Annotated in this window: 107 protein-coding genes, 1 tRNA gene and 1 pseudogene (1 of these 109 running past the window's edge); 35 read left to right on the forward strand and 74 right to left on the reverse strand. The window is 57.4% G+C overall.

Translation table 11 applies throughout. The features are described from left to right. Nucleotides 1-387: 387 nt before the first annotated feature. The 3 genes from mmsB to chvE all read right to left on the reverse strand — a co-directional run bounded on the left by mmsB (nt 388) and on the right by chvE (nt 4,343). Nucleotides 388-1,587, reverse strand: coding sequence for a multiple monosaccharide ABC transporter permease (mmsB, locus tag ACIQWS_RS18420; protein ID WP_346304881.1), 1,200 nt, complete (start codon nt 1,585-1,587; stop codon nt 388-390). Continuing rightward, nucleotides 1,584-3,113 (reverse strand): multiple monosaccharide ABC transporter ATP-binding protein, encoded by a 1,530-nt coding sequence (gene mmsA, locus ACIQWS_RS18425; protein ID WP_403182651.1) that lies wholly within the window; start codon nt 3,111-3,113, stop codon nt 1,584-1,586. Before mmsA ends, mmsB begins: the two co-directional genes overlap by 4 nt. Nucleotides 3,114-3,287: 174 nt before the next feature. Further along, on the reverse strand, nt 3,288-4,343 hold the full coding sequence (gene chvE, locus ACIQWS_RS18430; RefSeq protein ID WP_288191311.1) for a multiple monosaccharide ABC transporter substrate-binding protein: 1,056 nt from the start codon (nt 4,341-4,343) through the stop codon (nt 3,288-3,290). 329 nt (nt 4,344-4,672) lie between these two features. Between chvE and araD1 the strand changes: the two genes are divergently transcribed. Together araD1 and ACIQWS_RS18440 are read left to right on the forward strand one after the other, a co-directional pair. Beyond that, nucleotides 4,673-5,665 (forward strand): AraD1 family protein, encoded by a 993-nt coding sequence (araD1, locus tag ACIQWS_RS18435; protein WP_403182656.1) that lies wholly within the window; start codon nt 4,673-4,675, stop codon nt 5,663-5,665. Nucleotides 5,666-5,730: 65 nt separating this feature from the next. Then, nucleotides 5,731-6,501: an SDR family NAD(P)-dependent oxidoreductase gene (locus tag ACIQWS_RS18440; protein WP_403182661.1), complete on the forward strand. Its 771-nt coding sequence runs from the start codon at nt 5,731-5,733 to the stop codon at nt 6,499-6,501. Nucleotides 6,502-6,505: 4 nt separating this feature from the next. Here the strand turns inward: ACIQWS_RS18440 and ACIQWS_RS18445 are convergent, their stop codons facing one another. Beyond that, nucleotides 6,506-7,180 carry a FadR/GntR family transcriptional regulator gene (locus tag ACIQWS_RS18445; RefSeq protein ID WP_346304924.1) on the reverse strand — a complete coding sequence of 225 codons (675 nt, stop codon included), beginning with the start codon at nt 7,178-7,180 and terminating at the stop codon, nt 6,506-6,508. Nucleotides 7,181-7,434: 254 nt separating this feature from the next. After that, on the reverse strand, nt 7,435-8,358 hold the full coding sequence (locus ACIQWS_RS18450; RefSeq protein WP_403182665.1) for a helix-turn-helix domain-containing protein: 924 nt from the start codon (nt 8,356-8,358) through the stop codon (nt 7,435-7,437). 86 nt (nt 8,359-8,444) lie between these two features. Between ACIQWS_RS18450 and ACIQWS_RS18455 the strand changes: the two genes are divergently transcribed. The 7 genes from ACIQWS_RS18455 to ACIQWS_RS18485 all read left to right on the forward strand — a co-directional run bounded on the left by ACIQWS_RS18455 (nt 8,445) and on the right by ACIQWS_RS18485 (nt 16,620). Then, entirely contained in the window at nt 8,445-9,725 is a 1,281-nt protein-coding gene (locus ACIQWS_RS18455; RefSeq protein ID WP_403182668.1) for an ABC transporter substrate-binding protein, read from the forward strand. A 79-nt stretch (nt 9,726-9,804) separates the two neighbouring features. Beyond that, nucleotides 9,805-10,665 (forward strand): sugar ABC transporter permease, encoded by an 861-nt coding sequence (locus tag ACIQWS_RS18460; protein ID WP_346304925.1) that lies wholly within the window; start codon nt 9,805-9,807, stop codon nt 10,663-10,665. Beyond that, nucleotides 10,662-11,498 carry a carbohydrate ABC transporter permease gene (locus tag ACIQWS_RS18465; RefSeq protein WP_403182673.1) on the forward strand — a complete coding sequence of 279 codons (837 nt, stop codon included), beginning with the start codon at nt 10,662-10,664 and terminating at the stop codon, nt 11,496-11,498. Before ACIQWS_RS18460 ends, ACIQWS_RS18465 begins: the two co-directional genes overlap by 4 nt. Nucleotides 11,499-11,509: 11 nt before the next feature. Further along, nucleotides 11,510-12,598, forward strand: a complete 1,089-nt coding sequence (locus ACIQWS_RS18470; RefSeq protein WP_403182675.1) for an ABC transporter ATP-binding protein — start codon at nt 11,510-11,512, stop codon at nt 12,596-12,598. 62 nt (nt 12,599-12,660) lie between these two features. Then, nucleotides 12,661-14,667 (forward strand): aldo/keto reductase, encoded by a 2,007-nt coding sequence (locus tag ACIQWS_RS18475; RefSeq protein ID WP_403182678.1) that lies wholly within the window; start codon nt 12,661-12,663, stop codon nt 14,665-14,667. A 46-nt stretch (nt 14,668-14,713) separates the two neighbouring features. Then, a complete protein-coding gene (locus tag ACIQWS_RS18480; protein WP_403182681.1) occupies nt 14,714-15,484 on the forward strand; it encodes a TIM barrel protein in 771 nt (256 codons plus the stop codon). A gap of 137 nt (nt 15,485-15,621) precedes the next feature. Then, nucleotides 15,622-16,620 carry a LacI family DNA-binding transcriptional regulator gene (locus ACIQWS_RS18485; RefSeq protein WP_346304890.1) on the forward strand — a complete coding sequence of 333 codons (999 nt, stop codon included), beginning with the start codon at nt 15,622-15,624 and terminating at the stop codon, nt 16,618-16,620. A gap of 45 nt (nt 16,621-16,665) precedes the next feature. Here the strand turns inward: ACIQWS_RS18485 and ACIQWS_RS18490 are convergent, their stop codons facing one another. The 19 genes from ACIQWS_RS18490 to ACIQWS_RS18580 form a co-directional block, all read right to left on the reverse strand. Continuing rightward, nucleotides 16,666-17,463 (reverse strand): transporter substrate-binding domain-containing protein, encoded by a 798-nt coding sequence (locus ACIQWS_RS18490; protein WP_223614169.1) that lies wholly within the window; start codon nt 17,461-17,463, stop codon nt 16,666-16,668. After that, a complete protein-coding gene (locus ACIQWS_RS18495; RefSeq protein WP_346304891.1) occupies nt 17,460-18,410 on the reverse strand; it encodes an isoaspartyl peptidase/L-asparaginase in 951 nt (316 codons plus the stop codon). Before ACIQWS_RS18495 ends, ACIQWS_RS18490 begins: the two co-directional genes overlap by 4 nt. Before the next feature lie 2 nt (nt 18,411-18,412). Then, on the reverse strand, nt 18,413-19,147 hold the full coding sequence (locus ACIQWS_RS18500; RefSeq protein WP_403182687.1) for an amino acid ABC transporter ATP-binding protein: 735 nt from the start codon (nt 19,145-19,147) through the stop codon (nt 18,413-18,415). A 1-nt stretch (nt 19,148) separates the two neighbouring features. Next, nucleotides 19,149-19,820, reverse strand: coding sequence for an amino acid ABC transporter permease (locus tag ACIQWS_RS18505; RefSeq protein ID WP_346304893.1), 672 nt, complete (start codon nt 19,818-19,820; stop codon nt 19,149-19,151). Beyond that, nucleotides 19,820-20,488 (reverse strand): amino acid ABC transporter permease, encoded by a 669-nt coding sequence (locus ACIQWS_RS18510; RefSeq protein ID WP_403182692.1) that lies wholly within the window; start codon nt 20,486-20,488, stop codon nt 19,820-19,822. The genes ACIQWS_RS18505 and ACIQWS_RS18510 overlap by 1 nt, the downstream gene beginning before the upstream one ends. A gap of 92 nt (nt 20,489-20,580) precedes the next feature. Further along, entirely contained in the window at nt 20,581-20,919 is a 339-nt protein-coding gene (locus ACIQWS_RS18515) for a cupin domain-containing protein (RefSeq protein WP_403182695.1), read from the reverse strand. A gap of 106 nt (nt 20,920-21,025) precedes the next feature. Further along, nucleotides 21,026-21,949: a sugar phosphate isomerase/epimerase gene (locus ACIQWS_RS18520; RefSeq protein ID WP_346304895.1), complete on the reverse strand. Its 924-nt coding sequence runs from the start codon at nt 21,947-21,949 to the stop codon at nt 21,026-21,028. Nucleotides 21,950-21,970: 21 nt separating this feature from the next. Beyond that, nucleotides 21,971-23,092: a sn-glycerol-3-phosphate import ATP-binding protein UgpC gene (locus ACIQWS_RS18525; protein ID WP_403182698.1), complete on the reverse strand. Its 1,122-nt coding sequence runs from the start codon at nt 23,090-23,092 to the stop codon at nt 21,971-21,973. A gap of 11 nt (nt 23,093-23,103) precedes the next feature. Continuing rightward, on the reverse strand, nt 23,104-23,991 hold the full coding sequence (locus ACIQWS_RS18530; RefSeq protein ID WP_346304897.1) for an ABC transporter permease subunit: 888 nt from the start codon (nt 23,989-23,991) through the stop codon (nt 23,104-23,106). Nucleotides 23,992-24,001: 10 nt separating this feature from the next. Next, on the reverse strand, nt 24,002-24,898 hold the full coding sequence (locus tag ACIQWS_RS18535) for a sugar ABC transporter permease (protein WP_346304898.1): 897 nt from the start codon (nt 24,896-24,898) through the stop codon (nt 24,002-24,004). Nucleotides 24,899-24,978: 80 nt separating this feature from the next. Further along, nucleotides 24,979-26,322 (reverse strand): extracellular solute-binding protein, encoded by a 1,344-nt coding sequence (locus ACIQWS_RS18540; protein WP_403182703.1) that lies wholly within the window; start codon nt 26,320-26,322, stop codon nt 24,979-24,981. A 194-nt stretch (nt 26,323-26,516) separates the two neighbouring features. Then, a complete protein-coding gene (locus ACIQWS_RS18545) occupies nt 26,517-27,674 on the reverse strand; it encodes a fumarylacetoacetate hydrolase family protein (protein WP_403182706.1) in 1,158 nt (385 codons plus the stop codon). A 37-nt stretch (nt 27,675-27,711) separates the two neighbouring features. Then, a complete protein-coding gene (locus tag ACIQWS_RS18550) occupies nt 27,712-28,788 on the reverse strand; it encodes an ABC transporter ATP-binding protein (RefSeq protein ID WP_403182709.1) in 1,077 nt (358 codons plus the stop codon). A gap of 29 nt (nt 28,789-28,817) precedes the next feature. Continuing rightward, entirely contained in the window at nt 28,818-29,642 is an 825-nt protein-coding gene (locus ACIQWS_RS18555) for a carbohydrate ABC transporter permease (protein WP_112522346.1), read from the reverse strand. An 11-nt stretch (nt 29,643-29,653) separates the two neighbouring features. Beyond that, the gene (locus tag ACIQWS_RS18560) at nt 29,654-30,580 is read right to left on the reverse strand and encodes a carbohydrate ABC transporter permease (RefSeq protein WP_403182713.1); all 927 of its coding nucleotides are present in this window, start codon (nt 30,578-30,580) and stop codon (nt 29,654-29,656) included. Beyond that, the gene (locus ACIQWS_RS18565) at nt 30,577-31,902 is read right to left on the reverse strand and encodes a sugar ABC transporter substrate-binding protein (protein WP_346304903.1); all 1,326 of its coding nucleotides are present in this window, start codon (nt 31,900-31,902) and stop codon (nt 30,577-30,579) included. Before ACIQWS_RS18565 ends, ACIQWS_RS18560 begins: the two co-directional genes overlap by 4 nt. Before the next feature lie 61 nt (nt 31,903-31,963). Continuing rightward, nucleotides 31,964-32,623, reverse strand: coding sequence for a GntR family transcriptional regulator (locus ACIQWS_RS18570; RefSeq protein WP_288191334.1), 660 nt, complete (start codon nt 32,621-32,623; stop codon nt 31,964-31,966). 36 nt (nt 32,624-32,659) lie between these two features. After that, entirely contained in the window at nt 32,660-33,550 is an 891-nt protein-coding gene (locus ACIQWS_RS18575) for a dihydrodipicolinate synthase family protein (RefSeq protein ID WP_403182719.1), read from the reverse strand. A 99-nt stretch (nt 33,551-33,649) separates the two neighbouring features. Further along, nucleotides 33,650-34,573: a sugar kinase gene (locus tag ACIQWS_RS18580; protein ID WP_403183629.1), complete on the reverse strand. Its 924-nt coding sequence runs from the start codon at nt 34,571-34,573 to the stop codon at nt 33,650-33,652. A 184-nt stretch (nt 34,574-34,757) separates the two neighbouring features. Here ACIQWS_RS18580 and ACIQWS_RS18585 point away from each other — a divergent pair, with 184 nt between their 5' ends. Beyond that, on the forward strand, nt 34,758-37,064 hold the full coding sequence (locus tag ACIQWS_RS18585) for a Tex family protein (protein ID WP_403182722.1): 2,307 nt from the start codon (nt 34,758-34,760) through the stop codon (nt 37,062-37,064). 5 nt (nt 37,065-37,069) lie between these two features. Here the strand turns inward: ACIQWS_RS18585 and ACIQWS_RS18590 are convergent, their stop codons facing one another. Further along, nucleotides 37,070-38,695, reverse strand: coding sequence for an MFS transporter (locus ACIQWS_RS18590; protein WP_403182725.1), 1,626 nt, complete (start codon nt 38,693-38,695; stop codon nt 37,070-37,072). Between the two features lie 278 nt (nt 38,696-38,973). On the opposite strand from ACIQWS_RS18590, the gene ACIQWS_RS18595 reads away from it, so the two are divergent. Both ACIQWS_RS18595 and ACIQWS_RS18600 read left to right on the forward strand, forming a co-directional pair. Continuing rightward, nucleotides 38,974-39,047 (forward strand) — tRNA-Gln (locus ACIQWS_RS18595). Between the two features lie 121 nt (nt 39,048-39,168). Then, entirely contained in the window at nt 39,169-40,593 is a 1,425-nt protein-coding gene (locus tag ACIQWS_RS18600; RefSeq protein ID WP_403182729.1) for a phosphomannomutase, read from the forward strand. A gap of 10 nt (nt 40,594-40,603) precedes the next feature. Here ACIQWS_RS18600 and rfbD read toward each other — a convergent pair whose 3' ends face one another. Genes rfbD through rfbA form a run of 4 tightly spaced genes read right to left on the reverse strand, consistent with a single transcriptional unit; the run spans nt 40,604 to nt 44,018 of the window. Continuing rightward, nucleotides 40,604-41,497: a dTDP-4-dehydrorhamnose reductase gene (rfbD, locus tag ACIQWS_RS18605; protein ID WP_403182732.1), complete on the reverse strand. Its 894-nt coding sequence runs from the start codon at nt 41,495-41,497 to the stop codon at nt 40,604-40,606. Next, nucleotides 41,494-42,570, reverse strand: a complete 1,077-nt coding sequence (gene rfbB, locus ACIQWS_RS18610) for a dTDP-glucose 4,6-dehydratase (protein WP_403182735.1) — start codon at nt 42,568-42,570, stop codon at nt 41,494-41,496. The genes rfbD and rfbB overlap by 4 nt, the downstream gene beginning before the upstream one ends. 15 nt (nt 42,571-42,585) lie before the next feature. After that, a complete protein-coding gene (gene rfbC, locus ACIQWS_RS18615) occupies nt 42,586-43,140 on the reverse strand; it encodes a dTDP-4-dehydrorhamnose 3,5-epimerase (RefSeq protein ID WP_403182738.1) in 555 nt (184 codons plus the stop codon). After that, nucleotides 43,137-44,018 (reverse strand): glucose-1-phosphate thymidylyltransferase RfbA, encoded by an 882-nt coding sequence (gene rfbA, locus ACIQWS_RS18620; protein WP_223614197.1) that lies wholly within the window; start codon nt 44,016-44,018, stop codon nt 43,137-43,139. Before rfbA ends, rfbC begins: the two co-directional genes overlap by 4 nt. A gap of 261 nt (nt 44,019-44,279) precedes the next feature. On the opposite strand from rfbA, the gene ACIQWS_RS18625 reads away from it, so the two are divergent. Continuing rightward, nucleotides 44,280-45,197, forward strand: a complete 918-nt coding sequence (locus ACIQWS_RS18625) for a glycosyltransferase family 2 protein (protein ID WP_403182742.1) — start codon at nt 44,280-44,282, stop codon at nt 45,195-45,197. After that, nucleotides 45,190-46,017: a glycosyltransferase family 2 protein gene (locus ACIQWS_RS18630; protein WP_403182750.1), complete on the forward strand. Its 828-nt coding sequence runs from the start codon at nt 45,190-45,192 to the stop codon at nt 46,015-46,017. Before ACIQWS_RS18625 ends, ACIQWS_RS18630 begins: the two co-directional genes overlap by 8 nt. A gap of 6 nt (nt 46,018-46,023) precedes the next feature. Here the strand turns inward: ACIQWS_RS18630 and ACIQWS_RS18635 are convergent, their stop codons facing one another. Next, entirely contained in the window at nt 46,024-47,349 is a 1,326-nt protein-coding gene (locus ACIQWS_RS18635; RefSeq protein WP_403182753.1) for an MFS transporter, read from the reverse strand. Between the two features lie 188 nt (nt 47,350-47,537). Here ACIQWS_RS18635 and cyoA point away from each other — a divergent pair, with 188 nt between their 5' ends. The 7 genes from cyoA (at nt 47,538) to ACIQWS_RS18670 (ending at nt 54,401) form a co-directional block, all read left to right on the forward strand. Continuing rightward, nucleotides 47,538-48,689, forward strand: coding sequence for a ubiquinol oxidase subunit II (gene cyoA, locus ACIQWS_RS18640; RefSeq protein WP_403182756.1), 1,152 nt, complete (start codon nt 47,538-47,540; stop codon nt 48,687-48,689). Between the two features lie 16 nt (nt 48,690-48,705). Beyond that, nucleotides 48,706-50,712 carry a cytochrome o ubiquinol oxidase subunit I gene (cyoB, locus tag ACIQWS_RS18645; protein WP_346304916.1) on the forward strand — a complete coding sequence of 669 codons (2,007 nt, stop codon included), beginning with the start codon at nt 48,706-48,708 and terminating at the stop codon, nt 50,710-50,712. Then, nucleotides 50,709-51,344, forward strand: coding sequence for a cytochrome o ubiquinol oxidase subunit III (gene cyoC, locus ACIQWS_RS18650; RefSeq protein WP_346304917.1), 636 nt, complete (start codon nt 50,709-50,711; stop codon nt 51,342-51,344). The genes cyoB and cyoC overlap by 4 nt, the downstream gene beginning before the upstream one ends. Next, nucleotides 51,341-51,715: a cytochrome o ubiquinol oxidase subunit IV gene (gene cyoD / locus ACIQWS_RS18655; RefSeq protein WP_403182759.1), complete on the forward strand. Its 375-nt coding sequence runs from the start codon at nt 51,341-51,343 to the stop codon at nt 51,713-51,715. Before cyoC ends, cyoD begins: the two co-directional genes overlap by 4 nt. A gap of 26 nt (nt 51,716-51,741) precedes the next feature. Next, nucleotides 51,742-52,506 carry an SURF1 family protein gene (locus ACIQWS_RS18660; RefSeq protein ID WP_403182762.1) on the forward strand — a complete coding sequence of 255 codons (765 nt, stop codon included), beginning with the start codon at nt 51,742-51,744 and terminating at the stop codon, nt 52,504-52,506. A gap of 64 nt (nt 52,507-52,570) precedes the next feature. Beyond that, a complete protein-coding gene (locus tag ACIQWS_RS18665) occupies nt 52,571-53,878 on the forward strand; it encodes an ATP-binding protein (protein ID WP_403183632.1) in 1,308 nt (435 codons plus the stop codon). Then, nucleotides 53,868-54,401 carry a response regulator transcription factor gene (locus tag ACIQWS_RS18670; RefSeq protein ID WP_403182765.1) on the forward strand — a complete coding sequence of 178 codons (534 nt, stop codon included), beginning with the start codon at nt 53,868-53,870 and terminating at the stop codon, nt 54,399-54,401. Before ACIQWS_RS18665 ends, ACIQWS_RS18670 begins: the two co-directional genes overlap by 11 nt. An 18-nt stretch (nt 54,402-54,419) precedes the next feature. Here ACIQWS_RS18670 and ACIQWS_RS18675 read toward each other — a convergent pair whose 3' ends face one another. The 4 genes from ACIQWS_RS18675 to ACIQWS_RS18690 form a co-directional block, all read right to left on the reverse strand. Further along, nucleotides 54,420-55,265, reverse strand: coding sequence for an aspartyl/asparaginyl beta-hydroxylase domain-containing protein (locus ACIQWS_RS18675; RefSeq protein WP_403182768.1), 846 nt, complete (start codon nt 55,263-55,265; stop codon nt 54,420-54,422). Between the two features lie 238 nt (nt 55,266-55,503). Beyond that, complete coding sequence (locus tag ACIQWS_RS18680; protein ID WP_346304922.1) at nt 55,504-56,067, reverse strand: methylated-DNA--[protein]-cysteine S-methyltransferase; 564 nt, start codon at nt 56,065-56,067, stop codon at nt 55,504-55,506. 104 nt (nt 56,068-56,171) lie between these two features. Further along, entirely contained in the window at nt 56,172-57,749 is a 1,578-nt protein-coding gene (locus tag ACIQWS_RS18685; protein WP_403182771.1) for a DHA2 family efflux MFS transporter permease subunit, read from the reverse strand. 23 nt (nt 57,750-57,772) lie between these two features. Then, entirely contained in the window at nt 57,773-58,966 is a 1,194-nt protein-coding gene (locus ACIQWS_RS18690) for an HlyD family secretion protein (protein ID WP_403182774.1), read from the reverse strand. Nucleotides 58,967-59,132: 166 nt separating this feature from the next. Here ACIQWS_RS18690 and ACIQWS_RS18695 point away from each other — a divergent pair, with 166 nt between their 5' ends. Continuing rightward, a complete protein-coding gene (locus tag ACIQWS_RS18695; protein WP_403182777.1) occupies nt 59,133-59,861 on the forward strand; it encodes a TetR/AcrR family transcriptional regulator in 729 nt (242 codons plus the stop codon). 1 nt (nt 59,862) lies between these two features. Here the strand turns inward: ACIQWS_RS18695 and ACIQWS_RS18700 are convergent, their stop codons facing one another. Both ACIQWS_RS18700 and ACIQWS_RS18705 read right to left on the reverse strand, forming a co-directional pair. Then, nucleotides 59,863-61,014 (reverse strand): NAD(P)-binding domain-containing protein, encoded by a 1,152-nt coding sequence (locus ACIQWS_RS18700; RefSeq protein ID WP_403182780.1) that lies wholly within the window; start codon nt 61,012-61,014, stop codon nt 59,863-59,865. Nucleotides 61,015-61,064: 50 nt separating this feature from the next. After that, nucleotides 61,065-61,997 (reverse strand): LysR family transcriptional regulator, encoded by a 933-nt coding sequence (locus ACIQWS_RS18705; protein ID WP_403182783.1) that lies wholly within the window; start codon nt 61,995-61,997, stop codon nt 61,065-61,067. Between the two features lie 77 nt (nt 61,998-62,074). On the opposite strand from ACIQWS_RS18705, the gene ACIQWS_RS18710 reads away from it, so the two are divergent. Continuing rightward, complete coding sequence (locus ACIQWS_RS18710; protein ID WP_403182786.1) at nt 62,075-62,824, forward strand: sulfite exporter TauE/SafE family protein; 750 nt, start codon at nt 62,075-62,077, stop codon at nt 62,822-62,824. A 166-nt stretch (nt 62,825-62,990) separates the two neighbouring features. Here ACIQWS_RS18710 and ACIQWS_RS18715 read toward each other — a convergent pair whose 3' ends face one another. From ACIQWS_RS18715 to ACIQWS_RS18750, 8 genes are all read right to left on the reverse strand, one after another. Then, nucleotides 62,991-63,710 (reverse strand): Bax inhibitor-1/YccA family protein, encoded by a 720-nt coding sequence (locus ACIQWS_RS18715; RefSeq protein ID WP_403182790.1) that lies wholly within the window; start codon nt 63,708-63,710, stop codon nt 62,991-62,993. A 27-nt stretch (nt 63,711-63,737) separates the two neighbouring features. Next, complete coding sequence (locus ACIQWS_RS18720; RefSeq protein WP_403182795.1) at nt 63,738-64,511, reverse strand: anti-sigma factor family protein; 774 nt, start codon at nt 64,509-64,511, stop codon at nt 63,738-63,740. Further along, nucleotides 64,504-65,040 (reverse strand): sigma-70 family RNA polymerase sigma factor, encoded by a 537-nt coding sequence (locus ACIQWS_RS18725; protein WP_346306790.1) that lies wholly within the window; start codon nt 65,038-65,040, stop codon nt 64,504-64,506. Before ACIQWS_RS18725 ends, ACIQWS_RS18720 begins: the two co-directional genes overlap by 8 nt. Nucleotides 65,041-65,109: 69 nt before the next feature. Next, on the reverse strand, nt 65,110-65,850 hold the full coding sequence (locus tag ACIQWS_RS18730) for an aspartate/glutamate racemase family protein (RefSeq protein WP_403182800.1): 741 nt from the start codon (nt 65,848-65,850) through the stop codon (nt 65,110-65,112). A gap of 7 nt (nt 65,851-65,857) precedes the next feature. Beyond that, nucleotides 65,858-66,679 (reverse strand): ABC transporter permease, encoded by an 822-nt coding sequence (locus ACIQWS_RS18735; protein WP_403182803.1) that lies wholly within the window; start codon nt 66,677-66,679, stop codon nt 65,858-65,860. Nucleotide 66,680: 1 nt separating this feature from the next. Continuing rightward, entirely contained in the window at nt 66,681-67,496 is an 816-nt protein-coding gene (locus tag ACIQWS_RS18740) for an ABC transporter permease (RefSeq protein ID WP_346306799.1), read from the reverse strand. A gap of 176 nt (nt 67,497-67,672) precedes the next feature. Beyond that, on the reverse strand, nt 67,673-68,968 hold the full coding sequence (locus tag ACIQWS_RS18745) for a PotD/PotF family extracellular solute-binding protein (protein ID WP_403182807.1): 1,296 nt from the start codon (nt 68,966-68,968) through the stop codon (nt 67,673-67,675). 30 nt (nt 68,969-68,998) lie between these two features. After that, entirely contained in the window at nt 68,999-70,084 is a 1,086-nt protein-coding gene (locus ACIQWS_RS18750; protein ID WP_403182810.1) for an ABC transporter ATP-binding protein, read from the reverse strand. A 262-nt stretch (nt 70,085-70,346) separates the two neighbouring features. Here ACIQWS_RS18750 and ACIQWS_RS18755 point away from each other — a divergent pair, with 262 nt between their 5' ends. Next, entirely contained in the window at nt 70,347-71,060 is a 714-nt protein-coding gene (locus ACIQWS_RS18755) for a GntR family transcriptional regulator (RefSeq protein ID WP_346306785.1), read from the forward strand. 24 nt (nt 71,061-71,084) lie between these two features. Here the strand turns inward: ACIQWS_RS18755 and ACIQWS_RS18760 are convergent, their stop codons facing one another. The 6 genes from ACIQWS_RS18760 to ACIQWS_RS18785 form a co-directional block, all read right to left on the reverse strand. Continuing rightward, nucleotides 71,085-71,384, reverse strand: coding sequence for a hypothetical protein (locus ACIQWS_RS18760; RefSeq protein ID WP_346306784.1), 300 nt, complete (start codon nt 71,382-71,384; stop codon nt 71,085-71,087). 147 nt (nt 71,385-71,531) lie between these two features. Continuing rightward, on the reverse strand, nt 71,532-72,899 hold the full coding sequence (locus ACIQWS_RS18765) for a HAMP domain-containing sensor histidine kinase (protein WP_346306783.1): 1,368 nt from the start codon (nt 72,897-72,899) through the stop codon (nt 71,532-71,534). Then, a complete protein-coding gene (locus ACIQWS_RS18770; RefSeq protein ID WP_346306782.1) occupies nt 72,896-73,570 on the reverse strand; it encodes a response regulator transcription factor in 675 nt (224 codons plus the stop codon). Before ACIQWS_RS18770 ends, ACIQWS_RS18765 begins: the two co-directional genes overlap by 4 nt. Before the next feature lie 63 nt (nt 73,571-73,633). Further along, entirely contained in the window at nt 73,634-74,224 is a 591-nt protein-coding gene (locus tag ACIQWS_RS18775) for a VTT domain-containing protein (protein ID WP_346306781.1), read from the reverse strand. Continuing rightward, the gene (locus ACIQWS_RS18780; protein ID WP_346306780.1) at nt 74,224-74,817 is read right to left on the reverse strand and encodes an SAM-dependent methyltransferase; all 594 of its coding nucleotides are present in this window, start codon (nt 74,815-74,817) and stop codon (nt 74,224-74,226) included. Before ACIQWS_RS18780 ends, ACIQWS_RS18775 begins: the two co-directional genes overlap by 1 nt. Before the next feature lie 125 nt (nt 74,818-74,942). Continuing rightward, a complete protein-coding gene (locus tag ACIQWS_RS18785; protein WP_346306779.1) occupies nt 74,943-75,278 on the reverse strand; it encodes a GIY-YIG nuclease family protein in 336 nt (111 codons plus the stop codon). Nucleotides 75,279-75,417: 139 nt separating this feature from the next. On the opposite strand from ACIQWS_RS18785, the gene ACIQWS_RS18790 reads away from it, so the two are divergent. Beyond that, nucleotides 75,418-76,050 (forward strand): DUF2239 family protein, encoded by a 633-nt coding sequence (locus tag ACIQWS_RS18790; protein ID WP_346306778.1) that lies wholly within the window; start codon nt 75,418-75,420, stop codon nt 76,048-76,050. A 113-nt stretch (nt 76,051-76,163) separates the two neighbouring features. Further along, nucleotides 76,164-77,534: an MATE family efflux transporter gene (locus ACIQWS_RS18795; protein WP_346306777.1), complete on the forward strand. Its 1,371-nt coding sequence runs from the start codon at nt 76,164-76,166 to the stop codon at nt 77,532-77,534. A gap of 10 nt (nt 77,535-77,544) precedes the next feature. Here the strand turns inward: ACIQWS_RS18795 and pepT are convergent, their stop codons facing one another. Beyond that, complete coding sequence (pepT, locus tag ACIQWS_RS18800) at nt 77,545-78,783, reverse strand: peptidase T (protein WP_403182821.1); 1,239 nt, start codon at nt 78,781-78,783, stop codon at nt 77,545-77,547. 159 nt (nt 78,784-78,942) lie between these two features. Here pepT and ACIQWS_RS18805 point away from each other — a divergent pair, with 159 nt between their 5' ends. Both ACIQWS_RS18805 and ACIQWS_RS18810 read left to right on the forward strand, forming a co-directional pair. Continuing rightward, a complete protein-coding gene (locus ACIQWS_RS18805) occupies nt 78,943-80,541 on the forward strand; it encodes an ABC transporter substrate-binding protein (RefSeq protein WP_346306775.1) in 1,599 nt (532 codons plus the stop codon). Nucleotides 80,542-80,868: 327 nt separating this feature from the next. Next, entirely contained in the window at nt 80,869-82,581 is a 1,713-nt protein-coding gene (locus tag ACIQWS_RS18810) for a sensor histidine kinase (protein ID WP_403182829.1), read from the forward strand. 21 nt (nt 82,582-82,602) lie between these two features. On the opposite strand, the gene ACIQWS_RS18815 is transcribed toward ACIQWS_RS18810, so the two are convergent. Together ACIQWS_RS18815 and ACIQWS_RS18820 are read right to left on the reverse strand one after the other, a co-directional pair. Next, nucleotides 82,603-83,190 carry a response regulator transcription factor gene (locus tag ACIQWS_RS18815; protein ID WP_403182832.1) on the reverse strand — a complete coding sequence of 196 codons (588 nt, stop codon included), beginning with the start codon at nt 83,188-83,190 and terminating at the stop codon, nt 82,603-82,605. 144 nt (nt 83,191-83,334) lie between these two features. Next, the gene (locus ACIQWS_RS18820; RefSeq protein ID WP_346306772.1) at nt 83,335-83,520 is read right to left on the reverse strand and encodes a hypothetical protein; all 186 of its coding nucleotides are present in this window, start codon (nt 83,518-83,520) and stop codon (nt 83,335-83,337) included. 315 nt (nt 83,521-83,835) lie between these two features. Here ACIQWS_RS18820 and dapA point away from each other — a divergent pair, with 315 nt between their 5' ends. After that, nucleotides 83,836-84,903 carry a 4-hydroxy-tetrahydrodipicolinate synthase gene (dapA, locus tag ACIQWS_RS18825; RefSeq protein ID WP_403182835.1) on the forward strand — a complete coding sequence of 356 codons (1,068 nt, stop codon included), beginning with the start codon at nt 83,836-83,838 and terminating at the stop codon, nt 84,901-84,903. A 41-nt stretch (nt 84,904-84,944) separates the two neighbouring features. Continuing rightward, complete coding sequence (locus tag ACIQWS_RS18830) at nt 84,945-85,247, forward strand: hypothetical protein (RefSeq protein ID WP_346306770.1); 303 nt, start codon at nt 84,945-84,947, stop codon at nt 85,245-85,247. 46 nt (nt 85,248-85,293) lie between these two features. Here ACIQWS_RS18830 and ACIQWS_RS18835 read toward each other — a convergent pair whose 3' ends face one another. The 17 genes from ACIQWS_RS18835 to ACIQWS_RS18915 all read right to left on the reverse strand — a co-directional run bounded on the left by ACIQWS_RS18835 (nt 85,294) and on the right by ACIQWS_RS18915 (nt 106,148). Further along, nucleotides 85,294-85,779 carry a PTS sugar transporter subunit IIA gene (locus ACIQWS_RS18835; RefSeq protein ID WP_403182839.1) on the reverse strand — a complete coding sequence of 162 codons (486 nt, stop codon included), beginning with the start codon at nt 85,777-85,779 and terminating at the stop codon, nt 85,294-85,296. Nucleotides 85,780-85,788: 9 nt separating this feature from the next. Further along, complete coding sequence (locus ACIQWS_RS18840) at nt 85,789-86,481, reverse strand: response regulator transcription factor (RefSeq protein WP_403182842.1); 693 nt, start codon at nt 86,479-86,481, stop codon at nt 85,789-85,791. Then, on the reverse strand, nt 86,478-89,183 hold the full coding sequence (locus tag ACIQWS_RS18845; RefSeq protein WP_403182846.1) for a DUF4118 domain-containing protein: 2,706 nt from the start codon (nt 89,181-89,183) through the stop codon (nt 86,478-86,480). The genes ACIQWS_RS18840 and ACIQWS_RS18845 overlap by 4 nt, the downstream gene beginning before the upstream one ends. 68 nt (nt 89,184-89,251) lie before the next feature. After that, the gene (gene kdpC / locus ACIQWS_RS18850; RefSeq protein WP_403182849.1) at nt 89,252-89,815 is read right to left on the reverse strand and encodes a potassium-transporting ATPase subunit KdpC; all 564 of its coding nucleotides are present in this window, start codon (nt 89,813-89,815) and stop codon (nt 89,252-89,254) included. Nucleotides 89,816-89,827: 12 nt separating this feature from the next. Further along, nucleotides 89,828-91,900 carry a potassium-transporting ATPase subunit KdpB gene (gene kdpB / locus ACIQWS_RS18855; protein ID WP_346306765.1) on the reverse strand — a complete coding sequence of 691 codons (2,073 nt, stop codon included), beginning with the start codon at nt 91,898-91,900 and terminating at the stop codon, nt 89,828-89,830. Between the two features lie 43 nt (nt 91,901-91,943). Continuing rightward, nucleotides 91,944-92,111: a hypothetical protein gene (locus tag ACIQWS_RS18860; RefSeq protein ID WP_223614240.1), complete on the reverse strand. Its 168-nt coding sequence runs from the start codon at nt 92,109-92,111 to the stop codon at nt 91,944-91,946. Nucleotides 92,112-92,122: 11 nt separating this feature from the next. After that, complete coding sequence (gene kdpA, locus ACIQWS_RS18865) at nt 92,123-93,826, reverse strand: potassium-transporting ATPase subunit KdpA (protein ID WP_403182853.1); 1,704 nt, start codon at nt 93,824-93,826, stop codon at nt 92,123-92,125. Nucleotides 93,827-93,860: 34 nt separating this feature from the next. After that, entirely contained in the window at nt 93,861-93,950 is a 90-nt protein-coding gene (locus tag ACIQWS_RS18870) for a K(+)-transporting ATPase subunit F (RefSeq protein WP_163593559.1), read from the reverse strand. An 864-nt stretch (nt 93,951-94,814) separates the two neighbouring features. After that, nucleotides 94,815-97,007 (reverse strand): glycosyltransferase, encoded by a 2,193-nt coding sequence (locus ACIQWS_RS18875; protein ID WP_403182858.1) that lies wholly within the window; start codon nt 97,005-97,007, stop codon nt 94,815-94,817. A gap of 85 nt (nt 97,008-97,092) precedes the next feature. Continuing rightward, on the reverse strand, nt 97,093-99,153 hold the full coding sequence (locus tag ACIQWS_RS18880) for a hypothetical protein (protein ID WP_403182861.1): 2,061 nt from the start codon (nt 99,151-99,153) through the stop codon (nt 97,093-97,095). A 105-nt stretch (nt 99,154-99,258) separates the two neighbouring features. Continuing rightward, nucleotides 99,259-99,684 carry a GtrA family protein gene (locus tag ACIQWS_RS18885; protein ID WP_223614249.1) on the reverse strand — a complete coding sequence of 142 codons (426 nt, stop codon included), beginning with the start codon at nt 99,682-99,684 and terminating at the stop codon, nt 99,259-99,261. Then, nucleotides 99,684-100,964 carry an NAD(P)/FAD-dependent oxidoreductase gene (locus ACIQWS_RS18890; protein ID WP_403182867.1) on the reverse strand — a complete coding sequence of 427 codons (1,281 nt, stop codon included), beginning with the start codon at nt 100,962-100,964 and terminating at the stop codon, nt 99,684-99,686. Before ACIQWS_RS18890 ends, ACIQWS_RS18885 begins: the two co-directional genes overlap by 1 nt. A gap of 9 nt (nt 100,965-100,973) precedes the next feature. After that, a complete protein-coding gene (locus tag ACIQWS_RS18895) occupies nt 100,974-101,909 on the reverse strand; it encodes an NAD-dependent epimerase/dehydratase family protein (protein WP_403182871.1) in 936 nt (311 codons plus the stop codon). Beyond that, nucleotides 101,906-102,643: an SDR family NAD(P)-dependent oxidoreductase gene (locus ACIQWS_RS18900; RefSeq protein WP_403182876.1), complete on the reverse strand. Its 738-nt coding sequence runs from the start codon at nt 102,641-102,643 to the stop codon at nt 101,906-101,908. Before ACIQWS_RS18900 ends, ACIQWS_RS18895 begins: the two co-directional genes overlap by 4 nt. Nucleotides 102,644-102,660: 17 nt before the next feature. Continuing rightward, entirely contained in the window at nt 102,661-103,995 is a 1,335-nt protein-coding gene (locus ACIQWS_RS18905; protein ID WP_403182881.1) for an FAD-dependent oxidoreductase, read from the reverse strand. Then, on the reverse strand, nt 103,992-105,470 hold the full coding sequence (locus tag ACIQWS_RS18910) for a UbiA family prenyltransferase (RefSeq protein WP_403182884.1): 1,479 nt from the start codon (nt 105,468-105,470) through the stop codon (nt 103,992-103,994). The genes ACIQWS_RS18905 and ACIQWS_RS18910 overlap by 4 nt, the downstream gene beginning before the upstream one ends. A gap of 225 nt (nt 105,471-105,695) precedes the next feature. Then, nucleotides 105,696-106,148, reverse strand: coding sequence for an Rrf2 family transcriptional regulator (locus tag ACIQWS_RS18915; RefSeq protein ID WP_403183639.1), 453 nt, complete (start codon nt 106,146-106,148; stop codon nt 105,696-105,698). Between the two features lie 167 nt (nt 106,149-106,315). Between ACIQWS_RS18915 and ACIQWS_RS18920 the strand changes: the two are divergent. Both ACIQWS_RS18920 and ACIQWS_RS18925 read left to right on the forward strand, forming a co-directional pair. Beyond that, nucleotides 106,316-107,214: pseudogene (locus ACIQWS_RS18920) on the forward strand (NAD(P)/FAD-dependent oxidoreductase). Between the two features lie 106 nt (nt 107,215-107,320). Beyond that, nucleotides 107,321-107,524 carry a hypothetical protein gene (locus ACIQWS_RS18925; RefSeq protein ID WP_403182888.1) on the forward strand — a complete coding sequence of 68 codons (204 nt, stop codon included), beginning with the start codon at nt 107,321-107,323 and terminating at the stop codon, nt 107,522-107,524. A 44-nt stretch (nt 107,525-107,568) separates the two neighbouring features. Here the strand turns inward: ACIQWS_RS18925 and ACIQWS_RS18930 are convergent, their stop codons facing one another. Beyond that, entirely contained in the window at nt 107,569-108,804 is a 1,236-nt protein-coding gene (locus tag ACIQWS_RS18930) for a cytochrome-c peroxidase (protein ID WP_403182891.1), read from the reverse strand. A gap of 145 nt (nt 108,805-108,949) precedes the next feature. On the opposite strand from ACIQWS_RS18930, the gene ACIQWS_RS18935 reads away from it, so the two are divergent. Next, on the forward strand, nt 108,950-110,506 hold the full coding sequence (locus ACIQWS_RS18935; RefSeq protein ID WP_403182894.1) for an acid phosphatase: 1,557 nt from the start codon (nt 108,950-108,952) through the stop codon (nt 110,504-110,506). A 16-nt stretch (nt 110,507-110,522) separates the two neighbouring features. On the opposite strand, the gene ACIQWS_RS18940 is transcribed toward ACIQWS_RS18935, so the two are convergent. Genes ACIQWS_RS18940 through mtnK form a run of 3 tightly spaced genes read right to left on the reverse strand, consistent with a single transcriptional unit; the run spans nt 110,523 to nt 113,589 of the window. After that, nucleotides 110,523-111,185, reverse strand: a complete 663-nt coding sequence (locus ACIQWS_RS18940) for a class II aldolase/adducin family protein (protein WP_403182897.1) — start codon at nt 111,183-111,185, stop codon at nt 110,523-110,525. 41 nt (nt 111,186-111,226) lie between these two features. Then, on the reverse strand, nt 111,227-112,324 hold the full coding sequence (mtnA, locus tag ACIQWS_RS18945; protein ID WP_403182902.1) for an S-methyl-5-thioribose-1-phosphate isomerase: 1,098 nt from the start codon (nt 112,322-112,324) through the stop codon (nt 111,227-111,229). Next, entirely contained in the window at nt 112,321-113,589 is a 1,269-nt protein-coding gene (mtnK, locus tag ACIQWS_RS18950; protein WP_403183641.1) for an S-methyl-5-thioribose kinase, read from the reverse strand. Before mtnK ends, mtnA begins: the two co-directional genes overlap by 4 nt. 140 nt (nt 113,590-113,729) lie before the next feature. Between mtnK and ACIQWS_RS18955 the strand changes: the two genes are divergently transcribed. Both ACIQWS_RS18955 and ACIQWS_RS18960 read left to right on the forward strand, forming a co-directional pair. Beyond that, nucleotides 113,730-115,238 (forward strand): sugar ABC transporter ATP-binding protein, encoded by a 1,509-nt coding sequence (locus tag ACIQWS_RS18955; RefSeq protein WP_403182905.1) that lies wholly within the window; start codon nt 113,730-113,732, stop codon nt 115,236-115,238. A 69-nt stretch (nt 115,239-115,307) separates the two neighbouring features. After that, nucleotides 115,308-115,343, forward strand: the 5' end (the start) of a protein-coding gene (locus ACIQWS_RS18960) for an ABC transporter permease (protein WP_165401922.1). Its footprint extends 960 nt past the window's final position; 36 of the gene's 996 nt are visible here — the first part of the coding sequence; it begins with the start codon at nt 115,308-115,310; its stop codon lies beyond the right edge, outside the window.

Raw genomic sequence — 115,343 nt, forward strand, 5'->3', positions numbered from 1 at the left:
TTCCTTTAGGGCGCATTCAGCAACCGCCAGCGGCGCCCCGCCCTCGTTGTGTCGGTATATAGACCCCACCAACCAAAACTGTCAACACGCCTTTTCCAAAAAAACGCACAAAACAAAACTTTCTCAAATCAGCCAAGCAACCCCTGGGGATAACTCAACCGACACCACACCAAGAAGCCAGCAAATACGGGAATTCTGCTCCCAGACAGGGGAAATGTGACAGTTATAATCCGTTAACCATAAGCTGTTTTCCGGTTCCCCGGCACGGAAATATCAGTTTTTTCCGCGATGAAGATGAGCGGGCCAGCCACATGAACCGACTCAGGGCGTGAAAACAAACAGCCCGGCTTGAGACCGGGCTGTTGCATTCAGAACAGGGTGGGCGTTTTACCCCTTGTTCTTGTTATAGACGTCAAACACCACGGCCGCGAGCAGGACCAGCCCCTTAATCACCTGCTGCCAGTCGATGTTGACGCCCATGATCGACATGCCATTGTTCATGACGCCCATGATGAAGGCGCCGATGACGGCCCCCATCACCTGCCCGACACCGCCCATCGCCGACGCGCCGCCAATGAAGACGGCGGCGATCACGTCGAGCTCGAAGCCGAGACCGGCCTTCGGCGTTGCCGTGTTGAGGCGAGCCGCAAAGATCAGCCCGGCCAGCGCGGCCAGAACCCCCATATTGACGAAGGTAAGAAAGGTCAGCCGCTCCGTCTTGATGCCGGACAGCTTTGCCGCCTTCTCGTTGCCGCCCATGGCGTAGATACGCCGCCCGACGGTCATGCGTTTCGTCACGAAAACGAACAGGGCGATCAGCAGCGACATGACGATCAGGACATTCGGCAAGCCCTTATAGGAGGACAGCAGATAAGTCAGGAACAGGATGATGCCGGCGATGATCAGGTTCTTGGCGGCAAACAGAGCAAACGGCTCGCCCTGATAGCCATGCTTCTCGCGCTTGGCCCGGCCGCGCAGGCTGAAATAGATCATCGCCGCCACGAGAAGGATGCCGACCAGCATCGAGGTGATGTTGAAACCGGCGCCACCGAAGACGTCGGGAATGAAACCGGAGCTGAGCAACTGGAACTGCGGCGGGAACGGTCCGACGGACTGGCCGCCAAGAAGCCACAGGGCCAGCCCCTTGAAGACGAGCATCCCTGCCAGGGTCACGATGAAGGACGGTATCTTGTGATAGGCGACCCAATAGCCCTGGGCCGCGCCGATGAGGCCGCCCATGATCAGGCACAGGATTGTCGCCGGTATATAATGGATATGCCATTGCACCATCATCACGGCGGCAAGCCCACCGACAAATCCCGAGACCGACCCCACCGACAGATCGATGTGACCGGCGACAATCACCAGCAGCATGCCGAGGGCCATGATGATGATGTAGCTGTTCTGCAGGACGAGGTTGGTCAGGTTGACCGGGCGGAACAGCGTGCCGTTCGTGGTGAACTGGAAGAACAACATGATCAGGATCAGCGCCAGCACCAGCCCGTATTCGCGCAGATTGCCCTTCATGGGCGACCCGTCCGTCTTGGCTTCGGTTTTCGTCGGGGTTGCTGCGGTTTCAACAGTCATGATGTTTTCCCTTCGGCACGGATAATGGCGCGCATGATCTTTTCCTGGCTTGCTTCCTTGGCTGGCATTTCGCCGACGATCCTTCCCTGGTTCATCACATAGATCCGGTCACAGACGCCGAGCAGCTCCGGCATTTCCGACGAGATCATCAGCACGCTTTTGCCCTCGCTCACCAGCTGGTTGATGATGGAATAGATTTCATATTTTGCCCCGACGTCGATCCCGCGGGTCGGCTCGTCCAACATCAGCAGGTCCGGATTGGCAAAAAGCCATTTCGACAGGACAACCTTCTGCTGGTTGCCGCCGGAAAGGTTGCCGGTTTTCTGATAGATGCTGGACGAGCGGATATTGGTTTTGCGGCGGTATTCATTGGCCACTTTCAATTCCGCCATATCGTCCAGCACACCACCATGCGACACAGCGTTGAGGTTGACGATGGTGGTGTTGTGCTTGACGTGGTCGATCAGATTGAGCCCATAGGTCTTGCGATCTTCCGTGACATAGGCGATGCCGTTTTCGACGGCCTTGCCGATGGTCGAGACATCCACCTTCCTGCCCTTGATGAAAACCTCGCCGCTGATCTTGCGGCCATAGGCCTTGCCGAAGACACTCATGGCAAATTCGGTGCGCCCTGCCCCCATCAGCCCGGCGATCCCCACGACCTCGCCTTTGCGAACGTTGAGATTGATGCCGTTGATGACGGTCCGGTCGCTGTGAACGTGATGGTGAACCACCCAGTCCTTCACTTCAAAGACGACGTCGCCAATATCCGGCTCGCGCTGGGGAAAGCGATCCGCCAGCTGGCGCCCGACCATGGAGGTCACGATCCGGTCCTCGGAGATCGCGTCCTTGTCCAGCGTTTCGATCGTCGCCCCGTCGCGCAGCACGGTGATGCGGTCGGCAACCTTGCCGACTTCGTTCAGCTTGTGGGAAATCAGGATCGACGAAATACCCTGCGCCTTGAATTCCAGCAGCAGTTCAAGCAGCGCATCGCTGTCCTTTTCATTCAGACTGGCTGTCGGCTCATCGAGAATGAGCAGTTCGACCTCTTTCGACAGGGCCTTGGCGATTTCCACCAGCTGCTGCTTGCCGACGCCGAGATTGGTGATCAGCGTCTGCGGATCTTCGCGCAGGCCGACCTTCTTGAGCAGCGCACGCGTGCGGGTTTCCGCAGCATGCCAGTCGATAATGCCGAATTTTGCCGGTTCATTGCCCAGGAAGATGTTCTCGGCAATGGACAGAAGCGGCACAAGCGCCAGCTCCTGATGAATGATGATAATGCCTTTCGCTTCACTGTCGCCGATATCGCGAAAGTGCTGTTCCTGCCCGTTATAGTGAATTTCACCCTCATAGCTGCCATGCGGATAGACACCGCTCAACACTTTCATGAGGGTTGATTTTCCCGCACCGTTCTCGCCGACGAGCGCGTGAATCTCGCCCTTGCGGACATTCAGATTGACATTGTTGAGCGCTTTCACCCCGGGAAAGGTTTTGGTGATATTGCGCATTTCGAGGATAGTATCCATGCAGATCCTCATCGACGCCTGCGAGCAGCATTATAGGCTCAGACGGCGTTTCTCTTGGCAAACTTATAGAAACCCAGCGGTCGCACACCAGCGGAATATTCTTGGCAGGTATCACGACCGGCGTAACAACAAACCCTGCGCAATGATGCGCAGGGTTTGCCGGATATCCAAGACTTATTTGATCTGGGCTTCGGTGTAATAACCGCCGCCAATCAGGATTTCCTTCCAGTTGGTCTTGTCCACTTCCACCGGCTTCAGGAGATAGGATGGAACAACCTTGACACCATTGTTGTAGGTTTTGGTGTCGTTGATCTCCGGCTGCTCGCCCTTCAGCACCTTGTCGATGACATTCGACGTTACCTTGGCCAGTTCACGCGTATCCTTGTAGATCGTGGAATACTGTTCGCCGGCGATGATCGACTTCACAGAGGGAACTTCGGCATCCTGCCCGGAAACAAACGGGAACGGCTGGTCCTTGGTGCCGTAGCCGACACCGCGCAGCGACGAGAGGATACCGATCGACAGGCCATCATAAGGCGACAGAACGGCGTTGACCTTCTTGTCCGTGTAATAGGCGGAAAGAAGATTATCCATGCGAGCCTGGGCGACCGCGCCATCCCAGCGCAGCGTACCGACTTTGTCCATACCAGTCTGGCCGGACTGGACGACGAGCTTGCCGCTGTCGATCAGAGGCTGAAGCACGGACATGGCGCCATTGTAGAAGAAGAAGGCGTTGTTATCGTCGGGTGAGCCGCCGAACAGTTCGATGTTGAACGGGCCCTTTGCTTCGGGAAGACCAAGTGCCTTCACGAGCGATCCGGCCTGCAGGACACCAACCTGAAAATTGTCAAACGTCGTGTAGTAGTCGACATTGCCGGAATCGCGGATCAGGCGGTCATAGGAAATGACCTTGATGTTCGCATCATGCGCCTGCTGCAGCACATTGGACAGCGTGGTGCCGTCGATGGCCGCGATGACCAGAACCTTCACGCCCTTGGTGACCATGTTTTCGATCTGGGCAAGCTGGTTTGGAATGTCATCTTCCGCATATTGCAGGTCGGTGGTGTAGCCGCGTTCCTTGAGCGCCTTCACCATATTGTCTCCGTCAGCAATCCAGCGTGCGGAGGATTTCGTCGGCATCGAGATGCCAACGGCGCCCTTGTCCTGAGCAAAACCCTGCGTACCCATCGCAGAAAGCGCGATCAGGCCTGCAGCAACCATCTTAAACATTTTCACTGGTATCCTCCCAATTTCCCTAATGGACGCTATTTTAGTCGAGCATGTTTTCCGGGCGGAATCGTCTTCGTATCAGCCTCCAGCTCCTCCCAGAGCACGATCCTTGCAACACTTATCTCAAAAGTATGACTTTTGGAATAGTCCTTTCGAACCACAGCAAAAAGTCTTTCCCGGCGGGCCACCAGCACAATCAGAAAACCGAGCTCGCAACCGTTTACATCGATATAATACTATTATAGTATTTTTCAAAAATCACTCGCTAAAAGTCAAGAATGAAGTGAAGCGGCGCTTGCTTCACACGACAATTCCCCGGGAGGACAGACGTGAATTTGGTTCAATTGCTCAATGCCAATGGGAAGCGGCAGGTTGCCGCGCGGGTGGATGATACGTTCCGGCACGTGAAGCGGACCCGGTCGATTCTCGAACTCGCGCACGCCGCCATTGAAGCCAAGACCTCCCTCTCCAGGATCGTCGAAGAGCGCGGGCTGGGCAAAGTGCTCGATATTGAGGCCGCCTATGCCGAAGGACGGTTGCTGTCGCCCATCGATACGCATGATCCGGCCCACATCCATCTGACGGGAACGGGCCTGACCCATCTTGGATCCGCAGCGACGCGCGATGCCATGCACCGCAAGATCGATGATGCCAAGGAAGAGACCCTGACCGATTCGATGAAGATGTTCCGCATGGGTCTTGAAGGCGGCAAACCCAGAAAGGGACAGACCGGCGTGCAGCCGGAATGGTTCTACAAGGGCAATGGCACGATGCTCGCCGGGCCGGGGCAGCCGCTTTTGTCTCCAGCCTTTGCCGAAGACGCCGGCGAAGAACCGGAGATTGCCGGTATCTATGTGATCGGTTCCGACGGCACGCCGTTCCGCATCGGCTTTGCACTCGCCAATGAATTCTCCGATCATGTCACCGAGCGCGTCAATTATCTCTTTCTGGCTCACTCCAAACTGCGCCCCTGTTCCCTGGGACCGGAGTTGATCGTCGGTGATCTGCCGGCCGACATTCGCGGCAGTTCGCGTATCCTGCGCAACGGCAAGACGATCTGGGAAAAGCCTTTCCTGTCCGGTGAGGACAACATGTCCCACACGATTGCCAATCTCGAACATCATCATTTCAAGTATCCGGTTTTCCGCCAGCCCGGCGATGTCCATGTCCACATGTTCGGAACCGCAACGCTGTCCTTCGCCGATGGCATCAAGACAGAGAATGGCGACGTCTTTGAAATCGAAGCCCCCGCCTTCGGCCTGCCCTTGCGCAATCCGCTGAAAATACAAAAGCCGGTAAAGGTGAAAGTGGCTACACTTTAAGGTGCAAAACTGCCAGACAGGTCCGCACGCCCTGCCCGCAACAATAATCGGTACAGATGATGACAATGACGCCGTCCGTTTTCGCACGCTATCCCGGCCTGTCCGGCAAGCCAGTTTTCATTTCCGGCGGTGCGACGGGTATCGGCGAGATGATCGTCCGCGCCTTTGCGGCGGAAGGCGCCAGGGTGGGATTTATTGATCTTGCCGAAGCGGAGGGCAGGAAACTTGCTGACGAACTGAATGCCTCAGGCGGCAACGTAACATTTCGTGCCGCCGACGTGACGGATATTGGTGCCTATCAAAGGACAATCCGCGCAATCGAGGACATCCAAGGCGCGACAACGGTTCTCGTGAACAATGCCGCCAACGACACACGCCATGACTGGCGTGAGGTGACACCGGAGTATTTCGATCAGCGCATTGCGGTGAATCTGCGCCATATGTTTTTCGCCATCCAGGCAGTTGCGCCGGCAATGATTGCCGCGGGCGGCGGTTCCATCATCAATTTCGGCTCCGTCGGCTGGATGATGGCGTCGGGAGGATATCCCGGCTACGCCTCTGCCAAGTCGGCCGTCCACGGCCTCACGCGCTCCTTTGCCCGCGATCTTGGCAAACACGCTATCCGCGTCAACACGCTCGTGCCCGGATGGGTGATGACCCAGCGCCAGCTCGATCTGTGGGTCGACGATGCGGCCAATGAATTGATTGACCGCAGCCAATGCCTGGCTGGACGGGTCATGCCGGATGATATCGCCCGCATGGTGCTGTTTCTCGCATCGGATGATTCCAGAATGTGTTCCGCCCAGAACTTCATCGTCGACGGCGGATGGGTCTAAGGCTCTAGTCCGGGCCCGAGGCTGCGAGGACGCGTTCGGCGCCATCCTGAATAACGCCGCGCATGGCTTCCTTGGCCGCCGCCACGTCCCGGTCTCTGATGGCATCGGCGATGGCCCTGTGCCGTGCAACCGAATGCATGTGACGCTCTGTGTTGGGTATGGGCGAGCTGATCGTGAAGGTTGTCACCAGCGCCACCTCGATCAGGGCACTGATCGAGCGCATGAACGGATTGCCTGAGGCTTCCGCAATGGCAATGTGGAACTGCAGGTCGCTATGAACAAAATGGGCTGGCGATTCCCGCGTGCTGCCCATCTGCTCAACCCATTCGTAGAGCTTGGCAAGCTGCGCTTCGGTGCGCCGCAGTGCGGCAAGACCGGCAGCTTCCGGTTCCAGCGCCAGACGCATTTCCACGATGCTCGACAGGAAGGCGGCGCTGGCACCGGCCTCGAAATGCCAGACGAGAATATCCGGATCGAAAAGGTTCCAGTTGGAGCGCTCCAGCACGCGGGTGCCGATCTTGGCCTTGGGCTGGATGAGCCCCTTTGCTGCGAGGGTCTTCAACGCCTCGCGCAGAACGGTGCGCGACACGCCAAAGCGCTCGAGTAGTTCCGCGTCCCCCGGCAGAATGCTGTTCTCGGGATAGGACCCGTTGACGATCCGCAGGCCAAGATCGCGCATGACGTGGCCGTGATGCGTACGCGAATGACCCGCCGTACGAAAATCATAATTGCTGAGTTCGTTTTCGACCAATTGTATCCCTGTGACTGGCGATTTGCTTCTTGACGCTGAAGCAAATATTGATCGGCTCCACGTGCTTCGTGGACGCAGTCTGCTTCGCCAGTTCCTCCCTGACCACTATTTATAATATTATATGATCAATAACAATTCTCAATCTGAACAACACACAAATCCGCTGCCGCTTGCCATAGGCGCTACCCTTGAAATCCAGCCGCCCCGCCGGTCAATTGCCCTCCGCTGCGCAGATCACGCCGGAAGTCCGATGGGGACATGCCGGCAATATTGCGGAACGACTTGTTGAAGGCGCTGAGCGAGCCAAACCCGCTGTCCATCGCGACCTGCAGCACATTCGCCCTGTCCTGCAGCAGCATGGCCTGCGCGTAGGACAGCCTGAGAAGACTCACATAATTGTTCAATGTCATGCCGGTCGATTTCTTGAACACGCTCATCGCATATTTGGGATGAAGCCCCGCCGACGTGGCTATGTCGATCGAGTCAATATCCTGCAGAAAGTTGCCTGCTATAAAATCACACATCCGCGCAACCGCCCTGGACGACTGCTGACTGGATGGCTCACCAGCAGACATATTCGGGCAATCAGGCACCAGGCTATAAGGCTCGAAGCCAATGCGTTCGATCCGCAGAAGCAGTTCATTGACCGCATGTTCCGCCTTCACCGGATCCCCCGACTGGGCATAGCTATACCATCGCGTAAAGTTTTCCCTATCGGCCGCGTCGGTTGCAGCGGTGACAAGGGTTGCACCCTGCATCAACCGACTTGGCACACTCTCCGGCAGACGCATGCGAAAGAAATACACGAGCGGCAGATGCGCGCCCGCGTAAATCGAATCGTCGGAGGATTCGTCCATCCGGTGCGGCTGACCGCCCCAGAACAGGCACATGTCACCCGCATTGAGGCGGATTTTGTGATCCTTCATCCGATAATGCACGGAACCGCGAATGACGTAGTTGACCTCGACCTGTGCGTGCCAATGCGGCATGGCCATGACGAGCGGGTGATTGTGAAACATTTGCAGGGCTGTCGGCAACCCTTCGACACTGCTCGCCCCTGGCTGATAGATCGGCCTTTCTCCCATCTTACTTTCCGCCCAATTCATGTTCCCTTTGTGAGAGACAGGCGCTCCCTTGCCGCTAGTGTAGCCATGTTCGCAAAGATCGGGCAATTGAAAAGGGAGGATTTTCAATGAGCTTCAAATTTCTTGGCGCGACAGCACTTGTCGCAGCATTGGGCATGGGTTCGGCGACCGCTTCGGCCCAGCCAACCGAAATTACCGTCTGGAGCTGGGATATCGCGGCTTCTTCCCTGAAAGCATCGCTGGAAGGCTTCAACAAGCAGTTTCCGGATATAAAGGTGAATGTTCAGGATCTTGGCAACAACCAGGTCTTTGACAAGACACTCGCAGCCTGTGCTGCAGGCGGGGGTGGCCTGCCGGATATCGTCACGATCGAGAATTACAAGGCCGAGATTTTCTGGAACCGCTTTCCCGATTGCTTCACCAATCTGAAGGAACTTGGCTACACCAGCGACATACAAGCCAAATTCCCGGATTTCAAACGGACCGAGCTGGAAGCCGGGGATGTCCCCTATGCCATGCCATGGGACTCCGGTCCCGTCGCCGTTTTTTACCGGCGCGACTATTACGAAAAGGCTGGCGTGGATCCCAAGAGCATAGTGACCTGGGATGATTTCATCGCCGCCGGCAAGAAAATTGCCGCTGCCAACCCCAGTGTTGTCATGGCTCAGGCGGACTTCAACGGCGACAGCGAATGGTTCCGTATGATCTCCAACGAGCAGGGTTGCGGCTTCTTTTCCGCCGATGGCCAGACCATCACGATCAACCAGCCCGCATGCATTGCCACGCTGGAGAAGATCAAGCAGATGAAGGACGCAGGCACGCTCACGGCGGCCAACTGGGACGAAAAGGTTCAGGCCAATACCGCCGGCACCGTCGCAAGCCAGCTCTATGGCGGCTGGTATGAGGGTACCATCCGCACCAACTCTCCCAAACTTGCCGGCAAATGGGGCGTCTACCTCATGCCAAGTCTTACACCCAACGGGGCCCATGCGGCCAATGTCGGCGGTTCGTCATTGGCAATCAGCAGCGGCTCGCCGAACAAGGCAGCGGCCTGGACCTATCTGAATTACGTCCTCGGCACCGATGAGGGACAGATCACCATGCTCAAGAACTTCGGTCTTGTACCCTCGCTGCTCAGCGCCGAGAAGCAGCCCTTCGTGTCCGAAGCACAGCCCTATTGGGGCGGGCAGGCAATCTGGACCGATATTCTTGGCACATTGCCAAAGATTGTGGCCGGTCGCGGCACCGCGTTTCAAGGTGATGCAAACGGCATCTACAAGGCAACCCAAACCAAATATTTTGCAGGAGGATATCCCGACGCAAAGGCTGCGCTGGATGATGCAGCAAACCAGATTGCATCGGCAACAGGACTGCCAATCGCTCAATGAGCTTGGCGCCAGACAGGAGTGGGAGCGCCTGTCCGGCATCCCGTTGGAAGACCTGACTATCCGTCGTGGAGGACAATCGATGCAGCTGCGCAACCGGGCCGCCTATGGGTTCCTTGCCCCCTATCTCATGATTTTTGCGGCCTTCTGGATATGGCCGATCATCAGCTCATTTCTGATGTCGTTTCAGAACACCCGTGTGAACCCCTGGGTTTTCAGTTTTGGCGCCAACTGGGGCCGTCTGTTCAACGATCCCGCCTTCTACAATGCGCTGAAGAACACGATGATCATCCTGACCGTTCAGGTTCCGGTGATGATCACGCTGGCGACCGTCATGGCAGTGCTGCTCAATTCTCCACTCCTCAGAGCACGCGGCCTTTTCCGCTTTGCCTTCTTCGCACCCATCGTGGTCGGTGAAGTCGCCTATGCCGCCGTGTTCCGTCTCATGTTCAATCTTGATTTCGGTGTCATCAACAAGCTGCTGAACAGTGTCGGCATAGCTTCGATTTCATGGTTTGCGGACGCCCCCGCGGCCATGGCGCTTCTTATCATCGCAGTGACATGGCGCTGGGCCGGATACAATGCGATCCTCATTCTGGCCGGGCTTCAGTCCATCCCCGGCGACGTCTACGAAGCCGCAACGCTGGATCGCGTGGGCAAGGCCCGGCAGTTCATCTACATCACACTGCCGCTTCTGAAGCCGATCATCCTTTTCTGTGTCATCCTGTCGATCATCGGCTCCATGCAGCTCTTCACCGAGCCGATGCTGATCACCAACCGTGGCGGACCCGGCGGCGGCACGGAAACCCTTGGGCTATTCCTGTACAGGCAAGGCTTCACCTCGCTCAATTTCGGCTACGCTTCGGCGATCGCCTACACCATGGCGGCGCTGGCGGTGCTGATTTCGCTGCTCAATCTTTGGATCGGGAGGGACGAGAAATGAAGTCTCAGTCACGCTCGACCCTGGTCCGCTCGCTGGCACTGCATGGCGCCCTCATCCCGCTGGCGATCATCTGGCTGTTTCCGCTCTGGATGATGTTCGTGTTCGCGACGATGCCGGACTCCGGCATTTTCAGCGCGCAGATCGAACTTCTCCCATCCACGCATTTTCTGGAGAATTTCAGCAATCTGCAGGCGGATACGGATTTCATCCGCGCCCTGACAATCTCCATCGGCGTCGCGATCATCTACACAATCCTGTCGGTCCTGCTCACCTCCATGGCAGGCTGGGCCCTGGCCCGGTACCAATTCGTCGGCAAGTCGCTGGTCATCGCGATCATTCTCGGCACGATCACCCTGCCCTATTTCGTCGTGGTGATCCCGCAATTCATCATGGTGGCGCGGGAGTTCAAGATGGCGAACACATGGATTGCGCTCATCGTCCCGCCGCTCTTCAATTCGCTGGGCGTGCTGTTCATGCGGCAGGCCTTTTCCATGATGCCGGCTGAACTCTTCGATGCCGCGCGGGTGGAAGGGGTCAAGGAATGGCAGATCTTCCTGCGCATTGCCCTGCCTCTGGCACGGCCTACCATGGCGGCACTCGCGATCATTCTCTTCCTTGCATCCTGGAACAATTACCTCTGGCCGCTGCTGATCAATTCCCGGCCGGGCATGCTGACCGCTCCCGTTGCGCTCGGAACATTGATCGGTCTCACCAAGGTGTCGTGGGGCGGCATCATGGCCGGGGCCGTCATGCTCACGGCCCCGATCCTCGTCATTTTCATTCTTCTGCAGCGCCACTTCATCGCCGGCATCGCCGCCGGCGCCATCAAATAGGGAAACGCCGCATGGCCGAACTTTCACTCAGGAATGTCATCAAACGTTTCGGTTCCTACGAGATCATCCGCAATGCCAGCCTTGATGTGGCCGATGGCGAGTTCGTCGTCTTCGTCGGCCCCTCCGGCTGTGGCAAGTCCACGCTCTTGCGCATGATTGCCGGCCTTGAACACATAACGGACGGCGAAATCCATATCGGTGATACGCTGGTCAATGACGTCGAGCCTGCCGACCGCGGTATCGCCATGGTGTTCCAGTCCTATGCGTTGTACCCGCACATGACGGTCGAGCAGAATCTCGCCTTCGGCCTGCGCATGACCGGCAACCCCAAGGCCGATACGGATCGCCGCGTCCGGAAGGTGGCGGACATTCTTCAGATCAAGGAGCTGATGCAACGCCGCCCGAAGCAGCTGTCAGGCGGACAGCGCCAGCGCGTTGCCATCGGCCGCGCCATCGTCCGCGAACCACGGGTTTTCCTGTTTGATGAACCGCTTTCCAACCTTGATGCGGAGCTGCGGGTGCAGATGCGCGTCGAGATTTCCCGCCTGCACAAGGAACTGGGTACGACCATGATCTACGTGACCCATGACCAGACCGAAGCCATGACGCTGGCAGACAAGATCGTGGTGCTGCGGGGCGGTAACATTGAACAGATCGGCGCACCGCTCGATCTCTACGACAACCCATCCAACCAGTTTGTGGCCGGTTTCGTTGGGTCGCCGAAAATGAACTTCATGAGCGCCGAGGTTGTTGCGGCGAATCCTGACAGCATCACCATCACCCTCGTAAATCAGGGCAAAATCCGTCTCACCCTGCCCATGAACAATCCGCCTCCTGCAATCGGCGATAAGGTAACGCTCGGCGTGCGTCCCGAGCACTTCACCAAGGCGGGTCAGGGGGATGCCGACATGACCGTCACGGTGGATGTTGCCGAACATCTCGGCAACACCAGTTACATCTACGCCAACGTCGCCGGCGGCGAACAATTGATCATCGAGCGTGAGGAATCGCGCAACGAACTCAAGACGGACACGCTGACCATCGCCATCAAATCCAGCCACGCCCTGCTGTTCGACAGTGCAGGAAACAGGCTTCGATAAACCGGACTTCGCTTTTCCGGTCACACTCCCGGTGGCCGCAACTCACCCAAAGAGGATCAAGCATGACTGACACACCAACGATCCGCTGGGGCATTATCGGCCCCGGCACCATAGCGCGCACCTTTGCCAGTGGCGTTGCCCATTCGGCAACGGGAAAGCTCATCGCGATTGCCTCGCGCAATCCGGACAAGCCGGAACTCGCGGCCCATTTCCCCGGCGCCCGCATCGTCAGTGGCTATGAAGCATTGCTGAATGATCCAGAAATCGACGCCGTCTATATCGCGACGCCGCACACCGGCCATGCCAAATGGGCGATCAAAACCATCCGCGCCGGCAAGCATGTGCTCGTTGAAAAGCCCATTGCTCTCAGCGCCTATGACGCCGATGCGATCTTCCATGAAGCCCGCAAGGCAGGTGTGTTTGCTGGTGAAGCCTTCATGTACCGGGTTCACCCGCAAACCGCCAAACTGATCGAACTCGTCAAAAGCGGTATCATCGGCGATATCCGTATCATCCGATCAAGTTTCGGTTTCAACATGGGCAGCGTCAAACCGGAGCACCGGTTGTTCGCCAATGAGACGGCAGGCGGCGGTATCCTCGACGTCGGCTGCTATCCCGTTTCCATGGCACGGCTGATTGCGGGCAGCGTCGAAGGCAAACCATTTCTCGAACCGGAATCTGTTGCAGGCGCCGCTCATCTTGGCCAGACAGGTGTCGACGAATGGGCGTCTGCCCTGCTTAAATTCCCGAACGGTATTGTTGCCGAGGTCTCCTGCTCGATCATGGCGGAGCAGGACAATACACTTCGTATCATCGGCGCACAGGGCCGCATCGAGGTTGGGGATTTCTGGTATGCCTCCGGTCAACAGGGCGGCACGGGCAAGATCGAGATTTTCCGGCCCGGCGGTGTGCATGAGACTATCGAAGTAGTGGAAGACCGCTGGCTTTATGCCTTTGAGGTGGATGCGGCAGGCAGTGCCATCCGCGAGAAACGGCAGGAATTTGCACCACCCGGCATGAGCTGGGCGGACTCGCTCGGCAATCTGCAGGTGCTGGATCAATGGCGTGCTTCTATCGGACTCGAATACAGCATTGAAAAAGCTGCCAAACGAACAACCACAATCTCCGGCAATGTGCCTGTGCAAGGCAAAAGCGTACCCAAGAGGGCAATCCCGGGTCTTGCGAAACCTGCATCATCCGTGGCGCTCGGATTTGAGTTCTTCCCGAATTTTGCCGCCGGTTCCCTGACCCTGGACGCCTATTACGAGGCAGGCGGCAATCTGTTCGATACGGCCTATATCTATGCCGGGGGAAAGACGGAGGAAATCTTCGGCGACTGGCACACCAGCCGCTCCGTTCCACGGGAGGATATTGTCCTCATCGGCAAGGGGGCCCATTCGCCGCTCTGCTATCCCGATGCCATTGGCAAACAGCTCTCCCGGTCGCTTGACCGCCTGAAGACTGATCATGTCGACGTCTATTTCATGCACCGCGACAACCCCGATATTCCCGTCGGCGAATTTGTCGACGCCATGGATGCCGAGGTTCGGGCAGGCCGGATTCGCGGCCCGTTCGGCGGGTCGAACTGGACGCGGGAACGCATGGACGAGGCTATTGCCTATGCGGCGAAGAACGGCAAGACAGCACCCGGTGCCCTGTCGAACAATTTCTCGCTCGCCGAAATGCTGGACCCGATCTGGGCCGGTTGTGTCGCAGCCTCGGATGAGGATTGGAAAAAGTGGCTGAACGCGAAGCAGATGCCGAACTTTGCCTGGTCAAGCCAGGGGCGCGGCTTCTTTACCGACCGCGCAGGCCGTGACAAGCGGGACGATGAGGAGCTGGTTCGCGTCTGGTATTCCGACAAGAACTTTGGCCGGCGTGATCGCGCCATAGAACTGGCAGGTAAACTCGGCCGTAATCCCATCCACGTGGCTCTCGCCTATGTGCTTGCCCAGCCCTTCCCTGTCATTCCGCTTATCGGCCCCCGGACACTTGGCGAGCTTGAAGACAGCCTTTCGGCACTCGACATCAATCTGACCCCGGATCAGGTGAAATGGCTGGAAGGATAGGCGTGGATGTGGCAAGCAGGAGGATAAAATCAGCAAGGGGGAAGCGATGAAGTATTCGGCATGTATCGAGTGGTTGTTCGCTCCCGAGTCGCCTGATTTCGCCAACCGCATCCGCCTGGCAAGGGATGCCGGGCTTGACGCGGTCGAGTTCTGGAAATGGACGGAAAAGGACATACCGGCGGTCGAAAAAGCGCTGGCTGAGACAAAACTTGCGTTGTCCAGTCTCGTCGCGGAGCCAATGATTCCGCTGACCGATCCTGCGTCCCATGATGCCTTTCTGGTTGGTCTGCGGGCCAGCGCCGAAATGGCGAACCGGCTGGGTGCCAAGGTGCTCATCGCGCAGGCCGGGGATGATCTTCCCGGCCGCACCCGCGCCGAACAACATCAGGCCTTGGTCGATTGCCTGACACAGGCGGCCGATGTGCTGGCTGGAACCGGCGTTGTGCTGGGGCTTGAACCACTCAATACCCTCATTGACCACAAGGGCTATTTTCTTCATTCAACGGTTGAAGGCCTTGATATTATCGATGAAGTAAACCGTCCGGAAATCCGGATTGTCTACGATATCTACCATTCTCTCGTCATGGGAGAAGCGACGGCAGAGGTGCTCAAAGACCGGATCGACCACGTTGCCCATGTCCATATTGCTGACCATCCCGGCCGCAATGAGCCCGGCAGCGGCACACTGGAATTGTCAAAATCCCTGCATTGGCTGTTTGACAACGGCTACAATGGATTTGTCGGGCTGGAGTACCGGCCAACCGCCGACACACAATCGAGTCTGGAGATGACGTTCCGCACACTTGGCCCACGTTAGAAGCGTGTTTTGCTATTGAAGTGCTGAGGGGGAAGCGGGTAAGCATGGATCGATCCTTGCTTCCTGCCTGCTGGCCATCAACGCATGGTTTTTGGCAACACCAAAGAGCGGATCAGACATGAAGGATGCCGATATCCATGACCGATCCGCGCAAACGTCACACCCTGCCAACCATTGCGGATGTCGCCGAACTGGCGGGTGTCTCCCGCGCCATCGCGTCCCGGGCGCTGTCAAGTGAACCAAGGCCCGTCTCGGCAGACAAACGGGAGCGGGTATTGGCAGCGGCTGCCAAGCTTGGCTTCAAACCCAACCTCCTGGCGCGGAGCCTGACCACGAAGACCGTCAATCTCGTTGCCGTCATCGTCAACCACATCCATGATCTCTCGGACCTTGACCTGTTCGATCTCCTGATCAGCCAGATCCAGTCCATCGGCAAACAGGTGATCTTTGTCCGCGTCGGCTCGGCCGAACGAATAGACGAGTTCCTGCGCAACGGCATTGCCTATCACGTCGATGCAGCCCTCGTGTTTTCGGATTTCGCCGATGCGGAAACGGTGCGGAAAATGTTCCGCAACGACAGCGTCCTGATGCTTAACGGCATGCGGGATGTGAGCTCTCCCGCCATCATTCCCGATGAGCAGGTGGGGATTGCCGCAGCGGTCACTGATGCGCGAAACAAGGGCGTGCGCAGTGCACTCCTCGTGACTGGCCGGTCCGCCTCGCCGGTCGAACAGACGCGCATCGCCGTCTACAAATCGGAACTGCAGCGCCAGGACATCAGGCTGGTCGCAGAACTGCGTGGTGACTATTCCTACCAGAGCGGCCGCCATGTGGCATCCTCGTCCGATTGGCAAACAGCGGACGCGGTGTTCTGCACATCCGACGCGATGGCCATGGGTGTTCTCGATGTGCACCGGAACGACTTTCCGGACAACCGGCCGCGGACATTCCGTCTCTACGGCTTCGACGACGTGACCCTGGCGGAATATGAGGCCTATCCGATTTCATCCATCGGTTACGACAAGGCCGCCTATATCGATGAAATCCTGAAGTTTCTGCGGGAACCAGCCCTGTTCAACGCGGGCGAGAAACTCATCCAGGTGCCGACCTATTTCGTCGCGCGGTCAAGCTCCTGATCGAGAAGCAAAGGCCGGGAACGATGCCCGGCCTTTGACTCGAAGTTACCAGAGCGGCGTCAGCGCTGGCGGGTTGGATTTTTCGCCCCACCACTTCTTGTAATTCGCATCATAGGCGCCGGACTGGATGTAGTCGGAGACGAACATATCAAGCCAGCGGACGAATTCCGGATCGCCCTTGGCAACGGCAATGCCGATCGGATCGTTGGAATAGAGGCCGGGCAAGGTTACCAGATTGTCGTTCTTGGTGGCGAGATAGTCGAGCAGCGACGAATCTTCGATGGCCGCAGCGACGCGCTTCTGCTGCAGGAGCAGCACGCCATCGGGCGAGAAATTGTCGGTATAGACCAGTTCCGCCGTCGGCACGCTCTTCTTCAGGAAGCTTTCGCCTGTCGTGCCGCGGCCGACAACCACCTTCTTGCCGGCCAGATCTTCCAGCTTGGCGATGCCCGCATCCTTCTGCACGATGACGCGCAGGCCGGCACGGTTGTAGGGAATCGAGAAATTGACGGTCTTGGCGCGTTCTAGCGTCGCGGAGGTATTGGCCACCACGATATCGAGCTGGCCGGAGACCAGCATGGACACGCGGGCATCGCCGGAAACGTCGGTGAACTCGACGGGAACGCCAAGCTTGGCCGCCAGCATGGTTGCCACATCGACATCATAGCCGACCGGATTGTTCTTGTCGTCGCGGAAACCGATGGGCTCACCACCCAGCGACACGCCGATGCGGACCTTTCCCTGCGCGCGAATGTCATCAATCTTCCCGGCATGCGCCACGCCGGTAAAAGCCAGTGCACCGGTCAGCGCGAGTGCTGCCAATTTTCCAATGAACCGTTTCATGAATGTCCCCTTTGTGTTGTTTGTTGCGGATCATATTTTCGGGCAAGCCGGCGTTCGGGTTCCTCCATCCCGGCTTCCCAGAACCAGTATTTGATTTCATCGTCGCAGCGGAAACTTGCCACGTCGTGATTGCCCTTGGCGTCGATGGCATGAATGACGACACCAGCCAAGAACCCCGTGGTCAGCTGTGCGAGGTCTTCCATCGCCATATCGACCGCTGCGCGCAAGGAATGGCCGAAGCGCATGGCGAGCACGATGCTGCGGGCCGTGCCGCAGCGGATGGTCATTTCACCCGTATGGGTGCAGGCCGCGGCACCATAGCGGCTGTCCGCATAGAACCCGGCACCGGCGATGGGCGAATCGCCGAGCCGCCCCGGATATTTCCAGGCCCAGCCCGAGGTGGAGGTGACCGCGTGAATGCCGTTGGCGGAATCCTTCGACAGGAAAACCGTGGTATCGCGGACGCGCTCCGGGTCGGTAATGGTGCGGCTCAAGGGGGCGAGCGGAATATCTGGAAAGGCTGCCAACTCCTCCGGCGTCAATTCCTTCTGCAGCCGCTCCCACCAGACGCGTTTGCTGTCTTCATATAACGTTTCATCGAGGGGAAAGCCGATTTCCGTGGCAAAGCGGCGGGCACCATCGCCGGTCAGCATGACATGCGGTAATCGTTTCATCACCGCATGCGCGAGCGCGGCGACGGGCAGCGTATCGGGAACCGCGCCGACGGCGCCAACATCCCGCGTCGTGCCATCCATCACACCCGCATCGAACTCCATGCGCCCGAGCATGTTGGGCCAACCGCCGAAGCCGACACTGCGGACCTTCACTTCGCGCTCGACTTCGCTGATACCGGCGACCATGGCGTCAAGGCCATGCGCCTCCTGCTTCAGGAGCTCGACGCTCCTGGCAAAACCCGGCCAAGCCTCGTTGTTCGCAATCAGGATCATTGTCAGTCTTTACGCATTTTGGAGAGAAACTGGGCGATGCGTGGCTTGGCCATGCCGCCATCGGCTGCAAAAAATTCAGCTGTCGGCAGGTCGACAACGAGCTGTCCCTTGTCGAGAAAGACGATCCGCGACGAGATCGTCCGGGCAAACTCGATTTCATGCGTGACGAAAACCATCGTCGTTCCGTCGCGGGCGAGCTTGGCGAGAATGGCCAGCACATCCGACGTCATCTCGGGATCAAGCGCACTGGTGATTTCATCGAGCAGGAGATAACGCGGCTTCATGGCCAGCGCCCGGCAGATACCGACACGCTGGCGCTGCCCGCCGGACAGCTGTGCGGGAAAGGCATCGGCACGGGCACTCAGGCCAACGGAGTCCAGAAGCGTACGCGCATCGGCTTCCGCCTGCTTGCGCGGTATTTTCAGCACTTCCACCGGTGCCAGCGCAATGTTCTGCACGGCAGTCATATGCGGGTAGAGATTGAAAAGCTGAAAAACCGTCGCCGACCGTTTGCGGGCTTCCGACAGCTCCTTCGGGCGCGACACGTCGAAATCATCAATGGTGATGCGCCCGCCATCGAGCTTCTCCAGGCCGTTCATGCAGCGGATCAGGGTCGATTTGCCCGAGCCGCTGGAGCCGAGAATGGACACGACTTCACCGCTGTGGACATCAAGGTCTATTCCGTCGAGTACGGTCGCAGAACCAAACGCCTTGCGTACTCCTCTCACGCTGATCATTTCAGAGACCTTTCCATGCAGTGTGTGCCCTCAACCGCTTCTCCAGCTTGGCTCCGCCAAAGGCGACGAGCTTGGCCATGACATAATAAAGCCCGCCCACAACAGCCCAGACGATGAATGGTTTCAGCGTGCGCAGATTGAGAATGTTGCCGATCTTCGTCAGGTCCACCACGCCGATCACCGATATCAGCGATGTCACCTGCAGCTGGTTCACCAGAAGACCGGTCAGCGGACCGATGGCAAACGCCATGGCCTGCGGTGCGATGATGCGACGAAGGATTTGCCAGCGCGACAAACCGAAAACCCGGGCAGCCTCGATCTGGTCGCGGCCGATGGACTCGATCGCCGACACGGCAATGACATAGACAAACGCCGCCGTATTGCCCGACAGCGTAATCACTGCGGCCTCGACCGGCGTTACATTGATCTTGGCAAAAGCAGGCAGGCCGAAGAACACGAGAAACAGCTGGACCAGAACCGGGGAGTTTTTCAGCACTTCCGCGACGACAGCCACAACCTGCGCCAGCACGGGAATGCGATAGAACCGGATGACGGCCCATAGAGAGCCGATGAAAAGGCCGATGATTGTCGTTGCCAGGAAAAGCGCGAGGGAAACACCCAGCCCCTGCGCGAGCAGGACGATGTCATAGGAGGTGAACGCCGTATAACGCATCAGGCGGCCTCGGTCTGATCACGGTTGAGATAGCGATGCAACGCGCCGATGCCGAGCGAGACCAGATAGGTCAGGCAGGCATAGGCGACAAGCAGAACCGCATAGATTTCGAAGGGCCGGAACGTATCCGATGCCACGATCTTGGCCGAACCGGTCAACTCGTTCAGCGTGATCGTCGAGAGGATCGACGATGTCAGGATGAGATTGATGAAAACCGAACCCAGGGGCCGCACCGAGGTCCTCAACGCAATCGGCATGACGATCTTGCGGAAGATCGTCGGCTTGGAAAGTCCGCTGACTTCGGCCGCTTCCAGGATGCCGGGATCGATCGACAGGATTCCGGACCTGATCACATCCGAGGTAAAAGCGCCGCCCGCGATGGAAAGTGCAATAACACCCGTGGTGAACGCATCGATGTAGATGCCGATCTCCGGCAGGCCGTAGAAGAAAAAGAACAGCTGGACGATGAACGGAATGTTGCGGAACAGATCGACATAGACATAGGCAATGCGGGAGAGAAGCGGCGACGCGGATGTGACCAGCGCTGCAACGACCGTACCAATGCACAGACTGCCGGCAAGCGCCAGCACGCAAGCCTCAGCTGTCAGGACCGCCCCTTTCATGAGGAAAGGAATGTGCGGTGCCAATATGGTCAGATCAAAGGTCAAACGTCCGTCCAGCACAAAGTGAAACCGGTTTCAGTTTTGCCTATCGCAAGGATGCTGTCAAGCGGTGGCAGCATGAAAAATGAACGCGTGGCTTAGGCGAGGAACTCGGCCCGATGCGGCGAGAAACTGTCGATCAGGCGACCCTTTTCCAGCGCCTTGACCCCATGGACGAGATTGGACGGGACGATGAAGCTGCCACCCTGCTCCAGCACCTGGCTGACGCCGTCAATGGTGACTTCAAAACGTCCTTCTGCAACATAGCTCGCCTGAATGTGCGGATGCGAATGCAGCGAGCCGACCGCATCCTTTTCAAACTGCACTTCCACCAGCATCATATCCGGCAGATAGGCCATGATGCGGCGGCTGACGCCGGGCTCGGTCCTGGTCCATTCAGCGGAATCTTTTGCAACAAACAAAATATGATCAGCCATGTTCACAATTCCTAGTAGCGAGAGACCGGCAACAGCCGGTCCCGATGATTGGCATTGTGACCAGAAGCAAGAGGCGCGGTCAACCAGCCGACCGCGCCGCTTTCACCTAAGCCGCAAGACGGCGGCGATTGGCGATTTCAGCCAGTTTGAATGCACGCTCGAGGCAATCGGCCTGCTCATTGGCAAACCGGTTCTCGACAATTTCCATGATCAGCATGGTATCCGGCAGGAACGTCAGTTCCTCGAAGATTTCTTCCCAGGGAATGTCGCCCCAACCGATCGGCAGATGCAGGTCGCCAATGCCAAGCGCCGTTGCTTCAGCCGGATGATAGAATTTGGTCATGCTGTTGTAAGGACGGCCAAAGCTGTCATGCACATGCAGATGCCCGGTGACCGGTGCCATCGCCTTGATCTGCTCGCGCCAATCGAGACCAAGCCGCGTGCTCTCGATGTAAGCATGACTGAAATCGATCAGGCCGCACACATTGGCACTGCCGATGGTCCGTACGGTTTCGCCGACCTGTGCCGGTGTCTGGCGGTATTCCGCATCGGTGACCGCGAAAATGTTTTCCAAGGCAATCCGCACGCCGTAACCCTTGGCAACCTCAGCCATTTCGGCAAGCGCATCGCGCTCCATCCGGTCGAGATCGGCAATGTGTGACTGGGCCGGCATTTTGGCACTGCCGCTGTGATGCACGAGGATGCCCGCTTCAACGCGATTGCACAGTTCCAGCATCGCGCGGACCACGGCCTTCTGATACTCCAGGCGCTCGCGGTCCATGAAATTGGAGACGATCTGACCGTGAACACTGTAGCGCAGGTCGAACTGACGGGTGATCGCGGTCAGGCGTTCGGCGCGTCCCGGGATAATCCGGCCACCCGAAATGATTTCCTCGCCATAAAGCGACAGCTCGGCAGCATTGGCACCGAGACCGGCGATGGTGCGAAGGGCGTCTTCCAGCGTGTCAAAATTGCCCTTGCCCGTGTAGGTGCAAAAGCCAACGGCAGAAATGGTTGAATCCGAACTCATGTTTGATCCTTTCAAGTCGGGTTATGCGGCCACTGTTTTCGGAGTGGGTTGGCGCGTCGCTGCCGGAGCATCATCAAGGCGCAAACCGGTTTCCTGCGAGAACAGGTGAATATGTTCAGAGGGCAACTGCAGACCTGCAACCGCGCCCTGCTCGAAGAACTGATCTTCCTCAACTGACACCGCAAAGCTCAGCCCGTCAATCTCAACGTGAACGATACGGCCGGAGCCGAGCTCTTCGATGAAATCGACGTTGGCCGGAACACTGTTCACGGTACCGGCAGGAACGAGACGGCAATGTTCTGGACGGATTCCGACGGAAACCGCGGTCCCCGCGTTCTGGCCGCCAAGCACCGGATCGATTGCCTGCGCGATGCCGTCCAGCAGCACATGATCCCCGCCGGCAGCGATGGTCGTATCGAAGAAATTCATCGCCGGCGAGCCGATGAAGGTTCCGACAAACCGCGTGCGCGGACGGTGGTAGATTTCAAGCGGCGTGCCGACCTGTTCCACGTGGCCCTTGTTCATGACGATCAGCTTGTCGGCCAAGGTCATCGCCTCCACCTGATCGTGGGTGACAAAGACAGAGGTTGCCGACAGGCGCTTGTGCAGGCGGCGGATTTCCACCCGCATCTGCACGCGCAGCTTGGCATCAAGATTGGACAGCGGTTCGTCGAACAGAAACACCTTCGGTTCGCGGATGATCGCGCGGCCCATGGCGACACGCTGCCGCTGGCCGCCGGAAAGCTGTGCCGGTTTACGGTCCAGCAGTTCTTCCAGCCCGACGATCTTGGCTGTTTCCGCAATCCGCCGGTCGCGCTCGGCACGCGGAACACCGGCAACCCTTAGGGCATAGCCGATGTTGGCGGCAACATTCATATGCGGGTAGAGCGCGTAGTTCTGGAACACCATCGAGCAACCGCGATCGCGCGGCTCGAGATCGTTGACCACTTTGCCGTCAATGGAAATTTCGCCTGATGTAATCTCTTCAAGACCGGCAATCATGCGCAGCAGCGTAGACTTGCCGCAGCCGGAGGGTCCGAGAATGACGACAAACTCACCGGATTTAAAGTTCAGGTCGACGCCATGCAGGATCTGTGTGCTGCCATAGGCCTTGCGCACATCCTTGATGCCAATTTCAGCCATTGCTACTTCCTTTATTTCTCGGTCGAGACCAGGCCACGGACAAACCAGCGCTGCAGGACGGCAACGACGACCAGGGGTGGCAACATGATGATGAGGGCGCCTGCCATGGAGACATTCCATTCAGGCAAGGCATTGACGGACGGCACCAACGCACGCATGGCGACCATGGCCGTCTGATAGCTGGCATCGGTGGTCATCAGCTTGGGCCAGAGATACTGGTTCCATGCATAGACGAACATGATTGTTGCCAGCGCGAGCATATTGGTGCGCGACAGCGGCAGCAGGATATCGATGAAGAAACGCAGCGGCCGCGCGCCATCCATCTTGGCCGCCTCTGCCAGCTCGTCGGGCAGTGTCATGTAGAACTGCCGGTAGAGGAACGTGCCTGTCGCGGTCGCGATCAGCGGCAGGACCAGACCGGAATAGGAGTTCAGCAGGTTCCACTGCAGTGACAATTCGATGCCGGTGACGGTCTGGATGATCCAGCGGACGGGTTGGAACACATCCGAAGCGATGTTGTAGGTCGGGATGACACGCACTTCGAGCGGCAGCATCAGCGTCATGAAAACCATCCAGAAGAAGACGTGACGCAGCGGGCTCTTGAAATAGACGATGGCAAAAGCACTTAGCGCCGCCAAGGCGATCTTGCCCGCCATGACCAGCAGCGAGGTGATGAGGCTGTTGAGCAGTGCCGGACCGAGATTGGCACGATCCCAGGCGGAGTGAACATTCTTCAGGAAATCGCCGCCGGGCGTCATGTTGAAGGGCACGGCCGTGACCTCCTGCAGGGACTGGGTGGAGGCCGTGAAAATCATCCAGAACGGCCCGAGAATGAGGATCAGTCCCAGGATCATGATGAGGTAGGTAACGGCGTTGAGTATGGGTGTGCGTTCGATCATCGCCGTAATCCTACTTGTAATGCACGCGCCGCTCGACGAAGCGGAACTGGATGAACGTGAACACCATGATGAGTCCGATCAGGACGAGACTCTGGGCTGCCGCGCCGGAGTAATTCAGGCCGCGGAAGGCTTCGCTGACGATGCGGTAGACCATGACATCGGTTGCCTTGTTGGGTCCGCCTTCGGTGGTCAGGTCGACGATACCGTAGGTATCCGGGCCAACAAAACTCTCGGTCAGATTGAGAACCAGGAGAAAGAACAGGGTTGGTGCCAGGAGTGGAATCTGGATATCGAGCGCACGGCGCACCGGGCCCGAGCCGTCCATGGACGATGCTTCCAGCAGGCTGCGCGGGATGGATTGCAGACCGGCCGTCATGAAGATGAAGTTGTAGCCGATCCATTTCCACGCAAAACAGATGATGATGAGGATCATGGCATGGCTGCCATATTTGGCGGGATTCCACAGATCGGGCGACCAGGTGTTCACCACGGCGATCAGGCCGCTCTCCGGCGCAAAGATGAAGCGGAATGCCAGACCCACCGCCGGTGCGGCAATGGCATAGGGCCAGATGTAAAAGAACCGGAAAAGGCTTGAGCCCTTCAACTGACGATCAACACAGATCGCCAGGATAAAGGCGATGAACATGGACAATCCGGTCGCCGTGAACGCGAAGAACAGGCTCAGGGACACGGAGCGCCAATATTCGCTGTCGGCAAAAACATCGCGAAAATTGTCAAAACCAACGAAGAGACGTTCGCCCGCACCGCCAAAGGCTGGTTCCAGCGTGAAAGCCCAGTTGAAAACCGAAATGGCCGGCCAATAGAAAAAGAACAAAATGAGCAGGAGTTGCGGCAATGCAAAAAGGACGGGCAACCACCAGCTTTTGAAAACAGCGCGCTTGTTCATGAGAATATTCAATTCTGCCTATGGGATGAAAAGGAAATGGCCCGGTGCGGTTCCGCTCCGGGCCATTTGGAAGCCTGCATTTAGTTCAGGACTTTTCCGGCATAGGTCTTTTCAAAGCGGCGCAGGATGACATTGCCGCGCTCGACAGCCTGGTCGAGACCGGCCTGCACAGTCAGCTTGCCGAAGAAGATGCCTTCCATCGCATCGGAGATTTCCTTGCGGATCTGCGGGAAACCGCCGAGGCGGATGCCGCGGGTATTGGCGGAGGTCGGGGTGAAGGTCAGGCTGGCGATGGCCTTTTCACGGCCCTTGAAGGCTGGCTGATCGTAAAAGCCCTTGGCTTTCATGGCTTCAAAGCCCGTCTTGGTGACCGGGATATAGCCGGTGACCGTCGACCACCACTCAACCATGTCCGGCTGGGCGATGAAGTTGAGGAACGCGGCAGCGCCCTTGTATTCAGCTTCGGGGCGGTTGTTGAGAACCCAGAGGGATGCACCACCCACCATCGAATTCTGGCGTGCCGTTCCCTTCCAGACCGGAAGCATGGTCACGTCCCATTTCGTGCCCTGCTTGATGGTCTTGCCGACGGTGCCGTGATCGGCGATCGACGACTGGATCATCTGGCAGGTTTCGGAGGTGAAGGCTGGAACCACATCCATGCCCAGCTGCTTGGTCTTGACCACGAAGAGGCCTTCATCGGTCATCTTCTTGAAGAATGTCAGATGGTCGACCAGCTTGGTCTTGTTGAGGGTAAGTTCCGCATCGAGCCCGTCATAGCCGTTGTTCTTGGTGGCGATGGGCTGGTTGTGAATGGCGGAGAACTGTTCGACCGTCGCCCAGCTGTCAAAACTGAAACCGAACGGGCAGGCATAACCGGCCGCTTTCAGCTTGCGGGCCGCGGCTTCGACATCTTCCCATGTTTCTGGCGCATTCTGGATGCCAGCTTTGGTGAAGGCATCGACGTTGTAGTAGAACATCGCGGTCGACGAATTGAACGGGAACGAGTTCAGCTCGCCCTTTGCCGTCGCATAGTAATTCGCGATACCGGGGAAATAATTGCTCCAGTCGATCTTGTAGCCATTGTCTTCCATCAGCTTCTTGGCCGGAACGAAAGCACCCGACAGCATCAGATCGAGCGTGCCGCCGTCAAAGACCTGCACGACGGCCGGATGCTTCTTGGCGCGATAGGCGGCGATGGCGTTCTGAACGGTTTCGGGATAGCCGTTCTGGCTGGTGCAGACGATTTCGAAATTGGCCTGGGAGTCGTTGAACTTCTTGCAGGCATCCTGCACGCGCTCACCAAGGTCGCCGCTCAGGCCGTACCAGAACTCGAACTTGACCTTCTCGGCCATGGCTGGCGTCGCGCCAAACCCGGCGGCCAGCAGCCCTGCGGCCAGACCAATTTTCACACCAAAACCCTGCATTAAAGCCCCCTGAATACGGCAATTGAGAGAATGAACCCGGGGCAGCTCTGGATAAATCCGGCTGCCTCGCTCGCGTTCAACTCTGGACGGGCTGTGTGAAAGTTTGATCGACCTTAGACGAAACTATTGTGACAATTGCTCAGCCCGGCCGCCAGACGGCAGCCGCGCTGTGGACAGTATCTAGCGTGGGTTGCTTACAGCAAACCACGCGCGGCAAGGTTGCGCATGAGCGCCGCCATGCCGAATGTCCATTCGGGGCACTCCGTCGACAACCGCACGGTATTGGTGAGCGCACCAAGCTGCGGATTCGATATGGTGACCACATCGCCGATCTTGTGGGTAAAGCCCTGCCCGGGCGTATCGCGGTCTTCGACCGGCGCAAACAGCGTTCCCATGAACAGCATGAAGCCATCCGGGTACTGGTGATGCCGGCCGGTGGTCTGGGCGACCAGATCCAGCGGATCGCGGCTGATTTCCTTCATCGTGCTGCTGCCTTTCAGCACGTATCCATCCCGGCCTTCGACCATCAGGTCAAGATCGGCATTGCGCACGTCATCAATGGAATAGGTCGCATCGAACAGCCGGATGAACGGCCCGATCGATGACGAGGCATTGTTGTCCTTTGCCTTGCCGAGCAAAAGGGCGGAGCGGCCTTCGACATCGCGCAGGTTCACGTCATTGCCGAGCGTCGCGCCTTGCACCCTGCCCTTGCTGTTGACGGCGAGCACGATTTCCGGCTCCGGATTGTTCCAGCTTGAGATCGGGTGCAGACCGACCGATGCGCCCCAGCCAACGGAGGAGAGGACCTGCGCCTTGGAGAATACTTCCGCATCAGGCCCGATGCCGACTTCCAGATATTGCGACCAGACACCTTCCTCTATCAGGGCAGCCTTCACCTTGGCCGCCTCCGGCGAACCGGCTTTCAGATCGCGCAGACTGTTGCCGATGATCGGCATGATGCGTTCACGGATCTTCAGCGCCAGCGCCGGATAGCCCGCAGCCTTCTCCTCGATGACGCGCTCGATCATCGAGCGGGCAAAGGTAACACCGCAGGCCTTGACTGCCTGGAGATCACAGGGCGCGAGCAGCCGAAGCCGCGCGGCATCGGCTTCACTTTCGACGGACTGCGCCAGAACCGTATCCAGCGGTCCAAGTTCTTCTCCCGTCTGCCCAGCGACATAGGCGGCAGGCTCGTCCAGTTCCAGCAGGTCACGCATCGTCGCCGTCTGGCGTGAGGTGATGTCAAACAGGACGCCGTCGCGCACCACGACAAGGGCCGGGCCCTGCACATCGGGGCGCCAGACACGGCCAACGAAAGTTCCGGTTCTGTAGGTCTCGGTCGATAGGGTCACGGTGAAGGCTCCCGGGAGAGTGTGCTGATACGATGGATTAGTGCGCAGCGTTGCGCTTGCCGAGCCGCATGCCCGTTGCGCCATCAAACAGGTGGCTGTTCGCCGGATCGATTCCGATGTGAATCCGGTCGCCCGATTTGATCGACAGCCGCTCGCGGAAGAGACACATGATTTCCTGATCGCCCAGTTTGCCAACCACCATGATTTCTGAGCCGGTCGGCTCGACAACGCTGACGTCAATCGGGATGCCGCCGGCGGCAATCTTGATGTGCTCCGGCCGCACGCCATAGATCACGTCCGCTGATCCTGTGGTTTGGATGGTCTGCGGCACGGGCAATATGATGCCTTCCGGCGTCGCGAACTGCCCTGCCCCGGCCAGACGACCCTTGACGAAGTTCATCGACGGCGAGCCGATAAACCCGGCGACGAACAAATTGGCGGGATAATCGTAGAGATCGAGCGGCGTGCCGATCTGTTCGACCAAACCGTCTTTCATCACGACGATCTTGTCGGCCATGGTCATGGCTTCGATCTGGTCATGCGTCACATAGACAATGGTTGTACCAAGCCGCTGATGCAGCCCCTTGATCTCACTGCGCATCTGTACGCGCAGTTTCGCATCGAGATTGGAAAGCGGCTCGTCGAACAGGAAGACCTGCGGATCACGGACGATGGCGCGGCCCATGGCCACGCGCTGCCGCTGGCCGCCGGACAATTGCCGCGGGAAACGGTCGAGCAGCTTTTCAAGACCAAGGATTTCCGCCGCGCGGCCAACCCGGCTTTCCTTTTCCTGCTTCGGCGCATTCTTGAGCATGAGCGCGAAACCCATATTGTCGGCCACCGTCATATGCGGATAGAGCGCGTAGTTCTGGAACACCATGGCGATGTCGCGCTCCTTGGCAGGCAGGTCATTGACGACGCGGCTGCCGATGGCAATCTCTCCCGTGGTGATTTCCTCCAGCCCCGCGATCATGCGCAGCAATGTCGATTTCCCGCAGCCCGACGGGCCGACGAGAATGACGAACTCGCCATCTTCAATATCGACGGAGACACCGTGCATCACATTGACGTTGCCGTATTTCTTGGTGACATCCTTGATCGAGACCGAAGCCATCGCGCCCTCCCTGTTCTTGAAAACCTGTTCTAGCCGCCCTTGACGGCACCGGCGGTGAGACCGGCAATGATCTGGCGCTGGGCAAAAACGGTCAGCAGCAGCACCGGCAGTGTAACGACCAGCGCCGCAGCGGCCAGCGGGCCCCAACTGACCTGCTCGAATGAAAGCATGTTGTAGACGGCGACCGGCAAGGTCCGGGTTTCACGGCTGGCCAGCACGATCCCGAAGACAAAATTGTTCCAGGAGAAGATCACCGCCAGGATCAACGAAACGACAATACCGGGCTTGGCAATGGGCAGCGCCACCTTGACAAAGACCTGCCAGGAGGTTGCACCATCGATCATGGCAGCCTCTTCCAGTTCCATCGGTGTCGTCTCGAAATAGCCGATCATGATCCAGATCACGATGGGTACAGTCACAACCAGATGGATGATGATCTGCGGCCACAGCGTTCCCAGCAGCCCCATCGTCTGGAACAGCAGGAACAGGGGAATGAGGTAGGACAGGCCCGGCGTCATGCGCGCGATCATGACAACGATGGCCGCCTTGTCGGCGCGCAGGCGGGCAATGCCATAGCCAGCGGGCACCCCGACGAGCAGGGCCAGCAATGTCGATATGCCCGTCACAATCAGGCTGTTCCAGAAGTAATGCAGGAAATCGTTCGTCGCAAAAATCTGGGTGTAGTTCGACCAGGCAAACCGCTCCGGGATGAAGATCGGCGGATAGGCGCCATTGTCGATCTCGTATTTCAACGACAGCGACAGCATCCAGAGAAAGAAGAAAATGGCGGGCGAAACGATCACGAACACAACGAAAGCGGTGCCCAGTGATTTCAGCGGACTACGGCGGGCCATCGGCGTCTCCCTCAGCTGTTCCATTTGGTCCGCTGGCGCAGATAGAGCAGCGCCATGGACATGGTGATGATGACGACGAAGAAGACCACGGCAATCGCCGAGCCATAGCCGATGTCGTAGTAGGAAAAGGCGACATTGTAGAGATAGATATTGATCGTCTCGGATGCCGTGCCGGGGCCGCCCTGCGTCATGGCAAAGATGATGTCAAAGCTCTTCAGGGCATCGATGGAGCGGATGATGACGGCAACCATCATGAAGGGCAGGATCATCGGCAGCGTGATGTAGCGGAATTTCTGCCAGCCATTGGCGCCATCGATTTCGGCGCTCTCGAAGGGATCGCGCGGCATGGAAGCAAGGCCGCCGAGCACGATGAGCATGACAAGCGGTGTCCACTGCCACGTCTCCACCAGCACCAGCGACGGGATCACGGTGTTCTGGTTGAATATCCATTCCTGCGGCCCGATGCCAACCAGCGACAGGAGGTAATTGAGAACCCCGAGCTGCGGGTGGTACATCATGGTCCAGACCAGCGCGATGGCCACGGGCGTGGCCATCATCGGCATGACGAAGATGCCGCGCAGCAGGCCGCGCATCGGCAATTGGCTGTCGAAGATCAGAGCCGCAATGGTTCCAAAAAATAACGGCGCGACGACCGAGAGAAGCGTATAGAGCACGGTGTGCCCCATCGACTGCCAGAAGCGCGTATCGCCTGCCAGGCGGGTAAAATTCGCGAGCCCGACGAAGCTCTGTTCTCCGCCGAGATGCCACTCATTGACGCTCATCCACAGGGTAAACGCCCAGGGAAACAGAATGACCGCCCCGACAATGACAAGCGCCGGAATGACAAACGGCCAGTAGCTCGGCTTGAGCCGGCGTTTGCCCGTTCTGGCTTTGGTGGTTTGCGCTTCGGTTGTCATGGTCGGGGCGGCGATTGTCATTTGCCCTCGCTGCGCGCAAGGATGGGACGGAACTCTTCCGTTGCCCGCTTCATTTCCGTTGCGGGATCGGCGCCGCCGAGAAGGTTGGTCAGGCCGACACCCATCACGTCGCGGAATTCCGTGACCGGGACGATAACCGGCAGGCAGAGCTGGCTGACCTTGGCCGATGCCGTCAGCACATCAACCCATTCGGACGGCATGGTCACACCCTTGCGGACCTCCGGATCGTTGAGGATCGAATTGCGGAAGGGAACGCCGGAGCCCGTTTGCAGCAGGCGCGCGCCCATCTGCTTCGAAATGGCCCATTGGCAATAGAGGTAAGCCGCTTCCTTCTTCGATGATCCCTCGGTCACGCCGATACCATCGCCGAAGGTCGGCGCAGCCTGCACGGCCGGCCCCTTGGGCATGACGCCGTAACCGACCTTGCCGACGACCCGCGACTTCTCCGGATTTTCCAGCGGCGGGGCGAAGCCGATGCCATCCAGCCACATGGCAACCTTGCCCTGCAGAAAGTTTGACTGGCATTCGGCCCAGTTGAAACCCGTTACGCCGGGCGGTGCGGACTTTGTCATCAGGCGCTGATAGAGCGTTGCGGCCTGGATTGCTTCCGGCGTGTCGGTCTGGAGATTGCCGTCGTCGATCGTGCTCTTGCCATAACCGAGCATGAGGCTGGCCCAGACAGGCGTATTGGCGTTCTTCATACCGCGGGCAACGAAACCATACGTGCCCTTGCTCGCATCGGTGAGTTTTTCTGCGGCGCTTACAAGCTCATCGAAGGACTTCGGATATTCGATGCCCTTGGCGGCGAAGAGTTCCTTGTTCCAATACAGAATCCAGTAATCCACCGAGAACGGCAGACCGCCGAAACGGCCGTTCTTGTCCTTGGCAAAGGCAAGACCCGCTTCGGCAAAATCGCTTTCGACCAATGACGGCTCGGTGAGCGTGGGATCCTTCAGGAACGGTGTCAGGTCGGCAAGCCAACCGCCCTTCTCGAACTGCCGCTTCTGCACGTGATAGCTGATATGGATGACATCGAAGCTTGGTTTGCCGGAGGTCAGTTCGATCACGGCTTTCTGGCGCTGCTGCTGTTCTGGTGTCTGCTCGGAATTGACCTTGATTCCAGTCAATTCCTCGAATTCCTTCTGGTACTTTTGCAGAATATCGCCGCGCGGGCTCTTGATCAGGTTCACCTCGAGGGTCGTGCCTGCATATTTCTTCCAGTCGACATTGGCGAATGCCGGCTTTAGGCCGGCAAAGCTTGCCGCGCCAAGTGCTGCTGATCCGGCAAGAAATTGCCGGCGCGTCGGTTGAATCCGTTTCATGCTTATCGTCCTCCCATAATCCATTGCAGCGCCGTAACTCCCATTTCCGGCACCGTTGCGTCTAAACCTTCAGAGCGAGATTCCTTGCATTGTTGATATGCTCGGCAATGGCATCCATCGCCGTTTGCGGGTTGCGGGTCTCGATTGCCGCAATGACCGCCAGATGCTCGCGCATCACCGGAATAACGCGGCCGGTGATGCGAAACCGCTCCTGATTGATCAAGCGCATCTTGATGGCATTGATCCGATAGGCTTTCGAAATGATCCCATTGCCAAGGGAATCGATGATTGTGTCATGCAGCGACCAATCGATCGCCTGCGCGTGCAGTTCAAGCTCCGGCGTCTCTCCGTCCCTGAGAGCCTTCTCCAGGGTCTCTTCATGTTCGCGCCGCAACCTGGCCAACACCTCATCGGAAGCGGAAACACAGAACAGCGCAATCGCTTCCTTCTCCATGAAGACGCGGAACTGGAAGGCTTCGCGGATCAGATTGATATCGATATGCGCAATCTGTATCCCGCGCTGCGGCACCGTCTTCACCAGCCCCTCAGCTTCGAGACGGGGCACAACTTCACGGATGGCGCCGAGCGGCATGCCGGTCATGGCAACGAGCTGGCGCTGCGACACGAACTGCCCCGGATGAAAGTCACGGGCGAGAAGATGTTCCGTGAAACTCGCATAGGCTTTCTCACGCAATCTTACCGGCTCGCCGCTGTCATCCATGCCTGTTCCTCCTCAGGACGCCTTCACGATTCCCCGTCAGGCGGCCGCCGCGACAAACAGACGATCAAAGACTGCCGTCAGATGCTTGCGATCGCCGTCCGGCAAGGCTTCGAGCGGGCCACGTGTCCGCCGCCAGCCTTCTTCGCCCTGGTGATGGGCAACCATCGCCTTCACAGCCGGAATCACCGGATACTTCACCAGTTCATTGACAGCCGCAACCACCTCTTCATCATCGCGCCCTTCATCGATCATACGCGCCAGACGTTCGGGATAGATATTGGCTAGACCCGAGATGGCACCCTGCCCGCCGAGACGCACGCCCGCAGCAAGGCTGCGTTCATCGCCGATCAGGATGGCAAGGTCATTGTGCCGCGCCAGCATCTTTTCCGTATAGCTCCAGTTGCCGGAAGAATCCTTGACCCCGGCAATCGCACCAGGGAAAGCCTCACGCAACCGGCTGACCAGATCAACCGAAATCTCGACTGCCGTCACTGAGGGCAGATTATACAGAATGATGCCGCGCACATCCGCGCCGATCGCCTTGAACGCCGCCGCATGCCAGTCAAAGAGGCCGTCATCGCTGACATTCTTGAAATAGGACGGTGGCGCCAGGAGAATACCGCGGCATCCCGCATCCAGTGCAAACCGTGCCTGCTCTGCCGCATCGACATGCGAATTGGCCATGACGCCCACGACAATCTGCGACGGCGCGATGCCTGCCGCAATAAATCCCTTGATGACGGCCTGGCGCTCATGGATACCGATGGACGAGCCCTCGCCCGTCGTCCCGAACAGGGTTACGCTGCTGCAGCCGCGCTGCAGACAGGTTTTTGCATGGTGAATTGCCAAGCGCAGATCAATTGCCAGCGCAGCATCAAACGGCATCGTCAATGCCGCAGAAAGTCCAAATCGTTCAACCCGAGACAATGATTTTCCTCCCACCCTCTCAATGCATAAAGACTACTAACATGTTAGTTGATAGTCAACATGCTGTCACATACATTTTTGCGAGTATGGATACAAATGTTATGTATTGAACAGCAAGTGCTCGACTTCGTTCCGCGTCGGTGCACCGGCACGCCCGCCAAACCGGGTGCATTTGATCGCCGCCGCCGCGCTGGCAAAACGCATGATCTCCTCCATGCCATGCCCTTCCGCCAGCGCCAGCGCGAAGGCGCCGTGAAACACATCTCCGGCGGCCAGCGTATCCACGGCATCAACGGCAAAAGCGGGCATATGGTGCACGATCCCCGCCTCGCCGCCCGACCAGTAACAGCCCTTGCCGCCGCCGGTGACCGCGACAAAACCGCGATACCGGGCCGCCAAGGCAATGACGGCACGCTCGATATCCTCCTCACCGGTGATGATTTCGGCTGCTGGTTCCGAGGCGACGATATGCGATGCAAGCGGCAGCAGCCGCTCAAGGGTTTCCAGCGGCGCAACATCGGCATCGAGCACGCCATGAATGCCAGCTTCGCGCGCCGCCCTGAGCGCAGTGGCAGCAGCCAGGGGCCAGCGAACGTCGGTCATCACCACATCGAACACGCCGTCTTCGATAGGCGGGATCTGTTCCGGCGCACTCAACAGGGTCTTGTCATAGAAGGGTACGATCATGCGCTCACCCGACCTGTCGACAAAGATCGAGGAAAAAGCCGACCGCGCACCTTGGATGCGTCGGACGAAGGTACAGTCGACCCCTTCCTCCGCCAGCTCTGCGACCACGCGATCGCCGACGTGGTCCAGCCCCGCCGACGCCCACAAAGACGCGCTGCCGCCCAGCCTTGCAATGGTTGCCGCCTGGCTCGATGCCATGCCTGCCGCAATCTCTACGGCCTCGTGCGGGATGAACTTGCCGGGACCGGGCGGCAGGGTGTCGAGCCGGAAGATAGTGTCCATCGTCAGGGCACCAACGCACAGAATCCTTGGCTTCGTATTTGCCGGCATCGTCATACTATCCATATTGGCTGAATCAGCAGAAGGGTCAGGCGATAAGGAAACGTTTCATCGAGCAGGTCAAGCCGGGGGAAGCCATGGAGTTTTTCGTGGAACGCCGGGAGAACCGGCGGACCAAACGATTGCCGATTGATCCCGGCAGCCCTATGGTCGCCGTCCGATCAAGTTTGATGAGACCAGTATGACTGCCACAACTGCCCGTATTGCGCGTATCATTGCCACCGAGATCAATGCCCGGCCCGAACAGGCCAATGCAGCGATTGACCTGCTGGACGGCGGTGCGACCGTTCCGTTCATTGCCCGCTACCGCAAAGAGGTGACGGGCGGGCTTGACGATACGCAGCTGCGGCTTCTCGACGAGCGGCTCATTTACCTGCGCGAACTTGACGCCCGGCGCGACACCATCATCGAGTCCATCCGCGGCCAGGGCAAGCTGACCGACGAGCTGGAAACCAAGATCCTAGCGTCCGCCACCAAGGCCGAGCTTGAGGACATTTATCTCCCCTACAAACCCAAGCGGCGCACGCGGGCCGAAATTGCCCGCGAACGCGGATTGGGGCCGCTGGCTGAAACGATTCTCGCCGACCGCCGCAGCGTTCCATCCGAACTGGCCCAGACTTTTCTTTCGGCGGATGTACCGGATGTGAAAACGGCGCTGGATGGTGCACGCGATATTCTGGTCGAAACCTTCTCCGAAAATGCCGATCTCGTCGGCCGCCTGCGCAACCACATGAAAGACAAGGCCGTTCTGCGCGCCAAGGTCGCCGACGGCAAGCAGGAAGCGGGCGCGAAATTCTCCGACTATTTCAACCATTTCGAACGCTGGGCGACGATCCCCAGCCACCGCGCCCTCGCCATGCTGCGCGGGCGCAACGAAGACGTGCTTTCCCTCGAGATCGAAGTCGATGCCGACGACACCTCTGCGGAGAAGCCGGTGGAACGCATGATCGCCGGTGCCTATGCAATTTCCCCGAGTGGAACCGCCGCCGACAGCTGGCTGATGGACGTCGTCCGCTGGGCCTGGCGCGCACGGCTGTCGCTCAACCTTTCCATCGACCTGATGACCCAGATGCGTGAAAAGGCGGAGGAAGAGGCGATCCACGTTTTCGCGCGCAACCTGAAAGACCTGCTGCTGGCGGCACCGGCCGGATCGCGCGCAACCATGGGCCTCGATCCCGGCATCCGCACCGGCGTGAAAGTGGCTGTCGTCGATGGCACCGGCAAAGTGCTCGACACGACGACCGTCTATCCCTTTCCGCCCCGCAACGATCTGCGTGGAACCCAGGCCGAACTGGCGCGCCTAGCCGGCAAGCACAAGATCGAGCTGATCGCCATCGGCAACGGGACCGGCAGCCGCGAGACGGAGCGCCTTGTCGCGGACATGCTGGCCGACATGCCCTCGCCCAAGCCGCTGAAAGTGATCGTCAGCGAGGCCGGTGCGTCGGTCTATTCGGCATCGGCAACGGCCGCTGCAGAATTCCCGGATCTCGACGTATCGCTCAGAGGCGCCGTTTCCATCGCCCGGCGCCTGCAGGACCCGCTGGCGGAACTCGTCAAGATCGAACCGAAATCCATCGGCGTCGGCCAGTACCAGCACGACGTCGACCAGTATCGCCTGGCCCGCTCGCTCGACGGTGTTGTCGAAGACGCGGTGAATGCGGTTGGTGTCGACCTCAACACCGCATCGGCGCCACTGCTGGCCCGCATTTCGGGTCTGGGGACCTCGCTGGCAGAAGCCGTGGTCGCTTATCGCAACGACGTCGGTCCGTTCAAAACCCGCCGCGACCTCCTGAAAGTCGCGCGGTTGGGGCCGCGTGCCTTCGAACAATGTGCCGGCTTCCTGCGTATTCCCGACGGCACCGAGCCGCTGGACGCCTCGGCGGTTCACCCGGAAGCCTACGGCGTCGCCAAGAAGATTGTCAGCGCGTGCGGCCGTGATGTGCGTTCGCTCATGAATGACAGCGCCGCCCTGAAGGCGCTCGATCCGCGCCTTTTCGTCGACGAGCGATTCGGCCTGCCGACAGTTCGCGACATCATCGCCGAACTGGAAAAGCCCGGCCGCGATCCGCGGCCGCAGTTCAAAACCGCGGCCTTTGCCGATGGTATAGACAACATCAAGGACCTGAAGCCGGGGATGATGCTGGAAGGAACGGTCACCAATGTGGCTGCCTTCGGCGCCTTTGTGGATATAGGCGTGCATCAGGACGGGCTGGTCCACCTCTCGCAGCTGGCAGACCGTTTCGTCAAGGACGCCCACGAGGTCGTCAAGGCGGGCGATGTGGTGAAAGTCCGCGTTGTGGATATCGACGTCAAGCGCAACCGCATCAGCCTGACCATGCGCAAGGATGGTAGTGCCCCTGCCCCAAGGGAGCAAAGGGCTGACAACGCCAGCTTCAAGCCGAAACCGGCGGCGCAGGGCAAACCGCAACCATCGACAACACAGGGTGCTTTCGGCGCGGCGCTCGCGGATGCACTTCGGAAGAAGTAATTCCGTCAGTGCATGTCCATCGGCGTCTTATGCGCAGCGATATCGTGCGGCAGGATTGTTTGCCGCTCGATCATGCGATGGACCCGGATATCGCCGCCCCGATGCAACGCGCGGATCCGGTCGCCAACCGCCGCATCCGCCTGCGTTCGCCGTTGGTTGTGGCGGACATATTCGACCCAGGTGGGCGTGTGGTAGGTTTCGGTCCAGATTTCCGGTTTCTCCAGATCGCGCATCAGCGCCCATTGCCCCGCACCGTCACGGATCCGGACACGCCGCCGGTCTGACATCAGCGCGAGGAATTCGGGAATATCTTCTTCGGCGATCTCGTAGTCGATCATGATGACAATCGGACCGCTGCGCGGCTTCAGGTCAAGCGCCAGAAGCGGCTCGCTGAACCGGTTGAGCGGATCGAGATTGAGCGACTTGAACTCCGGCAGCGCGTAGCGAAGACCGATGACCGCGCCCAGCAGCATCAACACGCCGGAAGCGATCAGAGCCCTGTCCGCGCCATATTGCTCGGCGGCGGCCCCCCAGAGCCAGCTGCCGGCGGCAATACCGGCGAACGTCGTCGTCTGATAGAGCGACAGGGCCCGTCCGACCACCCAGCGCGGCGTCGACAGCTGCACCGTCACATTGAACAGCGAGAGGGCCAGGACCCAGCAGGCCCCGGCCAGCAGCAGGGCGATATTGGTCGGCCACACCGACGTGCTGATTGCCGTCACCACCGCGCTCACCGCAAACCCCGCAAAGGCATAGCGCACGATGGCCTCGCTCGAGAGGAATTCACGCAGGCGTGCACTAAGCAGCGCACCGCCGATGGCACCGATGCCGAACGAGCCGAGCATGACACCGTAGGTCAGAGGACCGCCATGGACGAGATCGCGGGCAACGAGCGGCAGAAGCGCCAGAATCGCACTGGCTGAAAGACCGAAAACAAAGCCGCGAATAACCACCTTGCCAATATTGGGCGACATGGCCACATAACGCAGACCCGCCGAAATGGCGCGGCCGAGCGATTCGCGCGGCAAGGGGCTCGGATCGATTTTCGGCTGCCAGCGCATCAGGGCATAGATCACGGCGAAATAGCTGGCCGCGTTGACCGCAAACGTCGCCGCGGCACCAGCAACGGCGACGATGAGACCGCCAATGGCCGGACCGACACTGCGCGTGATATTGAAGCCCATGCTGTTCAGCGCCACCGCATTGGGCAGATCGTCTCGGGGAACCATGTCACCGACCGAGGCCTGCCAGGATGGATTGTTGAGAGCCGTCCCGCAGCCCAGCAGAAAGGTGAATGCCAGGAGAAGCCAGGGGGTGATGAGCCCGAGATAGGCAAAAACCGTTAGAAACGCTGAAACGACCAGCATGAACCACTGCGCCACCAGCATCACCTTGCGCCGGTCGAAATTGTCCGCCAGCGCGCCGGAGACCAGGGAAAAGATCATGATGGGCAGTGCCGTGGAGGCCTGCACAAGCGCCACCATGTTCACCGAATCAGAAATCGATGTCATCATCCATGCGGCACCCACCGCCTGGATCAGCGAGCCGAAATTGGACACCAGGCTCGCGATCCAGATAGTGCGGAACGTGTCGTGCCTGAACGGGGCCAGTGGTGAAGATCGGTCCGCCACCTCGTCTGCTTTCTCTTCGCTGTACGTTGCAAATCACTTTCAGACAGTTATAGGCCTGACGTATCGGATTGCCAGCGGCCAAATGGCTTCGCCGGTATTTTCGATAGCCTGGCAACCAGTTCCAAGGACAAACCGGCCATTTTCGCCCATTAAATTCGTGTATGGAAGATAAAATGCGGCGCAGTGCAAAAACCATCCGAACAGGGGTTTTCATCCTGAACGAATTGGACTATATGACCCCGCACCGGCTTAATCAGCCACCGCACAAAAGCGGTTGTTGGGGAATAGGTTAACGGTAGACCCACGGACTCTGACTCCGTTAGTCCTGGTTCGAATCCAGGTTCCCCAGCCACTTTTTCATCCGCACTCCCAGCTATATTCTGACATTGATCTTTGTTGACTTTCGATCGTGCGCGGCTGACATCTTACGAACGTATCCAGGCGGCAACAGCTTCAGTGGTTGTGACAATACAATGAGCAGTTTGAAATTTGGCACAAGTGGCCTTCGCGGCCTTGTAACCGAACTCCCCGATGAGGTCTGCAAAGCCTATACGCTCGCATTCCTGACACACATGCAGAAAGTCAAAGGCGTTGCGTCCGGCAGCCCTTTGCTCGTTGGCTACGATCTGCGTTCCAGCAGTCCGCGCATGGCGGCCGCTTGCATGGCGGCCGCAGAAGCCTTTGGAATGCAGGTGGAAAACTGCGGTCCCTTGCCGACACCGGCACTGGCGTTTCGCGCGCTCAGCCTGAAGGCACCGGCCATCATGGTCACGGGCAGCCATATTCCCGCCGACCGGAATGGCCTGAAGTTCTACCGGCCCGACGGCGAGATCGACAAGGCCGATGAAGCCGGCATCCTGTCCGTCCTCGACCTGGAGACAAAAGCGCCGGCAGACTCCGACGGACAGTCGGCAATCGTGCCGGATGCGCTGCAACATTATATCAGGCGAAGCATCTCCGTTCTGAGCCCGGATGCTTTGGCCGGCAGGAGAATCGGCGTTTATCAGCACAGCTCCGTTGCGGGCGATCTGATCGTCACCATCCTGCAGAACCTCGGAGCCGATGCCGTGGCGCTTGGGCATTCCACCGTATTCGTGCCCGTTGACACCGAAGCTCTCCGTCCCGAAGATATCGCATTTGCCACCGGTGCCTGTGAAAAGTACAAGCTTGATGCGCTGGTTTCCACCGATGGCGATGCCGACCGGCCGCTTGTTGCCGATGAAAATGGTGTTTTTCTGCGCGGCGACAGTGTCGGCCTTCTGACGGCCCATTTTCTCGATGCGGATGCGGTCGTAACGCCCGTCACCTCCAATACGGCCATTGAGCTGAGCGGTCTCTTCACGAAAGTCTACCGGACACGTGTCGGGTCGCCCTATGTGATCGAAGGCATGGAGCAGGCCCGCAGGGATGGGTTCCGGCGAATCGTCGGTTTTGAAGCCAATGGCGGGGTGCTATTGGGTTCATCCCTCGCCATGAATGGCGGAACATTGGAGGCCTTGCCAACCCGCGACGCTATGCTTCCGATCCTGTGTGTCCTCGGCATGGCAGCCGGCAGGGGGGCTCCGGTGTCAGCACTGCTTCGGGATCTGCCCTCCCGCTTTACGCGCAGCGGCCGGCTCGAGCACGTTGCATCGACGGCCAGCGGCCCCTTCCTGCAGGGGCTGCATGACAGTGTCCGCCGCGACGCCTTCTTCGCGCCGGTCGGCACGATCAGGGAAAGCGATGCCATTGACGGCGTGCGTGTCGTCCTTTCGACGGGCGACGTCATTCACTATCGGGCATCGGGCAATGCGCCTGAGCTGCGCTGTTATGCCGAAGCATCCGATGACGGCCGCGCCGAAGATTTGCTTCATTGGGGGTTGGCGCGTGCCCGTGAAATGCTGGGCACGCATTCTTAGCCTGGGGCTTTTACCGCTCGCTCGGCTGCAACAACCGTTTGACCGTTGATATGGTCGACTGTTCCCAGGACGGCGCTTTCCAGCCGAACACGGCATGGAATTTTTCAGTGCTGAGACGTGAGTTCAGCGGGCGCCGGGCCTTGGTGGGGTACTCGGACGTCAGGATGTCCTTCACCTCGGCGAACGGGCCCTGCTCATCCCGGCTGGCCTGAAAGATCGCCCGTGCGAAGGTGCTCCAGTTCGTGCTGCCCGTTCCCGCAAGATGATAGACACCGAATGCATCGAATTGCGGGTCCGTACGAAGGCGGTTCGCGGCGTGCAGGATGCCGTCGGCAATATCGATGGCCGACGTCGGGTTTCCCCATTGATCGGATACCACCGACAGGCTGTCCCGGCTTGCGGCGAGATGCAGCATGGTTTTGGCAAAGTTCTTGCCAAATGGGCTATACACCCACGCCGTGCGCAGGATGAGGTGTTTGCCGTTGGCCTGTGCGACCAAAGCCTCGCCAGCGAGCTTGGTCTGTCCGTAAACGCCGTGCGGCCCTGTCGGGTCATCTTCCGTATAGGCAGTGTCACCTTCGCCAGCGAACACATAATCGGTTGAAAGATGAATAACCGGCGCACCAGCCCGCGCAGCAGCCGCGGCAACAGCGCCAGCACCGGTCGCATTGATGGCATGGGCCAATTCAGGCTCATCCTCCGCCTGATCGACGGCCGTATAGGCTGCAGCAGATACAACGAGATCTGGCTTTGCTGCGTGTATCGCATCGAAGACAGTATCCGGCCGTGCCAGATCAAAATCCGGCCGTCCGAGGGTCACCAGTGTCACGTCAGGATAAAGTCCGGCGCGCTCGACCAGACTGCGGACAACCTGCCCGTCCCGGCCCGTCACAACAATTTTCATGCCGTCCCCTTCTTCAGGGAGACAGAGCCGAGCCGTTCACCCGCATAGCTTCCGCTGCGGATCGGCTCCCACCACCACGTATTGTCGAGATACCATTGTATGGTCCGTTCCAAACCGCTATCGAAGGTTTCGGCCGGTTTCCAGCCGAGTTCACGTTCGATCTTCGACGCGTCGATGGCATAGCGGCGGTCATGTCCGGGACGGTCGGTCACGAATGTGATGAGATCCCGGTAGCGCGCCCCGCCCTTGCGCGGACGCTTGCTGTCGAGAATATCGCAAATGGTTTCGACGACGCTGAGATTGGTGCGTTCCGCACGCCCGCCGATATTGTAGCTTTCGCCCGGCTTGCCCTTGGTAACCACCAGTTCCAATGCCCGCGCATGATCCTCGACGAACAGCCAATCGCGGACATTTGCGCCTGCGCCATAGACGGGCAAAGGCTTCTCATCGAGCGCATTGAGAATAACAAGCGGAATGAGCTTTTCCGGAAAATGGAAGGGACCATAATTGTTCGAGCAGTTCGACAGAACCACCGGCAGACCATATGTCTCGTGCCACGCGCGGACCAGATGATCCGAGGCTGCCTTTGACGCCGAATAGGGAGACGACGGAGCATAAGGCGTTTCTTCGGTAAAGATGCCGCTGTCGAACGGCAAATCCCCGAAAACCTCGTCCGTGGAAATGTGGTGAAAGCGGAATTCGGACTTGGCGGGTTCGGGCAGATCACGCCAATAGGCCAGCGCCGCGTTCAGCATGCGGAATGTACCCACGATATTGGTCTCGATGAACGCCGCAGGGCCGTCAATAGAGCGATCCACATGGCTCTCAGCCGCCAAATGCATAACCGCTTCGATCTTTTCGGTGCGAAGCACGTCAAGAATGGCGGCGTCATCGCAGATATCAGCCTCGACGAAGCTGTAGTTAGGATAATTCTCAATCTGGCGAAGCGATGCGAGATTGCCCGCATATGTCAGCTTGTCGACGTTGACGACCTGGTTGCGGGGATTGGACGCGAGATGGCGGCAGACCGCTGACCCGATAAAGCCTGCACCGCCAGTGACTAAAATTCTCATGAAAAAGCCTCTTCCTCAGGGAAAAATATCGGAACCGTCAAGCAGCGGCGCTTTCCGGTCCTTGTCGGAAAGCTGAAGCGTGGAAGCCTCCAGCGGCCAGTCAATGCCAATCGAAGGATCGTCGAAGCGGATACCACGGTCGTGTTGCGGCGAGTAATAATCCGTCACCTTGTAGATCACCTCGGTGTTCTCTTCCAAGGTGACGAAACCGTGGGCAAAGCCCTTCGGTACCAGAATCTGGTTCCATTTGGCTGCCGAGACCTCAAGCGAAACCCATTTTCCGAACGTCGGGGAGCTTTTGCGAATATCGACGACCACATCGAGAATGGAGCCCTTGACCACGCGCACCAGCTTGTCCTGTGCGCGCGGCGGGAGCTGATAATGCAGGCCGCGCAACACGCCCTTTGCAGCGGAGAACGAATGATTGTCCTGCACGAACTGCAATGTGATTCCGACCTCGGCAAAACGCTCCGCATTGTAGGTTTCGGAGAAAAAGCCCCGGTCGTCGCCGAACTTGGGCGGCAAAATCTCAAGAACGCCCTCGAGGGCGAGAGGCCTGACTTCAATCATTCTGTTCCAATCTCCGCAGCACGCCGCCGCAGATATGCGGCATATTCGGTCTTGCCCATTTTTGCTGCTCTTTCAAGTACCTGATCGGCATTCAGCCAGCCCCATTCCAGGCCGATTTCCTCCGGACACGCAATCTTGATGCCCTGCCGGTGTTCGATTGTCCGGACAAATGACGACGCCTCATGCAAGCTGTCATGGGTACCGGTATCGAGCCATGCATAGCCGCGGCCCAGTTGCTGAACCTGCAATTCCCCGCGTTCCAGATAAATATTGTTGACGCTCGTGATTTCCAGCTCTCCGCGTGACGACGGTTCAATCGAGCGCGCAATGTCCACCACATCGTTGCTGTAAAAATACAGCCCCGTCACGGCCCAATGCGACTTGGGGTGCGCAGGCTTTTCTTCAATGGACAATGCCTGGCCGGTAACCTTGTCGAAATCCACCACACCATAACGTTGCGGATCGTCGACGTGATAGGCGAATACCATGCCGCCCTTGGTTATCGATGAGGCAACCTGGCACAGCTTGGAAAGGCCATCACCGAAATAGATGTTGTCGCCCAGAATCATCGCAACACTGTCCTGTCCGATGAAGTCGCGCCCGATGATGAACGCTTCGGCCAGACCATTTGGCTGCGGCTGTTCGGCATAGGAGAAATTGACCCCGAAATCAGCCCCATCTCCAAGCAGTTTCTGGAAAAGCGGCAAATCATGCGGCGTCGAGATGATCAGAATGTCGCGTATTCCGGCGAGCATCAGAACGCTCAGCGGGTAATAAATCATGGGCTTATCATAGATGGGAAGGATTTGCTTCGACACAGCGATCGTTAATGGATAAAGACGTGTACCGCTGCCCCCGGCTAATATAATACCCTTCATGCGATCGCTTCCTTATGTCAATGCTACAGACTGAGCCGATATATAACGCCCTAAGTGGCCACACTTGGTTTCATGCAAAGATGGCGAAATGCGGTTCACCGGTCATTGAAAAACCATTTGGCGACAACAGAAAGACAAGTCAACCGGAAGTAAATGAGAAGGCGGCGTGACCCGGATGTTTCCCGCCACGCAACCTATTGTTTTCACGCCATGATCCTAGTTTAGAACCAAATATGCGGTCCAGCTAACACGGAACCTTAAATGCGAATTGAACAGCAGCCAGAAGTCAGCGCGATCATCGTGACCTATAATCCGGATCTTGCGGGTCTTGCAGCGCTTCTGAACGCAATCTGTCCGCAAGTCGCCCGTGTCATCGTCGTCGACAACGGTTCGAAAATGAATCTGGAACAATGGTTTGCAAGCCAGAGCAATCAAGCGGAATTTGTACCGCTTGACGCCAATTACGGCATTGCCAAAGCGCAGAATGTCGGGATCGACCGCGCACGCGCATCGGGTTCAAGCTTCGTTCTCCTGCTCGACCAGGACAGCATACCGGCACCAGACATGGTCGCCACGCTGCTGTCGGCGGCAAAGGCCCAGATTGTCAAAGGGGTGAAGCTCGGATGTGTCGGTCCGCGTTATGAGGACTCGCGGCAAAAGAATCCGCCTCCATTCATCAAAACGGAAGGATTGCGGCTTCGGCGGCAGACCTGTGGCACGGCCGATGCGGTCGTCGATGTCGATTATCTCATAGCATCGGGCTGCCTCATTCCGACAGCGACGCTTGATGACGTCGGCGGCATGAAAGAAGAACTGTTCATCGACTATGTCGACATCGAATGGGGCTTGCGGGCGCAACATATGGGATACCAGTCCTTTGGGGTTTGCGCCGCCGAAATGCAGCATGACCTGGGTGACAATCCGATAAAGTTTCGCGGACGGTTCATTCCGGTGCACAGCCCGTTGCGGCACTACTACCATTTCCGCAATGCCGTCTGGCTTTATCGGCAGCCCTGGCTGCGCGCCAACTGGAAGATCGTCGATGCGGTGCGTCTCGTCCGGAAATTTGTGTTTTACAGTGTCTTTACAGTGCCAAGACTGCAGCACGCCGGGATGATGACGCTGGGCATTTTTCACGGGCTTTTCGGCCGCATGGGAAAGAAACCGAGCAATGGTTGAACGGAGCCTTGCCGCCACGTCCCCAGACTTCGACCTCACCATAGGGGTGGTCATTTTCAAACCCGAACAGGTCGTGCTCGCGACCACACTAACGAGCCTTCAGAAAGCCGTGGAGACGATTGCCCCGCTTCGCGCCAAACTCTATGTGATCGACAATTCGCCCGAGCCTGCAGACCACAGCTGGGTGAGAAATCTGCTGCCTGACCTGCCGCTTGAGATCATCGCAGGGCACGGCAATGTCGGCTTTGGTGCAGCCAACAACATGGTTCTGGACAAGGCGGGGAAATTTCACCTCGTCTTGAATCCCGATGTGGAAATGGAGCCGGATGCCCTGAAGCAGGCATTGACCTTCATGACCGGTGCGCCGGAAACGGGGCTGATCACGCCCAAGGCGTTCAATCCGGACGGGAGCACGCAATATCTCTGCAAGCGCTATCCCGCAGTCTTCGACCTGCTTCTTCGCGGTTTTGCGCCTGCCGGCATCAAGGCAATGTTCCGCCGACGCCTTGAACGGTACGAAATGCGCGACGAAATCGCCAATACCCCGTTCTGGGATCCACCCATCGTCAGCGGATGCTTCATGTTTTTCCGCGGCGATGTTTACAGGCAGCTGGGCGGTTTTGATCCACGCTACCTCCTGTATTTCGAGGATTTCGATATTTCCCTGCGCGTTCGCAAGATAGCACGCATAGCCTATGTGCCAGCGGTCAGGATCGTGCATGAAGGCGGCCGGGCCGCAAGCAAGGGCCTTTGGCACATCCGGCAGTTCCTCCGCTCGGCCTTGATATTCTACAGGACCTATCCGCTGAAGCTTTTCTAGGCGGCTCTACTTGTCGCGGCCGTCAATCTGACGGTTTATTGCCAGGGCGATCAGTGTGCATGCGGCACCCGACAGGAGATAGGCTCCGCTCGCGATGAGACCAAAGCGGCTCGACAGGATCAAGGCGACAAGCGGCGCGAAACCTGCACCGAACAGCCATGCGAGATCCGTCGTCAGCGCCGATCCAGTATAGCGGTATCTTCTGGAAAAATTCGATGCGACTGAGCCGGAAGACTGGCCGAACGACAGGCCAAGAAGCAGGAAGCCGAAGACCATGAAGATGATTTCGCCGATATCGCCGCCGTCAAGCAATTGAGGGGCGAACCCGCTGAACACGGCAATGGCAATGGCTGTGGCAATGAGCAAACGGCTCCGGCCAACGCGATCAGCAATATTTCCCGAAGCAAAGATCGCCAACACGCCGACGGCCGCACCAATCGTCTCGATCATGAGGAAGCGTGCCGGCCCCTGGTCCGTGAAGAGAAAGACCCAGGACAGGGGAAACACTGTCACCATATGGAAGAGTGCGAAACTGGCCAGAGGCGCAAAGGCACCGATGACGACGTGGCGGCCCTCTGTCTGCAATGTGTCGCTGACTGTCGTCGGCTGCAGTTCCCGGCGCTTGAAGAGCTCGGCATACTGTTCCGTCACGACCATGCGCAGGCGCGCGAACAGCGCCACCACATTGATGGCAAAGGCGACGAAGAAGGGATAACGCCAGCCCCACTCCAGGAAATCCTGCGCGGAAAGGTGCGAGACAAAGAATGCAAACAGGCTGGCCGCAACCATCAGTCCGAGCGGAGCCCCAAGCTGCGGGATCATGGCGTACCAGCCGCGGCGGCGTTCCGGCGCATTCAGTGCAAGGAGGGAGGCAAGACCGTCCCATTCACCACCCAGCGCCAAGCCCTGGCCGAGCCGGAAGAGCGCAAGAAGCAGCGCCGATATCCAGCCCACCTGCTCGTAACCCGGCAGAAAGGCAATCGCCACCGTCGAGCTTCCCAGGAGGAACAGGGTAATGGTGAGCTTGACGCCGCGGCCATAGGTACGGTCGATGGCCATGAAGATCACGGTCCCAAGCGGACGTGCAATGAATGCGAGCGCAAAAATCGCAAAGGAATAGAGCGTGCCCGTCAGCGGATCGACATAGGGAAAGACCAGCTTGGGAAAGACCAGGACGGAGGCGATGGCGTAGACGAAAAAGTCGAAGAACTCCGACGTACGCCCGATGATGACACCGATGGCGATCTCACCGACATTGACATCCTCGTGGCCATGCAGGCCCTTCACGTCACGTCCGTGTGTCGATGAGGGCACCCCTATTTCCGCGCTCATGTCTCGTTGCGCTCCTCAATCCTGATTTGGCAGCTGCTGACGTCAAGCCGCGTTCACGGCTTATGCTAGCATCTCCTTTATCATTGTGACACATTAGGGAAGGATTGGGCAAATTGTCCAATGTCACTTTGAATGGGGTGCCGTTACGGATGGCGCAAATTAGCGCCGTTATCATGACAGGAACGACCTTGAAACGTTTTCTTGCCGTCGCCATACTTCCATTTCTCACCATGCTGACCGCATGCAATGCCGTCGTCATGAGTCCGTCTGGCGACGTAGCTGCACAGCAGCGGGATCTCATCGTCATCTCGACCATCCTGATGCTGATCATCATCGTACCCGTCATGCTGTTGACGGTGTTTTTCGCATGGCGTTATCGCCAATCCAATACAGAGGCACGCTACGAACCCGATTGGGATCACTCGACGCAACTGGAACTGATCATCTGGGCCGCTCCGCTCCTCATCATCATCTGCCTTGGCGCGCTGACATGGATGGGTACGCATCTGCTTGATCCCTACCGGCCGCTGGATCGCATTGCGCCCGGCAGGCTGGTCGACAAGCAGGTCAAGCCCCTGCAGGTGGAAGTCGTGGCGCTCGACTGGAAGTGGTTGTTCATCTATCCGGAATATGGTGTGGCGACGGTCAACGAACTGGCCGCTCCGGTGGATAGGCCGATCGATTTCCGCCTGACATCGTCGGCGGTCATGAATTCATTCTACATTCCGGCGCTTGCCGGCCAGATCTACACCATGCCGGGTATGCAGACGAAACTCAGCGCCGTCATCAATCACCCCGGCACCTTCGAAGGCTTCTCGGCGAACTATAGCGGCGCGGGTTTCTCGGGCATGAAATTTGCTTTCCTCGGCCTGTCCGATGCCGATTTTGACAAGTGGATGGCCGACGTGAAAGCGCAGGGCGCCAAGCTGGATCGCAACGCCTATCTCGAACTTGAACGACCCAGCGAAAACGAGCCGGCGCGCCGGTATGGCAGTGTCGAGACACAACTCTTCACCGCCGTGCTCAACCGCTGCGTCGAGCTTGGCAAAATGTGCATGGACGAGATGAGTTCAATCGATGCCAAGGGCGGGCTCGGGCTTGCCGGCATCAACAATGTCCACCCGCTCGAATATGACAAATACAGGCGACGCGGCGCCATTTTTGCGCCGCCGACAACCTATGTCGCACGGATATGCACGACGGAAGAGGAAGAGAGAATGCGTGCGGCCGCACAATCTCCACTGCTGTCACCACGCAACACCTCACCAATACTCGGTGCCGGACTGCCACGCCCAACTGCCCCACTGTTCGGCGCGCAGCGCCGTCCATCGAATTCCTGAACGGATTGAGTCCGACATGTTTGATAATCCCGATCTTCTCAAGGCGGTCTTCGGCCGGTTGACCCTGGAATCCTTCCCGTATCATGAGCCGATTCTGGTCGGCACATTTGCCATGGTGGCCCTCGGCGGTTTGGCACTGGTGGGGCTCCTCACCTATTACCGCCTCTGGGGCTACCTCTGGCGCGAATGGTTCACCAGCATCGACCACAAGCGCATCGGCATCATGTACATGATCCTCGGCATCGTCATGCTGCTGCGCGGCTTTGCCGACGCCATCATGATGCGCCTGCAACAGGCCATGGCCTTCGGCGGCTCCGAGGGCTATCTCCCGGCCCACCACTATGACCAGGTGTTCACCGCCCACGGCGTGATCATGATTTTCTTCGTGGCCATGCCGCTTGTCACCGGTCTGATGAACTTTGTCGTTCCGCTGCAGATCGGCGCGCGCGACGTGTCCTTCCCGTTCCTCAACAATTTCAGTTTCTGGATGACCACGGCCGGGGCGATCCTCGTCATGATGTCGCTGTTTGTCGGGGAATTCGCCAAGACCGGCTGGCTCGCCTATCCGCCGCTTTCCAACATCGGATACAGTCCCGATGTCGGGGTGGACTATTACATATGGGCGCTGCAGATCGCGGGTATCGGCACGCTCCTGTCCGGTGTCAATCTGGTGGCGACCATCGTCAAGATGCGCGCCCCCGGCATGACCATGATGAAGCTGCCGGTCTTTACCTGGACGGCGCTCTGCACCAACGTGCTGATCGTGGCGGCCTTCCCGGTATTGACTGCCGTTCTCGCCCTTCTCAGCCTTGACCGCTATGTCGGCACCAACTTCTTCACCAATGATTTCGGTGGCAACCCGATGATGTATGTGAACCTCATCTGGATTTGGGGTCATCCGGAGGTTTACATTCTCATTCTGCCGGCTTTCGGCATCTTTTCCGAGGTCACCTCCACGTTCTCCGGCAAGCGTCTGTTCGGCTACACGTCGATGGTCTATGCCACGGTCGTCATCACCATTCTTGCCTATCTGGTCTGGCTGCACCACTTCTTCACCATGGGCTCCGGCGCCAGCGTGAATTCCTTCTTCGGCATCACGACGATGATCATCTCGATCCCCACCGGGGCCAAGATATTCAACTGGCTGTTCACGATGTATCGCGGGCGCATCCGCTTCGAATTGCCGATGATGTGGACGATCGCTTTCATGCTGACCTTCGTCATTGGCGGCATGACCGGCGTGCTGCTCGCCGTGCCTCCGGCAGACTTTGTCCTGCATAACAGCCTGTTCCTTGTGGCGCACTTCCACAATGTCATCATCGGCGGCGTGCTGTTCGGCCTGTTTGCCGGCATCAGCTACTGGTTCCCGAAGGCATTCGGCTTCAAGCTCGATCCGTTCTGGGGCAAGATGTCGTTCTGGTTCTGGGTCATCGGTTTCTACTTCGCCTTCATGCCACTTTATGTACTCGGTCTGATGGGTGTGACCCGGCGCCTGCGCGTGTTCAACGATCCGTCGCTACAGATCTGGTTCGTGATTGCGGCTTTCGGCGCCGTCCTGATCGCCATCGGCATCCTGTCCTTCCTCATCCAGATCTATGTCAGCATCCGCAACCGCGAGAAGCTGGCCGACCTGACAGGCGATCCCTGGGATGGACGCACGCTGGAATGGTCGACATCGTCGCCGCCACCGGCCTATAATTTCGCCTTCACGCCAGTGGTGCATGACCTTGATGCATGGCACGACATGAAACGGCGCGGCTACACCCGTCCACTCGAAGGCTTCAAGGCCATCCATATGCCCAGCAACACCGGCACAGGCATCATACTGGCGGTCCTGAGCATCATCTTTGGCTTTGCCATGATCTGGTACATCTGGTGGCTCGCGGCAGCCAGCTTCATTGCCCTGCTTGCCGTCACCATCGGACATACCTTCAATTACAAGCGCGACTTCCACATACCGGCGGAGGATGTGGTCCGCACGGAAGGTGAGCGAACCGCTCTTCTCGCAGGAGTTGCACGATGAGTTCACCAGCTTCCGCAGTACACGGGGACGGCGCGGCTCCGACATTCTATCTCGTTGACGAACATGATCATGCCGAAGGCGGCAGCACCATGTTCGGCTTCTGGATTTACCTGATGAGCGACTGCCTCATCTTCGCCGTGCTGTTTGCGACCTATGGCGTGCTTGGCAGCAATTATGCGGCCGGGCCCTCCCCCAAGGACCTCTTCGATCTGCCGCTCGTGGCTATCAACACGTCGATGCTGCTTTTCTCGTCCATCACCTATGGCTTTGCCATGCTGACGATGGATAAGGGACGCATTGCCGCGACACAGGGATGGCTGGCCTTGACCGGTCTGTTCGGCCTGGCATTCCTTGGCATCGAGCTCTACGAATTCGCGCACATGATCCATGAGGGCGCAACGCCGCAACGGAGTGCGTTCCTGTCATCGTTCTTTACGCTCGTCGGGACACACGGCCTGCACGTCACCGTTGGCCTGGTCTGGCTGGTCACGCTCATGATCCAGGTCAAGCGTTATGGCCTTATCCAGGCAAACAAGCGCCGGTTGATGTGCCTCAGCCTGTTCTGGCACTTCCTCGACGTCATCTGGATCGGCGTCTTCACCTTTGTCTATCTGATGGGAATGTTGCGATGACACCAGCACATACGGATGATCACGGCCACGCGGAAGACGATGGGCACGCCCATGGTTCCCTGCGATCCTATCTGGTCGGTTTTGGCCTTTCGGTCATCCTGACAGCCGTTCCCTTCTGGCTGGTCATGACCGGCGCACTGGACTCCAAACAGGCAACCGCATTCGCGATCATGGCTTTGGCCGTGATCCAGATCGTGGTTCATATGGTGTTTTTCCTGCACATGAATGTTCGGTCGGAAAACGGCTGGAACATGATGGCGCTGATCTTCACACTCGTCCTTGTCGTCATCACCCTGACCGGCTCCCTATGGGTCATGTACCACCTCAATACCAACATGATGCCCGGGCATGACATGAGCCAGATACCGTGATGGCCGAATAACTCCGGGACGACGCAATGGATGATGATGGCCACTCTCCAAGCTCCCGGCCCAGAGCTCTGTGGCAACTCGGCCTCCTCGGTCTGATCGGCCTTTCGGGCGTGCTTTTGCTGACAGGGCTTGGCGTCTGGCAGCTGGAGCGGCGTGTCTGGAAGCTTGACCTTATCCAGCGCGTCGAACAGCGTATCCACGCACCGGCAGTTCCCGCACCCGGTCCGTCCCGATGGCCTGGGATCGATGACACGGAAGCCTACCGTCATGTCCAGGTCCGCGGGCATTTCCGGGCCGGCCATGACACGCTTGTAAAGGCCGTTACCGAACGCGGCAGCGGTTCCTGGGTCATTTCACCATTCCAGACCGATGATGGTTTCACCGTCCTGATCAATCGAGGCTTTGTACCGGACGATGCTGCGCAGGATTCATGGCAGGTGAGCGATGTGACGGCGCAGGCCGTGACCGGTCTTCTTCGCATGACCGAGCCTGGCGGCGGCTTTCTGCGGCGCAACGACCCCGCTGCCGACCGCTGGTACTCGCGCGATGTCCCTGCCATCGCCACCGCGCGCGCACTCGGAGAGGTAGCCCCCTATTTCATCGACAGGGATGCCGGTACCAACGCGCGGGACCTGCCGATCGGCGGCTTGACGGTTATCCGTTTTCCCAACAATCATCTGGTTTATGCCATAACATGGTTCGCACTTGCGCTCATGCTGGCCGCGGCTTTGATTTATGTTGGACGATATGAATGGCAAGTCCGCAAAACCATGCGATTGAATCAGGCCTGATATGTTGAACCCAGAGGCGAACCGAGTGGATTCGAACCAGATCCGCCAAACTGAAGACGGCCTGATGGCCGGGCTTCGGCCAGCAGCGCCGCCAGCTGACTACACTGCCAACTGGAAGAACATGAACCTGCTGGTCCAGCTGCGCTGGATCGCCGTCATCGGGCAGGTCGTGACCATCGCCGTTGTGCATGAATGGCTCAATCTTGAGTTGCCATTGCTGCCGATGTTCCTGGTTCTGGCTGGTTTGATCGGGCTGAATCTCGCCAGTATCGTCTGGCTCCGCAATGACCAGATCACCACGCAGGCTTCCCTGTTCATTGTCCTTGTCTTCGACGTGGCAGCGCTCACGGCGCAGCTCTATTTGAGCGGTGGCGCGACCAATCCTTTTATCTTTCTGTATCTGCTGCAGGTCACACTCAGCGCCGTCTTGCTTGACGCACGCTTGACCTCGGCAATCGTCGCTATCGCCGGCATAAGTTTTGCCGGCCTGACGGTGTTCTACGAGCCAATCATTCTGCCCGGTCAAGGCCCCGACGAACTTTTCCGCCTGCACATCATCGGCATGCTCATCTGTTTCGTGCTCGACGCCGCCCTGCTCGTCGTCTTCGTTGCCCGCATCAATCGCAACCTGCGTGAGCGCGACGCCAATCTTGCCGCCCTGAAACAGCATGCGGCGGAAGAAGACCATATCGTCCGCATGGGCCTGCTTGCCTCCGGCGCGGCACACGAACTGGGCACGCCTCTTTCTTCCCTGTCGGTCATCCTCGGAGATTGGCGACGGGTTCCGGCTCTTGCCGCCGATCCCGATCTCGTTCAGGAAATCGATGAAATGCAGGCCGAGGTGCAGCGTTGCAAGGCCATCGTCACGGGTATTCTGCTGGCGGCAGGCGAGGCACGCGGCGAAGCGCCCACGGTGACCACCGTCAATGCCTTCCTGGATGAACTGGTCGCTGAATGGCGGGCGGCGCGGTCCGCAACGACGCTTTCCTACGGAAATGCCTTCGGGCTCAATCTCACTATCGTTTCCGACTCGGCGCTCAAGCAGGTCATCTTCAACGTTCTCGACAATGCATTCGACGCATCGCCGGGATGGGTCGGATTTCTGGCGGAACGCGAGGGTGATATGCTGGTGCTGCGCGTCAACGATGCCGGGCCCGGCTTCCAGCCGGACATACTGGCAAAGTTCGGCAAGCCCTACCAGTCAAGCAAGGGCCGTCTCGGTGGCGGTCTTGGACTGTTTCTGGTCGTCAATGCCGTGCGCAAGCTCGGCGGTGCCGTGCATGCCCGCAACCTGCCGCAGGGCGGCGCGTCCGTGACACTGGAACTGCCGCTTGCCTCGCTGGCCATCGGAGTGCACGAACATGACAAATGATCGGCTGTTGGTTATCGTCGAGGACGATACGGCGTTTGCCCGGACGCTGAAACGTTCGTTCGAACGGCGCGAATACAATGTAGTGCTGGCAAGCGGACTGGAAGAACTGCGGGACATCCTGCAAACCCAGTCACCCCACTACGCCATCGTCGATCTGAAACTTTCCGGCGCATCAGGCCTTACCTGCGTCGAGGCGCTGCACGCCCATAGTTCGGAGATGCTGATCGTTGTGCTGACGGGATTCGCCAGCATCGCCACCGCCGTGGAAGCGATCAAGCTCGGTGCCTGTCATTACCTCGCCAAGCCGTCCAATTCCGACGACATCGAAGCGGCTTTCAGCAAGGCCGCAGGCAATACGGAGATCGATCTGACCGCGCGCCCAACATCGATCAAGACGCTGGAATGGGAGCGTATCCACCAGATGCTGGTGGAAACAGATTTCAACATTTCGGAAGCAGCCCGGCGCCTTGGCATGCACCGCCGCACCCTCGCCCGCAAACTGGAGAAACGCCGGGTGAATTGACCCGGCGCTGCCCTTCACCTATCGGCCGGGCTGGTTGCGCAGCTTTTCCGCTTCCGCATAAAAGCGCTTTTCCCATTCCTTGTGATTGTCGAGCCCTTCCCGGATGAACGGGGTGAACACCGCCAGGTTCATCAACATCCAGTTGACGAGATTGGCTGGAAACCGTGTGGGTTTAACGAAATCGACAAAGAGAACGACGCGTGTCTTGTCCGTGTGATTCCACGCCTCATGCTCGTAGGCATCGTCGAAAATCAGCGCCTTGCCTTCGTGCCAATGGCAAATCTGGTCTTTGACGCGAATGGCAAGCCTGTCTGACTGTTCGGGAACGATCATACCGACATGGAGACGCAGCACGCCATTATAGGGGCCGCGATGCGGTGGTAAATGCTTGCCGGGCTCGAAAATCGAGAACATGGCCGTCTTCAGATTGGGAATCTTCTGCACAGCCGCCCATGTCTTCGGACAGGCCTGAATGTTCTGTTCCGATTTCACCCCGAAGCCGATCAGGAAGAAAGTCTTCCAGTTCTTGTCGGTCGAGATGGTTTTGACGTCCGTGGAAATCTCCTGGAACGCCGGCAATTCACTCTGCCGGAGAAGGACACGATCAAGTTCGGTGCGGATTTCCGGCCAGGCTTTCTCAATCTCGCTTGACCAGGGAAAGGTTGCATTGTCGTAGACGGGAGGATTGCCGAATTTGGCATATTTGAGATTGAGCCCTTCGGCCCAGGAGACAATGCTCATGAAAAAACGGGTGACCCGGCTCGGGCGATCCATCGGTGCGATACCGGCCGTCGCGAAGGATTGATCCGCATTTCCAGTTTGCAGTTGTCCTGAATCTGTTTCTTTCAATGTTCTGTCAGTCACGATCATCCCAATCATTCATTGGTCTTACCGAAAGTCCACCCGCCATCGCTATCGGAGCGCGGCCAGACATTCGCACCGGCCAGATTATACGATCCAGGCGGAGTTTCTAGGTGCTGCAGCAATAATTGAGAAGCCAACTCACCTTTTTCAAAGGCTTTTTTGGTCATTCCACAGGCGCAATGGCGCGGATCACGCGATCGTGAATCCGCGCAATGGGGCCCTCTCCGGTAGCGTTTGGCTAAAAGCCGAGGGTTTGCTGGGCCGGTTCAGGCGGGCCGACATGTACGCCTTCAAGTTCCAGCATGCGGATTTTGGAGGTTGAGCCGCCGGGCGCCGAGAAACCGCCAACCTTGCCGCCCGCCGCCAGCACCCGGTGGCAGGGGATGATCAGGGCGACCGGATTCTTCGCCATCGCCTGTCCCACGTCCCGTGCCGCTTCCGGCCCGGCACCGAGCTCCTTGGCCAATCCGCCATAGGTAACCGTATGGCCCCAACCAATCCGCCGGACAGCATCATATATGCGTTTGAAGAACTCATCCTGCCCATCAAGGTCCAGCACGATTCCGGAAAAGTCAGTCTCTTCGCCTTTGAAATAGCGCTTGACCGCCGCAACCGCTTCGGAAATTGCCGGCGTGGGCGCTGCAGGTTCGGCGACTGGCAGGCGCCGGAGCAAAAGCCGCTCCGTTCCCTCTGCACTCCTTGTCGGAAGCTGGAACCGCGTCACACCACGCGTATTCCAGGCAATTCCGCAAAACCCGCCTTCGGTTTCAAAGATATGATAGCTGTGCACTGTCTGACCCATGACATGGCCTCCGTCTTTCACATGTCATGAACATCATGCCGGCGGCCCCTGAATTCAACCCGTTTCTTGCACCGGGAGAATGCTGTTGCCAGCCCATGACACATTCAATGAGCGGGAGCTCCGCTTGCCTGGCCTTTCTTGGTCAGAAGCACGAAGAACGCGGCAATGATCAGCATTGCACCCAGCACAACGAACGTGTCGCTGTAGCCCATGATCAGCGATTGCCTTTTGACTGTCTGGCCAAGCGCAATGATCGCCTGTTCACGCGCCGCAACCGGGTCTGTCACGCCATGCGCCATGAAATAGGCCGTCATCTGATCAAGCCTGCCACGAACCGTTTCACTGAACAGATTGACAGAATTGCCGATGGTGTTGGAATGAAACTGTTCCCGTTTGGTGACAATCGTGGCCAGCATCGCCGTGCCGAATGCACCGCCGAGATTTCGCAGCATGTTGAAGACGCCGGACGCTGCAGCGGATTCGTGGCGGGCAACGCCGACCATGGCAATGGCCGTCAGCGGTGCCATCACCACAGCCTGCCCGATGGCGCGGACGATGTTGGGCAGCCAGAGCTGATCGCCGGAATAATTGGCCGACATGTGAACATTCATGAAACAGCTGCCACCGAACACGCACAGGCCGAGAAAAACGATGATGCGCGTATCAAACCGGCCCATCAGCATCGGAACGAACGGAATAATCAAAAGCTGCGGCAAGCCTGTCCAGGCCATGACCGAGCCGATCTGTTCGGAATTGTAGCCCTGGACCTGACCAAGATATTGCGGCAGCAGATACACCGAGCCGTAGAGGCCGAAACCGACAAGCATGTTGGCAACGGTGCCGAGGCCAAAATTGCGCCGTTTCAACAGACGCAGATTAACGGCCGGGTTCTTCACGGTCAGTTCGATCCAGACAAACAGTGCCAGAAACACCACAGCGATAATCGTCAGGCGAACGATGAAGGGCGAACCCAGCCAATCGTTCTTGTTGCCTTCTTCGAGCACCGTCTGAAGTGCGCCAAGACCGATGGCCATGGCCAGAATGCCGAACCAGTCGCCTTCCCTCAGCAGGCCGAGGTTCATCGGCTGGCGCTCGAGATTGAGATAGAGCGCGGTGACCATGAAGGCGCCGGGAACGAGATTGATAAAGAATATGTACTGCCAGCCGTAATTCTCGGTGAGGTAACCGCCGATGGTTGGACCGATCGCCGGCGCAAAGGTTGCGGTGATGGCAAAAAGAGCCATGCCAACGGAATGCTGTGACCGCGGCAGCTTGGTCAGGATCAGCGTGAACGCCATCGGAATGAGCACGCCGCCGGTAAAACCCTGAATAGCTCTGAGAATGATCATCTCTTCGAGATTGCGCGCAAAGGCGCAAGCCACCGAAAATGCCAAGAACAGCAGGGCATTGACCAGCAGGAAACGCCGGAAGGAAAACACCCGGCTGAGATAGTCGGTCAACGGGATGACAATGATTTCGCCGATGAGATAGGCCGTCGAAATCCACGCGCCATTGTCGACGCCAGTGCCGATACCGCCCTCGATATTGAGGAGTGAGGCATTGGTGATCTGGATATTCAGCACAGCCATGAAGGCGCCGATCAGGCCGGCAAAGACGGTAATCCACGTCTTGAGGCTTGCGGGGCGTTCCTGATCGGCAACGGGTGTGGCAGCAACGGACATTTTCTTCGTCCTATCCGGATTTGCTAGTTGGCGGCCTTGAAGCAGGCAGTCTCGCCGCACTTGGCCGCGCCTTCGGAATCCTTGAGATTGATGGTCGGGGTCACCGACATGCCGGGACGCAACAGGCCGGTGAGCTTGCTGTCATTGTCGAGGACAACCTTGACCGGAATGCGCTGCACGATCTTGGTGAAATTCCCCGTTGCGTTGTCCGGCGGCAACAGAGCAAATTCCTGGCCGCTGGCCGGTGCAATGCTGTCGACACGTCCCTTCAAGGCGACACCCGGGAAGGTGTCGACGGCGATATCGACAGGCTGGCCTTTTTTCACATCCGTGAGCTGGGTCTCCTTGAAGTTGGCGATGACATAGACATCGTCAACCGGAACGACCGCCATCAGCTGGGTTCCGGACTGGACATACTGTCCGACGCGCAGGGTGCGATTGCCAACCACGCCATCCACCGGCGAGACGATCGTCGTGTAACCCAGATTGAGCTCGGCCTGATCCTGAACGGCCCTGTCGCGTGCAAGCGCGGCGTTCATCTTCGCCAGTTGGGCTTGCAGCACGCCAACCTGTTTCTGCGCCGAAACAACGGCGCCTTCGTCACGCTGAAGCGTCGCCTTGGCAATATCCAGTTTGGAAACAGCCTGCTGGGCGTTCTGCACGCTTCCCGCGCCTTGCGTTGCAAGGGCACCGTAACGGTCATTGTCCTGCTGGGCGAATTTCAAGCTGGCCTGATCGACCGATACGGTCGACTGCGCCTGGGCAATCGCTGCCTGCTGCTGGTCGAGGCTCGCCACGATGTTTTCTATGTCAGCCTGTGCCGCGGCGACATCAGCCTTCGCCTGCTCAAGCGCAACTACGTAATCGCGGTCATCTATTTTTGCGAGGGGCTGATTGGCACGGACGGGTTGATTGTCCGCCACAAGCACTTCGCGCACATAGCCGGAAACCTTCGGGGCAACGATGGTGGAATCGGCCTTCACATAGGCATCATCGGTTGATTCCTGGAACCGTCCGACGGTCCAGTAGTGCCAGCCGACCTTCGCGCCCAGCCCCACAACGATCACGGCCGCGCCAAACAGCAGCAACTTTCGAACATTGCGCGGCGGCTGCTTATGCGGCGGCTCTATCTTGCCTTCCTGCGGTGCCGACATGGCTTCATCGGCACTCAGTGTCTTTTCAACCTTGAGATCGAGGGGTTGCGTGTTTTTGGTCATGGCGAATGCCCTTAGTTGAGGAACTAGATCGGCACGGTTCATCGGGAGAACTCGGGTCGGGGATAAATAAGGAACCCAGTAGTTCCCTAATTATGTCTGGACAATTCCGTTTGCAAGACAGAAAATGCTCAAGCAACTATTTTTGAAGACCGAAAGCAGAAGACTGGTGACAAAACCAACGGATACAATCGAGATCGAGCGGGACAATCAGGACGAAAACACATCAGAGATCAAGCGTCCGCGCGGACGGCCGCAAAACCGGTCTGATGCGGAGACGAAGCATCTGATTCTGCAGACCGCCACTCAGGTACTGCTGGAAAACGGTTACACCGCGACCCGCATGGAGACGGTTGCCCGGGAGGCGGGTGTTGCGAAACGGACCATTTACCGCTTCTGGACAACAAAATCTGAACTGCTTGCGGCCATCGTGGCAGAACGCGGCGAGCAGATTGCCGGCAGGGTTGACGCGTTCCTGCAGACGATCCATCCGGAATCACTGGACCATTTGGGATTGAAACACGCGCTCGAACATATCTTGAGCGAATTTGCGCACCTTGTCCTATCCGACCAGACCGTCGCATTCTACCGTCTGGTTACGGCAGAAGCTCTGAACTTTCCGGAAGTGGCCAGAGCCTTCTACAGGGAAGGGCCATCGCGAAGCTCGGCTATGGTTGCCCGGTTTTTGGAACAACAGGAAAAGCGCGGGCTGATCAAGCTCGATGACTCGAAGATTGCCGCAACGATGCTGCTCGGCATGGTGACCGCAGAACCCTTTCGTATCGCGACGCTGGGACTGGCTAGCGTTCCCGAAGACCGCGAGATCGAAGAACGCGTGGCCATGGCGGCAGCATTATTCCTTCAGGGATGCAGCATCAGGCCAGCCAATTCCGGATAGTTTACTCTTTCTGCAGCCCGAGATAATCCGTGAGCTCGCGTGCGGCGGCACCGCCGGCACGATTTGCACCTATGGTGGAGGCCGAAGGGCCGTAACCGACCAGATGAATGCGCGGGTCCTTGGCAACCTGTGTCGCCAGCCTGCCCGACATGATGATGCCGCCATTCTCCTCACGGATCTGGAGCGGGGCGAGATGATCGAGCGAACTGCGGAATCCGGTGCACCACAAAATCACGTCCGCTTGCTCTTCCCTGCCATCGGACCAGCGTATGCCGCTCCGGGTGATCCCGGCAAACATTGGCAGCCGTTTGAGCACACCACGCGCCTGTGCGGCGCGCAGCGCCGGCGCCCACGGAATCCCGGTGACTGAGACCACCGACCCCGGCACCAGCCCGCGTCGCACCCGGTCTTCCACAATCGCCACCGCCGCCCGCCCATCTTCCGGCGTAAACGGTGTATCGCGAAACTGCGGTTCCTGCCGCGTCACCCAGGTTGTTGAGGTGACCCGGGAAATTTCGTCCAGGAGTTGCAGCGCGGAAATGCCACCACCGACAACAACGACATGCTTTCCGGCAAACTCATCCGCCGTCTTGTAATCACGGGTATGCAGCTGCCGGCCCTCAAAATTTTCCGCCCCCGGATAGGCTGGAATATAGGGCGTCTCCCACGTTCCCGTCGCATTGATGATGCCGCGCGCAGAAAACCCACCCTCTTCGGTCTCGATACGAAAGCGCCCGTTGCGCTCGCACACAACCTTGACCGTCTGCGGCCGGTAGACCGGCAATTCGAACTTCCGTTCATAGGCGGCGTAGTATTGCGGCACCGCTACCGATGCCTTGACTTCGTCACCGGCATCAACCGCCTCAACAAACCGCAGCCCCGGCAGATCGTGAACGCGATTGACCGTCGTCAAAGTCAGGGATGGCCAACGGTACTGCCACGCGCCACCGGCACCGGGCGATTTGTCCAGAACCAGGTAATTCTTCCAGGATTTCAGGCCAAGCTGTTGCAGGTGATAGGCGGAGGAAAGACCCGCCTGCCCGGCACCGATCACGACAATATCCGCCTTCAACAGCGCGCGCGCATCTTGCTGTCCCGAAGGAGCATCCGCGCCGTGTACAGGTATGGGAGGGGCCGCTTGATCTGAAGGCATAGCCGATCATAAATTCGATCCGCGCAAATTCAAGGTCCGGCGATTGGCTTTTACACCCGACCGCCACGGCGCGTCGGCTGGGGCTTCGTCAGTTGCTCGACCAGTTCGCGCCCATGAGGATGCAAATCCTCAAACCTGCGTGCGCAGATGGCCAGATGCCGCGTGGCCCACGTATCCGTCAGACGCACCGAATGGATGGGCATCGAGCGGCGATATCTCTTCGCTGCAGTCTCCGGGACGATCCCCAACCCGACATCCCGAGCAACCATACGGCAAATGCCTTCAAAGGTCCGCAGACGAATACGGAAGGCAAGAGCATGACCGGCACGTGCTGCGTGATCACCGAGATAATCCTGCAGCGGACTGCCGGCACTCAATCCGACAAATTCCTGCCCGGCGACATCGGCGAATGCGATATGGCGATGCCGCGCCCATTGGCTTGAGCGGGCAACAACAAGCACCAGGCGATCAACGGCGAAGGGCCGCAATTCCAGACTGCCGTGATCCACCGCATCCGTGATCACACCGATATCGGCAGAACCGCCTGCCACCGCCTTGACGATCTCGGTGCTGAGACGCTCCTTCAAATCGATATCGACATTGGGCCGGACGGCGAGAAAGGCCGCAAGCCTTTCCGGCAGAAATTCCGTCATGGCCGCAGTATTCGCCATCAGACGAATGTGACTTTTCAGGCCCTTCGAGAATTCACCCAGCTCCCCGCGCATCTGCTCGATCTGCCGCAGGACAATACGGGCATGATGGGCAACCGCATCGCCAGCCGGTGTGGTTGTGACGCCGCGCCGGCCGCGTTCAAGCAGCGGGAGACCGATGACGTCTTCCATGCCGCGAAGCCGGGCACTTGCGGATGGCAACGTCATGTTGGCCTGCGTGGCACCATGGGTGATGCTTCCGGCTTCCACAACCAGAAGAAAGAGACGCAGATCAGTCAGGTCGAAACGCATGCATAGGGGTGTAGCACTCAATCTGCCTTCGGCATAGCCTTAGGCAGAGTTCGGTTCTTCCGCATTGTGAACAGTGCCATCCCGCGCAATGCTGGGGCATGTTTGACCTGTCCGCAGCTTCTCTTCTCATGATTGCCCTGACGTTCTTCCTTGCCGGTATGGTCAAGGGCGTGACCGGAATGGGGCTGCCGACCGTCGCCATGGGTATTCTCGGGACCATCATGCCTCCGGCAGGCGCAGCGGCGTTGCTGCTCGTTCCCTCTTTCGTCACCAATGTCCTGCAATTGCTTTCCGGGCCAAGCTTTGCGGTCCTCGCATTGCGGCTGTGGGCCATGATGCTCACCATCCTGCTGGGAACAATTGCAGGCGCCTGGCTTATGGTCAATGATACGGCTGGTTGGACCACGATGGGTCTCGGCGCTGCCTTGATGCTCTATGCGGGTTTCGGTCTTGCAGCCCGCCAGTTGTCGGTTCCGCGCAGCCTGGAACCCTTTCTGTCGCCGCTCGTTGGCATCGTCACGGGCGTCATAACCGGCGCAACAGGCGTTTTTGTCATACCGGCCGTTCCCTACCTGCAGGCGCTGGGTTTGGCCAAGGACGATTTGATCCAGGCGCTTGGCCTGTCCTTTACCGTGTCCACCGTCGCGCTCGCAATCGGGCTGACATCGGGCGGAGCGTTGCAGTTCGATAGCATGAGCACGTCAGCTCTCGCATTGGCACCTGCGCTGTTCGGCATGTGGTGCGGTCAGAAGGTGCGCGATGCCATCAGCCCTGCAACTTTCCGCCGCTGGTTCCTTGTCTGTCTCCTGCTGCTTGGACTGGAGCTGGTTGTGAAGCCGTTGCTCTGACATCCGCTGATAACGATCTTCTGAGCCCCGGCTACAAGTGCCGTGAAGACGTGTCCACCCCGAATGCGCCCCATCTGATCGTTGACAGGGACGGCTGAAAGCAAAAACCCGTGCTGCGTTCTTCAGCACGGGTTTGAATGGCATCGTTGGGTTCGTCTCGACCAGCCTACTCCTGGCGCTGACCAGTCAGGCTGAGCAGCAGCTGGAAGATGTTGACGAAGTTCAGATAGAGCGAGAAAGCGCCGAAGACCGCGAGCTTCTGTTGCGATTCGGAATCATGGCTCTCGGCATACTGCTCCTTGATCGACTGTGTGTCCCAGGCGGTCAAGCCGATGAACACCAGCACACCGGCTACGGATACGATGAACTGCAGCATCGACGAGCCGAGGAAAAGATTGACGAGGCTCGCGATGACCACGCCGATCAGACCCATCATCAGGAAGGAGCTGAACTGCGACAGGTCACGCTTGGTCGTGTATCCGTAGAGGCTGGTTGCGCCAAACATCGTTGCCGCAATGAAGAATGTGCGGGCAATGCTGGTTCCGGTGAAAACAAGGAATACGGATGCCAGGGACAGGCCCATGACCGCGCAGAAGGCCCAGAACATGGCCTGTGCCGACGATGCGGACATGGACTGCATCTTGAACGAGAAAAACATGACGAAGGCCAGCGGCGCCAGCATCACGACCCACTTCAACGGCGTCGAAAAGATCGGCACATAGAGAGCCGGTGTTGAGGCAACGACAAAGGCCACAAGACCGGTCACAACCAGACCAAGGCCCATGTAGTTGTAGATGCGCAGCATATGCTGGCGCAGGCCTTCGTCAAAGACCGCGGATGACTGGCCGCGTGCCGTATCCATCCCATAACGCAGAGGTGTATTCATAAACTCGGTTCCTTTCGGTTCGTTGGATCAGTAAAGGGTTTTGGCGAGGCCCAGCGCAGCCTTTTCCAGATCTGCCGTTGCAGCATCCGAAACGAGCGCATAGGCGACATCGCCAATTTGAAAATAGGCTGCAGACGTACCGTTCACGCGGAGAGCGCGGGGTTTGACGACATCAAACGCGCCAGGACGCACAGCAAAGAGCGAAATCGGACCAAGGCTGTCGGACCGGATTTCCATTTCGACACTCGGTCCAAAATTGGACGGAAACAGTTGAACGTCATGCACCGTCCACTTCTCAGGCATTGCGGGTATGACGATTCCGGTCGACGCGCGTATCTCCGCGGGGTCGTAGCTGCGGGTTTCCGGCTGCGATACCATTTCGGCACGGAGCGATGATGTCTTGTGCGCCATGATGGCGTCTGAGACGTAGGCCGGCGGCGGCGTGGCGGCGACAACTTTGGAGACGGTCAAAGGACCGAACCCCGCATGGGCCATCCAGCCCAGGGCCAGCAGCACCCCAACCGCCGCAATGCGTTGCAAACCGCCAAACAGCCGGTCCCGTCCGAGACCCCGTTCAAGCCGGTGCGCGAGTTCTGATGTTTCCGCAGACCCGGCCGTATGCCCCTGCGCCAGCGCAAGCCGAAGTTCGTCGCGCGACTGCAGATCGGACATGACACGAGCGGCCTGTTCCGGGTGCTGCGACAGGTAACGTGCAATCTCAATCCGGCGAAGGGTATCGAGCTGGTCGTCTATATAGGCGTCCAGATCCGCTTCGACGACGGGATCGATCGTTTCAGTCATCTCGGCCTCCTACAATTTTCAAATGACCGGCCTTTCCCAATTGCCGGTCGTTTTCGTGGGAACGAAGGGTTGCGCGGGCCCGGCTGATCCGCGACATCAAGGTACCGACCGGGATGTTCAATGTGTTCGCCGCTTCTTCGTAGGAAAGACCTTCCAGCGCAACGAGATGAAGTGCGGACCTCTGCTCTTCAGGAAGAGCAAAAAATGCTTCCCGCACCTGGCCAAGCCGGACGGAATGTTCCTGTGGCGCATCGATGGCCACATCGGCAAGGGAATAGGCAGCTTCCAACGTCCGGGCCTCCACGGCGCTCGACCGCTTGACGTCGATGAACCGGTTGTGAAGGATCGAAAGCAACCACCCCCGAAGCGTATTGCCGTGACGAAACCCGCTTCGCCGCTCATAGGCGCGCAAAAGCGTATCCTGGACGAGATCCTCTGCATCCGCGTCGTTCCGGGTCAGGGAACGGGCATAACGGCGAAGAGAACCAAGCTGTCCAACAACATCAAAACGTGGTTTCGGCGTTTTCATATGGTGTATACGGAGCCCATGCGGTTTTATTCCCGTTACACGAAATTATTTTATTGTAGCACAAACGGATTATCTGGTTTGGGCCGGCGCGAACGGAGCCATCATGCCGAGATACGGCTTGACCAGCGGCGAAGCGTAGCCGCCGCGCTTGCTTGTCGTCAGCCCCAGCGTCACCAGACCTTCCGCGAGCTTGACCGCAGCGCCAACGCCGTCGACAACCGGGACGCCATATTCCTGTTGCAACCTGCGGGCAAGGTCAGCCATCCCTGCGCAACCCAGGACAATGGCTTCAGCCTGATCGTCCCGCAGCGCCTTTTCGATTTCAGCGCGGAGCTTTGTCGTGGCGCCGGATGATGGATCATCGAGGGACAATACGGGAATGGCCGCAGCTCTTACGGTGGCGCGGTCCGACATCCCATAGCGATGCACCAGGCCCCTCACCGGCATGATCGAACGCTCAAGGGTTGTCACGATAGAAAAACGCTGCGCGATGAGCGCTGCGGTTACGACGGCCGCCTCGCAAATGCCGAGTACGGGAATGGATGCCATGGCCCGCGCAGCATCAAGGCCCGTATCATCGAAACAGGCGATGATTGCCGCATCGGCCCCGCTTCTTTCGCCCTCGGCGATCTCCGTGAGCAAGCCGGGGACCGCAAATGCCTCGTCATAGTAGCCCTCGATCGACACTGGCCCCATGCGCGAGGTCCGAGCGCTGATCTCGGTTGCTGGACCAGCCACAGAACGGGCCGCACTCTCGATCGAGTTGGTCATGCTGACGGTGGTATTGGGATTGACGAGCAGAATGCGCATTTGCTGTTTATCCGACATGTGCACGGCGGCGGCCAAGAACGATGATCGCCGTCAGAGCAGCAATGATAACCAGGAATGAGAAGACCGACGTAACGGTACCCAGCGCATAAAGCACAGGGGTCGTCACATTCGTCGTCATTCCGTAGATCTCGAGCGGCAAAGTGTTGAATGTGCCGGCGGCCATCAACGTACGGGCAAATTCGTCATAGGAAAGCGTAAAGCCAAAGAGCCCGACACCAATCAGGCTCGGGGCAATCATTGGCAGAAGCACGTGGCGAAAGGTCTGCCAGGCATTGGCGCCAAGATCACGCGCCGCCTCTTCATAGACCGGTGAAAAGCGATTGAACACGGCGAACATGATGAGCACACCGAAGGGCAGCGTCCAGGTCAGATGCGCACCGAGCCCGGATGACCACCATGCGGGCCTTATGCCGAGTACCTGAAAGAACAGGCCAATGCCGAGGCTGATCAGAATGGAAGGCACGACAAGACTGGAAATCGCGAGATAGAAGAGCAGCGTCGATCCCTTGAACTTGCGCCGGAATGCCAGACCGGCCAACAGCGAAACCACCACCGTGATGACCGTGGTCATGAGCCCCAGGATCATAGACCGGCGGAATGACCCGCCAAAATCACCGACGGCCTGCTGCTCGAAGAGATTGCTGAACCAATGCAGCGACATTCCATTCATCGGAAAGGTCAACCCTCCGGACGGTCCCTGAAATGACAGAATAAAGATTGTCGTGAGCGGCCCGTAGAGGAAAAGCACGAACAGTGTGAAGAAGAAGGCGAGAATGTAGAATTCGCGGGATCTTGTCTCCGTATGCATGTCAGAGTTCCTTGCGAATATCGACAACACGCAGGATCGCGGCAACGATCAACAGCACGACAATCAGGAGAATGACGGCATTGGCGGCGGCAGCAGGATATTGCAGGAGCGAAATCTGGTTTGCCATCATCAGGCCGACCGAGGCGCTTTGTCCGCCCGACATGAAACGCACGGTAATGAAATCACCCATCACCAGCGTGACAACGAAAATCGAACCAATGGCAATGCCGGGCTTGGCCAGCGGTATGATCACATTCGTCAATATCTGAAATCCGGAGGCGCCGGCATCGCGTGCGGCCTCGATGAGCGAGCGATCGATACGCATCAACGTGTTGAAGATGGGCGTGACCATGAAGAGCGTATAAAGATGCACCATCGCCAGGACGACCGCAAACTCTGAAAACAGCAGAAACTCAAGTGGCTTGGGAACAATGCCAAGCTGGATCAGCGATGAATTGATCAGGCCATTGCGCCCCAGAAACGGCACCCATGAAATCATCCGGATGATGTTCGAGGTAAGGAACGGCACAGTGCAGACAAGAAACAGCACCATCTGCATGGTGGTTGAACGGATATGGAAGGCAAGGAAATAGGCCACCCAGAAACCGATAAGCAAGGTGAGACCCCAGACGATCAGCGTGAACTTGAAGGTGTTCAGATAAATCTTCCACGTGACCCACGAGCCCAGTGTTTCGGTATAATTGAAGGTGACGAAATCCGGATAGATCCGTACGGAGTCATAGTCCCAGAAGCTGACCATGACGATTGTGAGGATCGGCAACAGCAGAAACAGACCGAGGATAAGCGCCAGCGGCATCGCCTGGAGATAGGAGAGCAACGGGAGGTTCGACTTGGGCCACACCCTGCGAAATGGCCTGGCGAACTTGTCCGGCTCGTTGGTTGTATCAGCGGCAAGATCTGTTGTTGTCATGGAACGTTCCTCTGGAGGGATAGGCCGCCCTTCCGCGGGGGAAAAGGCGGCCAAGCTGCACATCAGGCGGCGATGAACTCGTTCCATTTGCGGACCATGTAACGATCCTCGTCCATGACGGAATTCCAGCATGCAACAGCACCCATGCGGGCTTCGAATGCCCCGCCATCGCGAACTGCCCCCGCCTTCTCCATGACCTTGCCATCCGGAGCAACGATGTCGCCCGCAGCCGGCTTACCTTCCATCCAATACCCCCATTCATCCGCCGTCATGAAGTTCTTTGCGGTTTCAGGCGCTGCGGAATAATAGCCCTGCCGATTGAGATAGGCGCCCACCCAGCCGGAGAGATACCAGTTGATATATTCATAGGCGGCATCAAGCTCGATGCCGCTCAGGTGCTTGGCGAGCCCGAGCCCGCCACCCCAGGCGCGATAGCCCTCCTTCAGCGGCTGATACTTGCAGGCTATGCCCTTGGAGCGGACGGCAGCGACGGCCGGCGACCACATGGACTGGATGACCACCTCACCGGAAGCCATGAGATTCACGCTTTCATCGAATGTCTTCCAGAAGGAGCGGAACTGGCCGTCGGTCTTTGCCTTGATGAGGAAGGCAACCGTCTGGTCGATTTCCGCCTTCGTCATATTGCCCTTGTCGCCATACTTGATGGTGCCCATGGATTCGCAGATCATGGCAGCGTCCATGATGCCGATCGACGGAATATTGATGATCGACGCTTTGCCCTTGAAGGCAGGGTCCATGATATCCGCCCAGCTGGTGATGTCGCGGCCGACCAGATCCGGCCGGATACCAAGGGTATCGGCATTGTAGATCGTCGGGATCAGAGTCATCCATTTGGTCGGTTCGGAGGCAAATTTCGTTGAGCCCGCGCTTTCGACAAAGCCCACCGTATGGGGCGCTGTTCCCTGCGCGATCTTGCTTTCCGGAGTCAGTTTGCCGGTTACAAAGAGCGGGGCGATCTTGTCGAAATACTTCATCTTCGACACATCCATCGGCTGCATGACACCCGCCGGAAAGACCTTCTTGGCGATCCAATATTCGATATCGGCGATATCATAGCTGTCCGGCTGTGTGACCGCGCGCTGGGTCACCGCGTCGGAATCGAGCGCCGTCATCTGCAGGGTAAAGCCGAGATCCTCCTTCACCTTGTTGGCAACGTCATTGAGGTTGGAAACGCCTGTTCCGAACTGGCGCAGTGTTACATTCTTGATGTTCTGCGCCCAGATGGTCGGAAAGCCGGTAATGGCGCCGGACCCGGCGACCAGACCTGCAGCCGCAGCGCCCGTCTTCAGAAACGCGCGTCTGTTCAATCCTGCCTTGTGTTTGATTGTATCTGTCATGTTCAGTTCCCCTTTTTTTGGTTGTTTCATTCAGGAGTTCAGACGCCCAAGAATGATGGCGTCATTGCTGTCCCAGGCGAGCGGGATGGCTTCACCCACGAAAACAGGCTTTTCATCGAAGGCCTGGTCGCTGACGATGACCGTGAAATCATCAATGCCGGCACCGGCTACCGAGAGCTTTATCGACGCGCCGCGGTATTCGATGTTGGAAACCACGCCGGTAAACCCGAAACCCGCCGCCGGCGCGCCGCTGATACGGACGCGATCGGTGCGGATGGCGATATCGATGGCCGCTCCGGCCTCGGCATGACCTGCGGCGGCGAGCGAAATACCGCCCGGAATATCAAAATGGACAAGGCCCTTCGAACTGTTCGCAACCCGTCCGGAAACCACATTGTGATCGCCCATGAAGCGCGCCACAAAAGCTGTCGCGGGTCGCTCGAACACGGTTCGCGGATGTGCCGCCTGCTCGATCCTGCCATCGTTCATCACAACGATGAGATCCGCCAGCGCCATCGCTTCTTCCTGGCTGTGCGTGACATGGACGAAGGTTATGCCCAGGCTGGTCTGCAGTTTTTTGAGCTCAGCGCGCATGCGTATCTTGAGAAACGGATCGAGAGCGGAAAGCGGTTCGTCAAGCAGGAGCGCTTCCGGGTCAGTGATCAGGGCGCGTGCAAGCGCGACCCGCTGCTGCTGCCCGCCGGAGAGTTGTGCGGGCCGGCGGGTCGCATAGGCGTCCATCTGCATCAGTTTGAGCATGGCCATTGCCTTGGCGCGCCGCTCTTCCTTGCCGACGCCCTTCATCTTCAGGCTGAAGGCGACGTTGTCGATGAGATCGAGATGCGGAAACAGAGCATAGGACTGAAACATCATCGCCGTGCCACGCTTGGCCGGAGGAAAATCCGTCACCACAGTGTTGCCCAGTCGGATATCACCGCTTGAAATCACTTCGTGGCCCGCAATCATCCGCAATGTCGACGTCTTGCCGCAACCGGATGGCCCCAGAAGACAGCAATATGTCCCGGCGGGAATCTTCAGGCTGATCGTGTCCACGGCCGTTGCGGTACCGTAGACTTTCGAAACCGATACGATGTCAATTTCAGCGGCTTTGCTCATGCAGCGTTCCCTTTTCTGCCCACTGGAGCTCTGCATATACCGTGCCAATTCCGAGACTTTTTCCTAAGCCTCTGGAATCCTTGCGCCAATTTCCGCAGGATCAGTTTCCCAGCGCATACCGCAATGCTGCAATGCACAATTTATGTTCAATGTTTTCAATCTTCGGTGAAATTGTATGCAATTTATATTTCCACAGCGTGCAATCTTGGATGCTGGTCTTAGCTGGAAATCGCGCTAAAAGAGACTTGGAAGGCAGGAACCGATGAAGCCAGCAATTGAGACAGTCCCGTTACGCGATGATGCGCAAGATGACCGTTCGCAACTCATTCGTGAGGCGCTTTACAATGCTATCGTCGAGCGAAGGCTGGCCCCGGGCACAAAGCTGATCGAGACCGAGGTGGGCGAGCTTTTCGACGTCAGCCGCACGGTCGTGCGCGCCGCATTGCAGATGCTGGCGTTTGAGGGACTGGTCAAGATCGAGCGCAATCGGGGCGCGTTCATCGCCTATCCCTCACCAGACGAAGCGCGGCAAATCTTTGAATCCCGCCGGGTCATCGAGCCGGAGATTGCCATGCGTGCGGCTGAGCGCATGGTAATCGCTGACATCGACATGTTCCGAAGCCATTTGAGAGAAGAAGAACGGTTGCTTGCGGAGCGAGGACCAAATGCGCGGCGCGCGGCGATCAAAGCTTCTGGCGATTTTCACCTGATGCTCGCGGCGGTTGCCGGAAATCAGATTCTTGAGCGTTTCATGCGGGAACTGATCGCCCGATCATCCCTCGTCATCGCATTATACGGACAATCCGGGGCTTCGAGCTGCGCCAGATCGGAGCATGCGGATATTCTCGGCGCGCTTATCGCACGGGACGGAAAAAAAGCCGCCGGCACGATCCTCCACCACATCGATCACATTGAAGAAGATCTTGATTACAGGGCTGCCGGCAATGCGCCGCTGCGTCAAGCGCTGCGGTTGTAGGTTTCATCCCAAAAGGGAAGGATTTCATATTCCTTCAGTCCTATGCCTTTTGGTTTCGGTGCAGACGCGTTTGATGACGAGCGCAGCCGCAAAACCCAACCCCACCACGCCAAGCACGAGTATGACAGGCATCTGAGCGCCAACAAACCAATAGAAAACGGCGAACAGACCTAACAACGCCAGAAGCGCGACGAGCGCTGAACGCTCCGTACTCACCTTAAATCGGCAACTGCCTATCATGGCCACAATGCCAATCAGGACCGCCCCCATCCCCACGATGAGTGGCAGTGCTGCCATGAGCACTGGCTCGGTTGTTCCGTCCATGCGTATTCCCGTTTCTTGAATTTCTGCATACTGACACCACAATCATAGTCACCTTTCATTGCAACGAAATTACGGTTGCATCCCGGCACGCAATCTATCGTTGAAGAGCGCCGGAAAAGCGCACAATTCAGCGCAATCTCCTGCCAGTCATTCTGCTGGCTGGCCGGAAGCCGTTATGGAAGGCGCAAATTCGACACGGAAGCAGGCGCCAAGCGGTCTCTGCACAATGGTAATATTCCCGCCATGCAGTTCCATGATCTCCTGGACCAGCTTGAGTCCGAGACCGGAACCTTTGGTGCCCTGATGCCGTTTGAAAAACGGCTCGAACACGCGCTCGCGAAGTTCAGCGGGAACGCCCTGCCCTTCATCCGCAACCTCGATCCAGTTTTGCCCGACAATCACCGCGATGGTGCCTGTTCGGCCGCCGTGATCGATGGCATTCTGCACAAGATTGGTCACAACTCTTTCCAAGGCAACGGGATCGCCCTGCACGACCGCATTGGCGGCGGCGGCTTCAAAACCGACTTCATACCCCGCGGTGAATGCCAAAGGCCCCATATCGAGAACGACGCGCTGTGCGAGCTGGATGAGATCAACATCGGTGAAATGGCGCACGTCCTGTTTCAACCGCTGCAGGTCAAGCATTTGTTCCGCCAGAACCGCCAGTCTTGCGGTATCCTCTGTCAGAAGAGATTTGGTCATGCCTTGCGGCAACGATGCGACCCTCGTCTTGAGGATCGCTATGGGCGTGCGCAGTTCGTGCGCGGCGTCGGCGAGAAAACGCTCCTGGCGGTCATAGCCTTCGTCCAGACGACCCAGCGCTCCATTGACCGCGCGCACAAAAGGCGTGACTTCCGAGGGCATGCCAGTCGACGTCAATCGAACCCCGCGTTTTTCGATATCGATTGAATCCGCCTGCGCGGCAGCCTGTTCCAACCCCCGCAGTGATCGCCGCACGACAATGGGCGTTGCTACGAAAGCACCGAGCGCAATGATCCCGAGTATCGGAACGACAAGTTTCAGCAGGATCAGTGAAATTCCCAGAAACACCATGAAGAACGGCGCAAGCGCGGATGATCCCGTCAGTATCTGTACACGGCCAGCGTCGGTCTCGACCCAGCGCATTCGGGCCGTTGGTCTCTCCCGGTCACCGATATTCCAACCGAAACGGGCCTGGCCAATCCGGTCCAGAGCATTTCCTATGCCGGCATATTCCTCCGGGATATCGCCTTCCGTCAGTTGATGCCCCTGCCCATCCCGAATGATGTACCAAAGGTCCGGCACATCTTTTCGCAACGCCCTTATTGCATCCGTATCCTTCAGTATCAGACCACCCTGCGGGTCTCTTCCAATACCCGCTTCGAGAATTTCAACGGTGTTTTCCGTCGAACGGAAGTCGAACAACTGCCCGGAACCGAAAAGCACTGCGATGACAAGAATGAGCACAACGGACTGAACCGCCAGCAACCGCCAGAACAATCGCCGCCTGAGGGATTGCGGGCGCTGCTCCGTCATGACTCCTCCCGCAGGAGATAACCCACCCCGCGAATGACATTGATCACAACCCCAGCCTTCGCATCGGCCAGTTTGCGGCGAAGTCTTGAGACGTGGGAATCGAGTGCGTTCGACTGAATCTCATCGTCAAAGCCGAAGACAGCTTCCATCAGCGCAGGCCGCGGAACCATGCGGCCGACGCGGCGCACCAGGCTTTCAAGCACCAGCATTTCACGCCTTGGCATCTCAAGCCGGCAATTGCCGACGAGAACATCGCGATAGGCCATGTCGAAGCTCAATCGCCCCACCGTGATGATTTGCGACTGCGCCAACCCCGGACGGCGCAGAACCGCCCGCAACCGGGCCAGAAGCTCATCGAAGTCGAATGGTTTGGCCATGTAGTCATCGGCACCGGTCTCGAGGCCGCTGATACGCTCTGGTACCCGCCCCTTGGCCGTCAGAACAATGATGGGCAAGGTGAGACCATTGCTCCGCAATTTTGGAATGAGGCTCAATCCATCCCCATCAGGCAGTTGGCGATCGAGCAGCAGCGCGTCATAAACCCCGTCATTGAGAATGAGCTCGGCATCAAAGAGACTGCCGACATGGTCCATCACCAGATTGTGGCGTGCAAACGCCGCTCTCAGCGCCGAGACCAGTTGCGGTTCGTCCTCAACCAGCAATATACGCATCTGCCACTCCGCCCCCGATTCACCCGACTTTATCGCCACGTCCTTGCATGCGGAAGGTGCCACTCATCCACGCACACGGCGAAAGATCAATCCAACGGCCAGTTCACCCAGAAGAATAGCGCCAACAACAGCTATTCCCATCTGCAGCGGATCACGTTCCGATTGACGCAACAGGAAGCCGAGACCGACCAAGGGCGTATTCCAGACAAAGATGCCGAGAATGGTTGCCGGCAGAAAGCCTTGCAATTTCAATCGCAAGACACCAGCTGGCATTGCCAGGAATATCCTGATGGTCGGAATGGTCTGGGCGACGAGCGTAACCCAGAACTGGTTTGTCTCGTAGGCGTTGGCCATGGCACGGTACCGGGTGACCGGCAGGAAAATATAGCGGCCGAAACGGGCGACAAGCGCATCCGTTCGTTCCTTTCCCGCCAACCGGCCAATGCCATACCAGAACAGGGCACCCAGCGTGGACCCGCACACGGTGGCGAGCACGAGAACAATCAGTTCCGGGAGCCCCGACACATATGTCGCACCGAGAAACACCAGCATGAGATAAGACGGAAGAACCGGGATCAGCTTCTCCGCAAAGGCAAGAGCGACAATGCCAAGCAATCCCATGTCCAGCAGCGATGCATAAAGCGGAGAATCCATCAGCGCGCATTCCCGAGCGAGGGAACCGGATTGCGGGTGATGCGGTAGACCGAAGCCGGCGGGAAATTGCGGAACGTCCAGCCGGTCTTCTCTGCCTTGAGGTCGAGCTTGTGCAGGAGCGGGGGTGACACCGGGCATTTGGGTCCGTAGGTAAACTGGTAAAATCCGCCGTCACGGCGCAACCGGGAAAAACATCCTGCAAGGATCGCCAGCACGATGGCGGGTTTCATCGACAGAAGCGGCAATCCGCTGATGACATTGCCGAAAACCGCGTCTTCAAAGAGGCCGCGCTCCCCGATATGCCGCGCATCCATCTGGTAGAGTTTGGTATCGGGAAATCTTACCTTGAGGAGAGGCACGAACTCAGGCCCATACTCAATCAGCGTGATGTCGCGCTCTGCAATGCCGCGTTTCAGCAGGGCCGACGTGAACACGCCCGTCCCGGGACCAAGCTCCAGAACAGGGCCGTGACACGGCGATATGTGCTCGGTCATCAGAGCCGACAGACTGTTGCTGGATGGTGTTACCGATGCGACGCGTAGGGGTGCGCGCAGCCAGGCACTGAAGAACCGAAGAATATCTGTTTGAGCCATTCAAAATCTCACATGAGGAACGTTGCGGGTTCCACCATGTGCGAGCGCAAACATTGTGACAGTCTGGCATGCCCGGCAAGAATTCACAGGTTCGGCTTGGCGATTCCGGCAGGCCCTGCCGCTGGTCAAATAGCCGCGCCGCCAAGCGAAGAACGCCAATATGCAACACGCTCCTTGAGACGGGCCTGACGGACATAGGCCAGTTTCTCGTCCTCCATTCGTTCGAGTTCCTCGAACACGAAATCGTCCGATGTCCCATGGTTCCAGGCCTGCTGCAGGTCCCGGCACGGATGATTGCCAAGACGAAGCGTAAACCACAGGCGGTTCTGGATCGTATCAAGGTTGGTGCTTTGGCCAATCCAGATTTTGCCCGACGCGAGGCAGCGAACGACATAAATTCCAACGATCGCTTTTCTTTCCTTATAGGCCGCGATCGCCGCCTTTTTGTCCTCGGTCTTCATCCGTCATTCCATTCACAAGAGTTTTCAAGTCATAGCCCCCATAGCAGTCAATCCGAATTTCGTCAATTTATTACCCGGATGATATTGACTTTTCATTTTATAACCCGGATATAAATCAAATATCAATCGAGTACCCGTCATGACCGACCATCTTTCCCGACCCTGCACCGCTTTCGACGGTACAAACCTTCTCTTGTCCGGCCCCCTGGTCGAAGTGGCCTTGGCCGTAAAGAATACTTCCGAAGAAGGCGACACTTCCGGACCTCTCCTCGTCTTTGACGACATGACTGGCCGCGTCGTGGATCTCGATCTGCGCGGTACAAAGACCGACATCATTGCACGGTTGTTGCAGTCGTCGAAGGATGATGACGGTTGGCAAAATGCAAGCCAGCCGTCGCGGGAACCCGAGGATGGCCTGCCCGCACCTGCACCGCGTGGGCGAGGACGGCCAAAACTCGGCGTCATTGCCCGGGAAGTCACACTTCTGCCGCGGCATTGGGAGTGGCTTGCCGAGCAAAGCGGGGGTGCATCCGTTGCGCTCAGGCGGTTGATCGACGAAGCCAGAAAGGCGGGCGGCAGTGAAACCAAAACCCGTGCCGCCCAGGAAGCAGCCTACCACTTCGCATTGGCGATGGCGGGCAATATGCCTGGCTTTGAAGACGCAATCCGGGCTTTGTTTGCCGGCAACCAGACCGCTTTTGTCGAACGGGTCAGCGAATGGCCAACCGACGTGCGCCAGTATGCGATAAAGCTGGCATACGGCAGACAGTAGGCACCACTTTCCGGGCGGGAAGGCGCACGTCGACAAAATATACGACTATCCAACCTATCAGAACTGGAGCGAAATGCCGCTCCGGAAGGGCAGGCTTGTGCCTGACATTTGACATGACCCAACAGAGTATCGCGCCAAGAGCTGCGCGGCCCCTATGGCGCACATTCCTTGCCATCCTCCTGCCGATGATGCTGACCAATGTATTGCAGGCGGCATCAGGCACGATTGACGGAATCTTTCTGGGCCAATTTCTCGGCGTCAAAGCGATTGCAGCTGCATCGGCATTCTTTCCGATCATCCTGTTTTTATTCTCAATCGTTATCGGCCTGAGCAGTGGTGCGACAGTTCTCATCGGTCAAGCCTGGGGGAGCGGCGACCGCGGGAAGGTCCGGACTGTGGCGGGCACGGCTTTGGGAATGATGATCCTTGCGGGTTTCATCGTCAGCATAGTCGGCAGCTTGTTTGCGCAAAAAATCATATCGATGCTTGGGACACCTGCTGACATCCAAGCCGATGCCACGATTTACGCGCGCACAATGCTGGCAGGGATGCCGATCATCTTTACGCTTTGGCTGACAACGTCGATGAGCCGTGGCGTATCCGATGCGGTGACACCATTGTTAGCTCTCTCAATCGCTACAGTCGCTTCTCTTGTCTGCACCCCTGCATTCATTCGTGGCTGGTTTGGCATACCGTCCCTTGGTGTAGCCAGTGCACCCATCTCAGCTTTTGTCGGCGCCATCATTGCGATGCTGTGGCTTGCCGGGCATTGGCGACGCAAGAATCACCCTCTTGCGCCGAATTTCCGAAACCTTTTCCAGATGCGGATCAATCTCCATCTTGCCAAAGCCATCTTGCGCATAGGTCTTCCAATGGCTGTACAGATGCTGACGATGGCGGTAGCTGAGATGGTCCTGCTTGGATTGGTAAACCGGCATGGCGCCAATGCAACAGCAGCTTACGGGGCAATCAATCAGGTGATGCACTGGGTCCAGCTTCCAGTCATGTCGCTTGGCATCACCACGTCGATTTTGACCGCCCACGCCATCGGTGCAGGCCGGGCAGACAGGATCGGTAAAATCCTGCACACCGGCCTATGGCTGAACATCATCACAACGGGTGGCTTCGTCATCTTCGCTTATGCGTTTGCCAACCCGATTATCGGCTTGTTCATAACCGATAGTGAGGTCGTTGCTACAGCAATACAGCTTCTGCACATTGTGCTCTGGAGTCTTCTGGCGGCTGGAGCGACCAGTGTGCTGACCGGCGCGATGCGTGGCAGCGGTACTGTGCTCAATCCGACTGGCCTGTCAATTCTCGCCATCCTGGCAGTGGAAATACCGCTGGCCTACTTCATGAATGCCAAGATCGGGCTGACTGGAATATGGATTGCCTATGCCACGACCTTCGTCACAATACTGCTCTTTCAGATGCTGTACTTCCGTTTTTCATGGCGACGTCACCACATCACACGCCTGGTCTGAATGACCAGGGTTAATCCTGCGGCGCACGCGCTGCGCGTTGCAGGATTTCGACCACCATCTCGGAGGCCTTTTCGAGCGAACGCACCGGCAGAAATTCATAGATCGAATGAAAGTTATGGGCGCCGCAAAACAAATTGGGGCAAGGCAAGCCCTTTTCCGACAGCACTGCGCCGTCATAGCCGCCGCGCATGGGGATCGACTTCGGCGATACGCCAATCGCCCGCATCGCCTCCAGCGCCAGCTGTACCGGATAATGATTGGGGCCCTGCAAACTGTCGGCGACGTTGCGATACATTGGCTGATATGCTGCCGTCACAGTCTGGGCACCGTGGAGTTGATTAAAGCTCTCGACGACGGTGTCGACAAAGTGGCGCCGGTGGTCGAATCCCGCCTGGGTAAAATCACGGATGTCGAGAACGATCCGTGTTTCGGCAACCGTGCCATGGATGGATTTGACCCAGTAGTAGCCTTCGCGGTTTTCCGTATATTCCGGTCTTTCACCTGCCGGCAGCATGGCGATGAATTGCTGGGCAAAGAGCACGGCATTGCGCAGCTTGCCCTTGGCCGACATCGGGTGCGCGGTCTGCCCGTGGAAGGTGATGTGGAACTCACCCGCATTCCAGTTCTCGTGCACGATCTCGCCAATCTCGCAGCAATCCAGCGTGTAGGCGAAATCGGCATTGAGGGTTTTGACATCCAGCGCCTTGGCTCCCAGAAGGCCAATTTCCTCGTCCGGGACAAACACGACTTTCACCTCGCCATGTTCAATCGCGGGATTCGACTGAAGCGTCTGCATCGCATGCATGATCTCGGCTATGGCTGACTTGTTATCCGCACCGAGCAAACTTGTTCCATCGGTAACAATGATCCGGTCACCGGCATAACGCGTCAGCTCGGGAAAATCGCCCGGGCGCATAACGACCTGAAGCTGTTCGTTCAAGACGATATCGCCGCCTTCATACTGTACGATCTGGGCTTTGGTATCCGTATTGTACTCGCTGCTGGTGTCGAGATGGGCAACCCACGCCACGGTTGGAATCGTACGATTCTTGTCGGTTGCATTGCTCGGCAGTGTCCCCACCACGATCGAATGCTCCCGTTCCTCGACATCCAGCCCAAGGTCACGCAACTCTCCAGCCAGCAAGCGCGCCAATACTGATTGACCGGCACTCGAAGGCAAATGACCTGCGCCGGGGACCGTCGTGGTATTGATGCGTGTGTAGTTGAGAAATCGTTCAACAATGTCCATTGCGTTCTCTGCCTCTGATCAAAGATGCTGGTTTCGATGATTCCACTTTTCAGGACAAGCGTTTAGGTGACATATTTGTATTGCATTGCTCCGACCCCTCGCCGATAAATTCCGATCCCATCCATGTGATACGTTGATTCCCAGAAAAGACAGGACGACATGAAACTTCCCGAGAAAATTCTTTCAGCGACTATCCTTGCCCTCGGATTGAGCGGAACAACCATGGCTGTGGCTTCCGCAAAGACATTGATTTATTGCTCGGAAGCCGCGCCAGACGGCTTTGACGCTGCGAGCACCACATCGGGTGCGACATATGACGCCTCCGCCCGCAATGTTTCCAATGGCCTCATCAAGATCAAACGCGGTTCGACCGAACTGGAGCCGGGCCTCGCCGAAAGCTGGGATATTTCCGCCGACGGGAAAGAATACACGTTTCACCTGCGCAAGGGCGTGAAATTCCAGACAACGAGCTATTTTACCCCGACGCGCGATTTCAATGCGGATGACGTCATCTTTACGTTCGACCGTCAGGGGAACAAGGCCAATCCCTACAATGGCAAGGGAGTCTGGCCGCAATACAATTCCTATTCGTTCCCGAGCCTCATCGGCAAGATCGAAAAAGTCGACGAGCATACAGTCAAGTTCGTCCTTACCCGTCCGGAAGCGACGATGCTCGCTTCCCTTTCCCTCACATTCGCAGTCATTCAATCCAAGGAATATGCGGACAAGCTTCTGGCCGAGGGCAAGCAGGACGAATTTGGCCTGTTACCCATCGGAACCGGTCCCTACCAGTTTGTCGATTATCAGCCGGACACGGCCGTTCGCTATACGGCCAATCCCGATTACTGGGGCGGGAAGCAGAAGATCGATAATCTGATCATCGCCGTAACCCCGGATGCCTCAGTCCGCTACCAGAAGCTCAAGGCTGGCGAATGCCATGTCATGGCTTACCCGAACCCGGCCGATCTTGCTGAGATGAAAACCGACCCGGCGATCAACCTCCTGCAAAAGGAAGGCCTGAACATTGCGTTCATGGCCTACAACACGCTGGTCGCGCCTTTCAACGATGTGCGCGTGCGCAAGGCCATCAACATGGCCGTCAACAAGCAGGCGATCATCGACGCGGTCTACGGCTCGACCGGCATGGTTGCCGTCAATGCCATTCCGCCGGGTGTCTGGTCATACAATGCAGCCGTCAAGGACGATGCCTATGATCCCGCGCAATCGCAGAAACTGCTCGCAGAGGCTGGCGTCAAAGATCTTTCGATGAAAATCTGGGCCATGCCCGTTCAGCGTCCCTACATGCCCAACGCGCGCCGGACCGCCGAAATGATGCAGTCTGACCTGGCAAAAGTTGGCATCAAGGCTGAAATCGTTTCCTATGACTGGACCGAATACCTGAAGCGGTCACTTGAAAAAGACCGGGACGGCGCGGTCATTCTCGGATGGACGGGCGGCATTGCCGATCCGGACAATTTTCTTGCGGCCCTTCTGGGCTGCCAGGCTATTGGCAGCGGCAATCGCGCCAACTGGTGCAACGAAGACTTTGAAAAACTGATCCAGGCAGCCAAACTGACCACGGACCAGGCTGAGAGAACAAAGCTGTATGAACAGGCTCAGGTCGTGTTCAAGGAGCAGGCACCCTGGCTGACGATTGCCCATCAGATCGTCCAGCAACCGATTAGTGCCAAGGTGAAGGATTTCCGCGTTGATCCATTCGGCGGCAATCTGTTTGAAGATGTCGACATCGACGAATAAGATCGTTAAGCGCAGGGGCCTGGACAACGCCCGGCCCCCGCGCAATTCTTTACAGTATCCGAGCGTTGTTGATGCCGGTGCTGATGTGGCCAATACTGCGGCTCGGCAACATCATTGAAATACGTCTAGAGATAAGTTACGTTATTACGACGCCGGGCTTTCACAATCGGGAAGCACCTAATATCGTCAGGCAGCATTATTTAGGCTAATGGCGGTTTTATGCTCTGAAAAACGCATGAACCGTATTTTCGTTCTGGGCTTCTGAGATAACCAGAAATCCGCACGCAATATATTTCATACATAAACAAATTTATAAGTTGCAGAGACATGCAGAAAGACCTGAAGCCTTCCCTGATCATTGCGATATCCATCTGGTGCATTGCCCTGCTGGTGTACGTTTCCGTGTCGGCCGTCACGATTTTTCAAGACAAGTCGGACATGTTCGCAGCAAAGGCCAATGAGATCACAACTAGTGTTGATCGCCGCATTGCCCAGAATTTTGCTTTCGTCAAATCCCTGGAGGTTTTTTCAACCGTATCCGGTGTTGAGTCCATGAAGGTATTCAGCTCGCTGGTTCAGCATATAATGGACGCTTGCCCTCGCATACACCTGATCCATTTGTACGAGCTCCCCAAAGGCGATCACCCCTCTCACGCTACCCTCATGGCGAGTTTTCCCTCGACCACTGACGTTGCGGCAATACCTGCGGTGCTCCCAACAGTCATTAGCCAGCCCCGTGGCATGATCCGCGGATTCGCTGATCCACGCTTTCCCGGGCGTTATTTTACGACAGCACATGTTGAAAATGGCAATGCACATTATGCCATTGTCATGCTTCTGGATGTGGCACAAATGATCAAGCCGCTCCTGTTGTCCGGCTCACCGGAGGTCGAGTGGATCATTGGCGGCGTCCCTGCCATCCTACTGAATGACGAACAGGATTCGTTTTTCTCCCCCTGGCTTCGACTCGAAAAAACAATCGTTTCCAGTCTGCACAAAACGGCATCGGAGGACATCACCAACTTCCCCGAAGGGACGGTGTTTCGCATAAGCGAAACTGTTGATCTGAGTGAATTGTTCAATCCGTTGGGACTTGCAGCATATTGCTGTCTTTCCGCCGCAGCGGTCGCGGCAACCTATCATACCCTGCACCAACGCCGGCTCTCCCAGCGCCTGCGGCAATCGGAGGAAGAAGCATTGGGGCGTGCCGCGAGACTGGAAAAGGAGAACCGGCTGGAGCATGCGGCACGGGTCAATGCCATCGGGGAGCTTGCAGCCGGCATTATCCATGAACTGGCGCAACCTCTCACATCACTGCTCAGCCAAAGCCAGGCGAGCCTCAAGGTACTCGAGGAAAAAGAACCCCGCACCGGCCTCCTGAAACAGGCAATGGATGCCAACGTCCGGGATGCAAGAAGAGCCGGCCGAATACTCGGAAAGATCCGTGATTACATTGCAAATACAGCCGCAGCCCCTGAAATCACGACGCTTAACAGCGCCATCCTGGAGATTGTCGAGATTCTCAATTTGGAGATCAAACAACGGAACGTTTCGTTGGTGCTTTGTCTTGCAGAGCCTTCGCCCGTTGCAAATATCAATCGGGTAGAGCTTGAACAAGTCGTCCACAATCTGGTCCGCAACTCGATTGAAGCACTCGGCACATCGGAGCAGCCGCAAAAACGTATAACCATCCACACCGTCGCAGATCACACCGTGAATATCATCCAAGTGTCAGACAACGGGCCCGGTTTGAGCCCGGATACGCTTGCACAGCTCTTTCAGCCCTTCTTCACAACCAAGAGCAGCGGAATGGGATTGGGTCTCTCGCTGTCCCAAAGAATAGTGCAACGCGTCGGTGGGCTGCTCACCGCTTCGAACAAAGATGGCGCGGTCTTCACAATTACTCTGCCAAAAGCGGAGACTCGTCCAGTAACAGCACCTTGCATACCGTTGGTCGCTTTCGACGCAACCAACGGTATGCAACCGGAACATGACATCAAGCATTTCGCCGCCCGCGCCAACAAGCGATATGCCGGATAAAGAACAAAACGCGTCGATGCCTTACTGAACCCGCATTTTCATCTGCACAAATTCAGCCACGGATGTCGTGCCCAGTTTCTCGGAAATATTGGCCCGGTGCGCATCGACCGTCCGCAACGAGATGTTCAATGACGTTGCAATTTCCTTCGAACCCCATCCCCGGCAGACGAGATTGATGATTTCATTTTCGCGCGGGGTCAATGACGCGAACAACGCTTCAGCCTCTCGCTTTTCCAAAACAATCTCGAGAAGCACTTCAGCTTTCCCAAGCGCTTCAAAAAGCTGCTCCGGATCGACAGGCTTGGCCAGGAAATCAACGACACGCGATTGAAACGCCGTGCGGCAACTCCTCAGATCTCCATAGCCGGTAATAATGATGATAGGCCAGTCAATGCCTTTGCCGATCAGTTCCTTCTGCAATTCCAGCCCGTTCAACTCCGGCATCTGCAAATCCAGAAGCAGGTATCCGGGCGGCAACAGGCTGACCTCACGAAGAAAGGTCAACGGGCCATCAAAGGCAATGACATTGATCCTGTAGGCCTCGAAGAGCAGACAGAGCCCCTCCCGGACGGCAGCATCATCGTCAACGAGATAGACTGGATAGCGCATCAAAACGTGACCTTGTCTGGCGGCAGCAGCAATGGGCAAACGGAAACCCTGCCGTCGAGCAGGCGGAGAATACCCCGCCACACGATCACAGATTCACATGACAATGTATCCGTACTTGTACCTATTCAGGTATCTGCCAGGCGTTCAGATTGAAACAGCCATGGCAACGATGAGCACTGCCAGGGCGAGCGTGAAAACGAGAACCGCCACATCCGCATCGCTGAGTCTGACCTTTGCCGTCCGAAGCGGTGATATTCCCGGCCTGGGCTTGGCCTGACACGCAAGTAGCATGATGGCAATGATAGCCAGAACGTAGGTAAGATCGCGCATTCTATTCAACTATATCTGGTTCATGTCCCTGTTTAAAATAATGAATTCAACATATGAAATCCATTGCAGCACCACACCCAGAATATAAAAATCTCATATAAGTTTTGATGCCCTGGAAATTTCTATGCTCGACTGGGTACAGCCTCGCCCGCCTGATTCTTATACTTTTTTGATATGATTGCCGCGAACACGCAATGGAATTCCTATCGGAAGCGTTGATACGTATTAGCCGTACTCAACACGAGAATTGCGCGAGATGACAGCGACACGGAACAAGATGCCGGCAAAGCCTGCCTCCAGGGGTACGCGCTCTCAATGCCGTCGCATCCGTTTGCCGCCCGGCAGAGCCAGTTCCTGTCCATGCGCGGATGGAATGCAGAAGAGGACATCATGAACAGCGACAGTCAAGTTGAACGATCACGGCTAACCGGCGCGATGACAGCGCTCGTCACCCCGTTTAAAGACGGGAATGTCGACTACGACGCGATCGGCGAACTGGCGGAGTGGCACATCCAGTCCGGCATAAGCGCTCTGGTTGCGTGCGGAACTACGGGAGAGGCGTCCACGCTTACCTGGGATGAACGGCTGAGGATCATCAGAACGTGCCTGAAGGTATCGAACGGCCGTGTACCCATCATTGCCGGGACCGGCACCAGCAGTACCGAACTGACCATTGCCCACACATCCGCTGCCCTTTCCTGCGGCGCGGATGCGGCCTTGATCGTCACGCCTTTTTACAACAGGCCCAATCAGGATGGCATTGTTCGTCATTTCGAAGCGATTGCCGCACGCGTTCCGATACCGGTCATTGTCTATAACGTACCGTCCCGGACCGGCGTCGATATCTCCTTGCAGGCCCTCGACCGGTTGTCGCAGATGCCTTCAATCCTTGGCATCAAGGATGCAACCGGCGACGTGAGACGGGTCGAAGAGATGCGCAACACATTCGGAGATCGCTTCATTCTCCTGTCGGGGCATGATGCTTCAGCCCACGCCTTCAACCTTTTGGGCGGCGACGGAATGATTTCGGTCATGGCCAATGTCCTGCCCCACGTTTTTGTCGCCCTGCAAAATGCCTGCATCAAAGGTGATTGGCCAACGGCGAAGTATATTCACCAGAGGCTGAAACCTGTCCTCGAGGCTTTCGAGCTGGATACGAACCCCTGCCCCATCAAGGCCGCACTGAAACACCGGCGCGGCATGCGCGACGAGGTCCGCCTACCCCTCATCACCGTTGCCGATGATGTCGCCGCACAGATTGCATCCGCCCTGGATCACCTTGGAGGTGTTACCGCTCCTGATCACGGCGCCTCGGATGATGCAGCGTTCAATCTCCGGGAAAAATCCCCGGTTCATCCTGCTCCACTCGCATGGCGCGTTTAGAGTCTTTTCCCAATGAAATCACACCAGCCCGGAAGCAAGACATGACGGAAAGCAGCATGCAATATCCCGGCAACTCCAATACCCGCTGCCGTTTCATCGTCGGCCGCAATCTGGATGGCTGCTGGGTCGTTTGCGACAGGCAACGCCTTGTCGGCGGCCTCTTCGCCGACAGGGAGTCCGCCATCCATTTCGCCGTGAGTGAAAGTGAACATGAAGCTGGGGCCGTCTGGTGCGCACAGGACGGCGATTGTCTCATCGCCGATCCCTGGACCGATCTTTCAGTCCATGTCACGCCCTTTGACGGCTCGTCGCATCGACAGGGCCGCTATCGCAGATCAGCCTAGATCGATTTTTCTGGATAGGATGGACAGGCGGTCTCTTGGCTGCCTGTCACGCTATATCTGTCAGACACGCGCAAAGCGTCGTTGCGTCCCCGGCGGCCCGCATTTGTTCGAGCACCCCGGGAACTCTCAGTTTTCGCGTAAAATGCGCCAGCACATTCAAGTGCCTGTTTGCTTCAACGTCCGGCGTGATCAGCATGAGAATGACATCCACCGGCAGATCATCAATGGCATCGAACTCGACGGCCCTCTTCAGCCTTGCCAGGCAGGCTCTTGGCTTATCGACCCCTTCCATCCGCGTATGCGGAATCGCAACGCCGTGTCCGATGCCGGTGGAACCGAGGCGTTCGCGCTTTTGCAGCGCAGCCAAGAGAGCCGCAGCCGGAACTCCTGCATCCCTGCTCACAACATCCGCCATGGCATGCAGTGCCTGCGTCTTGGATGACACCTCCAGATCGTACATCACATCATCAAGATTGAGATAATCAGCCAATTTCATTCTCATTTCCAATTGCAAATCCCGGCGTACAAGCACGCGGCAACCCTACTCAACTTCTTTCAGGCGATACCCCACGCCGGTCTCCGTCACGATGTATCGCGGCTGATCCGGCAGTTGCTCAATTTTCTGCCGGAGCTGCCGGACGTAGACACGCAGATACTGGACATCCGCAGAGCCACCCCACACCTGTGACAGGAGAAAGCGGTGCGTAAGCACCTTGCCGGCGTGCTGCACCAGAACGCGGAGGATATCGTATTCCTTCGGCGACAGCTTCACTTCACTGCCGTCGACCTTCACAATCCGCTTCACCAGATCGACGGACAGACCGCCGGTTTCGAAAACCGGCAACTCCCCCTGCTGCTGCAGGCGATGCCGTAGGGCAACCCGAATGCGTGCGACCAGCTCGTTCATTCCAAACGGCTTGACGACATAATCATCGGCTCCAAGCTCCAGCGCCTCCACTATACCCCGTTCATCGGTACGGCTTGACAGTATGACCACCGGAATATCCGAGCCCTCCTCGCGCCACCGGCGCAGAAGATCGAGACCGGAAACATCGGGAAGACCAAGGTCGAGCAAAATCAGGTCGGGCTGATGCGCTTCCGCCTGCTCGGTGGCGCTGGTGGCGTTCCCCGCCTCCAGGACATTGTAACCCTGCGTACCAAGGCCGACCCGCAACAGTTTCCGAATGGGTTGCTCATCGTCCACGACAAGGATCCTGACGCTGGAATTTGTCACCGCCTGGCATCCATGCTGAGAACGGCCCCGGGAGCCGGCATTCTGATGGTGAAAACTGCCCCTGACCGATCGGTTCTTTGTTCCGCGGTGATTGTGCCGCCCATTGCCTCAATGAATCCGCGGGAAATGGAAAGCCCCAATCCGGTTCCCGCCTTGACCTGATCACCCTTGCTCACCCGATAGAAACTGTCAAAGACCCGTTCGAGATCCTCAACGGGAATTCCCGGACCTTCGTCCATCACCTGAAGGATGACCGATCCGTCATCCGACCAGGCTTGTATCCGCAGAGCCGAACCGTCGGGGGCATATTTCGCGGCATTGTCCAGCAGATTGAAAAGCACCTGCTCAAACAGGACAGGATCAATCCTCAGCATCGGCAAGTCATCCGGTATCGAGATCTCGATCTTATGGGTTCCGATAATCTTCTTTGCCCGGCTCAGCGCCGAACCGACGATGTCCCCGGCATAGTGATAGGCAAAGTTCGGTTCCATTGCCCCGGACTCAATCCGTGTCATGTCGAGCAGATTGGCAATAAAGCGATTGAGACGTTCGGATTCGTCGATGACTGTCGAGAGAAGATCGGAACGTTCGGCAGCGGCAAGCACGGGAGCGAATTCCTTCAAGGTGCCGGCGGCACCCATGATGGCAGCCAACGGAGTCTTCAGATCATGCGAGATGGACGTCAGCAGGGCTGAGCGGAGGCGGTCCGCTTCCGCCGCCAGCTTTGCCTTGTCCACATCAGCCGCCAGTTGTGTTCGCTCAATGCCGACCGCCGCCTGGTCGGCCAGGGCGTCAAGCAGGCGCTGCTGTTCAGGCGTCAGCAAAGGCCCCTTCTTGTCGCTGTCGAGACCGATGACACCAACGGCCATGCGTCCCGTCCGCAAGGGCAGATAAAGCCGCTTTGCGCCCGGCAAGGTATCGGCTCCCCTACCCGCAGCCCGGTTGTTTTCCCATGCCCATCGCGCGGCCGCGATGTCCGCGTCATCCAATGTATCGTCGGGTGGATAGCCGGCCTTCACTTCAATCGAACCTTTCTCCGGCAGAAGAAGCACGACCCGCAGTTTCAACATGGATGCGATCTGAAAGGCTGTGGCCCACAGGACATCATCGAGCGTGCTCGTTCCCGCCAGCTTCTTGCTGAAGAGATAGAGATCTTCCGTTGTTCTGGCCCGTTGCCGCGCTGCCGCCGCCTGCCGCTGCACTCTCGCCGTCAAATTGCTGGCGATCACTGCAACACCGAAAAAGAAGCCAAGCGCAATCACGCTTTCCGGGTCGCTGATAACCAGGGTGTAAAGGGGATCGAGGAAAAAGAAGTTCAGCACAATGGCGCTCAGCACCGACGCAAACAGGGCCGGCCAAAGCCCAACCGTCACTGCCGAAGCAAGCACGGCCATCAGGAAGACCAGGGCGATATTGCGTACATCCAGCACGCGCGAGATCAGCAGCCCCACCGCCAGCGCTCCGGCGACATATGCCGTGCTTAGAAGATAGGCCTTGAGCTGGAAACGTCCTTCCGGAATTTCCGACGCCTTCTGACGGGCCGGTTCGCCGTTCTGCTCGTTCCCGGAAATCACATGCACACTGATATTCCCGGCGTGCCGGATAAGATCATGTGAAACCGACCCTTCGAAGAACTCGCGCCAGCGCGGCTTTGTCGGCTTGCCTGTCACAATGTGCGTGACGTTGTTTTCCCGTGCATAGCGGGCAATCTCTTCGGCGGGATCGCGACCGGGCGTCGTGATCGCATCTCCCCCCAATTGGCTTGCAAGCCGCAAGGTGGAGGCAATGCGATCCTTGTCGTCTTCCGAGAGCCGCGTTGATCCGGGCGTTTCCACATAGAGTGCCGTCCACGGCGCACGCAACCGGTCAGCGAGACGCCGTGCATAGCGGACAAGGGAGGTTCCTCCCTGATGATCATCGATGCACACGACGACGCGATCGCCGGCAGCCCAGGGTCCCGATATCGCGTTCGCCTGCATGTGCGAGAGAAGCTGGTCGTCGACCCGCTGCGCCGTGCGGCGCAAGGCGAGCTCGCGCAGCGCTGTCAGGTTCCCCGGAGAGAAATAGTTCTCTATCGCCCGTTTGGCGGTGTCGGGAACATATACTTTGCCTTCATGCAGGCGCTTGATCAGATCTGCCGGCGTGAGATCGATGATTTCAACATCGTCCGCCTCATCGATGACGGAATCAGGCACGGTTTCCCGCACACGCACATGGGTGATCTGGGCCACGACATCATTCAGACTTTCCACATGCTGAATGTTGAGCGTGGAGTAAACATCAATGTCGTGTCTTAAAATCTCCTGGACATCCAGGTAGCGCTTCGGATGGCGCGAACCAGGCGCATTCGTGTGTGCCAATTCGTCCACGAGAACGAGAGCCGGACGGCGCGCCAGGATCGCGTCAATGTCCATCTCTTCAAGCTGGTGGTCCTTGTAGTTGATACGGGCTTTGGGGAGGACCTCGAAACCTTTGACGAGGGCTTCCGTTTCCTTGCGCCCATGTGTCTCGACCACACCGATAACAACATCGATGCCCTCGGCAATCGCCGCCCGTCCGGACATCAGCATCTCGTAGGTCTTTCCGACCCCCGGCGCTGCCCCCAAAAAAATCTTCAACCGACCGCGGGTCTCTCGCTCGGCATTTTCCAGCAGCGCCTCGGGCGATGGTCTTCGTTCAGTGTCGCGGCCGTCATCAGGCATGTGTCATGACCCCTTCGAAAATACCGGGAACCCGCATCGCACGTTCCCGGTATTTCAGGCTAACCGGCTTATTTCAGACCGTCGAGTGCCTGATTCAACGCCAGCAAATTGATAACCGGCTCACCCATGAATCCAAGCTCGCGCGTCTGTATGTTCTGATCCACCAGCTGGCGAATGCGTGCCTCATCGAGACCTCTTGCCTTCGCCACGCGCGGTATCTGGAAATAGGCGGCGGCCGGAGAAAGATGCGGGTCCAGCCCGCTGCCCGACGCCGTAACCAGATCAATGGGGACAGGAGCAGCGCTATTGGTTTCCTTCAGTGCCGCTGCATCTGTCTTGATGCGCTCGATCAGTTTCGGATTTGTCGGTCCGAGATTGGAGCCGCCGGAAGAACTCGCATTGTATCCGTCTCCGGCGGCCGATGGCCTGCCGTGAAAGTACTTGTCAGAGGCAAATGCCTGGCCAATCAATTCGGACCCGATGACAGTTCCGTTCTTCTCGATCAGACTGCCATTGGCCTGGTGCGGGAACAGCAATTGCGAGAGCCCGGTCATACCCAGGGGATAGATGAGACCCGTGATCACTGTAAGGGCGATAACCATGACAATCGCGGGTTTGAGTTGTTTCAACATTGGAATGATCCTTTATGCGAGCCCGAGGCTGGTGATGACCATGTCGATCGCTTTGATGCCGATGAATGGCACGATGACACCGCCCAGGCCGTAAATCAGAAGGTTGCGGCTCAACAGAGCCCCAGCACCGACCGCCCGGTACTTGACGCCCTTGAGCGACAGCGGAATGAGCGCAACGATGATCAGGGCATTGAAAATGATTGCCGACAGAATGGCGCTTTGCGGCGTCTGCAAGCCCATGATGTTGAGTGCGGCGAGCTGCGGATAGAACGCCAGAAACATTGCAGGGATAATGGCGAAGTATTTGGCGATATCGTTGGCGATCGAGAACGTCGTCAGCGCACCGCGCGTCATCAGCAGCTGCTTGCCGATGCCGACGATTTCAATGAGCTTGGTCGGATCGCTGTCGAGATCGACCATGTTGCCCGCTTCACGCGCGGCCACCGTACCGGTATTCATCGCCACACCAACGTCGGCCTGCGCAAGCGCCGGCGCGTCGTTGGTCCCGTCGCCGCACATTGCCACGAGCTTGCCCTTGGCCTGTTCGTCGCGGATGAGCGAGAGCTTGTTCTCAGGTGTGGCCTGAGCGAGGAAATCGTCAACGCCGGCTTCCGCCGCAATCGCCGCTGCTGTCAGCGGGTTATCACCCGTGATCATCACCGTCTTGATGCCCATGCGGCGCAGTTCCGAGAAGCGTTCGCGAATCCCGCCCTTGACGATATCCTTCAGGTGAATGACGCCGAGCAGCTTGCCATCGCGTACCACTGCAAGCGGTGTCCCGCCTGCCTTGGCGATCTGATCGGCGATGGACTGCAGCTCGCGCACCAGCTCGGCGCTTGCCCGGACGGTTCCCGTTACAACGGTTGTGGAATTGACGTAGGCAAGAACCGCATCGACAGCCCCCTTGCGGATGGACGAGCCATCGATATCCACGCCGCTCATGCGGCTTTGCGCAGTGAATGGCACGAATGTGGCATGCAATGTCGCCATGTCACGCGCACGAATGCCATATTTTTCCTTTGCCAGTACGACGATAGAGCGGCCTTCCGGCGTTTCATCGGCCAGGGAGGCAAGCTGCGCCGCATCGGCCAGTTCCTGCTCGGTCACACCGGTCACGGGACTGAATTCCGTTGCCTGGCGATTGCCGAATGTGATCGTCCCGGTCTTGTCGAGAAGCAAAGTGTCGACGTCACCGGCGGCCTCGACGGCGCGTCCGGACATGGCAAGAACATTGAACTGGATCAACCGGTCCATGCCCGCAATGCCGATTGCCGACAGAAGTGCGCCGATCGTGGTCGGGATCAGTGTGACAAACAGAGCAACCAGGACAACCACGGGAATGGCGCCGCCTGCATAGGTTGCAAAGCTTGGGATCGTAGCCGTTGCCAGCACGAAGATCAGGGTCATGCCGGCAAGAAGAATGTTGAGCGCAATTTCGTTGGGTGTCTTCTGCCGTTCCGCGCCTTCGACAAGCGCAATCATCCGGTCTATGAATGTGGAGCCGGCAGCGGCAGTGATACGCACGCGCAGCCAGTCCGACAGGACCTGGGTCCCGCCGGTGACAGCCGAGCGGTCACCGCCGGACTCGCGGATGACCGGAGCGGATTCACCGGTGATGGCAGATTCATTGACCGAGGCGATGCCTTCGATGACTTCACCGTCCGAGGGGATAATATCACCTGCCTCGACCAGCACGATATCGCCGACCTTCAGCTTGGTGCCGGGCACCAGTTTGAAGCTGGTGCGGTCATCGCCGGTGAGAAGCTTGGCCTGCGTTTCCGTGCGCGCCTTGCGCAGTGAATCCGCCTGTGCCTTGCCGCGGCCTTCGGCGACGGCTTCGGCAAAATTGGCGAAAAGCACGGTGAACCAGAGCCAGACGATGATCTGGAATGAAAATCCGAGATCGCGGCCGCCGGTCGCCATGTCCTTGAGGAACAGCACCGTCGTCAGGAACGAGACGACCGCAACCACGAACATGACGGGGTTTTTGATGAGGCTGCGCGGATTAAGCTTTTTGAAAGCTCCTCCGATGGCCGGTATGAGTATGCGAGAGTCCATAAGGCTCGCGGATTTGGACTGGCTCATTTGAGACTCCAGTTTTGAAATTCTTGTAACTGCACGGCGGCGATCATGACGCTGTGACTGTGTGAAGACAGGCGTATGCCGCAAGCCAGACGATCAGCATCACCAGCGTCATGCCAAGGATGATGTCGGAGGCGCGCACGCGCTTGGCTGCCCCTCGCGCCAGCTTGCCGGCGCGAGGATGGACATTGAATTGCAGGTAACCGTGACGCATGACAGGCTCCATCAGAAGGTCTGGCCAAGACCGATGGCGAGGTGCTCGACAATCGGTCCGACAGCCAGGGCCGGGAAGAATGTGAGACCGCCGACGATCAGGATGACGCCAATGAGAAGTCCGACAAACAAACCGCCATGGGTTGGGAAGGTGCCTGCGGATTCCGGAACGGTCTTCTTGACGACCAGCGACCCGGCAATTGCCATGACCGGAATGATCACGAAGAACCGGCCCATGAGCATGCCGATGGCGAGCGTAAGATTATACCAGGTGGTGTTCCCGCTGAGACCGCCGAATGCCGAGCCATTGTTGGCAGCGGCCGACGTATAGGCATACAGGATTTCGGAGAAGCCGTGCGGGCCGGAATTACCGGTTGCAGCCACAGCCGATGGCAGCACGCATGCAATCGCCGTGAAGCCAAGCATGGCAAGCGGCAGGCAAAGCACGCCGAGCATGGCCATCTTCACTTCCTTGGCTTCGATCTTCTTGCCGAGATATTCCGGCGTGCGGCCGACCATCAGTCCGGCAACGAAAACCGCGATCACCACATAGAGCAGAATGCCATAGAGACCGGCACCAACACCGCCGATGATGACCTCTCCCAGCATCATGTTGATCATGGGCAGCATGCCGCCAATGGCCATGAAACTGTCATGCATGGCATTGACCGCGCCGCAGGATGCGGCCGTTGTGATCACGGCGAAAAGCGCCGACAAAGCGATGCCGAAGCGGGTCTCCTTGCCTTCCATATTGCCGCCATCGATCCCAAGCGCATGCACCAGCGGATTGCCGGCAGCCTCCGACCAGTAGCAGGCGGTAACGCCAGCCAGGAAAAGAACCCCCATGGCGGCGAAGAGAGCCCAGCCTTGACGTTGGTTTCCAACCATCCGGCCGAAGACATTGGTCAGCGCGGCACCGATCGCAAAGATCGAGACCATCTGGATGAAGTTCGAGATGGCATCCGGATTTTCAAAGGGATGGGCCGAGTTGGCATTGAAGAAACCGCCGCCATTCGTGCCGAGCATCTTGATCGCCAACTGGGATGCAACGGGGCCGACAGCGATGGTCTGCTTTGCGCCTTCGAGCGTTGTCGCATCGACATAAGTCCCGAGCGTCTGTGGAACACCGAGATACACATAGACAAGCGTCAGAACGATGCAGATGGGGAGCAGGATATAGAGCGTGCTTCGCGTCAGATCGACCCAGAAATTGCCGACGGACTTGCCTGACGTGCGGGCAAACCCGCGAATGAGGGCGATGGCAATCGCAATGCCCGTGGCTGCCGATACGAAGTTCTGAACCGTGAAACCGGCCATCTGAACAAGATAGGACATGGAGCTTTCGCCGCCATAGTTCTGCCAGTTGGTGTTGGTGACAAAGCTGACAGCGCTGTTGAAGGCAAGACCGGGTTCCGTTGCCGTCATGCCAGCGGGATTATAGGGAAGAATTCCCTGGAACCTCTGCAGCGCATAAAGCGCGATGAGGCCGCCCAAGCTGAAGAGCAGCAATGCAGCCGTATAGGTGGTCCAGTGTTGCTCGTCGCGCTCGCTTGTTCCGGCAATACGATAAAGGCCCCGCTCCACCGGAACGAGGACGGGCGAAAGGAATGTGCGCTCGCCGTTAAAAACACGCGTCATGTAACCGCCAAGCGGTTTCACAAGTAAGATGATGATCCCGCAGTAAACGAGAATCTGTATCCAGCCGTTGAGAGTCATAGGTGTAGCTTTCCAAGCCTGGTGTCAGAGGCGATCAGAAGCGCTCTGGGCGAACCAGCGCGTAAGTGAGATAGGCAAGAAGGAACAAGGTCACTCCACCTCCCAGAATGTAATCGATGGTCATTATCTGATCCTTCCGATTACAAATTTTCACAGGCTTTTGTATAAGCCAGCGAAATGAGAAAGAACAAAACACCTATTCCAAGAACAATAAAGTCCATCTGGAGAACTCCTTATATAGACAGCATCAATATTGCTGATCATTACTCAAAAGTATTTTCAGACAAATTGCTGAGCAAAGGAGTTATGCCGCCTCGGACATAAGAATTCGAGACGGGACACAGAGAGGAGGTATAAGGAAACTATAAGGATTTGAGGGGGAATTGGCTGAATTCCTCGCAACAACGGAACGCACGCCAAGCCGATGGAATAATTTCATAAAAGGCCATAAGCGCCCCAAGACGGAGGCATCTCGGTCAGGAAATCATTTAAATCCCAGATCTGCTCACCGGCCAGCTGCTCAGCAAAATGACGGCGATACCAGCGAGAATGACAGGCCACAACCACGGGAAAATGCCCAATTCCTCGTGATAATCAGCAAGTGCAGATTTTGAACCAATCACCGCCTTCGGCGGTTGTTCAGTACGCATACCATTGTGTAAGTACAGGGCCGTACGAAAGATTCTGGAACGTGGGAATGTCCCCGTGTCCTTTTTAACGATGCGGCTTGTTCCGGAGAACCAGACTGTTGCTAAGATTTTGATCCGCGCCTAAAAGGCGCGGATATTTTTCAATTGGATGGGCAGAACAAATATATAAACAGCCCATGAGCATATACTATAGGGCACGCTGCCTTGGCGCAGGCAAGACAGTCCCGGCCATGGCACGGTTTGCGAATATTCCGGTTTCCTGATCACTTCATTGCATCAATCCGACAGACCGTAACATGTCATACGAAACTGTCAGATATGTCATTACTCGCCGCAGATCATTCTTGTAACGTATTCCTTGTCTTAATTCTCGGCGGCCAACTGAGCGAAAAATCATCTCGATCGAGAGTCAAATTCGGACTATAGGCGGGATCTTCTCGAAGAACTCTACCCCAACGTTCCTTCAGAAAATTCACTTCCCTTAGGAATCTTGCCTGCTTTTCCGGTGTATCCTCAGTCCCGCGCGACGCCGATTCATGATGGTAAAGCTCTGCAAAGGGCGTCCAAACATTTCGATACCCTGCTTGCCGGACACGAATGCAGAAGTCGATATCGTTAAAGGCGACTTTCAGGTTCTCCTCGTCCAGTCCGCCAACTTGTGTAAAAATATCCTTTCGAACGATCAAACAGGCTGCGGTAACAGCACTGAGGGTTTGCGTCAGTTGCGCCCTCCCGAAATACCCCGGTGCACCGCGTGGTAGTCCTTTGTGAGCATGGCCAGCGGCACCCAAGAGGCCCAATATGACGCCCCCATGTTGAAGCGTGTCGTCCGGATACCACAGACGCGCACCAACCGCTCCCACACCAGGCTGGCTGGCTATGCTGACCATTTCACTCAACCAATTAGCGGATATAACTTCGATATCGTTGTTGATCAGACCGACGAACTCGCCTTTGGCTTCCTGCACTGCACCGTTATTCAACGCAGAATAATTAAACGGCCTCATATCACGAATGACACGAATCCGCTTTTCGCGAGAAATTGTATCAAGATACTTCAGAGTATCCTCATCATCCGAATTATTATCGACAATAATTATCTCGTAATTCGCGTACTCTGTCTTTGCAACAATGCTGTCTATACATTGCTGCAACAGGTTTAATCTATTCCGCGTTGGAATGATGAGACTCACGAGTGGAAGTGCTTCAGGTAAATCGTATCGAGTTCTATACATCCCGAAGTCGAGCAGTTCCGACGTGGCTTTGATTTCCATGCGTTGGAAATGCTCATTGAGCACTTGCTGTCCTACGCGGAGCGCATAGCCCTTGTTGCTTCCCGACTGAGCAGTGCTATCTGCGTGGCTGCGCCAATGGTAAAGTACCCGCGGGATATGCAGGATTTGATCGGCCTTCAACACCTCAATGCAGCGCAAAGCAAGGTCATAGTCCTGAGAGCCTTCTCTGCCTTCTCTAAAGCCGCCGAGACTCTTCACCAAGTCTGACTTGTAGACGCCCAAATGAGAGATCATATTGTGCGACAGGAACAGATCCGGATTCCAGTCGGATTTGAAATACGGACTGAAACGTTTTCCGACTTCGTCAATTTTATCTTCATCTGAGTAAATCAACGCCGCGTCCGGATTGCGCTCGATGGTTTCAAAAACGTAGTAAAGCGCCTCCGGTGTAAGCAGATCATCCTGATCCATCAGTGCAGTCCACTCGCCGGTTGCGAGTTCAAGCGCGCTATTAGAAGCCGCAGAAATATGACCGTTGGCCGCGCGAAAAGTGACTTTTATCCGCTCGTCCAGTGCCTGATAGTTGAGAAGCACTTCGCGAACTTTTGGATCAGTGGACTTGTCGTCAGCGATACAAAGCTGCCAATGTGGATAGAGTTGGTCGCGAACTGATTGAATCGCTTCGTTTAGCCACACCAGATTGGGATTATAAACAGGCATCACAATGGATATCAGAGGGGTATTCTTCGACCGTTTTAAATGCGCATTTACATCCTCAGATTCCAGTCGATCCAGCATTGCATAACGATCCAGCCATTCCGAGTAGTCATTTCCAAACATGCCTCCCTTAGGATTTGTGCTATCCGCTGCCTTGATCCGTTGCAGTAAACCCAACACACCTTCCCGTTGAATTATTTTTAAAGCATGACCCATTGATGATTTCACACCGCCGCCATACTTTATGAGCTTTGACAGAAGAATGATTTTTCTCAAGATGCCCTGAATGCGATTACTGATAAATCGATAGGGTGCAGTCATTTTCCAACTCGTCGAACGCTCGTATGCTGAAATTTGTTGCGTTTTCTGGAAGATCTGGCTTTGAAGCTCTCTCGCGGCGTCACTCATCCCAAGACACTTTGACTTTAGCTCCAAAATTTCGTTGCCGAGCTTACCATTGCTAAGTCTTAAGCGGTCATTTTCTTGTTTCAGCAGGTCATTTAGATTATTTTTATGTTCCACTTTGACTTCCAACTCTTGAATGCGTTGGGAATACTCATTCAGTTTGGTTGTTTTCACGTCCAGAGCTTCCTGTTTAAACTTACAACGGCTTCCGCCTTAAATGCGGCACCGCGAAGGGTATAAGGTTGAACATAGTGGACTACTACCGTTGCAAAGCTGGAGTTGCCATGGCACCCCACGCTCCCCATCCCCGTCCTTTGTCTTCCAGCGTTATACTTAGGTTCGATTTCTCACCTTCCTTGCAAGCATCAAACGCATTTATCTGCAAATATTGCCATAAATGGGGTCGCAGCAAATCAAACACCGGTGTCTCATCAGATACCATCCTACCGTTGGATTTGATGACAAGACTTAACCCTTCTGTTGAGGGCCCGCGCAAAATTGGAACAATGACGGTCTGACAGGTGGTATCGCGAATGTTGTAGGTTATGCTGCCTACATCCTCATCGGATGAAACCCAAGTGCCGCTGATTTCGGCCCCCTCATAGGGTACGCTTATGGAAAGGATGGCTGGCACGCCGGGACTAGCCGTTGCACCCAAATGCACAACCTGAGTTTGCAGGGGCGCTAATTTCCCAGCTGGGACCAGATATGGTCCATCTGGCAAGAGGGGGAGATCCAAACGGCACGGCTTTTCGTTCTCGCCGAAAATCACCAGCAAAGCTATGGGAAGGCTTGTATTGCCTGCTGCCCCATTTACGGGCACCACAAAACCACGATAGTACCTGTTTGCACCAACAGTTTTAGCAATATCGGGACGGCGCTGAAGTGGGGCCGTATATCCGAGAACATTCTGGCTTGCGTCGACGGCAACAATCCACCGTGGAGTTTGTCGCTTAGCATTTGTCACCCAGCCAGTCGCCTGCCACGCCGTAGCAGAAAGACGCTGGACTTTATCGACGGATCCAAGTTCACAAGCCTGGGCTGGTTTATCAGTCCACTGTTTCCAACTCGATCCTGACAGTCCTGGGTTATCTGCGAATAGATTGAGTTTGGCGTCTCGCAGAAAATCAATGGTCGGCTTTATGCGGTCAGGTAAGGGGTACAATTTCAGCAACTGTTCATCAGGGAGCAAACCGGAAGACAGAAAATATCCAGCCTGGTTGACTTCATTCGTGTGGCTGGCACCAGCAATATTACCCGACCGTAAACTGGTCCACGCCGCAACACTTAAGGCAAGAAGAATCCATAATCCCAATCGTGCCTGACGAAGCGACGGCCGATAATCGGCTAAAACTGTCACTCGAAACAGAATGGCGAAAAGTGTCATCCACAAGACAAGCATAGGCGTCGAATAGCGTGACGAGAGTGCTACACCTGTACCCAGCGCCGTCCTCCCCCACGCCGCGCCAACCGCCGTTGCGAAGAGAAAACTTGCGAGGGCAAAGAGTCCCACCAAAGCCTCATCAAGCGGCCGTCTGCGCAGAAACGGTAGCAGAACATAAAGCAAAAACAAAATACAGTAAGCACCAAACAACACCAGACCACATATCGCGGCAATAACTCCTCGATTGCTGATGGGGCTACCAAGCATGCCAAAAAAGAAAGACACAAGATTGCCGAGTGTCTTTAGCGCAGGATCTCCGACGGAGGGTGCACCACGTGTCAAAACGACAAACGCACCAATGAACAATGCCGCGACGAATGCATAAAGCACCGTTTTAATCGGCCGGTAGCGGCGAAGAACAAACAGGATGATAATGGAAACAGGCAATGCGATGCCATTGCCCATCGAAAACACACCTAAGCCCGTTGTCACAAGCAATCCAGCGAACCACCAAGGGGATGTGACTTGCTCACGGTCACTTACTTTCAACCCAATAAGACAGCTTATCAGTGTGAAGATCAGCACGAGATAAAACTGAGGTTGGAAGCCCCAGAGCAAATTCTCCCATTGGGCCAGCGAGAATCCGGATGCAGAGAAAAGCAGAAAGAATGGATAGAAATACTTATTCTCTTTGTCATTGACAAACAAAATCTTGGCCAACAGCCACGCAATACAAAATGTTGCGATGCCAATCGACACAATGAGCGGACCATTTGTTAGACTAAAAAAATAGTAATCGAGAAAGAAAAGCAGCTTTGTCGTTGCAATGACATGCTCGTTATGCGCAGCAAAAAGATACTGGAGCGAGAGTGTGTCTTGCTTTGATCTCGCCAGCTCAGTCGCAAATTCCCACTGATCCCAATAAAGGGGGACCATATAGTTCGCCCGCACGAATAAAATCGAGTAAACTATGAGAACCAAGGAGATCAAACAGACCAGCGCCAGGAATATCGCGTTCCTTGTGACCATTCTAAGCATTGATTATTGTCCATCCTTACGGGCGAAAGTAAATGATTTATGCGCGAGGTAGCTGGTAATAACGGGGCTCAGGACGCCGATGATATGGGCCGTCGTGTCCGCGTTCCATGTGTAGTTGATCAGGGGGAAGAACCAGCGGGCCAGACCGACACTGACGAGCCACACCTGCAGCAGTGACACCAGATTGACCAGGCCGAACCGTATGTATTCCTGGCGCACGGAACTGCCCGACTGATCGAAGACGAACAGCTTCATCAAGATATAGGCTGTTGTCATTCCAGCCAGGTAAGCCAGCACGATTGCCGCACTGAACGGCATGATCTGCGACAGGGCAATACGCGAGGCAATATTCACCGCAGCTGCGATACCACCCGAAATGACAAAACGCAGAAATGGCGAGGCGACGATTGCAGTCGCTCGTTCACGCATCAGACGACCGCCTCGGCCATGGACCTGCCAAAGCGGATGCTCTCCGACACACCCCGGTCTTCGGGATAGTAAAAGCATGTGTCGGCAATCTGCAGGCCAGAGATCGGTGTCTGGACCTCCGGCAATTTCTCGTAAAAATTGGGCTCACAGACCGGCTGGGCATACCGAAGACGGCCCACCGTTGCATCGATGAGATCGCTTCCGGTAATGGCCGGATTGATGCGCCGGATGTAGCCGAACGCCTCATCGATGAACTGCTGATCCGTCCACTGCCATTTCGGCTGGCTGGTCGGCATATAGTAGGGCACGTACACAATCGTGTCATCCACCGGACGCAGGTTGGAAAACTCGATGATTCCGGGAATATCAATGTTTTCATCGACGATATTGAGCCAGAAATTCTTCGTGACCGACCGCTTGAGCTTGAACAGCAGGCAGACAACGCCGATGTTGCGGATGGCGTCGTATCGATCCCGCCAGGACTGCGGAAGATCCGGGGCAAGTTTGGACACCAATGGCGTCGGCACCGTAGAAATCACCGCATCGCCGGGGAAAAACCTCCCGCCTGCCGTAACACCAGTGACCTTCCCGTTCTCTGTTTCTATTTTTTCGACCGGCGCCGCGAGATGCAGCCGCCCGCCTTTTGCTTCAAACGCAGATACCAGTGCCTTGACGAGGGTCTCGCTTCCTCCCTCGATATAGCCCAGCTCCTCCTGAAATATCGAACGACGGGAATTGCCGATGCGCTTGATGCGCGTGGCGATCCAGGATGCGGAGATATCGTCCGACAGCTCGTAGAACTTGAGCTGCATCAGGCGGCGCCAAAGCGTCTCATAGACCTCCTTGCCGGACCCGCGCTCGATCCATTGTTTGGCAGTCAATTTTTCAATGCTGTTGAAGACCTTTGCCTTCGTCGTCAAAAACATCTGCACGCCAGTGCGCAACTTCGCAATGAAGCTCAGGTGCGGGAACATCAGCAGTGAAATGGGGCTTCCCCAAGGATGGACCTTGTCTTTCATGTAATAGGCCATGGAGGTTGGCGTCCAGCGCATCTTGTCGCCGATACCGAGCTCGTCCATCAAGGCGAAGGTCGGCTTGTCGGTTTTGCAGACAAAGTGATAGTACCGCTCGATCGACAATCCACCGAAGTCAAAGTGCGCGGCCATGCCGCCCGGTTTGCTGTCCGCCTCGATCAAATCAACTTCATGACCAAGCGTTACGGCCCGGTGCGCTGCGGCAAGCCCCATCGGGCCAGCACCTATGACAATGATCCTGCTCATGTAAAATCCTCAGAAATCCAGAACGATGCCGGAATAGCGGGCATCAAGATATGTTTCTTCCAGCGCGGTGCGCAGCGGCGTTGCTTTGATGCCGAATATTTCCGGCCAATCGATCACCGGAAATGTTTCCGGTATGACCAGCGCTTCGAGCTGCCGGGTGGTGAACGGCGGATTGCTGTTGAACTTGCCGTACACGAACAACAGCGCCCAGAACAGGTGATAGGGCAGATGAACAATCCTGGCTTTCGGCTTAACCGTGTCATGTATCAGTTGGATGAGATCGCCGTAGTGAATCTGCTCCAGGCCCGATATGTCGTAGGTACCTGTCGCGCGGCTGGCCAAACCGGACGCGATGATCGCGGCGAAATCGCCGACATAAAGCGGTTGACGGATAAACTTGCCATCGCCGGGAATGGGAAAGATGGCGGTCCGGTCCATAAACCTGCGCAACCAGCCCAGATGTTTGCGATCGAACCAGCCAAACATCAGCGTCGGGCGCAATATCAGATGCGGAATGTCGCCAACGGTATCGATGAATTTCTCTTGGACGGTTTTGGAGCGCGTATAGAAATCATCGGCCTGCGAGTGCACGACCGAAGAAGAAATCTGCACGAAATAGGGAATGCTGTGCTTTCGCATGGCCGCGACAATGTTTTCAGTGGCCGTGACATTGTTGTCGGTAAACTCCTGTTCATGGAGACCGCCAATCTGCGCTTGATTGAGGACGAGTGCATCGGCGCCGGCCAGCGCATCCATCCAAGGGCCCGGCTTGGCGAGATCGGCTTCGATTGTCTCGATTTCCGGATGCATCCGCCGCAGCAAAGCGGTGTTTGTCGGGTGCTTATCGATCCCAACGATCTTGATATCCGGGTTCGTTTTCAGCCTGGCGATCAGATTCTGACCAACAAGTCCTGCAGCGCCAGTTATGATAATCCGTCGTGTCATATGCTCATCCGATTGAAAATCACCGTCGGCAGATTGCGGATGATCAGCATAATCAAACGCCAGCGGCCGGGGGCGTAGAAAACTGGGCCAGTGCGATCCGCGGCACGCCGTGCCACTCGCGCAATCTGTTCGGGCGTTGCCCATAAGGCGCCTTTGCGGTTCATACCCTCCGTCATGGGCGTGATGGTTGGCCCCGGTTTGACGATGGCAGCGCGTGGACCGCTGCTGGCAAAGCGATGGGAGATACCTTCAACGAGTGTGGCAAGCCCGGCCTTGGCTGCGCCGTAGACATAATTGGCACGTCGCCCCCGATCGCCAGCCACGGATCCCAGAACGACAAGCGAACCCCTCGCCTGTCCTTCAAATACATCGGCGACAGCGAGGCACCATGCGGCAACCGAGTTGAAATTGACCTGCAATATCTCCTCGGCAACGTCCGTGGACTGCTCCGCCTCATCCTGCTCGCCCAGCACGCCATAGGCGATAAGCACATGGTCCACGCCGCCGAGCATTGCACAGAATTGCGCAAGCGCAGAGCGCACATCCTTTGGCGCTGCCAGATCATAAACGGCAGTCTCGGCGCGGACGGCGCCCCTTACCTTCAAGTCCGCGGCGATAGCGTCGAGCTTGGCTTGTTGCCGCCCGACCAGCAACAGGTCGGCACCTTCGCTTGCGTAGAGGCGAGCCGTCGCTTCAGCAATCGCCGACGTTGCTCCCAATATGATGACACGCACGAAATTATTCCTCTTCTTTACTCGCTTATCCGGCGCCAAAAGGCGGACGAGAATGCTGGATCGACATGCTGTGCAAACGTTTCCCAAGCGGGGTAACCGGCGCGAAACATCGCGGCGGAAATGCGCCCGTCCTTCGCGGGGTATAGCCGTCCGCCGGCTTCGCGCACGATGTCATCGAGACGGCTCAATAAATCAAGGGTCAATTGGCCACGATTGGGGAAATCAAGGGCAAGCGTTGTACCAGCCTGTGGAAAGGACAAAAGGCCGGGCGATACCTTCTCACCGAATGTCTTGAGCACCGCAAGGAACGAACCTTCACCCGCCTTCGAGATGGCCTTGAGCATTTCGGTGGTTGCATCTCTTGCCGTGACGGGCGGCACAACCGACTGGTATTGGTACATTCCCCGGCGGCCGTATATCCGGTTCCAATGCCCGATGCTGTCGAGCGGGTAGAAATACGGCAGATAAGGGGTGGTCGCCTTGCCTGCCGCACGGCGGCCCTTGTAAAAATACAGGCTGTTGAACAGGCCGATCGACAGATTGTTCAGGACAAACGACGGCATGGAGAAGGGCACCGTCAACTTCGGCTTCTCCACCCTTGCCAGCTTTGTTCCTCTTGGTGCATGCCGTGCGCGCGTGAACAAGCCTCTTCCGAGAGCGTTTCCCTTTGCCAGACAGTCCACCCACGCCACCGTGTAGTCGGCACTGCCTTCGCTCTCGGCAGCCACGGCAAAGAATTCATCCACATTGGCAAAGGGAAGCGTTTCAACGTCCATGAGTGCACTGGGGATGCGCATCAGCTCAATTTCAGCCCATGTGATCAGTCCCGTCAGCCCAAGCCCCCCGATCGTCGCAGCGAACAATCCGGTTTGATCATCATCTCTCAGCTCGATCTCGGTGCCATCCGACCGAAGCAGCCCGATTCGCCGCACCCATCTGCCGATCGTTCCGGCAAGATGGTGGTTCTTGCCATGAACATCATTTGCAATGGCCCCGCCCAGGGTTACAAAACGCGTTCCCGGGGTGACCGGCAAAAAAAATCCACGACGAACGAACAGGTCGAGGACATCGGCAAAAGAGATTCCGGCTTCTGCACACAACAATCCTGTTGCCGGATCAAACGAAATAATCCGGTCAAGCGCAGTCATGTCGACAAGCGCCCCGCCGGGATTCAGTCCGCTGTCACCGTAAGAGCGGCCAAGGCCTATGGCGAGAAGACTGTGGTCGGCATCACGTGCCTCTGCAATACTGCGAGGCAACTGATCCCGCCAATTCGGCCGGCTGACAAAATGCTGCCCCTGCAGGATTCCACCCCACGAGCGGATATCGTCTGTCGAGACAAATGATCTCATAGAGCAGCCACGAAGAGCACCGCGACTAACAAGCCGAGCACGACACTGGGTTTGTCACGCAAAGCGAAACTGACGGGATCGTCATTCATGCGCCCCCGATGCGCCAGCAGCCAAATCCGGCCGACCCAGATCGCAAGAAAAACGGGAATTCCACCGAGCAGATTCGGATGGGAATAAACCGACCCCGGAAGCATCTCCTCAACGATGAACAGGACCATGACCAACAGGGACGCCACGGCGGACGCTATGCCAAACGCGAGGGTTAGTGGTGCGTCCTCGAGCATATAGCCACGGCTGGCGAGGCTGTGAGACCCTGTGGAAGCGGCACGAATAATTTCCGTATGACGCTTGGCAACCGCCAGAGAGAAGAAGAAGAACACTGAAAAGGTCAAAAGCCAGGCAGATGCAGGCAGCCGAAGCAGCGTGATCCCCATGATGAGACGCGTTGTAAACAAAATGCCGATGACCAGCGTATCAAGAATAGGCACGCGCTTGAGGCCAAAGGAGTACGCAAGCGTCAGCACGAGATAGCTTGCCAATGCGAGGGTAAAATAAGGCGTTAGCAGAAGAGAACCGACAAACGCCACGACGAGACCGATGCAGGCCATCGCCAGGCCCGTGGCGATCGGAAGCCGTCCGCTGGCCAGCGCGCGATTGCGCTTCGACCAATGCTGCCGATCAGCACTGAGATCAGCCAAATCATTCAGAAGATAGGTCGAGGATGTGACAATCAAGAGACAGAAAAGACCCAGAACCGTATCGCGAAGAACGGTGAAATCGCCCCAGGCATGCGCCAGAATGAGCGGAACGAAAATCAGAGCGTTCTTCGACCAGTGATGCACCCGCAGAGCTTTGAGACTATCCTTCAAAGTCAGAGGATGGTTGCTGAATTCCGCTTCAATCGGCTTGCCCAGATCACGCGCTGCCTTTGCGACGCCGGTGGAAACGCCTGCCAGAACTATTCCCGCGGCCAATTTCCACACCGCCAAGTCTGCCCTGCTGTCGCCGACATAGACAAAGCCATCAGGAAAAGTACGCGCCAGATGTTCTGCCTTCACACGCCCCTTCAGATTTGCAGTATCGGAGCCGATGGCGCTCGCAAAAATGCCGATACGCCGCGAAATATTGTCAACCACTGCCTGATTTGCTGCAGAACAGAGATGAATCTCCCGGCCGGCAGCAGCTTGCGCACGCAACCACTTCACAAGGTCCTCGCGAAGCGGCAGGACCGTTGATGCCAGGTCAACCTTTGACGCCAAAGCAGCCTTCAAGGCAGCGCGGCCCCGCAGCATGCTGGGAGCAGCGCGAATAAGCGTCGCGGGTTGGGTGAAAAGAGCTGCGACCACTTGTTCGTGCAGCGTGTCAGTCAGGATAAGTGTCTTATCCAGATCAACGACTATGGGGTACCGCGTCAACTGGACACCGGCGTTCTCTGGAGTGACCTCTCCATTCAATTCGCGATATGCCAATTCCATAACGGGCTATAACTTTCCAAGGTGATGCTGAACTCATAGCCTTCTGGCACAAATGGCTTATCGCCACAAGTCCAGCTTCCTTATGCAATCTGCATCAAGTCAAGCCGATATTGGGTAAACCATAGCCTCCATCAGACAGGAAAAGCAGGTGCCTTCGGCCTCAGGGTTATCGCAATGCGAGACTGGGAAAGGCTTTATTGCGTTCCTTGAAATCGCGCTGACCAATCAAATCACCCGGGCAGGCTCCTCGTTTAAATTCCGGAATCGAAGATCAAAATCACGCGCGATATCGGAAAGCTTCACCTCTGCAAAACGCGACAGGAGCATTTGTTCCGCCGCGTCGAACGCGTCAGTCAAGGCTGCGTTGACCGATTGCTCCACAAGACAATCCGGGTGGTCGATGGCTATGCCGATTGCAAACATTTCCGGTCGCCCCAATGCCTGGTGCACGTCAAGCAGCGATATTTCCTCAAGCGGACGCGCCAGTATCCAGCCCCCACCATGCCCCTTGTCGGAACGGACATAACCGGTATTTCTCAAGCCCGCCATGGTTCGCCGCACCACCACCGGATTGGTGTTCAGCATCTTCGCAATATTGTCGGACGTGATCGAACCGTCATGCCGATCCATATGGATCAAAACATGAAGCATTCTGGACAGGCGGCTGTCATGTCTCATACTGGTCATTCTCCTTCTGCATGCATAGCACACGCAAACGATACGTAATAGAATAAGTTACATGACTATTGACGGAAATTTTCATGTAACTTATGTTGTTATCTAATTCAAACTCCGATGCGATCCAGCATTGGAGATATCCTGCCTCCCGCAGTGAAGGAGCTTCCATGACCTATGATGCCATTGTTATCGGCGGCAGTTTTGCCGGTCTTTCCGCCGCCATCCAGATTGCCCGTGCTCGCCGGCCCGTACTCCTGATTGATGCTGGGCTGCCCCGCAACCGCTTCGCCGACGCATCCCATGGTTTTCTGGGCCAGGACGGGAGGCGGCCCCACGATATCATTGGCGATGCACGGCGGCAGCTTTCCGTCTACCCGACAGTGGAGTTTATCGATAGCGTGGCTGTATCGGCCCGCAAAGCCGGCAACCATTTTACCGTTGCATTGGCCGACGGCACCGAAAAACGGGCCATGCGCCTCATTCTGGCAACCGGCGTGAAAGATGATCTGCCTGCAATCCCTGGCCTGCCTGAGCGATGGGGCCTATCGGTTCTTCACTGCCCCTATTGCCACGGCTATGAAGTGGGCGGCCTGGCACTGGGCGTTCTGGCCAATACACCCCTGTCGGCACATCAAGCACTGCTGATATCCGATTGGGGACCAACCACATACTTCGCTCAAAATACGTTTGAGCCGGATGCGGAGCACCTATCCAGTCTGGCGGAGAGGAACGTACCGATCGAACGGACACCGGTTGTCGAGCTTCTGGGCAACGCACCACGGCTTGAAGCGGTCAGACTCAGTGATGGCAGGGTTGTGCCTGTCGACGCTATTTTCACGGCGCCGAAAACCAGCATGGCCAGCCCGCTGGCGGAACAGCTTGGCTGTGCTTTCGACGATGGTCCGCTTGGTGCATTCATTCGTGTGGACGACTGGATGCAGACAACGGTCAAGGGCGTTTATGCGGCCGGCGATGCCGCCAGTCCCATGGCCAATGCAACAATGGCCGCAGCGGCTGGCGTCAAGCCGGAGTTGGCGCGCATCAGTCGCTCGTCTTCGAAAGATAGAACATATGCGCCTATTGCACCTTATCATGGCGACGGTTTCCGCTTGACTCAGCTGCGCGCGAAGACTCAACTAAGACGAGGAAACCGCTAAGATGGAGCGACGATCATGGATGCCGATGAAGCCATTGCACTGATCTCCGCGTCTGGCATCGAACTCACCGATCGCCGCCGAAATGCCAGCAATGACGGCTGGTCTTTGAGCTTTGCCAACGGATCCGTTGTCGATGTGAAAGACAGCGGTGCGCTGTCCGCATCCGGCAATGGAGCTGCAGAGGTGGCAAGGCTGCTTGACCTGCCCGGACAAGCCTAGAGCTTTGCTGTTTGAACAAAGAAGTCTCTGACGGCTCGGCAGCGTTATTGTTCGGGCGGGGTGTAACCATCGGTCAGCGTATTGAGAAAACTGATGACGTCCTGGATCTCGTCCGGCTTGAGAGCCGGCGCCTCCCCGGCATGACGGTCGAAGGGCGGATCCATGTTCACATTGGCTTTGGCGTCCATCGGCAGATCGTCATATTTGTCAACGCTGCCATCAGACTTGCGTGAATACCAACGCTCTGGCTTGGTTTCGCGCTCGACATAGAACTCCACCGCTTGCTGCAAGGAGTGAAAGACGCCGTTATGAAAGAACGTCTTGCGAAGCGCCACATTGCGCAGTGTGGGCGTGCGGAAAAGACCGCAATAGTCTGTGCGGTTCAAGTAATCCGTCCGGAGCGGACCACAAAGGCCCAGATCGAAATAATGAGGGTCCTTGTTTGCCGGAATCCCGGGATTGCGCGGCGCACCCAGGGCAATCAAACCGTAATCGGTAAATTGCGGCGGCGTCCCGTCATTGCCGCGCTGGCTCACATGGCATGACGCGCAATTGCCCTTCGCGGGCGCATTGAACAGATCCAAGCCGCGGGCTTCCTGTGCGGTCAGCACGGCTTTTCCGGCGAGTACCGCATCGTACTTGCTCGTATAGGGGTAAAAGGTACGGTAGTCCTGTTCGAACACCTCCAGTGCCTTGAGGGCGGTATTGACCAGAACAGACGAGTCTGCCGTGCCTTGCAGACCGGCGACTGCAGCAATCCTGGCGCCATAATCTGCCGCGATCAGCCGCCGGGCAATGTCCTCATCGTTCTTGTTGCCCATTTCGAAGTCGGAAAGCAGCGGAATCCTCGCCTGTTGCTGGCCGTGATCGACCCGGCCATCCCAAGTCAGCCCGCCCGTCGGGCCATTATCGATGCTTTCGTCCGCATCATCTTCCGATTCAAAAAAATGTTCGGTGAAAGGCGGGACAGCCTGCAAATATTTGAGCGATGGCACCGCCCTCACCCCAGGCTGCCGCAGATCGCCGCCGCCAAACTGAACCGCAAGACCATTGGCGGCGGAAAAGCCGTGGGCCGGATCATGGCAGGACGCACAGGAGAGCCTGCCGGAGCCTGACAAGGCAGGATCGAAAAACAAGGCCTGACCGAGCGCGCCAAGTGCTTTCACCTGCTCGCGCACCTGCGCGCGCGACGGTTCCGGCGCGGCTCTGCCTGAACTTTCCGTGACCGCACTATGCGCTGCTGCCGCCGCGCCAATCGTCGCGACGATGCAAAGGATCACCGCCCGGTGCTTTGTGCTTGTGTATCCAAGAGGCTTTATGATTAGCTTCCTCCGTCAGATCCCCGGGCACGTTTGGACGGCTTGTGGGTATGGTGGAGTAAACTTGAAAAGTTATCAACATATAGCCGACAAGGAGACTGCCAGCATGCGGATAAATATGATTGCGACCGCTTCGGTGATCAGTGCCGCCATGGGTGGGCTCTCTCCCGCATCGGCGGCCGGATACAATGACGGTCATTCCAACTCTCTGAACCTGATCGACACCGTGGTGGTGATCTACGCAGAAAACCGCAGTTTTGATAATCTTTATGGCAGTTTCCCTGGAGCAGACGGTCTGCAGGGAGTTTCGGTCGCAGCGCTCACCCAGCTTGACCGCGACAACACTCCGCTACGTGAATTACCGCCTGTTTGGGGCGGATTGACCGCTAAAGGCGTCACTCCACCGGTCACGCAGGCGGAGACCGAGCACCTTGCCAATCACCCCTATCGGGTCGACGATCCCCAGGGGTTCAGTCTCCCCCTCGGCACAATCACCCACGATTTGTGGCACCGGTTCTATCAAAACCAGATGCAGATCAATGGCGGCAAGAACGACAAGTTCGTCGCCTATGCCGATTCCGGCGCAATGGTCATGGGGCTTTGGGACGGTTCGAAGACGGCGATGTGGAAGGTCGCGCAAAAATACACGCTTGCCGATGAATTTTTCATGGGCGGCTTTGGCGGCTCGTTCTTCAATCACCAATGGCTGATATGCGCGTGCGCGCCCTATTACGCCCATGCCGACGCCAGTCCGGCCAAGCCTTCTGTCGCCGTGGTGGAACCCGATGGCGTCTCGTTGACGCTCGCTGCCAATTCGCCCAAATCCGCGATTGACGGCATCCCCAAATTTGCCGGCGATGGCAATCTCACCCCGGACTTCTACGCCGTCAACACCATGCAGCCGCCCTATCAGCCGAGCGGCAACACGCCCGCAAAGAATGCCGATGCGGCGACCGCGGACCCTGCAAACCCGACAACCCTCCCGCCGCAGACCGAACCGACGATCGGCGATATGCTCAGCCTGAAGCATATCAGCTGGGCCTGGTATGGCGGTGCGTGGCAGGATGTGCTGGACCACGGCAACAAAACGCCGGTTCCCAATTTTCAGTACCACCATCAGCCGTTCAACTATTATGCGAATTTTGCGCCGGGAACAGCGGCGCGCGCCGAGCATCTGCTCGATGGCGGCTTGGCCGGATCGCAATTCATCAAGGCAATCGATACTGGTACGCTGCCGCAAGTTGCCTTCTACAAACCGCAGGGTGATCTGAACGAGCATTCCGGCTATGCGGATATCGAGGCGGGCGATGCGCATATTGCCGACCTCATCGGTCATCTGGAAACAAGCCCGCAATGGTCGCATATGCTGGTCATCGTCACCTATGATGAAAACGGCGGCATATGGGACCACGCCGCACCGCCGAAAGGCGATCGCTGGGGACCTGGCAGCCGTATCCCGGCCATCATTGTCTCGCCGTTCGCCCGTCGCGGTTTCGTTGATCACACGCCAATGGACACAACCTCAATTCTACGCTTCCTGACCAAGCGTTTCGAATTGCCGACATTGCATGGGATCACGGTCCGTGATGATGCGGTTGCCTCCTACAATCAGCCGCCATTGGGCGACCTGACCAGTGCACTCGACATGACAAACAGCCAGTAAGGCCCTGGAAAGAGACTCAGCCCTGCTGGCTCATGCTGTATTTTATCTGGCGCATCTGGGTGATGACACGCTCCATTTCCTCGTCTGACAGGATCGGCGGTTCACCCAAAGTGAGTGCCTGGACATAGATGCGCGACAGGGTTTCGACTTCGATTGCAAGCCAAAGGGCGGATTCAAGCGTCACCCCCAGGGATATCTGACCATGCTGGCTGAGCAGGCATGCCAGCCTGTCCTCCAGCGCGACGATCGCGTTGTCGGACAGTGCCTGCGTTCCAAAAGTGGCGTAGGGTGCGCAACGGATCGTCGTTCCCCCGGCAATCCCGGTCATGTAATGGAAGCTTGGGATTGCCTTGTTATGGCACGCAAGCGTTGTCGCATAGACCGAGTGACAATGCAGAACCACATTGATATCGGAACGCTTCTGCAGGATATCGCGGTGAAAGCGCCATTCGGACGACGGCGGCCGCCCGACATAACTGCCATCGAAGTGCATCTCGACGAGATCGTCCGGCTGCATGGACTCATAAGGCAAAGACGACGGTGTCACCAGAAACCCGCGCTCCGTGCGCACGGAGAGATTTCCCGACGTTCCCTGATTGATGCCGCTCGAGTTCATTGAGCGGCACGTCGCCACCATTTCCCGGCGAAGATCGATGGTATCTTGTACTGGTGTGATCATTCACGCATCTTCCCGCTGCTCAGGGTCCCTCGACGGATTTATCACCGCCTGCTTTGCGGAAACAAGGCGCTAAGACCTTCCGCCGAGGCTTGGGCAACGCCACGTTCGGTAATCAACCCGGTTATGAGGCGTGCCGGGGTCACATCAAAGGCCGGATTGGCGGTCGGGCTGCCCGTCGGGGAAATCTGTACGGAGGCGATTTTACCGTCGGCTGCCAGTCCCTGCACGTGAGACACTTCCGCACCGGCGCGTTCTTCAATCGGAATCTCGCTGATCCCGTCATGGACAGTCCAATCGATTGTCGGGGAAGGCAAGGCCACATAGAAGGGAACGTTGTTGTCCCTGGCCGCCAGGGCTTTCAGATAAGTGCCGATCTTGTTGCACACATCGCCGTTGGCTGTCGTCCGATCGGTACCGACAATAACCATGTCCACCTGACCATGCTGCATCAGATGTCCGCCCGCATTGTCGACGATCAGCGTATGCGGCACACCGTGCCCGTTCAGCTCCCATGCCGTCAGTTGCGCGCCTTGGTTGCGTGGACGTGTCTCATCAACATAGACGTGAACGTTAATCCCCTCCTCCGCTGCAACATAGATAGGAGCGGTTGCTGTGCCGTAGTCGACGGTTGCGAGCCAGCCTGCATTGCAATGGGTGAGAATATTGACCGGCTCCCCCGGCTTTTTCCTTGCGGCAATATCGCGAATGATTTCGAGGCCGTGCAACCCGATCTGACGATTGAGCTGTACGTCTTCCTCGGCAATGTCAGCCGCCCGGCGATAGGCCGCCGCCATGCGGTCCTTTTCCGGCAGCGGCAGCAGATATTGGCGCATCGTATCGAGCGCCCAGCGGAGATTGATTGCCGTTGGCCGGGTTTCATGCAGCTTGTCCCACACATCGTGCAGCGCGGCATCGGAGGGATCATCAGCCATGGCGATCGCAACGCCATAGGCCGCCGTCACCCCGATCAATGGTGCGCCGCGCACCCACATATCGCGGATGGCAATGGCGACATCATCGACCGTTTTCAGTGTCACCACCTTGAATTCATGGGGTAGCCAGCGCTGATCGATGATATCGACCGAGCGACCATCATTGTTGAGCCAGATGGTGTGATAGTGACGGTCTGCGACTTTCACAGGGTAATCTCCTTTTCAAGCCGTTCAACCAAACCGTTGATTTCAGCCAAACTATGGATATGGCGCCGGTTGCAGGCCAGATGACGGCCGAGCTTAAGCGCCTTGGATTCGCATCGCGCTCTCAGGTCCGGATCCTCGATCAGTTCAAAATCGGCATTGTGGGCAAGGCCGAGAATGCGCCGGTGCATTTCAATTCCGGCGAACCCCAGCATGTCCTGCCAGATGTCATGCAACACCTGGTCTAGTGCCTGTTCGGCGCCGAGGCTGTCATCCTGATCCTCGAACAAGGTGCGTTGATACAAGATGCCGTTGCGTTCGGTACGCCAGAGGTGGGAGAACTCGGAACGGAACGTTTCCCAAATCGTCTCAATGGCTTCAAGCAGGTAACGCCGCATATCGCGACGGTTGTCATCCTGCTCGTGGCCACTCTGCGCCAGATAATTCATCCAGAAATTGGCTAGCAGCATACCGACATCAAAGGCGATGGGCCCGTAAAACGCAAATTCCGGGTCGATGACCCGCGTCTCGGCCGGTGTGACCATCACCGACCCGGTGTGCAGGTCACCGTGCAGCAGGGTCTCGGCCTTCGTGGCGAACAGGTGCTTGAGTCGCTGCGCTTCCACCTTGAGGTCACGGTCGGCGCGCAGTGCAGCGACAAGCCCGTCCAGTTGCGGTGCGGTATGCCGGTTCAATGGGGCGTTGAAATAGGGATCCGAAAAAACCAGGCTCTCGGTGATGTCGCAGAGTTCGACGTTGTCGGCAAAGAGCGCAACGTCCGCCTTGCGCGTCGCCGCTTTCATTGAAAAATCTGAGCCACGGAACAGGGTACGGGCGAGAAACAGACCAAGATCACGGGCCGCATTGGGATACTGGTTACCTTCAATCAGCCCTCGCCGCAAAATGATATGGGGTGACAGGAATTCCATAACGATGATGGCCTGCTCACCGTCGAAATGGAAAACTTCAGGCACCCTGCCCGGGTCACGGGCCGCCTGTCGTGTCAATGCATGGTATTCGAAGAATGAACGTTTCAACGGCAATGGCCAGCTCTCGCCGACCAGCCGCACATAGGGCAGTGCCTGTTTGACAATTGCACTGCCCGCGCTGCCTTCGACAATGAAGACCAGGTTTAAATTGCCGTCGCCGACTTCACGGACCTTCCAACTCTTCCGGTCTTCACCGAGCCGTTGCAGCAGCATGGTATTTTGACCGAGACGAAGCGGCAGTGTTTCCACATTCAGGGCCTCAAACACAGGCATTTCGATATTCCTCCCTGCAGACAAGGACCGTTTCTCAGCTTTATGTGCCCTTGTCCTCCATTTGTTAAGGCAGCAAACTGGCAAATGTCAATGGCCTTGACATTTGATGATGTGGCGTCCTAGCATGCTCGCAAGGGGAGGAGCAGATGGTCGAGGAAACCGTCTTCCGTATTGAAAAATTGCGCAAATCATTTGGTTCAATCCAGGTACTGGATGGGATCGATCTGGAATTGCGCGCAGGAACTGTCACAGTCCTGATGGGTGCCAACGGCGCTGGCAAATCCACGCTTGTCCGGATTGTCAGCGGTGTATATGCGCGAACATCGGGAGCAATCAGCCTCGATGGCCGGGAGTTTTCGCCGGCCTCGCCCGCGGAAGCCATTCGTGCAGGCGTTGTAACGGTTCACCAGAATATCAATGATGGCGTCGTAGCCGATCTGGACGTTGCAACGAACCTGACACTGGATCGATTGAACGGGCGCGGGGCACGGGCAATTTTCAACCCGCGGCGCGTACGGCGGGAGGCGGCAGTCGTCGCCGAGCGCATGGGGCTGCATATCGATCTTGGTGCGATTGTTGCCGATCTGCCGCTGGCGGAACGGCAGATGGTCGCCATTGCCCGGGCCATGGCGCATGAGCCGAAGGTGCTCATTCTCGATGAGCCGACATCGTCCCTGTCGAGCGCGGAAGCAGAACGGCTGTTTCAGGTGATCGATCGTTTGCGCGCCCGCGGTGTGGCAATCCTGTACATATCCCACCGCATGTCCGATATACGCCGGCTGGCAGACATTATTGTAACATTACGTGACGGCCGGATCAGCGGTGTTTTTGATGGCCCCGAGCTGGACTACGGCGGTGCAGTCAACGCCATGCTCGGTCAAAAGATCAGCCTCGGCAACGTCGTCACAAGAGATGCCAGCGCACCGGTTCTGCAGATCGAAAACCTGCGTATTGCTCCGGGAAGCCGGCCATTCTCGCTCACGCTGGGCGACGGCGAGATCGTCGCTGTCACCGGTCTCGTCGGCGTCGGCAAGACGGCCCTTGCCGAGACGCTTTTCGGCGTCCGAAGGCCGATATCGGGCAGCATGCGTCTGGACGGGCGACCCTATGCGCCCCGCACAACCAGACAAGCCATCAATCAGGGTGTTTTCCTTGTCGCCAAGGACCGCGCAGACAGCGGTATCGTGCCGGATTTCAATATATACGAGAATATCAGCCTGCCTTTTCTCAAACGCAGCAGCTTCTTTTCAGTTTCCAACCGGCGGCGGGAAAGGAACAGAGCCCGCGAGCAAATCGCATCGCTCGGCGTCGTCTGCCGCACCGAACGGGACGAAATGGACACGCTGTCCGGCGGCAACCAGCAGAAAGTCATGGTTGCCCGCTGGTTGAGCGAGGCATCTCGCATGCTCATCCTCGATGAACCGTTTCAGGGCGTCGATATCGCCGCAAGACGGGATATCGGCTCGAAGCTTCGCGCCTCCGCCGATGGGCGTGCGACCCTGGTCTTCCTGACCGAGATCGACGAAGCCTTCGAAATTGCGGACCGGATTGTCGTCATGTCGGAACACACACTCGTCGGCGAGCATCGCAACGCCGATGTCAACATCGATAAGCTGCTGGCAGAAATCGCCGGCCAGCACAGAATGGTCATTTGAATGAATACCAATACACCACCGACCTCCGCTATTGCCCCCGCTTCAAAGCACGGGACGAAAAACAACGCCCTGCCTGTCCGCGATCTGGCAATCAAATACGGTTTT

Source organism: Phyllobacterium sp. NPDC097923, assembly GCF_044760925.1.
Classification (GTDB): domain Bacteria; phylum Pseudomonadota; class Alphaproteobacteria; order Rhizobiales; family Rhizobiaceae; genus Phyllobacterium; species Phyllobacterium calauticae.

What these genes read in the sequence shown, in the direction of transcription:
- mmsB (WP_346304881.1), bottom strand. Translation starts at nt 1,587, where the DNA reads ATGACTGTTGAAACCGCAGCAACCCCGACGAAAACCGAAGCCAAGACG.
- mmsA (WP_403182651.1), bottom strand. Translation starts at nt 3,113, where the DNA reads ATGGATACTATCCTCGAAATGCGCAATATCACCAAAACCTTTCCCGGG.
- chvE (WP_288191311.1), bottom strand. Translation starts at nt 4,343, where the DNA reads ATGTTTAAGATGGTTGCTGCAGGCCTGATCGCGCTTTCTGCGATGGGT.
- ACIQWS_RS18440 (WP_403182661.1), top strand. Translation starts at nt 5,731, where the DNA reads ATGACGCCGTCCGTTTTCGCACGCTATCCCGGCCTGTCCGGCAAGCCA.
- ACIQWS_RS18445 (WP_346304924.1), bottom strand. Translation starts at nt 7,180, where the DNA reads ATGCGCGATCTTGGCCTGCGGATCGTCAACGGGTCCTATCCCGAGAAC.
- ACIQWS_RS18450 (WP_403182665.1), bottom strand. Translation starts at nt 8,358, where the DNA reads ATGAATTGGGCGGAAAGTAAGATGGGAGAAAGGCCGATCTATCAGCCA.
- ACIQWS_RS18455 (WP_403182668.1), top strand. Translation starts at nt 8,445, where the DNA reads ATGAGCTTCAAATTTCTTGGCGCGACAGCACTTGTCGCAGCATTGGGC.
- ACIQWS_RS18460 (WP_346304925.1), top strand. Translation starts at nt 9,805, where the DNA reads ATGCAGCTGCGCAACCGGGCCGCCTATGGGTTCCTTGCCCCCTATCTC.
- ACIQWS_RS18465 (WP_403182673.1), top strand. Translation starts at nt 10,662, where the DNA reads ATGAAGTCTCAGTCACGCTCGACCCTGGTCCGCTCGCTGGCACTGCAT.
- ACIQWS_RS18470 (WP_403182675.1), top strand. Translation starts at nt 11,510, where the DNA reads ATGGCCGAACTTTCACTCAGGAATGTCATCAAACGTTTCGGTTCCTAC.
- ACIQWS_RS18475 (WP_403182678.1), top strand. Translation starts at nt 12,661, where the DNA reads ATGACTGACACACCAACGATCCGCTGGGGCATTATCGGCCCCGGCACC.
- ACIQWS_RS18480 (WP_403182681.1), top strand. Translation starts at nt 14,714, where the DNA reads ATGAAGTATTCGGCATGTATCGAGTGGTTGTTCGCTCCCGAGTCGCCT.
- ACIQWS_RS18485 (WP_346304890.1), top strand. Translation starts at nt 15,622, where the DNA reads ATGACCGATCCGCGCAAACGTCACACCCTGCCAACCATTGCGGATGTC.
- ACIQWS_RS18490 (WP_223614169.1), bottom strand. Translation starts at nt 17,463, where the DNA reads ATGAAACGGTTCATTGGAAAATTGGCAGCACTCGCGCTGACCGGTGCA.
- ACIQWS_RS18495 (WP_346304891.1), bottom strand. Translation starts at nt 18,410, where the DNA reads ATGATCCTGATTGCGAACAACGAGGCTTGGCCGGGTTTTGCCAGGAGC.
- ACIQWS_RS18500 (WP_403182687.1), bottom strand. Translation starts at nt 19,147, where the DNA reads ATGATCAGCGTGAGAGGAGTACGCAAGGCGTTTGGTTCTGCGACCGTA.
- ACIQWS_RS18505 (WP_346304893.1), bottom strand. Translation starts at nt 19,820, where the DNA reads ATGCGTTATACGGCGTTCACCTCCTATGACATCGTCCTGCTCGCGCAG.
- ACIQWS_RS18515 (WP_403182695.1), bottom strand. Translation starts at nt 20,919, where the DNA reads ATGGCTGATCATATTTTGTTTGTTGCAAAAGATTCCGCTGAATGGACC.
- ACIQWS_RS18520 (WP_346304895.1), bottom strand. Translation starts at nt 21,949, where the DNA reads ATGAGTTCGGATTCAACCATTTCTGCCGTTGGCTTTTGCACCTACACG.
- ACIQWS_RS18525 (WP_403182698.1), bottom strand. Translation starts at nt 23,092, where the DNA reads ATGGCTGAAATTGGCATCAAGGATGTGCGCAAGGCCTATGGCAGCACA.
- ACIQWS_RS18530 (WP_346304897.1), bottom strand. Translation starts at nt 23,991, where the DNA reads ATGATCGAACGCACACCCATACTCAACGCCGTTACCTACCTCATCATG.
- ACIQWS_RS18535 (WP_346304898.1), bottom strand. Translation starts at nt 24,898, where the DNA reads ATGAACAAGCGCGCTGTTTTCAAAAGCTGGTGGTTGCCCGTCCTTTTT.
- ACIQWS_RS18540 (WP_403182703.1), bottom strand. Translation starts at nt 26,322, where the DNA reads ATGCAGGGTTTTGGTGTGAAAATTGGTCTGGCCGCAGGGCTGCTGGCC.
- ACIQWS_RS18550 (WP_403182709.1), bottom strand. Translation starts at nt 28,788, where the DNA reads ATGGCTTCGGTCTCGATCAAGGATGTCACCAAGAAATACGGCAACGTC.
- ACIQWS_RS18555 (WP_112522346.1), bottom strand. Translation starts at nt 29,642, where the DNA reads ATGGCCCGCCGTAGTCCGCTGAAATCACTGGGCACCGCTTTCGTTGTG.
- ACIQWS_RS18560 (WP_403182713.1), bottom strand. Translation starts at nt 30,580, where the DNA reads ATGACAATCGCCGCCCCGACCATGACAACCGAAGCGCAAACCACCAAA.
- ACIQWS_RS18565 (WP_346304903.1), bottom strand. Translation starts at nt 31,902, where the DNA reads ATGAAACGGATTCAACCGACGCGCCGGCAATTTCTTGCCGGATCAGCA.
- ACIQWS_RS18570 (WP_288191334.1), bottom strand. Translation starts at nt 32,623, where the DNA reads ATGGATGACAGCGGCGAGCCGGTAAGATTGCGTGAGAAAGCCTATGCG.
- ACIQWS_RS18580 (WP_403183629.1), bottom strand. Translation starts at nt 34,573, where the DNA reads ATGACGATGCCGGCAAATACGAAGCCAAGGATTCTGTGCGTTGGTGCC.
- ACIQWS_RS18585 (WP_403182722.1), top strand. Translation starts at nt 34,758, where the DNA reads ATGACTGCCACAACTGCCCGTATTGCGCGTATCATTGCCACCGAGATC.
- ACIQWS_RS18600 (WP_403182729.1), top strand. Translation starts at nt 39,169, where the DNA reads ATGAGCAGTTTGAAATTTGGCACAAGTGGCCTTCGCGGCCTTGTAACC.
- rfbD (WP_403182732.1), bottom strand. Translation starts at nt 41,497, where the DNA reads ATGAAAATTGTTGTGACGGGCCGGGACGGGCAGGTTGTCCGCAGTCTG.
- rfbB (WP_403182735.1), bottom strand. Translation starts at nt 42,570, where the DNA reads ATGAGAATTTTAGTCACTGGCGGTGCAGGCTTTATCGGGTCAGCGGTC.
- rfbC (WP_403182738.1), bottom strand. Translation starts at nt 43,140, where the DNA reads ATGATTGAAGTCAGGCCTCTCGCCCTCGAGGGCGTTCTTGAGATTTTG.
- rfbA (WP_223614197.1), bottom strand. Translation starts at nt 44,018, where the DNA reads ATGAAGGGTATTATATTAGCCGGGGGCAGCGGTACACGTCTTTATCCA.
- ACIQWS_RS18625 (WP_403182742.1), top strand. Translation starts at nt 44,280, where the DNA reads ATGCGAATTGAACAGCAGCCAGAAGTCAGCGCGATCATCGTGACCTAT.
- ACIQWS_RS18630 (WP_403182750.1), top strand. Translation starts at nt 45,190, where the DNA reads ATGGTTGAACGGAGCCTTGCCGCCACGTCCCCAGACTTCGACCTCACC.
- ACIQWS_RS18635 (WP_403182753.1), bottom strand. Translation starts at nt 47,349, where the DNA reads ATGAGCGCGGAAATAGGGGTGCCCTCATCGACACACGGACGTGACGTG.
- cyoB (WP_346304916.1), top strand. Translation starts at nt 48,706, where the DNA reads ATGTTTGATAATCCCGATCTTCTCAAGGCGGTCTTCGGCCGGTTGACC.
- cyoC (WP_346304917.1), top strand. Translation starts at nt 50,709, where the DNA reads ATGAGTTCACCAGCTTCCGCAGTACACGGGGACGGCGCGGCTCCGACA.
- cyoD (WP_403182759.1), top strand. Translation starts at nt 51,341, where the DNA reads ATGACACCAGCACATACGGATGATCACGGCCACGCGGAAGACGATGGG.
- ACIQWS_RS18660 (WP_403182762.1), top strand. Translation starts at nt 51,742, where the DNA reads ATGGATGATGATGGCCACTCTCCAAGCTCCCGGCCCAGAGCTCTGTGG.
- ACIQWS_RS18665 (WP_403183632.1), top strand. Translation starts at nt 52,571, where the DNA reads ATGGCCGGGCTTCGGCCAGCAGCGCCGCCAGCTGACTACACTGCCAAC.
- ACIQWS_RS18670 (WP_403182765.1), top strand. Translation starts at nt 53,868, where the DNA reads ATGACAAATGATCGGCTGTTGGTTATCGTCGAGGACGATACGGCGTTT.
- ACIQWS_RS18680 (WP_346304922.1), bottom strand. Translation starts at nt 56,067, where the DNA reads ATGGGTCAGACAGTGCACAGCTATCATATCTTTGAAACCGAAGGCGGG.
- ACIQWS_RS18685 (WP_403182771.1), bottom strand. Translation starts at nt 57,749, where the DNA reads ATGTCCGTTGCTGCCACACCCGTTGCCGATCAGGAACGCCCCGCAAGC.
- ACIQWS_RS18690 (WP_403182774.1), bottom strand. Translation starts at nt 58,966, where the DNA reads ATGACCAAAAACACGCAACCCCTCGATCTCAAGGTTGAAAAGACACTG.
- ACIQWS_RS18700 (WP_403182780.1), bottom strand. Translation starts at nt 61,014, where the DNA reads ATGCCTTCAGATCAAGCGGCCCCTCCCATACCTGTACACGGCGCGGAT.
- ACIQWS_RS18710 (WP_403182786.1), top strand. Translation starts at nt 62,075, where the DNA reads ATGTTTGACCTGTCCGCAGCTTCTCTTCTCATGATTGCCCTGACGTTC.
- ACIQWS_RS18715 (WP_403182790.1), bottom strand. Translation starts at nt 63,710, where the DNA reads ATGAATACACCTCTGCGTTATGGGATGGATACGGCACGCGGCCAGTCA.
- ACIQWS_RS18720 (WP_403182795.1), bottom strand. Translation starts at nt 64,511, where the DNA reads ATGACTGAAACGATCGATCCCGTCGTCGAAGCGGATCTGGACGCCTAT.
- ACIQWS_RS18725 (WP_346306790.1), bottom strand. Translation starts at nt 65,040, where the DNA reads ATGAAAACGCCGAAACCACGTTTTGATGTTGTTGGACAGCTTGGTTCT.
- ACIQWS_RS18730 (WP_403182800.1), bottom strand. Translation starts at nt 65,850, where the DNA reads ATGCGCATTCTGCTCGTCAATCCCAATACCACCGTCAGCATGACCAAC.
- ACIQWS_RS18735 (WP_403182803.1), bottom strand. Translation starts at nt 66,679, where the DNA reads ATGCATACGGAGACAAGATCCCGCGAATTCTACATTCTCGCCTTCTTC.
- ACIQWS_RS18740 (WP_346306799.1), bottom strand. Translation starts at nt 67,496, where the DNA reads ATGCCGCTGGCGCTTATCCTCGGTCTGTTTCTGCTGTTGCCGATCCTC.
- ACIQWS_RS18745 (WP_403182807.1), bottom strand. Translation starts at nt 68,968, where the DNA reads ATGACAGATACAATCAAACACAAGGCAGGATTGAACAGACGCGCGTTT.
- ACIQWS_RS18750 (WP_403182810.1), bottom strand. Translation starts at nt 70,084, where the DNA reads ATGAGCAAAGCCGCTGAAATTGACATCGTATCGGTTTCGAAAGTCTAC.
- ACIQWS_RS18755 (WP_346306785.1), top strand. Translation starts at nt 70,347, where the DNA reads ATGAAGCCAGCAATTGAGACAGTCCCGTTACGCGATGATGCGCAAGAT.
- ACIQWS_RS18760 (WP_346306784.1), bottom strand. Translation starts at nt 71,384, where the DNA reads ATGGACGGAACAACCGAGCCAGTGCTCATGGCAGCACTGCCACTCATC.
- ACIQWS_RS18765 (WP_346306783.1), bottom strand. Translation starts at nt 72,899, where the DNA reads ATGACGGAGCAGCGCCCGCAATCCCTCAGGCGGCGATTGTTCTGGCGG.
- ACIQWS_RS18770 (WP_346306782.1), bottom strand. Translation starts at nt 73,570, where the DNA reads ATGCGTATATTGCTGGTTGAGGACGAACCGCAACTGGTCTCGGCGCTG.
- ACIQWS_RS18775 (WP_346306781.1), bottom strand. Translation starts at nt 74,224, where the DNA reads ATGGATTCTCCGCTTTATGCATCGCTGCTGGACATGGGATTGCTTGGC.
- ACIQWS_RS18780 (WP_346306780.1), bottom strand. Translation starts at nt 74,817, where the DNA reads ATGGCTCAAACAGATATTCTTCGGTTCTTCAGTGCCTGGCTGCGCGCA.
- ACIQWS_RS18785 (WP_346306779.1), bottom strand. Translation starts at nt 75,278, where the DNA reads ATGAAGACCGAGGACAAAAAGGCGGCGATCGCGGCCTATAAGGAAAGA.
- ACIQWS_RS18790 (WP_346306778.1), top strand. Translation starts at nt 75,418, where the DNA reads ATGACCGACCATCTTTCCCGACCCTGCACCGCTTTCGACGGTACAAAC.
- ACIQWS_RS18795 (WP_346306777.1), top strand. Translation starts at nt 76,164, where the DNA reads ATGACCCAACAGAGTATCGCGCCAAGAGCTGCGCGGCCCCTATGGCGC.
- pepT (WP_403182821.1), bottom strand. Translation starts at nt 78,783, where the DNA reads ATGGACATTGTTGAACGATTTCTCAACTACACACGCATCAATACCACG.
- ACIQWS_RS18805 (WP_346306775.1), top strand. Translation starts at nt 78,943, where the DNA reads ATGAAACTTCCCGAGAAAATTCTTTCAGCGACTATCCTTGCCCTCGGA.
- ACIQWS_RS18810 (WP_403182829.1), top strand. Translation starts at nt 80,869, where the DNA reads ATGCAGAAAGACCTGAAGCCTTCCCTGATCATTGCGATATCCATCTGG.
- ACIQWS_RS18815 (WP_403182832.1), bottom strand. Translation starts at nt 83,190, where the DNA reads ATGCGCTATCCAGTCTATCTCGTTGACGATGATGCTGCCGTCCGGGAG.
- ACIQWS_RS18820 (WP_346306772.1), bottom strand. Translation starts at nt 83,520, where the DNA reads ATGCGCGATCTTACCTACGTTCTGGCTATCATTGCCATCATGCTACTT.
- dapA (WP_403182835.1), top strand. Translation starts at nt 83,836, where the DNA reads ATGCCGTCGCATCCGTTTGCCGCCCGGCAGAGCCAGTTCCTGTCCATG.
- ACIQWS_RS18830 (WP_346306770.1), top strand. Translation starts at nt 84,945, where the DNA reads ATGACGGAAAGCAGCATGCAATATCCCGGCAACTCCAATACCCGCTGC.
- ACIQWS_RS18845 (WP_403182846.1), bottom strand. Translation starts at nt 89,183, where the DNA reads ATGCCTGATGACGGCCGCGACACTGAACGAAGACCATCGCCCGAGGCG.
- kdpC (WP_403182849.1), bottom strand. Translation starts at nt 89,815, where the DNA reads ATGTTGAAACAACTCAAACCCGCGATTGTCATGGTTATCGCCCTTACA.
- kdpB (WP_346306765.1), bottom strand. Translation starts at nt 91,900, where the DNA reads ATGAGCCAGTCCAAATCCGCGAGCCTTATGGACTCTCGCATACTCATA.
- ACIQWS_RS18860 (WP_223614240.1), bottom strand. Translation starts at nt 92,111, where the DNA reads ATGCGTCACGGTTACCTGCAATTCAATGTCCATCCTCGCGCCGGCAAG.
- kdpA (WP_403182853.1), bottom strand. Translation starts at nt 93,826, where the DNA reads ATGACTCTCAACGGCTGGATACAGATTCTCGTTTACTGCGGGATCATC.
- ACIQWS_RS18870 (WP_163593559.1), bottom strand. Translation starts at nt 93,950, where the DNA reads ATGACCATCGATTACATTCTGGGAGGTGGAGTGACCTTGTTCCTTCTT.
- ACIQWS_RS18880 (WP_403182861.1), bottom strand. Translation starts at nt 99,153, where the DNA reads ATGGTCCCCCTTTATTGGGATCAGTGGGAATTTGCGACTGAGCTGGCG.
- ACIQWS_RS18885 (WP_223614249.1), bottom strand. Translation starts at nt 99,684, where the DNA reads ATGCGTGAACGAGCGACTGCAATCGTCGCCTCGCCATTTCTGCGTTTT.
- ACIQWS_RS18890 (WP_403182867.1), bottom strand. Translation starts at nt 100,964, where the DNA reads ATGAGCAGGATCATTGTCATAGGTGCTGGCCCGATGGGGCTTGCCGCA.
- ACIQWS_RS18895 (WP_403182871.1), bottom strand. Translation starts at nt 101,909, where the DNA reads ATGACACGACGGATTATCATAACTGGCGCTGCAGGACTTGTTGGTCAG.
- ACIQWS_RS18905 (WP_403182881.1), bottom strand. Translation starts at nt 103,995, where the DNA reads ATGAGATCATTTGTCTCGACAGACGATATCCGCTCGTGGGGTGGAATC.
- ACIQWS_RS18910 (WP_403182884.1), bottom strand. Translation starts at nt 105,470, where the DNA reads ATGGAATTGGCATATCGCGAATTGAATGGAGAGGTCACTCCAGAGAAC.
- ACIQWS_RS18915 (WP_403183639.1), bottom strand. Translation starts at nt 106,148, where the DNA reads ATGAGACATGACAGCCGCCTGTCCAGAATGCTTCATGTTTTGATCCAT.
- ACIQWS_RS18925 (WP_403182888.1), top strand. Translation starts at nt 107,321, where the DNA reads ATGGATGCCGATGAAGCCATTGCACTGATCTCCGCGTCTGGCATCGAA.
- ACIQWS_RS18935 (WP_403182894.1), top strand. Translation starts at nt 108,950, where the DNA reads ATGCGGATAAATATGATTGCGACCGCTTCGGTGATCAGTGCCGCCATG.
- ACIQWS_RS18940 (WP_403182897.1), bottom strand. Translation starts at nt 111,185, where the DNA reads ATGATCACACCAGTACAAGATACCATCGATCTTCGCCGGGAAATGGTG.
- ACIQWS_RS18955 (WP_403182905.1), top strand. Translation starts at nt 113,730, where the DNA reads ATGGTCGAGGAAACCGTCTTCCGTATTGAAAAATTGCGCAAATCATTT.